This window comes from Clostridium sp. CM027 (assembly GCF_024730565.1).
Lineage (GTDB): Bacteria > Bacillota > Clostridia > Clostridiales > Clostridiaceae > Clostridium_AD > Clostridium_AD estertheticum_B.
Genome location: NZ_CP077725.1, coordinates 2,076,175 through 2,191,517, shown reverse-complemented (window position 1 = coordinate 2,191,517; position 115,343 = coordinate 2,076,175). Strand labels below are relative to the sequence as shown.

General features: G+C 31.5%; 118 protein-coding genes, 1 pseudogene and 7 riboswitches (2 of these 126 only partly in view). Of the genes and pseudogenes, 100 read left to right on the top strand and 19 right to left on the bottom strand.

What is annotated here, in order from left to right; translation table 11 throughout:
- From KTC92_RS10425 to KTC92_RS10395, 7 genes are all read left to right on the top strand, one after another.
- A protein-coding gene (locus tag KTC92_RS10425; protein ID WP_258280584.1) for a hypothetical protein crosses the window boundary here: on the top strand, positions 1–16 show its 3' portion. 347 nt of this gene lie to the left of the window's left edge; only the last 16 of its 363 coding nucleotides appear in the window; its start codon lies off the left edge, out of view; its stop codon occupies positions 14–16.
- Positions 17–90: 74 nt separating this feature from the next.
- Positions 91–786 (top strand): response regulator transcription factor, encoded by a 696-nt coding sequence (locus KTC92_RS10420; RefSeq protein ID WP_216302269.1) that lies wholly within the window; start codon positions 91–93, stop codon positions 784–786.
- Positions 776–1,873, top strand: coding sequence for a cell wall metabolism sensor histidine kinase WalK (locus KTC92_RS10415; RefSeq protein ID WP_258280583.1), 1,098 nt, complete (start codon positions 776–778; stop codon positions 1,871–1,873). Before KTC92_RS10420 ends, KTC92_RS10415 begins: the two co-directional genes overlap by 11 nt.
- A 450-nt stretch (positions 1,874–2,323) precedes the next feature.
- On the top strand, positions 2,324–3,217 hold the full coding sequence (locus KTC92_RS10410; protein WP_220287702.1) for a metallophosphoesterase: 894 nt from the start codon (positions 2,324–2,326) through the stop codon (positions 3,215–3,217).
- A gap of 181 nt (positions 3,218–3,398) precedes the next feature.
- Positions 3,399–4,859 (top strand): IS1182 family transposase, encoded by a 1,461-nt coding sequence (locus tag KTC92_RS10405; RefSeq protein WP_220287894.1) that lies wholly within the window; start codon positions 3,399–3,401, stop codon positions 4,857–4,859.
- A gap of 721 nt (positions 4,860–5,580) precedes the next feature.
- Positions 5,581–6,471 (top strand): alpha-amylase family glycosyl hydrolase, encoded by an 891-nt coding sequence (locus KTC92_RS10400; RefSeq protein WP_258280582.1) that lies wholly within the window; start codon positions 5,581–5,583, stop codon positions 6,469–6,471.
- A gap of 274 nt (positions 6,472–6,745) precedes the next feature.
- Entirely contained in the window at positions 6,746–7,087 is a 342-nt protein-coding gene (locus KTC92_RS10395) for a zinc ribbon domain-containing protein YjdM (RefSeq protein ID WP_165413571.1), read from the top strand.
- Between the two features lie 125 nt (positions 7,088–7,212).
- On the opposite strand, the gene KTC92_RS10390 is transcribed toward KTC92_RS10395, so the two are convergent.
- The 4 genes from KTC92_RS10390 to KTC92_RS10375 form a co-directional block, all read right to left on the bottom strand.
- Entirely contained in the window at positions 7,213–8,502 is a 1,290-nt protein-coding gene (locus KTC92_RS10390) for a homoserine dehydrogenase (RefSeq protein WP_216302263.1), read from the bottom strand.
- A gap of 115 nt (positions 8,503–8,617) precedes the next feature.
- The gene (locus tag KTC92_RS10385) at positions 8,618–9,904 is read right to left on the bottom strand and encodes an O-acetylhomoserine aminocarboxypropyltransferase/cysteine synthase family protein (RefSeq protein ID WP_220286973.1); all 1,287 of its coding nucleotides are present in this window, start codon (positions 9,902–9,904) and stop codon (positions 8,618–8,620) included.
- A gap of 111 nt (positions 9,905–10,015) precedes the next feature.
- A riboswitch (SAM riboswitch) is annotated at positions 10,016–10,127 on the bottom strand.
- A gap of 133 nt (positions 10,128–10,260) precedes the next feature.
- Positions 10,261–10,371, bottom strand: a riboswitch (SAM riboswitch).
- Between the two features lie 74 nt (positions 10,372–10,445).
- On the bottom strand, positions 10,446–11,414 hold the full coding sequence (locus KTC92_RS10380) for a permease prefix domain 1-containing protein (RefSeq protein ID WP_220286974.1): 969 nt from the start codon (positions 11,412–11,414) through the stop codon (positions 10,446–10,448).
- Position 11,415: 1 nt separating this feature from the next.
- A complete protein-coding gene (locus tag KTC92_RS10375) occupies positions 11,416–11,745 on the bottom strand; it encodes a PadR family transcriptional regulator (RefSeq protein WP_165413575.1) in 330 nt (109 codons plus the stop codon).
- A gap of 203 nt (positions 11,746–11,948) precedes the next feature.
- Here KTC92_RS10375 and KTC92_RS10370 point away from each other — a divergent pair, with 203 nt between their 5' ends.
- Positions 11,949–12,797 (top strand): undecaprenyl-diphosphate phosphatase, encoded by an 849-nt coding sequence (locus KTC92_RS10370; RefSeq protein ID WP_220286975.1) that lies wholly within the window; start codon positions 11,949–11,951, stop codon positions 12,795–12,797.
- Between the two features lie 183 nt (positions 12,798–12,980).
- Here KTC92_RS10370 and KTC92_RS10365 read toward each other — a convergent pair whose 3' ends face one another.
- The gene (locus tag KTC92_RS10365) at positions 12,981–13,478 is read right to left on the bottom strand and encodes a cupin domain-containing protein (protein ID WP_216302257.1); all 498 of its coding nucleotides are present in this window, start codon (positions 13,476–13,478) and stop codon (positions 12,981–12,983) included.
- A 155-nt stretch (positions 13,479–13,633) separates the two neighbouring features.
- Positions 13,634–13,879, bottom strand: a pseudogene (locus KTC92_RS10360) (nucleoside deaminase); the annotation flags it as partial.
- Between the two features lie 237 nt (positions 13,880–14,116).
- Between KTC92_RS10360 and KTC92_RS10355 the strand changes: the two are divergent.
- From KTC92_RS10355 to KTC92_RS10330, 6 genes are all read left to right on the top strand, one after another.
- Positions 14,117–15,136 carry a hypothetical protein gene (locus KTC92_RS10355; protein WP_220286977.1) on the top strand — a complete coding sequence of 340 codons (1,020 nt, stop codon included), beginning with the start codon at positions 14,117–14,119 and terminating at the stop codon, positions 15,134–15,136.
- Positions 15,137–15,159: 23 nt separating this feature from the next.
- Entirely contained in the window at positions 15,160–16,047 is an 888-nt protein-coding gene (locus KTC92_RS10350; RefSeq protein ID WP_220286978.1) for an ABC transporter ATP-binding protein, read from the top strand.
- Between the two features lie 3 nt (positions 16,048–16,050).
- Positions 16,051–16,818, top strand: a complete 768-nt coding sequence (locus KTC92_RS10345; protein WP_220286979.1) for a hypothetical protein — start codon at positions 16,051–16,053, stop codon at positions 16,816–16,818.
- Between the two features lie 135 nt (positions 16,819–16,953).
- Positions 16,954–17,673 (top strand): response regulator transcription factor, encoded by a 720-nt coding sequence (locus KTC92_RS10340; RefSeq protein ID WP_220286980.1) that lies wholly within the window; start codon positions 16,954–16,956, stop codon positions 17,671–17,673.
- Positions 17,674–17,675: 2 nt separating this feature from the next.
- The gene (locus tag KTC92_RS10335) at positions 17,676–19,091 is read left to right on the top strand and encodes a sensor histidine kinase KdpD (protein WP_220286981.1); all 1,416 of its coding nucleotides are present in this window, start codon (positions 17,676–17,678) and stop codon (positions 19,089–19,091) included.
- 53 nt (positions 19,092–19,144) lie between these two features.
- Complete coding sequence (locus tag KTC92_RS10330; RefSeq protein WP_216302250.1) at positions 19,145–19,507, top strand: YccF domain-containing protein; 363 nt, start codon at positions 19,145–19,147, stop codon at positions 19,505–19,507.
- A gap of 139 nt (positions 19,508–19,646) precedes the next feature.
- Here the strand turns inward: KTC92_RS10330 and KTC92_RS10325 are convergent, their stop codons facing one another.
- Together KTC92_RS10325 and KTC92_RS10320 are read right to left on the bottom strand one after the other, a co-directional pair.
- Positions 19,647–20,657: a HAMP domain-containing sensor histidine kinase gene (locus tag KTC92_RS10325; RefSeq protein ID WP_220286982.1), complete on the bottom strand. Its 1,011-nt coding sequence runs from the start codon at positions 20,655–20,657 to the stop codon at positions 19,647–19,649.
- Positions 20,654–21,316 (bottom strand): response regulator transcription factor, encoded by a 663-nt coding sequence (locus KTC92_RS10320; protein ID WP_220286983.1) that lies wholly within the window; start codon positions 21,314–21,316, stop codon positions 20,654–20,656. Before KTC92_RS10320 ends, KTC92_RS10325 begins: the two co-directional genes overlap by 4 nt.
- A gap of 328 nt (positions 21,317–21,644) precedes the next feature.
- Here KTC92_RS10320 and KTC92_RS10315 point away from each other — a divergent pair, with 328 nt between their 5' ends.
- From KTC92_RS10315 to KTC92_RS10280, 8 genes are all read left to right on the top strand, one after another.
- Complete coding sequence (locus KTC92_RS10315; protein ID WP_216302247.1) at positions 21,645–22,418, top strand: ABC transporter ATP-binding protein; 774 nt, start codon at positions 21,645–21,647, stop codon at positions 22,416–22,418.
- Positions 22,408–24,408, top strand: coding sequence for an FtsX-like permease family protein (locus KTC92_RS10310; RefSeq protein ID WP_216302246.1), 2,001 nt, complete (start codon positions 22,408–22,410; stop codon positions 24,406–24,408). Before KTC92_RS10315 ends, KTC92_RS10310 begins: the two co-directional genes overlap by 11 nt.
- A 25-nt stretch (positions 24,409–24,433) precedes the next feature.
- Positions 24,434–24,577, top strand: a complete 144-nt coding sequence (locus tag KTC92_RS10305; protein WP_216302245.1) for a hypothetical protein — start codon at positions 24,434–24,436, stop codon at positions 24,575–24,577.
- 329 nt (positions 24,578–24,906) lie between these two features.
- Entirely contained in the window at positions 24,907–25,614 is a 708-nt protein-coding gene (locus KTC92_RS10300; RefSeq protein ID WP_216302244.1) for a lantibiotic protection ABC transporter ATP-binding protein, read from the top strand.
- Positions 25,614–26,339, top strand: coding sequence for a lantibiotic immunity ABC transporter MutE/EpiE family permease subunit (locus tag KTC92_RS10295; protein ID WP_220286984.1), 726 nt, complete (start codon positions 25,614–25,616; stop codon positions 26,337–26,339). Before KTC92_RS10300 ends, KTC92_RS10295 begins: the two co-directional genes overlap by 1 nt.
- Position 26,340: 1 nt before the next feature.
- The gene (locus tag KTC92_RS10290) at positions 26,341–27,084 is read left to right on the top strand and encodes a lantibiotic immunity ABC transporter MutG family permease subunit (protein ID WP_220286985.1); all 744 of its coding nucleotides are present in this window, start codon (positions 26,341–26,343) and stop codon (positions 27,082–27,084) included.
- 12 nt (positions 27,085–27,096) lie between these two features.
- Positions 27,097–27,639 carry a NisI/SpaI family lantibiotic immunity lipoprotein gene (locus KTC92_RS10285; protein ID WP_220286986.1) on the top strand — a complete coding sequence of 181 codons (543 nt, stop codon included), beginning with the start codon at positions 27,097–27,099 and terminating at the stop codon, positions 27,637–27,639.
- Positions 27,640–27,909: 270 nt separating this feature from the next.
- A complete protein-coding gene (locus tag KTC92_RS10280) occupies positions 27,910–28,578 on the top strand; it encodes a YitT family protein (RefSeq protein ID WP_220286987.1) in 669 nt (222 codons plus the stop codon).
- A 99-nt stretch (positions 28,579–28,677) separates the two neighbouring features.
- Here KTC92_RS10280 and KTC92_RS10275 read toward each other — a convergent pair whose 3' ends face one another.
- Positions 28,678–29,493, bottom strand: coding sequence for a polysaccharide deacetylase family protein (locus KTC92_RS10275; RefSeq protein ID WP_220286988.1), 816 nt, complete (start codon positions 29,491–29,493; stop codon positions 28,678–28,680).
- A 185-nt stretch (positions 29,494–29,678) separates the two neighbouring features.
- On the opposite strand from KTC92_RS10275, the gene KTC92_RS10270 reads away from it, so the two are divergent.
- From KTC92_RS10270 to KTC92_RS10175, 20 genes are all read left to right on the top strand, one after another.
- On the top strand, positions 29,679–30,062 hold the full coding sequence (locus KTC92_RS10270; RefSeq protein WP_216302238.1) for a YmaF family protein: 384 nt from the start codon (positions 29,679–29,681) through the stop codon (positions 30,060–30,062).
- A gap of 248 nt (positions 30,063–30,310) precedes the next feature.
- Positions 30,311–30,967 (top strand): response regulator transcription factor, encoded by a 657-nt coding sequence (locus tag KTC92_RS10265; RefSeq protein WP_220286989.1) that lies wholly within the window; start codon positions 30,311–30,313, stop codon positions 30,965–30,967.
- On the top strand, positions 30,948–32,318 hold the full coding sequence (locus tag KTC92_RS10260; protein ID WP_220286990.1) for a HAMP domain-containing sensor histidine kinase: 1,371 nt from the start codon (positions 30,948–30,950) through the stop codon (positions 32,316–32,318). The genes KTC92_RS10265 and KTC92_RS10260 overlap by 20 nt, the downstream gene beginning before the upstream one ends.
- A 62-nt stretch (positions 32,319–32,380) precedes the next feature.
- Positions 32,381–34,705: a glycoside hydrolase gene (locus KTC92_RS10255; RefSeq protein ID WP_253198115.1), complete on the top strand. Its 2,325-nt coding sequence runs from the start codon at positions 32,381–32,383 to the stop codon at positions 34,703–34,705.
- Positions 34,706–34,848: 143 nt separating this feature from the next.
- Complete coding sequence (locus tag KTC92_RS10250) at positions 34,849–35,676, top strand: metallophosphoesterase (protein ID WP_216302235.1); 828 nt, start codon at positions 34,849–34,851, stop codon at positions 35,674–35,676.
- A gap of 185 nt (positions 35,677–35,861) precedes the next feature.
- On the top strand, positions 35,862–38,147 hold the full coding sequence (gene hypF / locus KTC92_RS10245) for a carbamoyltransferase HypF (protein ID WP_216302234.1): 2,286 nt from the start codon (positions 35,862–35,864) through the stop codon (positions 38,145–38,147).
- 86 nt (positions 38,148–38,233) lie between these two features.
- Positions 38,234–38,575, top strand: coding sequence for a hydrogenase maturation nickel metallochaperone HypA (hypA, locus tag KTC92_RS10240; RefSeq protein WP_216302233.1), 342 nt, complete (start codon positions 38,234–38,236; stop codon positions 38,573–38,575).
- Positions 38,576–38,577: 2 nt separating this feature from the next.
- A complete protein-coding gene (gene hypB / locus KTC92_RS10235; protein WP_216302232.1) occupies positions 38,578–39,246 on the top strand; it encodes a hydrogenase nickel incorporation protein HypB in 669 nt (222 codons plus the stop codon).
- A 41-nt stretch (positions 39,247–39,287) separates the two neighbouring features.
- Positions 39,288–39,512, top strand: a complete 225-nt coding sequence (locus KTC92_RS10230) for a HypC/HybG/HupF family hydrogenase formation chaperone (protein ID WP_216302231.1) — start codon at positions 39,288–39,290, stop codon at positions 39,510–39,512.
- Complete coding sequence (gene hypD / locus KTC92_RS10225) at positions 39,499–40,590, top strand: hydrogenase formation protein HypD (protein WP_216302230.1); 1,092 nt, start codon at positions 39,499–39,501, stop codon at positions 40,588–40,590. The genes KTC92_RS10230 and hypD overlap by 14 nt, the downstream gene beginning before the upstream one ends.
- 15 nt (positions 40,591–40,605) lie before the next feature.
- Complete coding sequence (gene hypE, locus KTC92_RS10220) at positions 40,606–41,613, top strand: hydrogenase expression/formation protein HypE (protein WP_216302229.1); 1,008 nt, start codon at positions 40,606–40,608, stop codon at positions 41,611–41,613.
- Between the two features lie 135 nt (positions 41,614–41,748).
- Entirely contained in the window at positions 41,749–42,582 is an 834-nt protein-coding gene (locus KTC92_RS10215) for a hydrogenase small subunit (RefSeq protein WP_253198113.1), read from the top strand.
- Positions 42,583–42,650: 68 nt separating this feature from the next.
- The gene (locus KTC92_RS10210) at positions 42,651–44,051 is read left to right on the top strand and encodes a nickel-dependent hydrogenase large subunit (RefSeq protein ID WP_216302227.1); all 1,401 of its coding nucleotides are present in this window, start codon (positions 42,651–42,653) and stop codon (positions 44,049–44,051) included.
- Between the two features lie 88 nt (positions 44,052–44,139).
- Entirely contained in the window at positions 44,140–44,808 is a 669-nt protein-coding gene (gene hypB, locus KTC92_RS10205; RefSeq protein WP_220286991.1) for a hydrogenase nickel incorporation protein HypB, read from the top strand.
- A 53-nt stretch (positions 44,809–44,861) separates the two neighbouring features.
- Positions 44,862–45,296, top strand: a complete 435-nt coding sequence (locus KTC92_RS10200; protein WP_258280581.1) for a hydrogenase maturation protease — start codon at positions 44,862–44,864, stop codon at positions 45,294–45,296.
- Positions 45,297–45,600: 304 nt separating this feature from the next.
- A complete protein-coding gene (locus tag KTC92_RS10195; RefSeq protein ID WP_216302225.1) occupies positions 45,601–45,924 on the top strand; it encodes a rhodanese-like domain-containing protein in 324 nt (107 codons plus the stop codon).
- A 96-nt stretch (positions 45,925–46,020) separates the two neighbouring features.
- The gene (locus tag KTC92_RS10190; protein WP_216302224.1) at positions 46,021–48,501 is read left to right on the top strand and encodes a CoA-disulfide reductase; all 2,481 of its coding nucleotides are present in this window, start codon (positions 46,021–46,023) and stop codon (positions 48,499–48,501) included.
- A 254-nt stretch (positions 48,502–48,755) separates the two neighbouring features.
- On the top strand, positions 48,756–49,208 hold the full coding sequence (locus KTC92_RS10185; RefSeq protein WP_220286992.1) for a DUF134 domain-containing protein: 453 nt from the start codon (positions 48,756–48,758) through the stop codon (positions 49,206–49,208).
- Positions 49,209–49,320: 112 nt separating this feature from the next.
- The gene (locus KTC92_RS10180; protein ID WP_216302223.1) at positions 49,321–50,148 is read left to right on the top strand and encodes an Mrp/NBP35 family ATP-binding protein; all 828 of its coding nucleotides are present in this window, start codon (positions 49,321–49,323) and stop codon (positions 50,146–50,148) included.
- A gap of 17 nt (positions 50,149–50,165) precedes the next feature.
- Positions 50,166–50,522 (top strand): NifB/NifX family molybdenum-iron cluster-binding protein, encoded by a 357-nt coding sequence (locus KTC92_RS10175; RefSeq protein ID WP_165414307.1) that lies wholly within the window; start codon positions 50,166–50,168, stop codon positions 50,520–50,522.
- Between the two features lie 151 nt (positions 50,523–50,673).
- Here the strand turns inward: KTC92_RS10175 and KTC92_RS10170 are convergent, their stop codons facing one another.
- The gene (locus tag KTC92_RS10170) at positions 50,674–51,117 is read right to left on the bottom strand and encodes a DUF2383 domain-containing protein (RefSeq protein ID WP_216302222.1); all 444 of its coding nucleotides are present in this window, start codon (positions 51,115–51,117) and stop codon (positions 50,674–50,676) included.
- Between the two features lie 270 nt (positions 51,118–51,387).
- Between KTC92_RS10170 and KTC92_RS10165 the strand changes: the two genes are divergently transcribed.
- From KTC92_RS10165 to pssA, 21 genes are all read left to right on the top strand, one after another.
- Positions 51,388–52,395: a winged helix-turn-helix domain-containing protein gene (locus tag KTC92_RS10165; RefSeq protein ID WP_309137253.1), complete on the top strand. Its 1,008-nt coding sequence runs from the start codon at positions 51,388–51,390 to the stop codon at positions 52,393–52,395.
- Positions 52,396–52,429: 34 nt separating this feature from the next.
- Positions 52,430–52,843, top strand: coding sequence for a methylaspartate mutase subunit S (gene glmS, locus KTC92_RS10160; protein ID WP_216302221.1), 414 nt, complete (start codon positions 52,430–52,432; stop codon positions 52,841–52,843).
- Positions 52,844–52,863: 20 nt separating this feature from the next.
- Complete coding sequence (gene glmL, locus KTC92_RS10155; protein ID WP_216302220.1) at positions 52,864–54,258, top strand: methylaspartate mutase accessory protein GlmL; 1,395 nt, start codon at positions 52,864–52,866, stop codon at positions 54,256–54,258.
- A gap of 20 nt (positions 54,259–54,278) precedes the next feature.
- Positions 54,279–55,736 (top strand): methylaspartate mutase subunit E, encoded by a 1,458-nt coding sequence (locus KTC92_RS10150; RefSeq protein ID WP_216302219.1) that lies wholly within the window; start codon positions 54,279–54,281, stop codon positions 55,734–55,736.
- A 56-nt stretch (positions 55,737–55,792) separates the two neighbouring features.
- Positions 55,793–57,034, top strand: a complete 1,242-nt coding sequence (locus KTC92_RS10145; protein ID WP_216302218.1) for a methylaspartate ammonia-lyase — start codon at positions 55,793–55,795, stop codon at positions 57,032–57,034.
- A gap of 91 nt (positions 57,035–57,125) precedes the next feature.
- Entirely contained in the window at positions 57,126–57,968 is an 843-nt protein-coding gene (locus KTC92_RS10140; RefSeq protein ID WP_216302217.1) for a fumarate hydratase, read from the top strand.
- 24 nt (positions 57,969–57,992) lie between these two features.
- On the top strand, positions 57,993–58,550 hold the full coding sequence (locus KTC92_RS10135) for a Fe-S-containing hydro-lyase (protein ID WP_216302216.1): 558 nt from the start codon (positions 57,993–57,995) through the stop codon (positions 58,548–58,550).
- 32 nt (positions 58,551–58,582) lie between these two features.
- On the top strand, positions 58,583–58,846 hold the full coding sequence (citD, locus tag KTC92_RS10130) for a citrate lyase acyl carrier protein (RefSeq protein WP_220286993.1): 264 nt from the start codon (positions 58,583–58,585) through the stop codon (positions 58,844–58,846).
- A gap of 12 nt (positions 58,847–58,858) precedes the next feature.
- Positions 58,859–59,731, top strand: coding sequence for a CoA ester lyase (locus tag KTC92_RS10125; protein WP_216302214.1), 873 nt, complete (start codon positions 58,859–58,861; stop codon positions 59,729–59,731).
- Between the two features lie 49 nt (positions 59,732–59,780).
- Entirely contained in the window at positions 59,781–61,319 is a 1,539-nt protein-coding gene (citF, locus tag KTC92_RS10120) for a citrate lyase subunit alpha (RefSeq protein ID WP_216302213.1), read from the top strand.
- Positions 61,320–61,487: 168 nt separating this feature from the next.
- Entirely contained in the window at positions 61,488–62,531 is a 1,044-nt protein-coding gene (gene citC / locus KTC92_RS10115; protein ID WP_216302212.1) for a [citrate (pro-3S)-lyase] ligase, read from the top strand.
- Between the two features lie 7 nt (positions 62,532–62,538).
- Complete coding sequence (gene citX / locus KTC92_RS10110; RefSeq protein ID WP_216302211.1) at positions 62,539–63,048, top strand: citrate lyase holo-[acyl-carrier protein] synthase; 510 nt, start codon at positions 62,539–62,541, stop codon at positions 63,046–63,048.
- A complete protein-coding gene (citG, locus tag KTC92_RS10105; RefSeq protein ID WP_220286994.1) occupies positions 63,041–63,916 on the top strand; it encodes a triphosphoribosyl-dephospho-CoA synthase CitG in 876 nt (291 codons plus the stop codon). Before citX ends, citG begins: the two co-directional genes overlap by 8 nt.
- 33 nt (positions 63,917–63,949) lie before the next feature.
- On the top strand, positions 63,950–65,188 hold the full coding sequence (locus KTC92_RS10100) for an ATP-binding protein (RefSeq protein ID WP_216302209.1): 1,239 nt from the start codon (positions 63,950–63,952) through the stop codon (positions 65,186–65,188).
- A gap of 2 nt (positions 65,189–65,190) precedes the next feature.
- The gene (locus tag KTC92_RS10095) at positions 65,191–66,060 is read left to right on the top strand and encodes a response regulator (protein ID WP_216302208.1); all 870 of its coding nucleotides are present in this window, start codon (positions 65,191–65,193) and stop codon (positions 66,058–66,060) included.
- A gap of 154 nt (positions 66,061–66,214) precedes the next feature.
- Positions 66,215–67,423, top strand: coding sequence for a sodium/glutamate symporter (gltS, locus tag KTC92_RS10090; protein WP_216302207.1), 1,209 nt, complete (start codon positions 66,215–66,217; stop codon positions 67,421–67,423).
- A 453-nt stretch (positions 67,424–67,876) separates the two neighbouring features.
- The gene (gene gltS / locus KTC92_RS10085; protein ID WP_216302206.1) at positions 67,877–69,085 is read left to right on the top strand and encodes a sodium/glutamate symporter; all 1,209 of its coding nucleotides are present in this window, start codon (positions 67,877–67,879) and stop codon (positions 69,083–69,085) included.
- A 223-nt stretch (positions 69,086–69,308) separates the two neighbouring features.
- The gene (locus tag KTC92_RS10080; protein WP_220286995.1) at positions 69,309–71,021 is read left to right on the top strand and encodes a sigma-54-dependent Fis family transcriptional regulator; all 1,713 of its coding nucleotides are present in this window, start codon (positions 69,309–69,311) and stop codon (positions 71,019–71,021) included.
- A gap of 176 nt (positions 71,022–71,197) precedes the next feature.
- Complete coding sequence (locus KTC92_RS10075) at positions 71,198–71,350, top strand: hypothetical protein (protein ID WP_220286996.1); 153 nt, start codon at positions 71,198–71,200, stop codon at positions 71,348–71,350.
- 59 nt (positions 71,351–71,409) lie between these two features.
- Positions 71,410–72,588, top strand: coding sequence for an acetyl-CoA C-acetyltransferase (locus KTC92_RS10070; protein ID WP_216302203.1), 1,179 nt, complete (start codon positions 71,410–71,412; stop codon positions 72,586–72,588).
- Between the two features lie 226 nt (positions 72,589–72,814).
- Positions 72,815–73,333, top strand: coding sequence for a CDP-diacylglycerol--serine O-phosphatidyltransferase (gene pssA, locus KTC92_RS10065; RefSeq protein ID WP_165413341.1), 519 nt, complete (start codon positions 72,815–72,817; stop codon positions 73,331–73,333).
- A gap of 182 nt (positions 73,334–73,515) precedes the next feature.
- On the opposite strand, the gene KTC92_RS10060 is transcribed toward pssA, so the two are convergent.
- Entirely contained in the window at positions 73,516–74,976 is a 1,461-nt protein-coding gene (locus KTC92_RS10060; RefSeq protein WP_220287894.1) for an IS1182 family transposase, read from the bottom strand.
- A 309-nt stretch (positions 74,977–75,285) separates the two neighbouring features.
- Complete coding sequence (locus tag KTC92_RS10055; RefSeq protein ID WP_216303876.1) at positions 75,286–76,056, bottom strand: polysaccharide deacetylase family protein; 771 nt, start codon at positions 76,054–76,056, stop codon at positions 75,286–75,288.
- Between the two features lie 319 nt (positions 76,057–76,375).
- On the opposite strand from KTC92_RS10055, the gene hydF reads away from it, so the two are divergent.
- Both hydF and KTC92_RS10045 read left to right on the top strand, forming a co-directional pair.
- Positions 76,376–77,578 (top strand): [FeFe] hydrogenase H-cluster maturation GTPase HydF, encoded by a 1,203-nt coding sequence (gene hydF, locus KTC92_RS10050; protein WP_216303875.1) that lies wholly within the window; start codon positions 76,376–76,378, stop codon positions 77,576–77,578.
- A 542-nt stretch (positions 77,579–78,120) separates the two neighbouring features.
- Entirely contained in the window at positions 78,121–78,333 is a 213-nt protein-coding gene (locus KTC92_RS10045; RefSeq protein WP_165413344.1) for a heavy-metal-associated domain-containing protein, read from the top strand.
- A gap of 130 nt (positions 78,334–78,463) precedes the next feature.
- Here KTC92_RS10045 and KTC92_RS10040 read toward each other — a convergent pair whose 3' ends face one another.
- Positions 78,464–78,955 (bottom strand): metallophosphoesterase, encoded by a 492-nt coding sequence (locus tag KTC92_RS10040; protein ID WP_165413345.1) that lies wholly within the window; start codon positions 78,953–78,955, stop codon positions 78,464–78,466.
- Positions 78,956–79,119: 164 nt separating this feature from the next.
- On the opposite strand from KTC92_RS10040, the gene KTC92_RS10035 reads away from it, so the two are divergent.
- The 6 genes from KTC92_RS10035 (at position 79,120) to KTC92_RS10010 (ending at position 83,705) form a co-directional block, all read left to right on the top strand.
- Positions 79,120–79,830 carry a hypothetical protein gene (locus tag KTC92_RS10035; protein ID WP_220287574.1) on the top strand — a complete coding sequence of 237 codons (711 nt, stop codon included), beginning with the start codon at positions 79,120–79,122 and terminating at the stop codon, positions 79,828–79,830.
- A gap of 3 nt (positions 79,831–79,833) precedes the next feature.
- Positions 79,834–80,133 carry a hypothetical protein gene (locus KTC92_RS10030; RefSeq protein ID WP_216303873.1) on the top strand — a complete coding sequence of 100 codons (300 nt, stop codon included), beginning with the start codon at positions 79,834–79,836 and terminating at the stop codon, positions 80,131–80,133.
- 12 nt (positions 80,134–80,145) lie between these two features.
- On the top strand, positions 80,146–81,123 hold the full coding sequence (locus KTC92_RS10025) for a D-glycerate dehydrogenase (RefSeq protein ID WP_216303872.1): 978 nt from the start codon (positions 80,146–80,148) through the stop codon (positions 81,121–81,123).
- Positions 81,124–81,317: 194 nt separating this feature from the next.
- Complete coding sequence (gene yedF, locus KTC92_RS10020) at positions 81,318–81,914, top strand: sulfurtransferase-like selenium metabolism protein YedF (RefSeq protein WP_216303871.1); 597 nt, start codon at positions 81,318–81,320, stop codon at positions 81,912–81,914.
- Positions 81,915–82,129: 215 nt separating this feature from the next.
- Positions 82,130–83,368, top strand: coding sequence for a YgeY family selenium metabolism-linked hydrolase (locus KTC92_RS10015; RefSeq protein ID WP_216303870.1), 1,239 nt, complete (start codon positions 82,130–82,132; stop codon positions 83,366–83,368).
- 64 nt (positions 83,369–83,432) lie between these two features.
- Positions 83,433–83,705: a hypothetical protein gene (locus KTC92_RS10010; protein ID WP_220287576.1), complete on the top strand. Its 273-nt coding sequence runs from the start codon at positions 83,433–83,435 to the stop codon at positions 83,703–83,705.
- Positions 83,706–83,838: 133 nt separating this feature from the next.
- Here KTC92_RS10010 and KTC92_RS10005 read toward each other — a convergent pair whose 3' ends face one another.
- The 3 genes from KTC92_RS10005 to KTC92_RS09995 all read right to left on the bottom strand — a co-directional run bounded on the left by KTC92_RS10005 (position 83,839) and on the right by KTC92_RS09995 (position 86,437).
- The gene (locus KTC92_RS10005) at positions 83,839–85,389 is read right to left on the bottom strand and encodes a putative ABC exporter domain-containing protein (RefSeq protein WP_216303868.1); all 1,551 of its coding nucleotides are present in this window, start codon (positions 85,387–85,389) and stop codon (positions 83,839–83,841) included.
- Complete coding sequence (locus tag KTC92_RS10000) at positions 85,386–86,087, bottom strand: ABC transporter ATP-binding protein (RefSeq protein ID WP_216303867.1); 702 nt, start codon at positions 86,085–86,087, stop codon at positions 85,386–85,388. Before KTC92_RS10000 ends, KTC92_RS10005 begins: the two co-directional genes overlap by 4 nt.
- A gap of 227 nt (positions 86,088–86,314) precedes the next feature.
- Positions 86,315–86,437 carry a hypothetical protein gene (locus KTC92_RS09995; RefSeq protein WP_258280580.1) on the bottom strand — a complete coding sequence of 41 codons (123 nt, stop codon included), beginning with the start codon at positions 86,435–86,437 and terminating at the stop codon, positions 86,315–86,317.
- 214 nt (positions 86,438–86,651) lie between these two features.
- Here KTC92_RS09995 and KTC92_RS09990 point away from each other — a divergent pair, with 214 nt between their 5' ends.
- Positions 86,652–86,921 (top strand): hypothetical protein, encoded by a 270-nt coding sequence (locus tag KTC92_RS09990; protein ID WP_220287578.1) that lies wholly within the window; start codon positions 86,652–86,654, stop codon positions 86,919–86,921.
- A gap of 46 nt (positions 86,922–86,967) precedes the next feature.
- On the opposite strand, the gene KTC92_RS09985 is transcribed toward KTC92_RS09990, so the two are convergent.
- Positions 86,968–87,126: a hypothetical protein gene (locus KTC92_RS09985; RefSeq protein WP_220287580.1), complete on the bottom strand. Its 159-nt coding sequence runs from the start codon at positions 87,124–87,126 to the stop codon at positions 86,968–86,970.
- Between the two features lie 169 nt (positions 87,127–87,295).
- A complete protein-coding gene (locus KTC92_RS09980) occupies positions 87,296–88,183 on the bottom strand; it encodes a LysR substrate-binding domain-containing protein (protein WP_216303864.1) in 888 nt (295 codons plus the stop codon).
- A 122-nt stretch (positions 88,184–88,305) separates the two neighbouring features.
- Here KTC92_RS09980 and KTC92_RS09975 point away from each other — a divergent pair, with 122 nt between their 5' ends.
- From KTC92_RS09975 to KTC92_RS09875, 21 genes are all read left to right on the top strand, one after another.
- The gene (locus tag KTC92_RS09975) at positions 88,306–89,871 is read left to right on the top strand and encodes a nitrite/sulfite reductase (RefSeq protein WP_220287582.1); all 1,566 of its coding nucleotides are present in this window, start codon (positions 88,306–88,308) and stop codon (positions 89,869–89,871) included.
- Positions 89,872–90,329: 458 nt separating this feature from the next.
- Positions 90,330–90,683, top strand: coding sequence for a CidA/LrgA family protein (locus tag KTC92_RS09970; protein WP_216303861.1), 354 nt, complete (start codon positions 90,330–90,332; stop codon positions 90,681–90,683).
- The gene (locus KTC92_RS09965; RefSeq protein WP_220287584.1) at positions 90,676–91,374 is read left to right on the top strand and encodes an LrgB family protein; all 699 of its coding nucleotides are present in this window, start codon (positions 90,676–90,678) and stop codon (positions 91,372–91,374) included. Before KTC92_RS09970 ends, KTC92_RS09965 begins: the two co-directional genes overlap by 8 nt.
- A gap of 89 nt (positions 91,375–91,463) precedes the next feature.
- Complete coding sequence (locus tag KTC92_RS09960) at positions 91,464–92,027, top strand: hypothetical protein (RefSeq protein WP_220287586.1); 564 nt, start codon at positions 91,464–91,466, stop codon at positions 92,025–92,027.
- A 176-nt stretch (positions 92,028–92,203) separates the two neighbouring features.
- Positions 92,204–92,977, top strand: coding sequence for an RNA polymerase sporulation sigma factor SigG (gene sigG / locus KTC92_RS09955; RefSeq protein ID WP_165413361.1), 774 nt, complete (start codon positions 92,204–92,206; stop codon positions 92,975–92,977).
- A 169-nt stretch (positions 92,978–93,146) separates the two neighbouring features.
- Positions 93,147–93,321: riboswitch (cobalamin riboswitch) on the top strand.
- Positions 93,322–93,697: 376 nt separating this feature from the next.
- Complete coding sequence (gene cbiQ / locus KTC92_RS09950; protein WP_375294770.1) at positions 93,698–94,546, top strand: cobalt ECF transporter T component CbiQ; 849 nt, start codon at positions 93,698–93,700, stop codon at positions 94,544–94,546.
- Positions 94,547–94,558: 12 nt separating this feature from the next.
- Complete coding sequence (locus tag KTC92_RS09945; RefSeq protein WP_220287591.1) at positions 94,559–95,386, top strand: energy-coupling factor ABC transporter ATP-binding protein; 828 nt, start codon at positions 94,559–94,561, stop codon at positions 95,384–95,386.
- Between the two features lie 63 nt (positions 95,387–95,449).
- The gene (locus tag KTC92_RS09940; RefSeq protein ID WP_220287593.1) at positions 95,450–96,202 is read left to right on the top strand and encodes an energy-coupling factor ABC transporter permease; all 753 of its coding nucleotides are present in this window, start codon (positions 95,450–95,452) and stop codon (positions 96,200–96,202) included.
- On the top strand, positions 96,202–96,525 hold the full coding sequence (locus KTC92_RS09935; RefSeq protein ID WP_220287595.1) for an energy-coupling factor ABC transporter substrate-binding protein: 324 nt from the start codon (positions 96,202–96,204) through the stop codon (positions 96,523–96,525). The genes KTC92_RS09940 and KTC92_RS09935 overlap by 1 nt, the downstream gene beginning before the upstream one ends.
- Positions 96,526–96,565: 40 nt before the next feature.
- A riboswitch (cobalamin riboswitch) is annotated at positions 96,566–96,755 on the top strand.
- A 33-nt stretch (positions 96,756–96,788) separates the two neighbouring features.
- Positions 96,789–96,971 (top strand): helix-turn-helix domain-containing protein, encoded by a 183-nt coding sequence (locus tag KTC92_RS09930; protein WP_216303854.1) that lies wholly within the window; start codon positions 96,789–96,791, stop codon positions 96,969–96,971.
- 191 nt (positions 96,972–97,162) lie between these two features.
- Positions 97,163–98,290 carry a tyrosine-type recombinase/integrase gene (locus tag KTC92_RS09925; protein ID WP_220287858.1) on the top strand — a complete coding sequence of 376 codons (1,128 nt, stop codon included), beginning with the start codon at positions 97,163–97,165 and terminating at the stop codon, positions 98,288–98,290.
- A 1-nt stretch (position 98,291) separates the two neighbouring features.
- Positions 98,292–100,262 carry a tyrosine-type recombinase/integrase gene (locus KTC92_RS09920; RefSeq protein WP_220287860.1) on the top strand — a complete coding sequence of 657 codons (1,971 nt, stop codon included), beginning with the start codon at positions 98,292–98,294 and terminating at the stop codon, positions 100,260–100,262.
- Positions 100,262–100,636: a DUF6262 family protein gene (locus KTC92_RS09915; protein ID WP_220287862.1), complete on the top strand. Its 375-nt coding sequence runs from the start codon at positions 100,262–100,264 to the stop codon at positions 100,634–100,636. The genes KTC92_RS09920 and KTC92_RS09915 overlap by 1 nt, the downstream gene beginning before the upstream one ends.
- A gap of 94 nt (positions 100,637–100,730) precedes the next feature.
- A complete protein-coding gene (locus KTC92_RS09910) occupies positions 100,731–101,270 on the top strand; it encodes a cob(I)yrinic acid a,c-diamide adenosyltransferase (protein ID WP_220287668.1) in 540 nt (179 codons plus the stop codon).
- 81 nt (positions 101,271–101,351) lie between these two features.
- Positions 101,352–101,540, top strand: a riboswitch (cobalamin riboswitch).
- A gap of 32 nt (positions 101,541–101,572) precedes the next feature.
- Positions 101,573–101,704: a hypothetical protein gene (locus tag KTC92_RS09905; RefSeq protein ID WP_258280579.1), complete on the top strand. Its 132-nt coding sequence runs from the start codon at positions 101,573–101,575 to the stop codon at positions 101,702–101,704.
- Positions 101,705–101,737: 33 nt separating this feature from the next.
- Positions 101,738–101,905, top strand: a complete 168-nt coding sequence (locus KTC92_RS09900; RefSeq protein ID WP_220287670.1) for a hypothetical protein — start codon at positions 101,738–101,740, stop codon at positions 101,903–101,905.
- A riboswitch (cobalamin riboswitch) is annotated at positions 101,906–102,094 on the top strand.
- A 214-nt stretch (positions 102,095–102,308) separates the two neighbouring features.
- A complete protein-coding gene (locus KTC92_RS09895) occupies positions 102,309–103,580 on the top strand; it encodes an acetyl-CoA hydrolase/transferase family protein (protein WP_220287672.1) in 1,272 nt (423 codons plus the stop codon).
- Positions 103,581–103,613: 33 nt separating this feature from the next.
- Positions 103,614–104,003: a GntR family transcriptional regulator gene (locus tag KTC92_RS09890; RefSeq protein ID WP_258280578.1), complete on the top strand. Its 390-nt coding sequence runs from the start codon at positions 103,614–103,616 to the stop codon at positions 104,001–104,003.
- 143 nt (positions 104,004–104,146) lie between these two features.
- Positions 104,147–105,160, top strand: a complete 1,014-nt coding sequence (locus KTC92_RS09885) for an ABC transporter substrate-binding protein (RefSeq protein ID WP_220287674.1) — start codon at positions 104,147–104,149, stop codon at positions 105,158–105,160.
- Positions 105,161–105,162: 2 nt separating this feature from the next.
- Positions 105,163–106,251 carry an iron ABC transporter permease gene (locus KTC92_RS09880; RefSeq protein WP_220287676.1) on the top strand — a complete coding sequence of 363 codons (1,089 nt, stop codon included), beginning with the start codon at positions 105,163–105,165 and terminating at the stop codon, positions 106,249–106,251.
- Positions 106,251–107,024, top strand: coding sequence for an ABC transporter ATP-binding protein (locus KTC92_RS09875; RefSeq protein WP_220287678.1), 774 nt, complete (start codon positions 106,251–106,253; stop codon positions 107,022–107,024). Before KTC92_RS09880 ends, KTC92_RS09875 begins: the two co-directional genes overlap by 1 nt.
- On the opposite strand, the gene KTC92_RS09870 is transcribed toward KTC92_RS09875, so the two are convergent.
- Entirely contained in the window at positions 107,012–107,425 is a 414-nt protein-coding gene (locus KTC92_RS09870; protein ID WP_220287700.1) for a DUF3842 family protein, read from the bottom strand. The genes KTC92_RS09875 and KTC92_RS09870 overlap by 13 nt on opposite strands.
- Positions 107,426–107,697: 272 nt before the next feature.
- Positions 107,698–107,886: riboswitch (cobalamin riboswitch) on the top strand.
- Between the two features lie 198 nt (positions 107,887–108,084).
- Between KTC92_RS09870 and KTC92_RS09865 the strand changes: the two genes are divergently transcribed.
- The 7 genes from KTC92_RS09865 to citF (KTC92_RS09835) all read left to right on the top strand — a co-directional run.
- On the top strand, positions 108,085–108,936 hold the full coding sequence (locus KTC92_RS09865) for a YitT family protein (RefSeq protein WP_220287680.1): 852 nt from the start codon (positions 108,085–108,087) through the stop codon (positions 108,934–108,936).
- Between the two features lie 157 nt (positions 108,937–109,093).
- On the top strand, positions 109,094–110,113 hold the full coding sequence (locus tag KTC92_RS09860; protein ID WP_220287682.1) for a sigma-54-dependent Fis family transcriptional regulator: 1,020 nt from the start codon (positions 109,094–109,096) through the stop codon (positions 110,111–110,113).
- Between the two features lie 396 nt (positions 110,114–110,509).
- Entirely contained in the window at positions 110,510–112,438 is a 1,929-nt protein-coding gene (locus KTC92_RS09855) for an aconitate hydratase (protein ID WP_220287684.1), read from the top strand.
- Between the two features lie 48 nt (positions 112,439–112,486).
- Positions 112,487–113,710, top strand: coding sequence for an NADP-dependent isocitrate dehydrogenase (locus tag KTC92_RS09850; RefSeq protein ID WP_220287686.1), 1,224 nt, complete (start codon positions 112,487–112,489; stop codon positions 113,708–113,710).
- A gap of 83 nt (positions 113,711–113,793) precedes the next feature.
- Positions 113,794–114,105, top strand: coding sequence for a citrate lyase acyl carrier protein (gene citD / locus KTC92_RS09845; protein ID WP_220287689.1), 312 nt, complete (start codon positions 113,794–113,796; stop codon positions 114,103–114,105).
- Positions 114,093–114,992: a citrate (pro-3S)-lyase subunit beta gene (citE, locus tag KTC92_RS09840; RefSeq protein ID WP_220287692.1), complete on the top strand. Its 900-nt coding sequence runs from the start codon at positions 114,093–114,095 to the stop codon at positions 114,990–114,992. The genes citD (KTC92_RS09845) and citE overlap by 13 nt, the downstream gene beginning before the upstream one ends.
- Positions 114,982–115,343: the 5' portion of a citrate lyase subunit alpha gene (gene citF, locus KTC92_RS09835; RefSeq protein ID WP_220287694.1), read on the top strand. It continues 1,174 nt past the right edge of the window; the window shows 362 of its 1,536 coding nt (coding positions 1–362); its start codon is at positions 114,982–114,984; the stop codon falls past the right edge of the window. Before citE ends, citF (KTC92_RS09835) begins: the two co-directional genes overlap by 11 nt.

Genomic DNA, 115,343 nt, shown 5'->3' with positions numbered 1-115,343 from the left:
AGGATTTAAAATATAACCTGAAACATCAATTATTTTGAAATATGGTACAATTTTATTAAAAACAGGTATTTGATGGGAGAAATAAGCGCTATGTTTAATGTACTGATTGTAGATGATGAAGTAGAAATAATTGAACTTATGGAAGTATACCTACTAAATGATGGGTATAAGGTGTTTAAAGCTACAAATGGGGTAGATGCACTTGATATAATTAATGAAGAAAAGATTCATCTTGTGATTTTGGACATAATGATGCCAGGAATAGATGGGTTGCAGGTTTGTATGAAGATTAGAAAAGAGTATAATATTCCAATTATAATGGTTAGTGCAAAGGGTCAAGACATTGACAAAATACAAGGATTATCTACAGGGGCAGATGATTATATGGTAAAGCCATTTAACCCAATGGAACTTATTGCTAGAGTGAAAGCTCAAATAAGAAGATATGTATATCTTAATGAAAATCACAAACCGTTTGACGATGAAGATATTATTGAAATAAAAGGGATTACTATAAACAAAAGAAATCATAAAGTTAATTTATTTGGTACAGAGTTAAAATTAACTCCAAAAGAATATGAGATATTGTTGCTATTGGCAAGTAACGGTGGGAAAGTATTTAATGCTGAGGATATCTTTAAAGAAATTTGGAAAGAAAAATATTTTGAAGGAAATAATACTGTTATGGTTCATATATGGAGATTAAGAGAAAAGATAGAGGATAATCCCAAGGAACCTAAAATAGTAGAAACGGTGTGGGGAGTGGGATATAAAATTGAAGAATAACAGTATTAAATATAATATACTCCTAAATTTTTTTACAGCTACGATAATGTCTATAATATCAACATTAGTAGGAGTTTTTTTAGTAATTATGTGGCTACATATTTTTTGCCAAAGTCTCTATATGAAATTTATTAATGATTATAATACAAATAGTTCAGTTATGCTGGGGATTAGTATAGGAGTGTTTGTGATTTTTATAGTGCTGATGTGCTTAATATTTATCAAAAAAATGAATAAAATCACTGATTATATAGAAGAAATATCACAAAATTTAAAGATAGTAGCTAATGGAAATATAGATATAAATATACCTATCAGAACAAAGGATGAGCTGGGAACATTAGCTTCAGATGTTAATAAAATGGCATATAGCATAAAAGAACTAATGAAAAAAGAAAGACAGTGGGAAAAGCAGAAGAATAACCTGATTACAAATTTATCTCATGATTTAAGGACTCCGCTTACTTCTGTTATTGGATTTTTACAGTTGATTGAAAAGAAAAATTATAAAAATGATAATGAGTTGCATCATTATTGCGAAGTTTCATTAAGTAAATCAAAGGAATTAAAGAGTTCAGTGGAACAACTTTTTGAGTTTACAAAGATATGTAATGGAGATGTAAATTTAAATAAATCTAATATATATTTACACCAATTAATAGAACAAGTTACCATTGGTTTTATACCGGCTTTTGAAAATAGTGGTATGGAATATAGAATATCTTCAAAAGATGCAGGTTTAATAATAGATGGAGATGCTATTTTATTAGTTAGAGCCTTTGAAAATATAATATCTAATGCAATTAAGTATGGTAGTAAGGGGAAATATTTAGATATAAATATAGGGAAAGAAAATAATATGGCTGTAGTTAGCTTTGTAAATTATGGAGATATAATAGAAGAAGAGAATTTGAAGAATTTATTCCAAAGGTTATATAGGGTACAAAGATCTTGTAATAAAAAAGATGGAACTGGACTTGGGCTTGCAATTGTAAAGACAATAGTAGAATTACATAATGGTAATATAGAGGTTGCAAGCTCTAAGGAAAAAACAGAATTTAAAACAAAATTACCACTTGATCAATAGGAACAGAAAATAGTAACTAATACCTTTTTTAACCTAGTTCTTGTTTTACTATATATTATTTTTTTATAAGAAGTTATGCCTTAAATTTAAAGGATTAAACAATAGAATTAAATGCATAATTTTAATATGGTTAGTCTCTATGTTAGGTTTATCTCCATTAACTTTATTAATAATAAAGTATTGTAATTTAATGATAAATGGATACTACGCAGCAGTTAATCACCTTAGGGGAGCCTTGGACTTTTTCCAAGGCTCTTATTTTTTTAAAAATATTATATGAGGTAACGAACCTAATATAATAACTTCTTCAAGATAGGTTAATATTAATTCCTTGACAGTTGTTTCTAAAGCATCGATATCCTTTTTTACGGGCCTCTAAGTGTTCTTTATGAGTAAATTTTGTAATATATTTAATTATAAAAAGAATTTTGTGGCTTAGAGGGGGAAAAGATGAATACATTAAAGCATTTATCTAAAGTTTTTGAGTCATCGGAGGAAATTATTTTTGACGATTCCTCCAAGATTGTTTTAATGAGTGATTGCCATAGAGGTGATGGAAACTGGTCAGATAATTTTTCGAAGAATCAAAATATTTATTTTGCGGCCTTAACTCATTACTATGACGAACACTATACTTATATAGAGATTGGTGATGGAGATGAACTTTGGGAGAATAAAAGACTTTCTGACATTAAGAGGGTACATAGCGATGTTTTCTGGTTGCTATCTAAATTTTATAATGAAGATAGGCTTAATTTTATTTTTGGAAACCATGATATAGTAAAAAGAAACGATAAATTTGTAAAAAATAATTTATATAAATATTTTGATGAACTCAAGAAAAGGTATATTCCTTTATTCGATAATATTAGGCTCCATGAGGGGATAGTATTGAGGCATAAAGTTACTAATGACAAAATCTTTCTAATACACGGGCATCAAGTGGACTGTCCAAATGATAAAATGTGGAGATTGACCAGATTTTTAGTAAGGTATTTATGGAGACCTCTTAACTTCTTTGGAGTAAATGATCCAACTAGAACAGCACAGAATTATCATAAGAAACAAGTAGTAGAAAAAAAGCTTATTGAATGGGTAATAAAAGAAAAACAGATGATGGTCGCAGGACATACACATAGGCCTATGTTTCCTGAAGTAGGTGATCCTCCATATTTCAATGATGGAAGCTGTGTTCATCCTCGATGCATAACAGCAATGGAAATTGATTTTGGTAATATCAAACTTGTAAAGTGGTATGTTAACACAAAGAAGGACGGAACTTTATTCGTAGACAGCGAAGTACTTGCAGGACCAAGAAAATTAAAGGATTACTTTGACGCTTAGAGATAATCTAAGTAACTTGCAGGACCCTCACTAATTAGGAGGCCACTGAAAAACTATATGAAAAATCGTCATCTAATTAAAGATGGCGATTTTTTTATATAAAAGACTAAAAAACAAAAAGGAATTTTAAAAGATATGTCGAATTAGTATAGTAGAATAAAATAAAAGGGGCTAAACTATTATGCTAAAAGGACAATTGGAAATAAAAATAAATACATACCATAGCTTATATTCGTTAATTATTCCGAAAGATAACATTTTAAAGCAAATTAATGACCTTGTTGACTTTTCATTTGTTTATGACGAATTGATGATTAACTATAGTTCATCTATGGGTAGAGGTGCTATTAACCCCATAATGCTATTTAAATATTTACTTTTGAAAGTAATATATGAATTGTCTGATGAAGATGTTGTTGAAAGAACTCTTTATGACATGTCCTTTAAATATTTTCTAAATTTAGCCCCAGAAGAAACAAATTTAATAAACTCAAGTACACTAACTAAATTTAGAAAGCTTCGCCTTAAAGACATGAATTTATTGGATTTATTAATAAACAAGACTGTAGAACTTGCTATAAAAGAGGGAGTTTTAAAAAGTAAAGCAATAATAGTTGATGCTACGCATACCAAGTCACGTTATAACCAAAAGTCAGCAAGCGAGGAATTATTGAAACGTGCAAAAAACTTAAGAAAAACATTGTACGGAGTACATCCTGGTATTAAAGAAGAGTTACCTAATAAAGTTACAACTGGAGTACTTGAAGATATTCTTGAGTACTGCAAATTATTAATTGATACCATAAACGAGAAGCCAGAAACTGCAGCAAATCCAGCTGTGAAAACTAAATTAAACTACTTAATGGAAGCTATTAATGATGACTTAGAAAATCTAAAAATATCAAAAGATGAGGATGCAAAAGTGGGGCATAAAACTGAGGATAGTTCTTTTTTTGGATATAAATCACACCTTGCTATGAGTGAAGAACGTTTAATTACAGCAGCTGTTATTACAACTGGCGAAAAAAGTGATGGAAAGGAGCTCATAACCTTAATAGAAAAAAGCCGTGAGGCTGGTATAGATGTAAATGAAGTAATTGGAGATACAGCTTATTCTGAAAAGAAAAACCTAGAATATACAAAAGAAAATAAAATTGCATTAATTTCAAGACTAAATCCTGTAATTTCACAAGGAATGCGAAAAAAAGAAGATGAATTTGAGTTTAATAAAGATGCTGGTTTATTTGTATGTCCGGCAGGTCATATGGCTATTAAAAAAGCAAAACAGGGAAAGAAGAATGTTGGTAAAAATCAAGTGCTAACCTACTATTTTAATGTAGAAAAGTGTAAAAATTGTGTTCATAAAGATGGGTGTTATAAAGAAGGCGCTAAATCTAAAACTTATTCAGTTTCAATAAAGTCAAATACTCACAAAGATCAAATAGAGTTCGAAAAAAGTGAATATTTTAAAAAACGAGCTAGGGAACGTTATATGATAGAGGCTAAAAACAGTGAACTTAAGCACCAACATAGCTATGATGTAGCAATATCGTCAGGCTTAATTAGCATGCAAATGCAAGGTGCATTATCAATCTTCACTGTGAATCTAAAGAGAATAATTAAGTTGAAAAGCATGAAATAGGGCTTTTAAAACTTAATTATAAAATAAAAAGCATGAGATATCCCAAATATGGATATCTCATGCTTTTTCTATTCAAGCTTGAAAACTCTACTAAATAAAGAGTGCTTTTTTCAGCGGCCTCCTAATTAGTGAGGGTCCTCTTATGGTTTAATTTCGGGTATTAAGGTTTTTAGTCTTATCTTCCCCAGGGCTATTGTCAACGTACTCAACTAATTTTTTAATATTTCTCTCAGATAAAGTCTTATATACAAATCTGCCAGTGGCTTTAAATTTAACAAATAAAAGGTACATATTATCAGTTTTTAAAAAGCATTTCCATAAGTCGAAGAAATCTTCTCTCGAAACTTCATTCCACCTAAATTGTATAACAGTAACACTATTTGTATTTCTAAAAAATTGTCTGTATAAACTATCGCTAAAGGGAATTTGTTAATGGCTAGGCTATTCAAGTCTTAAAATATCGTATTCCTTATCAGAAGGGGATATTTTTTGAAAAATTATTCTATGTATATTTAATGTTAATTAAGTACATCATTATCTATAGGAACTACATTATGTTGAATTTATTTCCTGTAAAAATTATCTGATTGTAATAGTAATAATTTAATTAATGTTGCAGCTTGATCGAGATGATAATTACGAAGGTGATGATTTAAGCTGAAAATGGGTTAAATGGTTGGAAGTAAGTAAATGTTTAAATACATTATAAAATAAATGATTAATGAAAGGACATAATATGAGAGAAATAATATTGCACTGTTTTCAATGGAAAATCTCAGATATAACTAGAATTTTAGATAAAGTAAAAGAGTGTGGCTATACATCCATACAGGTTACTCCCGTGCAACCTTGCAAAAAAGGAGATGAATGGTGGACATACTATCAACCGCTATCATTTAAAATAGGTAATAGAAGTGGAACAAAGGAAGATTTAACAGAATTATGTTATAAAGCTAATAAAATAGGAATTAAAATCATCGTTGACGTAGTGTTACGACATTTAGCGGGTGATGAGAGTGGAAAGCTAATACCAAGTCAAACCGTAGATCAAAACCTACGAAATAACCCTAAATTTTGGACTAACGCAAAAAATACAGTAGATTATGGCAATAGAAATGCAATAGTTAACGGTGCTTTTGGATTACCAATGCTCAATTACAATGATGTAGAATTACAAAAAATTTATATAAATTTTTTAAAAGAACTAAAGAATTGTGGAGTGGGTGGGTTCAGAATCGACATGGGTAAGCATTTTGCATTAGAAAGTGAAGGAAGTTACTTTTGGACAAGGGTATTTGGTGAATTTAAAGATATGTTCAACTATGCTGAATGTATTGAATCCAGTAAAGAACTATTAAACAAGTATACACCTTTTATCAATGTGTTAACTGATGGTGATGCAACTGACCAGAGCAAGATGGTTATTTATGTAATGTCCCATGACACCGAGGAAAGCTGGGGATTTACTAAAAGCATGGATGATAATGTGATAACATCAAAATGGGGTTTACTATTAAAAAATCATAAAGAAAGTAATGTATTATTTTATATTAGGGCATATTCAGATTTATGGAAAATGGAAAATATTAAAAATATTAATTTGGCAAGATAAATGACTGCTATGGTTATTTTTGAAATTAGACTTGCTTTTAAAAAACTTGTATGTAAAAAATGATTAATAGAAAAAAGGGACTTTAAGGAGAGGGCGGAGGAAGGTTTGTCAATATGAGGAGACTATGATAGTATATAAGCATATAAGGAACTCCCTATATTTTTTTTTGTGAATTTTAACTTTGTAATTTCTATTCTTATGAAGTTGTAAAAAGAAAATTGACAATAATTCTTATATATTAGAGTTAACAATAACGAATGGAGGAAATGAAATTATGGCTGATTTGCCAAATTGCCCAAAATGTAATTCAGAATACACTTACGAAGATAGAAGTATTTTTGTTTGCCCTGAATGTGCTCATGAATGGACTTTAGAATTAGAAACAGAAAGTAGTGAAGAGAAAAGGATTATCAAAGATGCAAATGGAAATGTATTAAACGATGGTGATTCTGTAACAATAATCAAAGACCTTAAAGTAAAAGGAAGTCCATTAGCCATAAAAAAAGGTACAAAAGTAAAAAATATACGGTTGGTTGATGGAGATCATAATATTGATTGCAAAATTGATGGGTTTGGAGCTATGGAATTAAAATCTGAATTTGTTAAAAAAGTATAAATCATGGTTTAATGTAATAGAACCGAAATAGTGAACTTCACCCCATTGAATGATTATAACTAAAAAAGTTGTAAAATTCATCTGATGGGGTGTTTTTATATATAAATACTAAAAGGAGAATAAGTTTAATAAAATGATTCCATCCTTATTATACTTTCTATTTTGTTGACGTTTTCTAGTTCTTTTATTTTTTCTAATGAAATTCTTATGTTTTTTTCTGAACTTTTATGTGTAATAAATCCTAGTGGTCCATGATCATCGTGCCTTACATCTCCAGTAACGGACATAATGCTGACATTGTTTTTCCCAAATATTTTCGCTGTATCTCCTAAAACTTCTACTGTATCTTTAACATTAAGTCTAATATAGAATTCTGATTCATTTTCTTCTGATTTTTTCACTTCTTTAAAATCAGTCTTGTCACTTAGGTCTAATAAGTCATAAGGATTTACATTATTCCTTAATATGGATATTATATCACCTACAACTGCACTTCCAGTTGGAAAAGCTCCAGCGCCTTTTCCATATAGCATTAACTCTCCAACTGCATTTCCTTTTATCATAATAGCATTAAATGCATCGGCTACATTTGCCATTGGGTGGCTCGAAGGTATTAGGGTTGGATGTACTCTTAGCTCTAATTTGTTATTTACTTCTTTAGCTATTGCTAAAAGTTTTATTGAATAACCAAGTTTTTTAGCATATTCTATATCTATGTCACTAATACTTCTTATTCCTTCTCTATAAATACAATCATGATCTACCTTAGTTCCAAATGCTAGAGAAGACATTATTGCAAGCTTATATACAGCGTCAAAGCCATCAACATCAGAGGTTGGGTCTGCTTCAGCATAACCCTTTTCTTGCGCCTCCTTTAGTGCTTCATCAAAGCTAATCCCATCCATTGTCATTTTGCTTAATATGTAATTAGTTGTTCCATTTATAATTCCAATTATCTGCTCAATCCTATTGGCTGTAAGGCTCTCATTAATCTCGCGTATTATTGGAATTCCACCAGCCACACTTGCTTCATAATAAAACAATACGTTTTCTTTCTCCGCTGTTTTAAATAACTCTTCGCCCCAGTTCGCGATAACTAATTTATTAGCAGTTACAATATGTTTTTTAGATTTCATTGCGCGTATCATATACTCTTTAGATTTATCGCATCCACCAATAAGTTCAACCACAATTTTTATACTTTCATCATTTATAATATCATCAATGTTATCTGTTAATAGGCCATTAGGTGCTTTGATATCTCTTTTTTTATTTATATCTTTTACAAGTATTTTAGCAACTTCTATTTCATAATTTGAACGTTTCATTATTTCTTTTCTATTTTCGTGAAGTATTTTCCATACACCCGTCCCAACATTTCCAAAACCTAAAATCGCTATTTTTACCTTTTTCATAATAGTTTTCCTTTCTAAACTTTAAAGTTATTCCTCCGTCATCTAAGGTGATGGAGGAATATAGTTAGGAACAAGACCTTATTTTGAAACCAGCTGCCAAAGAATTATTGACTTTTTATTGAACTGATTTTTCTAGAGCTTGCGTCAAATCGTATATAATGTCGTCGATACCCTCAACGCCAATTGAAAGTCTTATCAAATCTGAAGTAACTCCAGCAGATTTTTGCTCCTCTGCATTAAGCTCTGCATGAGTTGTACTTGAGGGGTGAATTACTAGAGATTTTGCATCTGCAACATTTGCAAGCAGCGAAAATAATTCTACATTATTAATAAATTTTTTTCCAGCTTCAAGGCCACCTTTTATTCCAAAAGTGAATATTGATCCTGCTCCTTTTGGTAGGTATTTTTTAGCTAAATCTTTGTATCTGCTCCCCTCAAGTTCAGGATAATTTACCCATGAAACATTTGGATGCTTACTCAAAAATTCAACAACTTTCCTAGCGTTTGTTACATGTCTCTCAACTCTTAACGATAATGATTCCAAACCTTGAAGAAATAAAAATGCACTTTGAGGGCTAAGCGTCGCACCGGTGTTTCTTAAAAGTTGAACTCTAGCTTTTAAAGCAAATGCTGGAGCACCTAAATTAGCATATACTATTCCATTATAGCTTTTATCCGGAGTTGTAAAATCAGGGAATTTACCGCTAGCGGCCCAATCAAATTTACCAGCATCAACTATAATTCCACCAATAGTAGTTCCATGTCCTCCAATGAACTTTGTTGCTGAATGAATAATTACATCTGCACCATACTCAATTGGACGGCAAAGGAAGGGAGTTGCAAAGGTATTGTCAATAATAAGGGGTATTTTATTTTCATGAGCAATATCCGCTACTGCCTCTATATCTAGAACATTTATTTTTGGGTTTCCCATTGTTTCAGCATAAAGTGCTTTTGTTTTATTCGAGATAGCTTTTCTAAAATTTTCAGGATCATCTGGATCAACAAATGTTACGTTAATTCCAAGTTTTCTAAGAGTAACATTAAATAGTTCATAAGTACCACCATATAGAGTGCTTGCAGCTACTATTTCATCGCCTGAATTTGCTACATTAAGTATTGCATAGAATGTTGCAGCTATTCCTGAAGCTGTAGCAAGTCCTGCTACTCCGCCTTCGAGAGCGGCTACTCTTTTTTCAAAAACGTCTGTAGTTGGGTTCATTATTCTTGAATATATATTTCCTTCTTCTTTTAATTGAAATAAATTTGCTGCATGATCTGCATTTTTAAAAACAAAAGATGATGTTTGATAAATTGGGACTGCTCTCGAGCCTGTAGTAGGGTCTGGAACCTGCCCTGCATGTACCTGTAATGTTTCAAAACTTAATTTTCGCTCACTCATATTAATTTCTCCTTTTATAATTATTTTTCAAAAAAAAGCTGCTCTCCTATAAGGAAAGCAGCATGATTAATTTTATTAAACAATAAAATTGTATCATAAAATTTGCTATCGTCCTTATCTTTCAGATTTTACAATCTGATGGAATTGACACCATTGCACTTCTTTTAAAAATGCTGGTTGTCGGGCATCATCGGGCCAGTCCCTCTGCCGCTCTGGATAAGTTATATTTAGTTGTTAGTATTTAGTACATTATTTATTTAGATTTTTGGGGAAGAAAAAAAGCTACTTTCCTATAAGGAAAGTAGCAATAGTTAACTTTAATAAACAATAAAATTGTATCATAAAATTTGCTAACATCCTTATCTTTCAGATTTTACAATCTGCAGGAATTGACACCACTACATTCGAATAAGAATGCTGGTTGTCGGGCTTCATCGGACCAGTTCCTCTGCCACTCTGGATAAGTTGTATTCAGTTATTAGTATTTAGTATATTACTCATAAAAACAATTGTCAATACTTTTTTAAAAGATAAAATTATTTTAATTATGCCCTTTTATAATACTATATGCTGCACTGAACATACCAAATAAAATGCCAACGATAGGGAATATAATCCAATTAATGTGCCATAGATTAAAAACTAATCCACTGACAAGGAAGATACAGATTGCTAATGGCCATACGATAGCAGCAACTGCACCAATAAGTTTATTATCTTCAGTTTTTTCTTTTGAAAAGTCACCAATCTGTAAAAGAATACTAAAACTCTGCTTAATATTTCCAAAATATATAAAGAGGAAAACGGCAATAGCAATCATCACAAGTAAAACAACTACTCCGTAGCTAGATGCATTGTCGCCAAAAGCAGATGATACAAAAAGTGCAACTGGTGATATGACACATATGCACACACCTGTTATTACAGATATCATATGGGTTGATGCAAAAGCATTATTTTTTTGATTTACAATTACTTTTACATGAGGAGGCAAATCAAAACCGCTTTGTAGATACTTGTATTTTTCTAGCTTTATACCGGAATAAATGAATAAAGCTATAGCAGGTACAAGTAGAATAAATAGTGGAATAATACCAAACATATCGCTGAAATTTTTTGAAATACCTTTACCGAGAATGCCATTATCTACGAGAGTGGTAATTAATATTAATATAGCCGTTGCTACAATACATAAAGAAACACCAATACCCAACAATAAGCCAGATCTCTTTTTTTCAGCCATAAAATTATCTGCATCTTCCTGTGTAATGGTTTTAAGTTTAACATCATCTTTCATATGTTCGATGCCGAGTTCATCAATTAATTCGTCAATATTGCCAAATTCTGAAATTACAATACCAATGGCCTCATTTTCTGATTTTCCATCATTCTTATTCTCGTTATATTTTTCTTCCATATTCCATAATAAATCGTTTTTTAATTTGACCGTCTGATTTGTTCTTGGTAGGACTTTAAACATATTATCTAAATAATTTTTTATAGTTTCCATTTTAATCCCTCTCCTTAATAAATTTATTAATAACTTCTTTTGTTAAGCTCCATTCTTCACATTTTTCTTTATAGTAGGTTAAACCTACGGGGGTGATTTTATAATATGTGCGTCTTTTACCAAAGGTTTCGTCTTTATAGAAAGATTCGATATATCCATTCTTCTCAAGACGGTTGAATGCTGAATAGAGTGTGGTCTCTTTCATAACATACTTCTCCTCTGATAATTTTCTGATGTTTTTTGATATTTCATACCCGTAGGATTCGCCATCTTGAAGCATAAAAAGAATAATCGTATCATTATATCCTCGAATTACATCGCTGCTTATCAAATTATATCCTCCTTTAATTTTACTGCATCTGTAGTACCTTGTCTGTCGTAGTAATTTAAGAATAACACAATTACTACGACAGGTAAAGCATTTTTTAAAACTTGCATAGATGTCATATTACAGTAAGTTTTGAAGATGGTACCTTATAGATTATTATGATAAACTATATACAGTAATAATTAGATTGGAAGGAATGGTGAGTTATGGACATAATATTTTTATTAAAAGCAATTATAATAGCAATAGTAGAAGGGGTAACTGAATTTATCCCAGTATCGTCTACAGGACATATGATATTGATTGGATGGGCAATTGGGTTTGAGGGAGAGTTTGTAAAGATGTTTCAAGTTGTAATCCAACTTGGAGCAATAATGGCAGTGGTTGTTTTGTATTGGGAGAAGATTAGCGAAAGTATAATAGAATTTTTTAAGTTTATATTTACTAAAGGAAAAGAGGGAAAGAAAGGATTCAGATTTGGGATAAATGTTATTACGGCATCTATTCCAATGGGAATTGCAGGAGTAGTATTATACGATAAAATAAAACTATTGTTTACACCAGAGGCTGTTATAGTAGGATTCATAGTTGGTGGATTATTGTTACTAATAATCGAGAAGAGAGTTAGAAACAGGGATCATAAAGTAGAAAATATAGATAGCATAACGCCTATACAATCATTTAAGATCGGTTTATTACAACTGCTTGCAATGTGGCCAGGAATGTCAAGAAGTGCTTCTACAATTATGGGCGGATGGATTGCAGGATTATCAACACCAATAGCAGCAGAATTTTCATTTTTCATAGCGATTCCAGCTATGATAGGGGCAACAGGAAAAGATTTATTTGAATTTGATTATTCTGTAATGACGAAAACATTATGGATTTCATTAATAGTAGGATTTGTTGTAGCCTTCATAGTATCTTTGATAGTTATGAAAAAATTTGTGGATTATTTGAAAAAGAAGCCAATGAAACTCTTTGCAATATATAGAATAGTAGTAGGTATTTTACTTGGAATATTAGTATTAACTAAGGTTATTGTTTTAATATAATCATAGAGAGTAAATAGCAAGTGGCATTCTTTCTTTATGAAACGGCAAAGGGAAAAAAATACATATGTATTAAGTGATATGAAGACGGTAGTAAATGTTTAGAATATAAATAAACAGTATTAAAATAGTGAGACCCTACTAGAATCAATGATTCTAGTAGGGTCTCTAATTATAAAGCGATAGTTATTTTGTGAGCTTAATTATTATATCCTTATGTTGAGAGTACTTGTTTAAAAGAACATCTCTTTTTAATATTTCAAAATCTTTAAAGTCAAAGCCGGGGGATACCATACAGCCAACAAGAGAGTAACCTGAACTATTCATAGCAGAACCAAAGATATAATTCTTAGGTACTAGGAATTGTGGGGTTTCTCCATTTTTTATATTAAGACCTAGTTGCTTAGTAGTAAGTTCTCCCTCTGGACTTATCATATATATTGTAAGAGGGGAACCTGCATGATAGTACCACATTTCATCTGATTTCAATCTATGGAAACTTGAAATTTCTCCATCTCTTAATAAAAAATAAATACTAGTCCAAAGTATTCTTTCACCTTCAAAGCTAGTTTTTAAATCATTGGAGCTAATATTTTCACAAGAGTCAAAGCTGCTTTTGTAGAAACCACCTTCAGGATGAGGTTCCATATTTAATGTGTCAATAAAGTATTGTGATGAGTGCATAATTTATCTCCTTTGTAAAAAAATGATTACACTTAATTATAATCAAATAGATCAGTAGTGACAAGGGTAGTTTCATTTAGATTATAACTATAGCAGCGTCAATACAAAAACTGTATTAGAAAATTCCAATACAGTTTTTGTATTTGTTTACTCAATTAATCCCAAAAACCATCATGAACATTTACGACATCTTGCTCAATTTCTTCAAAAGGGCCTTCAACATTAATATTCTTTTGTCCTTTTGCAAAGACATATCTGCAAGATAAATCAAAGGTTGGATTTATATCATTATTACCAGTAAGCTCTAGTAATCTTTTCTCGCTTATATCATATACTACTTCCCCCACATTACCCCAATATATTGCACCAGAACACATTACACATGGCTCGGCAGTTGTATATAAAGTACAATTCTATAAAAAGTCTTTTGTTTATTTGCAAAATATTTTTAGCTAGTTAAATAAAATCCTTTTTCTATCTTATTTTTAAAATATAAAACATTTGTAAGGTTTATTTAAGGTTAATGTTATCAAGAGATAAGATTAACCTTATATAATGTACCTATAGCAAGATTCACTTCATAATTATAATCTTACCGAAAAAAATAATTACTGAAGAGGAATACAAGGAGGCACAATATGATATATTGGGAACTTAAAAAAATATTAAAATTAAAAACTGGAATAATTGTAGCGGCGATATTTATTTTACTTTGCGGAGTAATGGCTTTTATAAAACCAGAGATGGAAACACAGAAATCACATAGAAATCAGCAATATGATTTAATTAAAGATACAAGGAAGGCAGAGGTAATTGCACAAGAAAAATTGGATGCAAAAGTAGGAACAATAAAGGAAGCCGCAAATAACCAGCAGAAGGATGAATTTAGTAAAGGTATTAAAGAAATATCCACCAAAAAGCTAAAAAGTATGGAAGGCGCCATGTATAAAGAAGTTAGTTTTTGGAAGGTATTCGATTATAGAGCGACCAATACGTTTATGGCATTCTGTATGGTGGTAATTCTAATTATAGTTTGCTGTAATACATATACGGATGAAATTGTTTCTACAGTAGAAAATTTGATTCTTACATCAAAAAATAAAAATAGAGCTTTATATTCAAAATTAGGACTTGGAATATTAATACCAACAGTTTTATATGGAGGGTATCTAGCAATTCAATTCATAGTGACAGCAATTCAATATGGCATGCCTACCAATGGGAAACTACAAGCAATAAGAATAATAGATAATCCTATTCTAGCACGGGATGCATATACCATAATTCAATTTATAATATATAAGATAATCATAATGATATTAATACTAGTTACTTTAGGTGTAATTGCATGTTTATGTTCATTTATAACAAAAAGTTCAATAGCATCAACAAGTGCGTTTTTAATTATTGTTATTACTCCAAAACTGTTAACTATAGTAAGAGTAATTCCAAGTAATGTTCAAATGGTATTAAGCAAGGTTAATTTTATAGATTTAATAGTCTATTTTCAAATGTTTGCTGGATCATATTGGGGAAATATAAAATTCTTTGGTATGAATTTTGATTTGATAAATCTTTGTATTGGAATACTTGAAGTGACTATACTGGCAGCAATTACATTAAGCATAATATCATTTAAAAAAGTATTAGTAAGATAATTAAAATTAGAGGAGGAATAATTATGAACAAGCTTGAAATAAAAAAATTAACAAAAACCTTTGGAAAAAAGAATGCAAATAATAATATAACACTTACTTTAGAAAATGGTGTATATGGACTACTCGGACCAAATGGAGCGGGTAAAACTACACTAATGAAACAAATAGTAACATTAACAAAACCTACTAGTGGAGAAATTATTTATAATGGGAAAAGTATTTACGATAAAGAGGATGAGTATAGAAATATTATTGGATATCTGCCACAAGAATTTGGTGCATATAAAAATTTTACAGCAAAGCAATTTTTGAAATACGTGGCTGCATTAAAAGGAATAGACAAAAATAGTGCATCTGAAAAAATTGATGAACTACTAAACCTTGTTGGCTTATATGAGGTTAGAAACAAGGCAGTTGGTAAATTTTCAGGTGGGATGAAACGAAGAGTTGGAATTGCACAAGTATTATTAAATGATCCTAAAGTAGTTGTATTAGATGAACCAACAGCAGGCCTGGATCCACAAGAAAGAGCAAGATTTAGAAATCTTATAGCTGAAATATCAAAGGACAAAATAATAATACTTTCAACTCATATTATTTCAGATATAGAAGCAGTAGCAAGAGAAACCATAATGATTAAAAACGGTAGCGTTATAATAAAAGGAAATCATAAAGATATATTATCGGGCATGACTGGAAAAGTATACAAGATTACAACGAATAAAGAAAATGAAATTATGGATATACAAAGAGATTATAAAGTGGTCAACATGCAAAGGGGGGCAGATTCTACGCAGCTAAGAGTAGTAAGCGATAAAATGCCTTTATATGTATCAGCGCAAAGCATAGAGCCAAGTTTCGAGGATGTGTATATGTTTTACTTTGATTTAGAAAATACTAGGGAGGTGTAACTTATGGGAATTCTTATCAAATCAGAAATAAGAAAAATGTTATTAAAACCTAGCATTATAATAACTTGGATTGTTTTGCTTTTATTTAGTAAAATTTTAATTAGGCCAGGTGAAAGCGTAGAGGTTTGGGCAGATGTATTTAGTAAAATTTCTGGGATTGTGCCATTAATAGGACTAATAACCTTTATGATAATTTCAGCTGTATATACCCTTGAATATAGTTCTAATATGAATGAACTTATAAATACAACCCAAAATGGAAAGAAAAAGGTTGTAATGGCAAAATCCATTGGGGCCGGAATAGCAACATCAATAGGTAATCTATCAATAGTACTTACAGTATGTATAGATGGATTAATAAAATCTAATTTTAAAGGGCTAGATTTACCATTAAAAAAACTTTGGTATTTTGGAAATAGTGGCTCAAACATAACTGTATTGCAAATGATGATTATACTTATAATAACAGTTATAATAGGTTCGTTCTTTTTCTCACAATTAGGATTATATTTATCAGCAATAAGTAAATCAGCTTCTATACCTTTTGTTTTTGGGGGATTGCTTATGGGGGTGCCATATATACTAAGTGGTTTATTATCGCAAGGGGTGTACGCAAAATATTTTGGGGTAACTCCACTTTGGGGAATGATGTCTATGGAATTAATAAGATATCAAGTTCCAATCTCATTAATTATGATTCAAATAGTAATAGTTATTGCAGGCTTTATACTTTTACCAAAGCTTACTTACAAATCATTTATAAAGGAATAAAAAATATGACAAGATAGTTTCTATGTTATTATATAAGTAACACAAAATTTCAGAAGACTAAACAATTATTAATTATTTAGTCTTCTGAAATATTTAATATGGAACATTTAGGTGGTAATTTAAGAGGTGGTAATTATGAACAATTCAATTAATAAAAGTAAAATATTAATAGTTGATGATGAAGAGGATATATTAAGACTTTTATCTACTGTGCTTAGAAAAGAAGGTTTTGAAAATATATACACTGCAGCAGCGGCAAAAGAAGCATTAGATGCAGTAATACGAATAAACCCAGATATTATTCTTTTGGATATAATGATGCCTGATAAAGATGGTTATGAAGTATGCAAAGAAATAAGAGGCACTTCTAGAACACCAATTTTGTTTATGTCGGCTAAAACAGAAGAGCTAGATAGGATTTTAGGATTTGCTTTAGGGGCTGATGACTATATTACAAAGCCATTTAGTCCAAAAGAGGTCGCATATAGGGTGAAGGCTCATCTAAGAAGAAATAATTACATTGGTGAAGAGCCTGCGCAGAAGTGCAAAATCATAGTTTTTGGACCCTTTGAATTAAATGAGGAAAAGATAGAGCTTAAAAAAAATGGGGAATTAATAGAGTTAAAACCAAAAGAATTTAAGATGGTAGCATACTTTGCAAAAAATCCGAACCAAATTCTTAGCAAGGAAAAAATTTGTAGTGGGGTTTGGGGAGAAGATTATATAGGGTTTGACAATACAATTATGGTTCACATAAGGAGACTCAGAGAAAAAATAGAGGATAATCCTTCAATGCCAAAATATATAGTTAATATTAAGGGTCTTGGGTACAAATTTGTTGTAAAGGATGAATAGATATGAAATGGAAATTAATGGCAAGATTCATGGGAACTGTGGTTTCTGTAGTTATTATTGTAATGATTATAAATATTATTGCAATCTTTTCTTTTATAATTTATAACAATGAGACAAAAAGCACTTTAATAAAGGGGAAATTAGAAAGTTTAGGGGTAGAGGATTACACTAGAAATTTTAGTGAATATATTGTAGGGAATAAAGAAACTGTATATATAGATAATGATGGAAAATCTAGCTTGGATAATAACAATATATGGATACAGATATTAGATGAGCAAAGTAGTGAAATATATAGTTATAAAAAGCCAAATAGTATAAAAAAAAGTTATACTCCTTTTGAATTGATTAATCAATACAAATATGCAGATGAAAAAACATTAGCAACTATTTTCATGGGTGAAAAACAAATAGAAGGAGGTAAATACAGTTATATAATAGGATTTCCGCGGGATAAGATTCAAAGACAAGTAATCACTATTAAGAATAATAATTTTGTAGCAATTATAGGTAAATATATTTACAGCATTTTAATATTAGATGCATTAATTGCATTATTTTTTGCATATTTATTCTCAAGAAAACTAACTAGACCTGTTAGTAACATAATAAATGGAGTTCTAATATTAGCGGATGGAAAATATGATTTAAAATTGCCTCAAAAGGGAATATACACTGGGGTCTATAGGAACTTAAACAATCTGTCATCAACTCTTAGAAGTAATGAAATAGAAAGAAAAAAACTTGATCAAATGAGAGAAGAATGGATTTCAAATATGTCACATGATATTAAGACGCCGCTAGTATCTATAAAAGGATATGCCGAAATTTTAAGTAGTGATGATTATGATTTATCAAAAGAAGAGATAAATCAGTATTCAAAAATAATAGAAAGTAAGTCTAATTATATAAAAGAGCTTGTAGATGATTTAAATTTAACAACAAGATTGAAAAATAAAGTATTGAAGTTAAACAAGAAAAAAGTAAATATGGTTAGCTTGGCACGAAATGCTGTAATTGATTTACTAAACGATCCTAAGAATGCTAATGTAGATATTGATTTTATTTGTGATAATGAAGTTATAGAAGCTTTTGTGGATGATATTCTGATAATGAGGACTATAAAAAACTTGGTATATAATGCAATAGTTCATAATAAAGAGGGCGTAAAAATAAAAGTATTGGTTGAGAAGAATGATAACATAAAAATTGTTATAAGTGATAACGGAAAAGGAATAAGGCCGGAAGAACTAAACCTTATATTTGAAAGATATTACAGAGGTGCAAATACCGGAAAAGGACATGAAGGTTCGGGACTTGGAATGGCTATTGCGAGGGACATAGTAAAAGCACATGATGGAGAAATTAGGGTGCTAAGTGAGCTCGGACGTGGTACAGAAATAGAAATCAATTTATAAATAAGTATTCGATTTAAAGATTTTTATGAATATAATAAGAATGGAGATGGATAATGAATTTTATAGGTAATATTATTTGGTTATTATTTGGTGGAATCATTTCAGCTATTGCATGGTTTTTATCAGGTCTAATTTTATGCGTTACAATTATTGGAATACCGTTTGGTATTCAATGTTTTAAGATTTCAATATTTGTATTGTGGCCTTTTGAAAAAGAAATAGAGCTTGGTAATTTTGGTGTTGGAGGATTGATTTTTAATGTTATCTGGATTATTTTTTTAGGATGGGAACTTGCCATAGCGCATCTCGTTACGGGTGTAATATTTTGTATAACAATTGTAGGAATACCATTCGGACTTCAGCATTTTAAATTTGCTCAACTTGGGCTCATACCTTTTGGAGCGAAAATACATTAGATATAAATTAGCTCAATATTATTTATAGAAAATAGGTAGGCACATAGTATTCTATGATGCTCTATCTATTTTTTAGTTGTATTTTATTTCACATCTACAGTGGCCTCAGGATACTTTGAGGAAGAACCCCTAAAGGTTACTACTCGTCAAATATTTTCAGCTTATTAGGAAAGAAAATCATCATTGTAGTTCCAGAAGGTTCAGAAAACTGAACGGTTATATCTAATCCTAATTTTTTGCATAATATTTTACATAGATAAAGTCCCATTCCCGTGGATTTCATATATGATCTACCATGATGTCCTGTAAATCCCCTATCAAAAACGCGAGGTATATCCTCAGGGGGAATGCCTATGCCGTTATCATGAACATTCAGAATGGTGCCTGATACTACTTGCCTCGTATAAAATGAAATTATTAGTTTATCACTTCGATACTTGATTGCATTATCAATGAGTTGTTTCAAAATAAATATAATCCATTTAGGGTCAGTTGTTACATCTAATTCCAAATCTTTCATTTGTATTTTGCCACTCATTCGTATGATACTCATTGAGCAGCTTTTTATTGTGCTATTGACTATGGATGAGAGACGAGTCGTCTCTATCTGATAATCTTCATAAAGCGTATTACTTCTGGCATAGTAAAGTGTTTGCTCAACATAACCTTCAATTCGATCAATTTCAGATTGTATTTGATGCGATATAGGTGATTTGTTATTTGCTATAATCAAATTGATTGCCGTAATAGGTGTTTTGATTTCATGCACCCATAATTCAATATAATCGTGATAGTTTCGCTGTGATATTTTAAAGCTTGCGATATTATCATTCATGACCTTTGTTGAGTCTTTCAAAATCTGATAAAAAACCTGACCACTAAAAAAATGCGGTGCTTCAACAATATCAGTGATATATGTCTTTTCATCAAGATTTTGAAAAATTAAAAGCAGTTCGCTGTAAAAATGCTTCATTCTGTAATAGTCAAAGCATAATCCAGAAATATAACAGAAAAGCAATATACCACAAATGAAAATAATAACAGAACTTTTAACATTAAACAGATATAGTATACCAGTGCTAATAACATAGGATAAAAGAACAAGAATAATTTGAATTGATTTTTCTTTAAGATAATTTATGACACTCATATCTGATACCCTTGACCGCGTTTTGTAATTAAATAATCGGTTAAGCCAAAAGACTTAAGTTTCCGTCTAAGCCTTGCAATGTTGACATTCAAGGTATTTTCATCAACATAATCCCCATTTTGCCATAGCTCATTCATAAGATCATCCCTTGAAATTATATTGCCCTTATTCAGTATGAGCAATCGAATTATACCTAACTCATTTTTTGATAAGTCTACTTCCCCGCCATCATAGATCATTTTGCTTTTTAAAACATCTACGGTTAGGTCTTTATGGCTAAGTAAGATACTCTCAGGATTATCGGTGGTTCTTTTTAACACAGACTGAATATGAGCTAGTAATATTTGAAGATTATAAGGTTTAGTGATGAAATCATCAGCTCCAATGTTTAAGCTTAGCAATTCGTCTATTGGTGTGTTTCTGCTGGTGACAACGATGATAGGAACAGGAGATTGTTTGCGTATTTCACGGCATACGTGGAACCCGTCCTGATAAGGTAAATTTAAATCCAAAAGTATTAAATTAGATTTTGAATGTAATACAATTTCAATAATATTTTCAAAATCATTGCTATCAAAACACTCATAACCATATTTAGAGAGGAAACTCTTTAGCTCCCTAGAAATTGTTGGATCATCCTCTATGATAAATATCTTCATTTTACAGTCTCCTCTTCGATATAAATATAATAAACGATACCATGATGTTATATTGAAGTACCTTGCACATACGACAATTATAATGAATTATATGGTATATTGTACATAATATTCGTTATAATGGCAAGGAATAGAATAGCCCAATCATCACTTACGGTGCTGGTTACAGCAACGCAGTTGATGATTGACAGCAATGCAATTGATGATTAACAGCAATGCAATTGATGATTAACCTTACAAAATGGTAATGCTACGGTAAGGTTAATCGATAGTTTGAAAAATAGAAAGATGATAAAGTAGTGTAAGAGAGAGAAAAGGAGCGATAACGATGAATATTAATACGATTTTAAAAGTTAAAGATATTGAAAAAGTATATGGAAATAAAGGGAAAGTTACACATGCCTTAAATGGCATTTCTTTTGAAGTTAATAAGGGTGAATTTTTGGGAATAATGGGTTCTAGTGGAAGCGGAAAAAGCACATTACTTAACTGTATTTCTACCATTGATACTATTACATCAGGACATGTATATGTAGACGAAGAAGATATCACTCTTTTAGGTGGAAGTAAGCTTTCCAAATTTCGTCGTGAAAAATTGGGATTTATATTTCAAGATTATAATTTATTGGACACATTGACAGCATACGAAAACATCTCATTAGCATTGTCTATTAATCATTGTCCTGTGAATAAAATTAAACAAGAAATAGATAATGTAGCTTTGGCTTTAAATATAGAGAAAGTACTTAATAAGTATCCTTATGAAATGTCTGGAGGACAGCAACAAAGAGTGGCAGCAGCTCGTGCTATGGTGGCTCATCCATCTTTACTTTTAGCAGATGAACCAACAGGAGCGCTTGACAGTAAATCTGCAAAAATGCTATTAAAAAGTTTGGAAGATTTAAATCGTAATCAAGAGGCCACAATCCTTATGGTAACTCATGATGCGTATAATGCAAGCTTTTGTAAAAGAATCATTTTTATTAAGGATGGAAAAATATTCAATGAGTTATATAAAGGCAGTCATGATCGAAAAACCTTCTTTAATAGCATCATGGAAGTTGTTTCTGTTTTAGGAGGTGAGAGTGATAATGTTTTTTAAACTTGTTTTTAAAAATGTACGTAGGAGTATTAAAGACTATGTGGTCTACTTTTTAACATTGGCACTGGCGGTTAGTTTGTTTTATGCGTTTAATTCAATAGCATCTCAGCCAGGATTAAGCAAATTATCTTCTGCAATGAAAATGATGACCGATACTATGAATCAATATATAGGAATTCTATCAAAATTTATTGCTGTGATTCTTGCTTTTGTTGTAGTATACGCAAATCAGTTTATTATGAAAAGAAGAAAAAAAGAAATGGGAATGTATATGACTCTCGGTATGGACAAGTGGAGCATTTCATCTATTTTTGTGGGGGAAATTGTTTTGGTTGGTATTTTTTCCTTAATAGTTGGATTAGGTATAGGTTTGCTTTTATCACAAGGGCTTTCACTAATAGCATTAAATTTATTTGCAACAGATGTATCTTCATTCCAGTTGGTTTTGTCTGTTAATGCTATAAAAGAAACAATTATTAATTTTGCTATCATTTTTGGGGTTGTTATGATAGTTAACACGCGTTCGATTTTTAAATTAAAGTTAATTGATTTATTAACGGCAGACAGAAAGAATCAAGAATTAAGAGTTCATAATAAATGGATTTCATTTTTATTATTTGCTACATCAGTATTTTGTATGATTTTAGGTATATACATACTATTTAGTACTGGACTTAGCAAAACAACTCTACCCAAAGTTATGGTGCTTATTGGGGTTGGTATTCTATTGTTTTATTATACTGCTTCTAGTGTAATGATCTTATTTGTTCAAAAAAATAAACGTATGTACTTTCATGGATTAAATACATTCTTATTCAGACAAATTGGTAGCAAGCTTCAGACAAATTATCTTGTCATCACAGTTATTAGTGGATTGCTTTTGTGCTCGCTTGTAGTCCTTAGCTCAGGGTTTAGTATTAGTGGTCAAATTAACAATCTGATGAAAAAATCTATTCCTTATGATGTTACCGTTCTGTTACCTATAAGCAAGGATAAAGTAACTCCACTAGAAAAATCCCAAAAAGATGGAGTCATTTTGCAAGAAAATTTGAAGGATTATTGTGAGAGTATTCTATATGTTACGGATTATACCTATGGAGATATATTTGAGGGGCAAGTCGTAAAATTATCCATTACGGATAAGGACATGCCAGAATCTAAAATTAACTTCATGTCAGAGACAGAGTTTAATAAACAGATGACTCTTCAAAATGAGAAACGGATTAGCTTATCTAAAAATCAATATCTTATAAATGCAACCTATAAGAACACAATACCTTATGTAGATCATTTTTTAAAGAATCATGGGAAGATTAAGGTTGCCGGTCAAGAATTAACACCACAAAGGGCAGAACCCCTTAACAAGACAATTATAGCATTTGCTCCTATAGGCGCAAATGATCCGGGAACAATTATTGTACCTGATGAAATTGTTTCAAAGTTAATACCAGAGACATATTTTTTAAACGGTCTTTATAAGGCGGACGCGAACAAAGAATTATTGAACGCACAGATGATTAAAGCATGGTCTGATTCAATAGTAGGTGGAAGCATTACCTATACCACAAAAGATGTTCTGCAGGACTTCTATTTTGGAACATTTGGGGTTGTCGCATTCATATGTAGTTATTTTGGTCTTGTGCTTATTATAATTTGTTTGGCAGTACTCGCACTGCAACAATTAACCGAAACGCAAGATAATAAAGAACGATATCACACATTAGCAAATATGGGGGCAGATGGAAAAATGATTCGTAGCACATTATTTCTACAGATTGGATTTTACTTTATTGTGCCACTCATTATGTCAATGGTATTATCTATGTTTATTACTAGATCCGTACTAAATGAAGTGGAGTCATTCTTTCAGATGTCTATTGGGCTAAATATGGGGGTAAGTTTTGCAATTATTATCGTTTTGTATATCATGTACTTCATTGCAACTTACGAAAGTGCAAAACAAATCATTGTTGAACAAAAGATAAAATAAAGAAATATAGTGAGGAGAGAAAAATATGGAGAATTTTTTATTAAATTTAGGAGTGTCTAAAGGAATTATTCAAACTATTCAATGGTGGTCGCCAGCCCTTGAAGGAATCGTAGTCATCATTGCTATAGTTATTGTTGTGGGGATTATTAAACATAAGAAAAACAAATAAATTTATTTATAGCTCTCATCTTAAGTTAAGGTAGGGGCTATTTGACGATTACGAATATGATAAAAGCGCCAAGGCAATTATTCATTTTCTAAAATGGAATAATTATTAAGTGTTACAAAAATGTAAGTTGAAAGAGCAAAATGTAAGCCGAAGCAATGGTGGTATATTTTGCTTTTTTGTATACTAAGAGTGTAAAACATATTCAAAATAATTAATATTAACGAGGGGTATCTATAATGACAGAATTATTGAAAGTAGAAAAAGAATTTTTGAACTCTTTATAAAATTCTTATATTATAAAACTATTAGTAAACGAAAGGAAGATGAATATGGATAATTATATTTTACAAACAAAAAATCTTTGCAAGACTTTTAAAAAACAACGCGCAGTAAACAAAATTTCGCTGTCTATTGAGAAAAATTCTGTCTATGGATTGCTGGGACCAAATGGTGCTGGAAAATCAACTCTATTAAAAATGATTACTGGAATGCTTCATCCAACATCAGGAGAAATTATTTTTGATGATCATCCTTGGAGCAGGAATGATCTTTCAAATATAGGGGTTTTGATTGAATCTCCACCTCTTTATGAAAATTTGACGGCGGTAGAAAACCTGAAAGTTCGAACCATTCTTTTAGGGCTTCCTGATTCTCGTATTAAGGAAGTATTGGAAACAGTTGATTTGACAAACACAAATAAAAAGCAGGCAGGACAATTTTCTATGGGGATGAAGCAAAGGCTTGGAATTGCAATTGCACTACTAAATAAACCCAAATTGTTAATTTTGGATGAGCCTACAAATGGCCTGGATCCTCTTGGAATACAAGATTTACGTGAGTTAATACGTTCTTTCCCAGCTCAAGGAATGACAGTCATCCTCTCCAGTCATATATTGTCTGAGGTTGAATTGATTGCAGACCACATTGGTATCATCAGCAATGGGGTACTCGGGTATAACGGCAAAATTAATCCTGGAGAAGATTTGGAAGTACTTTTCACAGAGGTTGTGAAAAAGAACAGGGAGATGGTTTCATAATGCTCGAATATTTACAGGCTGAAAATTTAAAATGTAAGAGAACATTTATAAAAAAAATAATTTTTCTTGCACCTATGGTTACCTTCCTCATTGCACTTTCATCTGTTATATGGTTTCAAGCCAATAGCTTTAATTCGTGGTACATGATGATACTACCAGGATATATTTCAATAATGGCAGTGATGACTAATGAAAGGGAAGAAAAAAAATTACGGTATAGAGCTGTATTTGGTCTTCCAATTTCACTAAAAAAAGTGTGGATTTCAAAAGTTTTGGTAAATGGGTTTTATATGCTTCTATCCTGCATGGTTCTGTCAGTAGGAATTATTTTAGGCGGCTACTATTTTCCCGTCACTGTACCGTTTTTTCGGGCACTTGTCGCAGCTGTTTTGATTGCAGTTACATCTTTGTGGCAAATTCCACTTTGTATGTTTTTAGCAAAGAAACTGGGAATGATAGGGGCTGTTTTGATTAACGTTTGCGGTAGTATTATGTTAAGTTCTTTGACTGCAATAACATCAACGTGGTGGATTTGTCCTTATAGCTGGACAGCTCGTATTATGTGTCCAGTTCTTGGATATCTTCCAAATGGACTTAAGGTAGAAACAGGATCTCCACTACTAAATCCAATCGCGATTCCAATTGGAATAATTTTGTCTCTTATTCTGTTTGCATTGCTATTGATTGTTACCGCTAATTGGTTTTCAAAACAGGAGGTTAATTAATATGGTTGCTTTACTTAGATGTATAAAATCGGATTTTTACAAATTAAGACATACTTCTATTTTGCGGATTCATTTATTTATTCCACTAGCAGGAGCGTTTATGTTTTTATTATATTACTACGGGACATCAAAGAACTCAATTATGGATATAGAAGGGTATCTAGATGCGCTGGCCATTGCGTTTCCTTTACTGATAGGATTAATCAGTGGGATAGTAATTGAGCAGGAAGAGCAAGCTGGAGGTTTTCAAGTAATGCTATGTACTTCAAAATCAAAATGTACTACGTATTTAAGCAAGTTAATTTTTTTGCTTTTATTAGGAAGTTTTTCTATTGCACTTGCTGTAGGAGTATTTGCACTTGGATTTCACGTATTGCCCTACTTATTTTATTTAAAAGCAGGTGCAGCATTAATTATAGGAAACATATTTCTTTATATATTGCATGTGTTCATTAGTCTTCAATTTGGAAAGGGAGCATCTACAGGGCTCGGAGTTTCCGGAAGTCTGATTTCTGCTCTTATGCTTACAGGTCTTGGTGATTATATATGGCACTTTGTTCCATGGGCATGGAGTGTGAGACTTTGCAATAGTATGGTTAACAAGTTGAACTATCCTGCTTTCAGTGCTGAAATAGCACTTGATATGCAAAAGGGATTATTTGTAATGCTATTTGCAATATGTATTGCCTTCGTTGCTAGTTTATTTTGGTTCAGAAAGTGGGAAGGAAGAAAGTCATATGAGTAAGGAGAAATTATTATGAAGATAAAAAAAATATTGATACCTTTGTTCACAGTTTTGTTTTGTACGCTAATAACAGGATGTTCTCCAAAAGATAAAATAATTAGCAAAGCCAGGAACCATGCAATTAAAGATAAAATTATTTGTAAAGTTAATGCTAAAAATGCTACTCAAATAAGTTACAAGGATACAACCTATCAAATTTCAAATCTTTCATTGGAGCGGTCTAAAATTGGGGGATGGAACGGAATTATTGACAAAGTGGCAGTTATTGATAAAAATAATTGTATACTTGAGCAAAAAAGAATTGATTCGTCTGCCCAATTAACAATAGAGGATGTAAAAAAGAATCTTCCTAAAGATGCAAAGTTTATTGTCTCTTTTCAAAATGTTTGTTCAATAAAAGAGGTGGATACTAAAGACGCCATTGCCGTCCAAGTTGATAACAATTTTTATAGAGCGATTCCGGTAGGAAGCGCGTCTACTGATAAAACAGTCATCAAATTATCTCCTGCGGGGCTACACAGCTTCTCAGAAGACGAATTGACAACTTCAGAATGAGAAGCGTTTTACTTTTTTATAAAAAGAAGCAGAAATGCTCATTTTTTAGCTCGTTTACGTTATACCGTAGACAAACGCCAACTAATTCTTTAACAATTTCAAAATATACTTAATATAACTATATTTTTCAAACAATTACATAAATAATATATACTTGTATATAAATTTGTATCATTGTATAATTAAAATTGACCTTTTTGGTAGTTTATAATAAAAATCTGAAAATATTATAGAGAGCAACTATAAAATATAAGGCAAAGGATGGAAAACATGACAAAAAAATTAAATCTAATTAAAAGACTAATCCTATTTTTTATAGGAATGAGTATAATACAGATCGGGGTAGCTTTGTTTTTAAAAACTAATATTGGTTCTGATCCGTTTACCTTATTCACTCAAGGATTAGCATTTTTATTAAAGAAGACACCTGGAAGTGCCAATATGATTATTTTATTTGTAGTGGTTTGTATAATACTTTTAGTTGAAAGAACGCGTATTAATATAGGAACAATTATATGCGTGGTGGGAGTAGGCCCCATTATGGATCTTGGAGTAAAGGCTGTTTCATTTTTTCCGATTGAATCTTTAAATATTGGTGTAAAAATACTTTTAGTTGTATTCGGCTGTGTTCTAATTGCAATTGGATTTTCTATACTTTCAGCAAGTAATCTAGGCGTTGCACCAAATGACATTATTCCATTTATAATAAAAGATAAAACTAATTTAGAATATCGTTGGGTTCGTATGAGCTTAGATGCTATCTTTTTAATAACAGGATTTACACTCGGTGGAGTATTTGGTATAGGTACAATAATATCTGCATTGTTAACAGGTCCATGCATACAATTTTGCCTTCCATATGGAGAAAAGTTAGTAAATGCGATTGTTAAAAATCAATCTGAACGTAAAGAGGGAAAAAATGTATATGTGGAAGCTTAAATTTAATTATATTAATGGATAGTAAAAGAAAAGTTTTCTATAATGATGGCAGGGTAAAATAATAATAAAAACAACCATCTGGAGCCCAGATGGTTGTTTTTATTGAAATAAAGATTTATAATCAGCATTAGAAATTCCAGTTTTAAAGGCATTCAGGTCCTGAAAAGAACTTACATCTACCCTGTGTAAGGAAAGTAGACCATCATTTTTAGAGGACCAACTAGACGACTTACCATCAATGGTGAAAGCCATTTTGTAACCAGCTTCGTTCACAGCCTCAATGGCACTTTTGTTGTACGCACCACCAGGGTAGGCAAAGAAGTTTATTTCTTTCTTTAATATTTTTTCTAGATCTTTTTTAGATTGAATTAATGTTGCTAGTTGCTTATCCTTAGAAAGTGATTTTAACTTATCATGATTTACGGTATGGCTTTCTATATCTACTCCGTATTTATCCATTTCTAAAAGCTGTTTGGATGTCATAAATTCATGATCTTTATCAATATGAGAAGTAATAACAAAAATTGCTGCTTTAAAATTATATTCTTTTAGAACAGGGAACATAGCAGTATAATTATTTTCATAGCCATCATCAAAAGTAAGGACTACAGATTTTTCAGGTAGAGGCTTCTGATTCATAAAGTACTTATATAAATCCGTAAGCGTTATAGTCTGGTAACCGTTATCTTCTAGGTATTTCATTTGCTCCTTAAACGTTTCAATAGGAAGAGAATTGGAATCACTTTTTCCAGAGGTAATTGAGTGGTACATTAGGACTGGAACACTCTTACCGTAAGGTTTATTAACTGTAGACTCTTTCTTTGTTATGGGTATAGGTTTTGAAATAGATTTTGAACATCCAAGGACAGAGGTTAAAAAAATTAATATAAATATGAAACACAAATTTTTTTTCATATCGACCTCCTAAACCGATTTATATTATAAATTATTATTTGTAATGTATAAAAAATTATACCTAAATTGTTTTAGGAGAGTATAGAGAGTGCTAGAAATAAAATACATAAGAATTTTTTGTATTAAGTTCTCTTTTTTTATAAGGTACATATAATAGTAACTGAATAGAAAAAGGAGTGATGTTAATGTCAAAGATTGAGAATAACTGTGGTTGTGAAAAAAAGCATGAGGATAACTGTTGTAAAAAAGAAAAGCAATTCCACGACCATGAATTCTTAGGAAGTACTAGATTAGCAGAATTAGATAGTGAGGATGCTCATAACCACAGATTTGCTGGAGTGTCAAGTCCTGCAATACCAGTTCAAGGTGGGCATGTGCATAAAGTTAAATCAAGAACAGATTTTTTTGACCACTTTCATGAATTTGAAGCAACTTCAGGTTTAGCAATACCTGTTGGCGGTGGTAGGCATGTTCATTTTGTAAAGGCTAGAACTAATGTCGTTGATGACCATTGCCATGAATTAATATTTGCTACACTTATAGAAGCTCCAATATTTGAAGAAGCTTAATAAAAGAACTGAGTTAAGTTAAGGAATTGCTGTAAAAGGCAGTGAATGCTAACATTGTTCCATATAACAAGGCTGCAATCCTTTAAAATAAGTTTAAAGGATTGCAGCCTTATTAATGCTTTGCTATGTTTTTTGAATATAACACGATATCAATTAGCAGAAGTTATAAATTTATAGAGAAAATACTTATAGTTGGGTATAATCTAAATAAAAACTATAATATTTAGTGGCTAAAAGGAGAGGTTTAATTGAATATACTAATTGCTGATGATGAGAAACAAATGGTAAAAATCCTTTCAGCTTATTTTCAAAAAGAAGGGTTTAATGCAATTACAGCAAAGGATGGAGAGGAAGCCTTAGATTTGTTTCATTTACATAAAATTGATTTAGCAATTTTGGATTGGATGATGCCAAAGGTTAGTGGAGTTGAGGCTTGTAAATATATTAAGGAAAATAGTAATACAAAGGTATTAATTTTAACTGCAAGAACACAAAATGAGGATGAAATTGAAGCATTAGATTGCGGAGCCGATGAATATATAAAAAAGCCTTTTGATCCTAGAATACTTTTAATAAGGGCGAAAAAGCTTATAAATTTTGATGATGAGATAAGTATTAATAATATAAAAATAAACACAGATGAGAAAAGGGTATATAATAATGGAGAAATATTAAAATTAACAAAAATAGAATATGATCTTTTGATTTCTTTTGTTAGAAATAGGGGGATTATTTTATCTAGAGATAAGCTAATAGATTTAGTTTGGGGAATGGATTATGATGGGGATCATAGAACGGTGGATACTCATATAAGAAGACTTCGAGCGAAAATAGGTGAGGATAGTATAAAAACCTATAGAAAAATTGGTTATAGTATGGAGGCGGATGAGAATCAAAATAAGTAAAAAGTTCACATTGTCTATAGCGTCAGTCACAATTTTTGTAACTATAATTTCTATGGTGATAAATGTATTTTTTATTGAAAGATTTTATATGTTTAAAAAGACGAGGACATTAGACCAGATTTCTGAGCAAATAAACAGAAAAAAAACAGATTATATTTTTAAAAATATAGATGAAATGGAAAAGAAAAATGATGTCACTATAGTTTATTCGGAGGCAAGTAGCGATATTAATAATATTAATGAGGATTTAATAACTAAATTTAGTTCGAATAAAATAAAGCTAAATAAATTTTGGCTCACGGAAGATACTCTAAGTAAGTTAAATAGTAAAAGTATAAACAAGATATATGACCAAGGAGTAACAAAATATAAGGTACTAACAAAGTTTATAAAGGTTGATAAATATATATTTGCTATAGCGATGCCACTACCATATATGGGAGAAACTATAGATATTATAAATAAATTTAATATATATTTAAATATATTTTCTTTGATTTTAATTATAATTTTAGTTGGCTTTTTTTCTAAAAAAATAATAAAACCATTAGAACTTATAAAAGAATTATCAAAGGATATTGCTAATTTAAACTTCAGAAAAGAGGAAATTAAAACAAATGATGAAATAGAAGAGCTTGCTATAAGTATAAATAGCATGAGTGAAAGCTTAGAGCAGGCACATAAAGAAATCAATTTTCAAAATGAAAAGTTAAAGACTTTAATTTCAGATATGGCTCATGAGGTTAAAACTCCATTAGCTTTAATAAAGGCGTATGGACAGGGAATTGAGGATGGTTTAGATGATGGGACATATATGGGAATAATTAATGAGCAAATAGACCATATGGATAGTTTAGTAGAAAATCTTTTGTTTTTGTCAAAGCTTGAAAAAAAAGAATTAAAAAAAGCTAACTTTAGTTTGAAGAGAAAGTTTAGTAGTGTTTTAAAAAAATATAAACTACTTATAGATGAGGCTAACATAAATTTTATATCAAATATAAATAAAGACGAGGAATATATTGTTTATGGAGATGAGGAAGGCATTGATATTGTATTAAATAATTTAATTACAAATGCTATAAAGTATACTAATAATAATGAGGTAGAAGTAGAAATAGTCAAAGAAGATAATAAAACAATGTTTTCTATAAAAAATGGATTAGAAGAAAGTAGTAAAGAAGATTTAGAAAATATATGGACACCATTTTATGTGCTTGAAAAATCAAGAAGTAAGGAACTTTCTGGTACGGGATTAGGGTTATCTATAGTGAAAAAAATATTAGAAAAACATAATCTTGACTTTGGATTTAATGTGAAACAGAATAAGATTGAATTTTGCATAATATTTTAAATAAAGTTTTTTGTAACATTGGCGTAACACTTCTATAGTATTTTACTTATGAGGTGATTTAGTTGAAAAAAAGAATATCATTAGTTTTAGTAGCTATAACTGTAACAACATTGTTTTCGGGTTGTAATAATAAAGCTATTTCAAGTAATAATAAAGTTAATCCGATTAATAACAAAATGAATACTAAGGTTGAAAATTTAGATTTTAAGTTTAAAGTAGAACCTGTTACCTTTAAGATAACGGTAGAATCTAATGGAATTACGGAAACAGTATCTGAGCCTTTAGAAAAAACGGAGGTATCAAACTTAAAGGACAATGGAGATAAAATATCTTGGAGTTATAAAAAGAAAAATATTGATGTAGAAATTCAAAAGAAAGATAAGTATTTAGATGTATCTATAAAATCTAGTAATAAGGATGGTGAAAATAAATTTTCATGGCCAAAAGTAACAGGAGAAGGATATATGCTTCCATTAAATGAGGGTAAGTATATTCCAAAGGATGATAAAGTATGGAAAGACTATTTAAATGATAATGAAATGAAAACTTTAGAGTCTTTTTCTATGCAGTTTTTTGCAGCAAGCAAAAAGAATTATTCGCTATTATATATAATTAACAATCCTTATAATAATGAAGTTAAATTTGATACTAAAGAAAATATTAAATTTACTTTTAATCATGAATATCCTTCAATAAATAAAAACAAGGATTATGGATTTAGAATTTATTTAACTAAGAATAATCCAGTAGATGTAGCTAAAACTTATAAGAATTTTATTGTGAAGCAGGGTAACTTTAAATCTCTAGAGGATAAGGCTAAGGATAATAAAAATATTGAAAAGCTTTATGGGGCGCCACATGTTTATTTTTGGGATAGGTCGGCAATATCTGAGGAAAATGTTAAATTGGATAAGATAAAAGGAAGCATTCCAAAAGATCTAAAACTTTGGATGCAGGAGTTGTTAAAAACAAAGGTTGAGGATGGTGGAGAGCTCGCTACTGCTTTTAATGATTTAGATTCTTCAGAGTATCTTGATAAATATACAAAAAATAGAATTATAAAAGGTTTTAATTCTGTAATACAGTTAAAGGAGTTTTATAACCCTAAGGTGTTTACGAATTTAGATAAAAAAAGTAAAGGGTTAATAGATAAGGGAATAAATAAATTAAACCCAGTAGAATTAATAGATTTAAATAAAGGTTTATTAAAATCATCTTTAGGAGATGTAGCAGATCCTATTGAAAAATGGGCAGATGCGAATACTGTTAATGTACTTTACGATATGAAAAAGTCCGGTATTGATAAAATGTGGGTTGGATTAGACGACTTTCAAGAAGGCTTTTTAAAGCCGGAATTAGTTGAAAAAGCAAATGAATTGGGATATTTAATAGGTGCTTATGATTCTTATCATTCAATTCATAAGCCAGGACAAGAAAAGTGGTCAACAGCGAAATTTTCTGATACATCTCTTTATGAAAATGCTACTGTAACCAATAAAGAGGGCAAAAAGATAGAGGGGTTCCAAGGGGCTGGAAGAAAGTTAAATCCAACACTTGCTATGCCAAGTGTAAAGGAGCGAGTTTCATCTATTTTAAAGATTGGTCTAAAGTTTAATTCGTGGTTTTTAGATACAGATGCAACAGGAGAAGTGGTGGATGATTATTCTAAAGAGCATCCTACAACAGAAGCAGGAGATATAAAGGCAAGAATAGAAAGAATGGAATACCTTCAAAAACAGTTTAATATGGTAGTTGGAAGTGAAGGAGGAAATGATTTTGCAAGCAAATCTATAGCATTTGCTCATGGCATAGAAACACCATCTTTTTCATGGATGGATAAGGATATGAGTAAAAATAAGGATAGTAAATATTATGTGGGAGGATATTATTCAAGTAATGGAGGAGCGCCAGAGTTATTTTCAAAGCAGATACCTATAAAGGATAAGTATAAGAAGTTATTTATGGATACCGCATATACAATTCCACTATACAAGTTAGTTTATAATGATTCAGTTATTACTTCTCATTGGTGGGGCTGGGGTACATTAAAAATAAAAGATGAAGTAGAAAATAGAATGCTATATGAGGTTTTATATAATGTACCACCACTTTATCATATTGATAAAAATGAATGGAATAAGAATAAAGCCGTTATTGTAAAACATACAAAGGTATGGTCTGATTTTAGTAAAAAGGCAATTACTAAGGAAATGACAGATTTTAAGATTTTATCAAAGGATAGATTAGTCCAAATGACTAAATATGGAGAGGACTTAAAGGTAATAGCTAACTTTTCTAATAAGGAAGTTAATGTTGAAGGGGAAAAAATTGCCGCAAAATCTCTTATTATATTTGATGGAAACAATAAAATTAAATATACCCCATAAAGGACTAAGCTCTAGCTTATAAATTATATTTATAAGCTAGTTTTTTTGAATAAACAATAAAGATATGTAACCTTAATGTAACATAGAAGGGTTATATTAAGGTTAGAATAGTTTAAAACTAAGGATAAAGGATATGATAAAAAATGAAAGTGAAAAGAAAAATTACTATTTGGATAATATTATTTGTAAGCTTGTTAGGAGTATACACAACTTATATAGAAAGAAATTTATTAATTGTAAAAAGGCATAATGTTACAATTAATAAAAATGGGGATGAAAAGCTAAAGGTAGTGCAAATTACGGATATACATCTTGGAGAATTTTACAACTTAAATAAGCTAGAGAAGGTTGTCCAAAAAATTAATGGATTAGATGCCGATATAGTGGTATTTACAGGTGATCTAATAGATAATGCTTCAACATATAATGAGATTGACAATATAGCAGAGGTTCTTAAACAAATAAAATGTAAAATAGGTAAATATGCTATATATGGTAATCACGACTATGGTGGAGGGGCTGTTAGATACTATGAGGAGATAATGAATAAAGGTGGATTTAAGGTTTTGAAAAATGATGGGACAAGCATTGTGTTTAAGGATAAGCATATAAAAATTTTTGGAGCAGATGATGGGTTAATGGGAAATCATAGTGTAGATAAAACAATGAACGGAATTAACAATAAGTCTGTAAATTTATTATTGTTACATGAACCAGATTTAGTAGACAAATATAGTGATTATCCAGTTGATTTAGTTCTTAGTGGACATAGCCATGGTGGACAAGTATACATTCCTTTTTATGGTCCACTAAAGAAAAATGTATTATCAGAAAAATATACCAAGGGCCTTTATAAATTAGACAACCCTAGAGGAACAAAAATATATGTTAATAGTGGACTGGGAAATACAAAGGTGCCATTTAGATTGTTTAATATGCCACAAATTTCTCTTTTTAACTTGAAAATTTAATTTTAAAAATAGACTTAAATTAAATATCTATATTAATGATTTATAAAGCGTGGGAAGTATTAAACTATGCAGCAATATTTCGTATTTCAGGCTTTCTTTAGAATATTTTTGTTGAGCTTGAATATTATGAGTATTGAGTAGTAATTTTATATTCCGTAAATACAAAATATTAGAGGGTGTGTATTATGGATAAAAAGAGAAGCTTTATTGTGGTTGAGGGAATAGTACAAGGTGTAGGCTTTCGTCCATTTGTATATAATTTAGCAAAGGATTTTGAGTTAAAAGGGTGGGTGAATAATAACTCTGAAGGAGTTTATATAGATGTTGAGGGATGCTTGGAAGATATAAATAAATTAATAAAATGTCTCGAAAATAGTCCCCCACCTCTTGCTCGAATAGAAAAAATAACTATAAAAGATGATAAAGTACTAAATTATTCTAATTTCGAAATTAAAAAAAGTGAAAAGGGTGTAGATAAAATTACTTTTATATCGCCAGATATAGATACTTGTAGTGAGTGCACAGAAGATATACTAGATTCTAATAATAGGAGACGAGGGTATGCTTTTACTAATTGTACAAATTGTGGCCCCAGATTTTCTATAATCAAAGAGTTACCTTACGATAGAAATAAAACTACAATGAAAGAATTTAAAATGTGCAGGGAATGTAATAGTGAATATTTAGATCCTACAAATAGGAGATTTCACGCACAACCAAATGCCTGCAGGTCGTGTGGCCCAGAGCTTTGGATAGAGGATTTTAAAGGTAACAGATTAGATATACAAGATCCTATAAGTTTTGCTCAAAACATGCTTAAGGAAGGGAAAATATTTGCCATAAAAGGGCTAGGGGGTTTTCACCTTGCTTGTGATGGATTGAATAAAATTGCAGTGAATAACTTAAGGGAGAGAAAAAAAAGACCATTTAAGCCTCTTGCGCTTATGATAAAAGATATAGAAATAGTAAAAAAGTATTGCAGAGTAAGTGAGTTAGAAGAGAAAATGCTAACTGGAATAAAAAAACCAATTGTTATTTTGAATCAAAAGGAAAGCTGTGATTTACCTCAAAATATTGCACCTAATCAAAAAACAATGGGAGTAATGCTACCGTATACACCAATTCATATTTTATTGTTTTCAGAAAAACTTAAGGTGCTTATTATGACTAGTGCAAATGTTAATGGTCTACCTATAGAGTATAAAGACAGTTCTGCAAGATATGGTCTATCGGGTATTGTGGATTATTTTCTCATACATAATCGTGAAATACATGTCCCAGTTGATGATTCTGTATTAAAGGTTGTAGAGAAACAGCAGAGAATCATAAGGAGGGCTCGAGGATTTGTACCTGAACCATTTAAATGGACTAATATGAGAAATATATTAGCTTGTGGTCCCAACATGAAGAATACTTTTTGCATCAGTAAAGGCGGTTTTTTGTTTTTAAGCCAATTTAATGGCGACTTAGAAAATTTAGAAACCTATGAACACTATAAAAAAAATGTAGAGCATTTTAAAAAAATATTTTCTTTTTCTCCCCAATTTATAGTACACGATATGCATCCAGGATATATGTCAACTAAGTATGCTTTAGAATATGATTTGCCTAAGATTCCCGTGCAGCATCATCATGCGCACATAGTTAGTTGCATGTTTGAAAATAATTTAGAGAAAAGAGTTATTGGAGTTTGTTTTGATGGAACTGGGTATGGTACTGATGGAAAAATGTGGGGTGGAGAATTTCTGGTTTGTGACCGCCTTCAATTTGCAAGAGCTGCCCATCTTGATTATATAAAAATGCCGGGAGGAGAAAAAGCTATTAAAGAACCCTGGAGAATGGCAGTTTCTTCTCTTTATAAGTTTTTAAGTAGACAAAGAAGTAAAAAAGAGGTTAATGATATGATTTTTGAATTATATGGTATTAAGGCTATTAATCTAATTAATATTTTAAATTCAAACATTAATTGTATCGAGACATCAAGCATGGGTAGACTTTTTGATGTTATGGCAAATATAATTGGAATTACAGATATAGTTACCTATGAAGGACAGGCTGCTATTGAACTTGAAGCTATATCAGAAATGGATATTGAAGAATCATATACGTATAAAGTAATAGAACAGGATATGTATATTATAGAACCCTACGGAATGATTATTGAGGCAATAAAAGACAAAACAAAAGGCGTATCAGCTAAAATTATTGCTTCAAAATTTCAAAATACTATTGTTAATTTAACTGTAAGTATATGTGTACGAATTAGAGAAGACTCCGGCATAAATGAAGTTGTACTGAGTGGAGGGGTTTTTCAAAATTCTTTTTTACTTAAAAAAATATTTTTTAATCTAAAAAAGGATAATTTTCAAGTCTATACTCATAAGGACTTACCTTCTAATGATGGAGGGGTAGCAATTGGGCAGATAATTATAGCCAATGAAATAATTGAAAATAATTTAATGAAAAATTAAAAAAATGAGCATGCAAAAACATTTTAATCAAATATTTCACATATATATTAATGAAGAAGGAATTACAAATTAATTAGGAGATAAATATGCATGAAGTTTCTATAATTCAAAATGTTATTAAAATAGTAACAGATAAAGCAATTGAAAATAAATTAACTAAAGTTAACAAGGTATCGTTAAAAATAGGGGAGTTATCTGGTGTTATGCCAGAATGCTTAAACTTTGCATTCGAAATCTGTATAATGGATACAATGCTTGAAGGCTCAATTTTAGAAATAGAAAAAGTTAATGCAGTAGCCGAATGTAAGGATTGCAAACAGAAATTCCTAATTGACCATTTTAATAAACTTTGTCCATGCTGTAATAAATTTTGCTCTAGTATTATTAGTGGATATGAGCTTTATGTAAATACTATAGAAGGGGATTAAATATGAGTGAAATTAAGATAATTACTAATATACTTCAAAAAAATGATGAGATAACCTCGATAAATAAAAGATTACTAGGCGAAAGAGGGATCTATGTAATAAATCTAATGAGTTCACCTGGTTCAGGTAAGACGTCCTTACTTGAGAAAATAATAGCTAAGCTTAAAAACGATATAAATATTGCTGTAATTGAGGGGGATATTTATACTACTAAGGATGCTAAGAGAATAGAGGCTCAGGGTGTTCCAGTGGTTCAAATTAACACTTGTGGGGCGTGCCACCTTGACGGCGAAATGATAAAAAATGCATTAAATGCATTAAATCTTGATAAGATTGATTTGCTTGTAATAGAAAATGTAGGCAATCTAGTTTGCCCTGCAGAATTTGAAATTGGTGAAGATATAAAAATTTGTGTTTTGAGTACCACAGAAGGAAATGACAAACCTTTGAAATATCCACTAATGTTTGAAAAAAGTGGTGCAATCATTTTGAACAAACTAGATTTAATAGAATTTACTGATTTTGATAAAGAAGAGTTCTACAGAGATATAAAATCTTTAAATGCTAATGTGGATACATTTGAAACATCTTGTGTTAAAAATCAGGGTATAGATGAAATATGTTCATGGTTAATGAGGAAAATACAAAACAAAAAAATAAAGGTTAAATAAATAGAAAATACTTTTCAGTTAAAGAATAAGGAGGAACGAGGATGTGCCTAGCAGTTCCAGGAAAGGTTTTAAAAATAGACGAAAATAAAGGTGTTGTAGAGATTGGAAATATGAAAAGAGAAGTATTTATGCATCTTTTGCCAGATGTATCTGTGGGCGAATATGTACTTGTACATGCAGGTTGTGCAATACAAAAGGTAGACGAAGAAGAAGCAAAAATAACCTTGGATATTTTTAAGGAGCTTCTTGAAAATGAAGTTTGTTGATGAATTTAGAAACAATGAATACTCAAAAAAACTCGTAGAAAGGCTAAATAACATTTCGAGTAAAAAGATAAACATTATGGAGGTTTGTGGTACCCATACTATGGCTATATTCAGATATGGTATTAGGGACGTACTTCCTCCAAATGTAAATCTGATATCAGGCCCAGGTTGTCCTGTGTGCGTTACACCTCAGAGCTATATAGACACCGCACTGACACTTTCAGGTGAAAAGGATGTAATTATTGCAACTTTTGGAGATATGATGAGAGTACCCGGCAAAAAAGGTTCACTAAGTAAGAAAAAGGCAGAAGGTGCAGATGTAAGAATAGTATACTCACCAATGGATTGCCTTAATATGGCTTCACAAAACCCTTCTAAAAAGGTAGTATTTTTGTCAGTGGGATTTGAAACTACTGCGCCGATGACTGCGGTTACCGCTATAGAGGCTAAAAAAAATAACCTGAGCAATTTATTTTTCTTTACCTCCCACAAAATCGTTCCGCCTGTTATGGCGGCTTTAGTTCAAGATAAAGAATTAAAAATAGACGGATTTTTATTGCCAGGGCATGTTTGTGCAATTATCGGTACGAAACCATATGGATTTTTAAGCATGGATTATAATATTCCTGGAGTGGTTACGGGGTTTGAGCCTTTAGATATACTTCAAGGTTTGAATACACTAGTAAGCTTAATTAGCAAAAAGGATTATAGAATTGTGAATGAATATAAAAGAATAGTTAAAACTGAGGGTAATCCAAATGCTAAAGAATATTTAAATAAAGCTTTTAAAATTGTGGATAGTAGGTGGAGAGGAATTGGGGTAATACCCCAAAGTGGTCTGGAGTTTAATAGTAAGTACGAAGCTTTTGACGCACTTAAGCATTTCAAAATCAATTATGAAGAATACGATGGCAGTCCTGGCTGCAAATGTGGAGAAATACTTAAGGGCAAAATTAAACCAATGGATTGTCCGCTTTTCAAAAAACTCTGCAGCCCAGAAAATCCAGTTGGCTCCTGCATGGTTTCATCAGAAGGTACATGTGCAGCATATTATAGATACCACAAAGATATTAAATAACAGGAGGTCTTTCTAATGAGGGGCAATATAACCCTAAGTCACGGAAGTGGTGGGGTGCAATCAAATAAATTGATTAATGAAGTGTTTTTCAAATATTTTAATAATGATATTTTAGATCAGATGAATGATGCAGCTCAAGTAGATATAGATTTTGCAAGACTTGCTTTTACTACGGATTCTTTTGTAGTAAATCCAATATTTTTTAATGGGGGTAATATTGGTAAATTAGCAATTTGCGGTACTGTAAATGACCTAGCCGTAAGTGGAGCAAAGCCACTTTATCTAACAAGCGCTTTTATTATTGAAGAGGGTTTTTCTATTGGAAAATTAGAAGAAATTGTGAAGTCTATGGCAGAAGAAGCTAATAAAGCAGGTGTAAAAATTGTAGCTGGAGACACAAAAGTTGTAGAAAAAGGCAGTGTGGATGGGATTTTTATTAACACTTCTGGTATTGGCAGGATTTATGAAAATGTTAATATTAACTGTGCTAATGCAAGAGCGGGAGACTACGTCATAATAAATGGCACATTAGGAGACCATGGAATGACAATAATGTGTGAAAGAAATAAACTTGGTTTAGAAGGAAATTTAAAAAGTGATTGTGCCTGCCTTAATTCCTTAGTAGACACAATGCTTGAAGCATATGACGGAATCCATGTTATTCGTGATGCTACAAGAGGTGGAGTCGCAGCAGTGCTTAATGAAATTAGTGAATTTAGCAATGTAACCATAGCTCTTGAAGAAAATAAATTGCCACTTAAAGACGAAGTAAAAGGTGCCACTGAGATGCTTGGATTGGATCCGTTATATATTGCTAATGAAGGAAAACTTTGTGCTTTTGTACCAGAATATTATGCTGAAAAGGTACTTAATGCGATGAGAAAGCATCCATTAGGTTCTGAAGCCGCAATTATCGGAAAAGTTACGCAGGAATTAGGGCAAAAAGTTTATTTAAATACAGTAGTAGGGGGAAAAAGAATAGTTGATATGCCATCTGGAATTCAGCTTCCAAGAATATGTTAAAGTTTACACAAGAAAGGTCAGGGATTATGTATCTCTGTCTTATTTATTTTGAGTATAATTATTTAGTGATTAATACCGCATAATGAAAAGATTATTTCAATATATATTAATGAAGGATAAATGGGAGGGAGTATTTTGCATGAAAGAAAACTTATAAAGAGTGCCATAGGTGAAATTCATAAAGGTGAAGCGAAAAAAATTAATTTTGTATGGATGGAGGCTAATGGTTGTATGGGGAATATAATTTCTTTTCTAAATGCAGACCAGCCAGATGTTCTTTATTTCCTACAAGAAATGGTTGATTTGAAATTTAGCCCTAGCCTTATGCAAGAAGAAGGCGAAGTTGCCTATGAAAAGTTCTTAGAGGTTTTAAATACAGATTTCATATTAGGGGTAGAAGGGGCACTAACTAATATGGATGAGGGATTCTATAATATATTTGCAACCTATAAGGGTAGGCGGATACCTACAGCAGAAGCTATTAATTTAGCAGCGCGGAAAGCAAAAGCAATAATAGCTATTGGAACTTGTGCTTCATTTGGAGGGATATCTGCAGCTAGACCTAATCCAACAGGGTGTAAAAGTCTAGGGGATTTCCTTGGACGTGAGGTAATAAATATTCCAGGCTGTCCATCAAACCCTCTGTGGGTTATGGGAACTATAGCTAGTATTATTCTTTATAAAAAGATTGAAATAGATGAGAAAGGGCGACCAGTAATGTTTTTTAAAGAAAACAACCACACTAATTGCCCAAGACGCTCATATTTTGATAACAAAGTATATGCAGGGAAGCTAGGAGAAAAAGAGTGCATGATAAAGGTTGGATGTAAAGGGCCTATTACAAAAGCTTATTGTCCACTTGGATTATGGAATTCGAGAATCAATTGGCCAGTGGATGCTAATACGCCATGCATAGGTTGCGCTAGTGAATTTTTTCCGGATGGCACAGAACCTTTTATTAAGTATTGAGGGATGCTTAACAATTGAGGTAGATAACAATTGTTAGTTCAAATTTATTCCAGAGTGAGGTGATTGCGGTGACTACCAAAATAACTATAGACCCTATAACTAGAATTATGGGGCCTTTAAGCATAGAAGTAGAAATAAAAAAAAATAAAATAGTAGATGCTAAAAGCGGTGGGATTCAGTTTAGAGGCTTTGAAAAGATGTTAATAGGACGTCCCCCATTAGATGCAGTATATTTTACTGAAAGAATATGTGGTATATGTTCTACATCTCATGGGTTAGTAGCAAGTCTGGCATTAGAAGATGCGCTAAAGGTAACGCCAAATGAGAATGGAGTAAGAATCAGAAACTTTGCACATGGGGCGGAGTATCTTCAAAATATCATGAGGCAAATTTGTATTTTTGTATTCCCGGATTATGTGAATATAACAATGGCTCCAGGAAATTCAGACTATGATTTTAGACTTTCCGGCAAATACACAGAAAAAATCAATAAAGATTATGTGAAGGCGCTAGAGTGTAGCCGCCTTGCTCATGAAATTGTAGCTCTTATAGGGGGGAAAGCACCACATAATCATGGTGTATTTGTGGGTGGAACCACTGCAAACATGGATGCTTCTAAAATTATAAGACTGAAATCCATACTACAAACTATCAGTGAATTTATGTGTGAAAACATGGTTGATGATATAAATATTATAGCTCATTATTATCCGGAGTATTTTAAGATTGGTGGTGGGACAAGAAATCTTTTAAGCTATGGCTTATTTCATGATTTGCATAATAAAGAAATGCAGTATGTACAGCCTTCAAGTTATATTGACGGTGATATGGCTATGTTAGATGTAAAAGCAATAACAGAGAGTTCAGCATTTTCTTGGTATAAAGGTTCGATATCTAGTGAAGTTCCATCCAATTACCCATCTGAAACAGATATTAAAAAGCAGGGAGCCTATACATTTATCAAAGCGCCTAGGTATAAAGGTAAAGTTGTACAGGTTGGACCACTTGCCCGTATGATTTTATCAGGTTCCTATAAAAATAGTATATCCACAATGGATAGGCTTATGGCTAGAGTATTAGAGGGGAAGAAACTTTGTGAAAAAATGTTTATAATACTTGAGGAAGTAGAGCCTATACCAGCAGTACAGGAAAAATATATTATTCCAGAGAGTGCACAGGGAATAGGACTTTGTGATGCTGTTAGGGGAGCTCTCGGGCATTGGACTACTATAGAAAAAGGAATTATAAAAAATTGCGATATAGTTACTCCTACTGCTTGGAATCTTTCACCAATGGACGAGATTAGGCAGCATGGAGCTCTTGAGAGCGCTCTCATTGGCAGCGAAATTCAAAATCCTAAAAATCCTGTGGAGATAGGTCGTATAGTGCGCTCCTTTGATCCTTGCATATCTTGTGCCACCCATGTTAATACAGAATATGGTGAGCCTTATTATATAAATGTTACTTAAATACAATTGGAATACTGACTAGTTATTTTAAAAAAATATGTAAAAAGATATGAATTATATTTGTATACGATAGAAGGAGAATAGTGAAATGAGTGAAATAAATATTAGTATTAATATGGTTAATACTAATGAAGAAATCCATATGGAAAATAAAAACCTTTTCGATGAAGAGGGCATATTTGTTATAAATCTAATGAGCACTCCAGGGTCTGGTAAAACATCTATACTTGAGAAGTTAATTCCAAAGCTTAAAGAAAACTTAAATATGGCGGTCATTGAAGGAGACTTATATACAACTAAAGATGCAGAGCGAATTGAAGCCCAGGGCGTTCCAGTAGTACAGATTAATACTGCGGGGCCCTGTTATTTAGATGGAGGAATGGTAAGAGAAGCATCATTGAACTTTGATTTAAGAGAGATAGATCTTATTATTATAGAGAATGTGGGGAGCATAGCATCTCCAGCTGAATTTGAAATTGGTGAGGATATAAAACTTTGCGTACTCAGCGTTACGGAAGGTAATGACAAGCCTTTAAAATATCCACTGATGTTTGAAAAAAGCACCGCGATAATTTTAAATAAAGTTGATTTAATTGGATTTACGGATTTTAAGGAAGGAGAGTTTTATAAAGATATTAAACTAATAAATGCTAAGGCAAAGATTTTTCAAACATCCTGCACCAAAAACCAGGGAATGGATGAACTAAGCGAATGGATTTTGAAACAAGCAAAGAAAAAAATAAGTAGGTACAAATAAAAAATTTAGGTTCTGGTTATATTAGGATTTTTTTTATGAGAGGTTGAGTTAATGTGGGTAAAAAGGTCATGGCTATAGGTAATAGGTTGATGATGGATGATGCAGTAGCAGTGCTTATTTTAGAAAAAATTAAAAACAACCTAGAGGATAAAGGTATTGAAACTATTATAGGAGAAACAGATGTAGAATTTTGTTTTTCAAAATTAAACCAGCGAGATATATTTTATATTATAGATTCAACATATTATGGAAGTTCACCAGGCACAGTAACTTTTAAAAGTTTGAATGATATAAAAAAAATTAGAGGGCAGAGTAGGTCTATTCACTCTTTAGGGTTATTGGACCTAGTAAATATGTACAAGATGGATATTAAGGGTTATTTTATAGGAATAGAAATTGACAATATAGATATAAATATTGGGTTAAGCCATATTTTACAGGCGCAAGTAGAATATATATCTAAGGAGATATTGAGCTTTATTATATAATCCCAATAAAGTAATTTCAGCTAATTTAAACATAATAATTCTTGAAATGATTGTTGAAGATATATTACAGTTTCACCGGTGATTCCAATTTTTACAATAATTAAAGAAAGAAATTAAAATAGTGAAATAGTTTGGTACACGAATAACTTTCGTGTATCTTTTTTTATTAAGTGGTTAAAAATAAATACTTAGTGAAATTTGAAATTTCTATTGCTTTTTATTTTATATATGTTATTGTATTATTATAACGTAATATTAAGATATAATAATATATAAATATAAATTTTCTAGGGAGGCTTAAACTATGTTTAATTCAAAGGTTAAAAATGTCAGTGCAGAAGAGGCATATAAGCTTATAAGTGGTGATAAAGAACTTATTATTTTAGATGTTAGAACTAAAGAGGAATATGATAATGGTCACATTCAAGGAGCAAAACTTGTTCCAGTTCAGATTCTTCCTATGAAACTTGCTGAATTTGATAAGTATAAAGATAAGCCGGTACTAGTTTATTGTGCATCTGGTGGAAGAAGCCCAAGAGCAGTGGATATTTTGGAAAGCAATGATTTTGAAAATATTTACCATCTAGGTCGTGGAATATCTTCTTGGAGATACGGTCTAACTAGATGATGCTCGGATAATATCCACATGATGTTAAGTATAAAATTAAAGATGAAATAATAATAAAGTTAGTAAACCAATTAAAAGAATAAGAGGGGGATATTTGTGATAAAAAAAATATTAATTGTAGGTGGCGTAGCTGGTGGAGCTTCAGCCGCCGCAAGGTTACGACGACTAGATGAAAATGCAGAAATAATTATGTTTGAGAGAGATGAATACATTTCTTTTGCAAATTGTGGGCTACCTTATTATATTGGTGAGGTAATAAAAGAAAGAGATAAGCTTTTAGTACAAACACCTGAGAGTATGAAAGCTAGATTTAACATAGATGTAAGAAATAACAGTGAGGTAACTTCCATTAACACGGGCAAAAAGGTTGTAACAGTTAATAGTAAGGCTAAAGGCACTTATGAAGAAAGTTATGATTATTTAGTGTTATCACCAGGAGCAAAAGCAATTAAACCTAATATAGAAGGTATAAACAATAAAAGAATATTTACTTTAAGAAATATACCAGATACTGATAACATTAAAACATATGTGGATAAAAAAGGTATTAATAGTGCGGTAGTTATTGGTGGAGGATATGTTGGTGTGGAAATGGCTGAAAACTTAAAAGAAAGAGGTCTTAAGGTTACTCTAGTAGAAGCAGCACCTCATATAATGGCTCCTTTTGACACGGATATTGTTGTAACCGTCGAAAAAGAAATTTCAGATAACGGTGTAGAAATAATTTTGAATGATGAAGTTAAAGCCTTTAAAGATACTGAAGATGGTGTTGAAATAGCTTTAAATAGTGGTGCAAAATTAAGCGCTGATATGATTATATTGGCAATAGGCGTATTCCCTGATACTGGATTTGCGAAAGAAGCTGGTATTAAAGTAGGCCCTAAGGGTCATATATTAGTAAATAATAAAATGGAAACTAGTGCAGAGGGAGTATTTGCAGTAGGTGATGCTATTGAAGTTGTAGATTTTATAAACAAAACAAATACTGCAATACCACTAGCTGGTCCTGCAAATAAGCAAGGTAGAATAGCAGCCGATAATATAGCTGGTTTAAAAACTACATATAAGGGAACTCAGGGTACTTCAATTATAAAGGTATTTGGTTTAACAGCCGCAAGTACAGGCAATAATGAAAGAACTTTAACAAGACTTAATATCCCTTATAAAGTTATATTTGTACACCCTGCAAGTCATGCTTCCTATTATCCAGCAGCCCTTTCAATGACATTAAAACTTATTTTTAATGATGAAGGTAAAATACTCGGAGCTCAAGGTGTAGGTTACGATGGAGTGGACAAGAGAATAGATGTACTTGCTACAGTTATTAGACTTGGTGGAACAGTAACTGATTTAACTGAATTAGAACTTTCATATGCACCACCTTTCTCATCTGCTAAGGATCCAGTAAATATGGCCGGTTTTGTCGCTGAAAATGTGTTAGCAGGAAGAGTGGATGTATTAACCACAGATCAGTTTATAGACTACGATAAAGAAAATGTTACGGTATTAGATGTTCGTACCGAAATGGAATTTAATAATGGACATATTGAAGGCGCTATAAATATTCCTGTAGATAGTTTAAGAGAAAGAATTGGTGAACTTGACACAAACAAAGAAATTATTGAGTATTGTCAGGTAGGATTAAGAGGATACGTAGCTGCAAGAATTTTAGCTCAAAAACAATTTAAGGTTAAAAACTTAACTGGGGGATATAAATCAGCTTCAAGTTTAAATTTTAAACCAAATAAAGCTAAAATTAGGGATATACCCAAAAATCAGAGTTTAGATCCAGATACTCAAGTTATAAAGGATGAAGTGGCTATAAGCGTTGATAATTATGATAAAACTCTCGATGCTTGTGGACTATGTTGTCCTGGACCGCTAATTCAAGTTAAAGCTAGCATTGACGATTTAAATGAAGATCAAATATTAAAAGTAACAGCAACTGACCCTGGATTTTATGAGGACATTAAATCTTGGTGTAATAAAACAAATAATGAATTAATAGATTTAAGAAAAGAAAAAGGTATGGTTTACGCATTTATAAAAAAAAACAATAATAATCTTACAAAAATAAATAAATCATGTTCCTCAGATATAGTGGAAAAAAATAATAAAACAATGGTAGTTTTTAGTGGTGATTTAGACAAAGCTATTGCGGCATTTATTATCGCAAATGGAGCAGTTGCAATGGGGAGTAAAGTTACTATTTTATTTACCTTCTGGGGTCTTAACATCATACGGAAACCTGAAAAAGTATCTGTAAAAAAAGGTTTAATAGATTCAATGTTTGGAGTTATGATGCCAAGAGGAAGTAAGAAACTTAAACTTTCACAAATGAACATGATGGGAATTGGAGCTAAAATGATTCGATCAGTAATGAAGAATAAAAATATAAGTTCTCTTGAGGACTTAATAAAATCAGCGATTGATAGTGGAGTGGAAGTGGTAGCCTGCTCAATGTCCATGGATGTTATGGGAATTACAAAGGAAGAACTTATTGATGGAGTGAAAATTGGTGGAGTTGGTTATTACCTAGGCCAAACTGAAGATTCAAATGTAAATCTATTTATTTAATAATATATAAAAAGTGTCTATCATATAAGATACATTTTATTTTTATGATCATACTTTTTTTAATTATACTAATTGTAATTTCAACCTATAAATATTCGTATTTTAATTGTATCTTCAACATGTTAAGAAAAGAAATATATATTAAATATTGCTGTTTGACATTAATGGCAAAAGGATGTAAAATTTATTAGCATATGCCACCAATTAAGAACATTTAAGAACTTAAAAAAGTATATGAAATAAGGAGAATATTAATGGCAAGACCAGTTAAGGATAGAAGGGTGGAAAATTTACCGAAATATACATACTTTGTACCTGCAGGTAGAAGGAAATGTGAAATTGAAGAAATAATTATAAAGGTTGAAGAGTTTGAAGCCATGAGGCTTAAAGATGTTGAAGAACTAAATCAGGAAGAATGTGCAAAGAGAATGCTAGTTTCAAGACAAACTTTTCAAAATATAATTGATAGCGCACGAAAAAAGATTGCTATAGCTTTAATAGAGGGAAAAGCAATAAATATAAGTGGTGGAAACTATACGAGGAATATATGTCAATTCAAATGTGCATCCTGCGGTTATACCTATGAAATAAAGTATGAGGAAGATAGAAAAATTTGTCCATCATGTGCTTCGCAGCAAGTTACTTGTAATAAAAGAAGCAGTTTTTGTCATGGACAATGTAATAAACAGACAACAGATGATAAATAGTTTTATAAGTTTTTACTTAAAACAAATCTATGTTTATTGGCATTTGACAACAATAAATAATAGTATTATAATATAAATGGCATATGACAAATAAAAAGCGAGGTGATAATGCATGGCTGATTGTAAAAGTTGCCCATCAAATGGTGAGTGTGATAATAAAGATACATGTAGCATAGAAAACAATCCATTAAACAAAGTTAAAAACATTATCGGCGTCATGAGTGGTAAAGGCGGCGTGGGTAAATCAACAATATCTGCGCTTATTGCGCATGAACTTAATAAAAAAGGTTATAAGGTCGGTCTTATGGATTCGGATATTACAGGCCCAAGTATACCAAGGTTGTTAGGTATTAAAGATGTTAAACCTGTAATGAGTGAAGCGGGTATTATACCAGTTAGAACAGTTGAGGGTATTGATGTTATTTCAATGAACTTTCTTGTGGAGAATGAAGAGGATCCAGTTATTTGGAGGGGGCCCGCAATTTCTGGGGTTGTTAAGCAGTTTTGGACTGACGTTATATGGGGAGAGCTTGATTATTTAATTATAGATATGCCTCCTGGCACAGGAGATGTTGCTTTGACGGTAATGCAATCAATACCAATTACAGGTATAGTAATGATTTCAACGCCACAGGATTTAGTGTCTATGATTGTTGGGAAAGCAATCAATATGGCCCGTAAACTTAATATAAATATATTAGGATTAATAGAAAATATGAGTTATATTATTTGTCCAGGATGCAGTGAGAAAATAAAAATCTTTGAATCAGATAACATAGATGAATTCTTAAATAAAAATGACCTAGATTTGCTTGGTGAAATTCCGATGTGTAGAGAAATTGTTAATATTTCTAACAAGGGAGAATACAACCTAAATCCTGAATTATCAGAAATAGCTGAAAATATTATTAATAAAATTATTAATAATATAAAAAAATAGAAATGGAGGTGAACGATATGAAAATAGCAATACCTAGTAATGGCAGTATGGTAAATCAACATTTTGGAATGAGCAAAAGTTTCGTAATTGCGACAGTAGAGGACAAAAAGATAGTAAACATTGAAGAAATATCTGCAGTAGAGCTTGCACATCAGCATCAAGGCTTGGCAGACCTACTTACAAAGCACGGAGCTACAGTAGTTATTACTGGAGGAATTGGTGGGGGAGCAATTAGCGGTCTACAGCAGAATGGCCTTGAAGTGATAAAAGGAGCATCTGGAGAATATAAAAAGGTTATTGAGGAATATATTAATGGAACGTTAGAAGATAAAAATGTAGTATGTAATCATCACGGTGAACATCATCACCAATAAAGAAAAAGGAGCACAATTGTGCTCCTATTGTTATTTACTAAAAAATGCAGAAGTCATTTTAAAAAGTCTAATTAAATTCTGCTATTATATTATTAATATGAAATATTGGACTAAGTGTATATTAGGCCAATTTTATTTTTTTGGAATATTACTATACATCGTTTGAAGTATTAATAAGATTATTTATTGAATTAATATTATTTTGATATTCGGTTATGATAGTGTTTAATAGTTCAAAGTTGTTAGGAGCATCACTACCAGCAAGTAATTCATTAACAAATTTTATTCCCATGTATTCTCCTTGGACTGCTTCTTTAAGATAACTAGCAGTATCAGTAGTGCCAATATGTTTTATATTTGATATAGTTTCTGCTACGACACCTTGGATTCCTATACCATTTGATGGATTACCACCAAGATCGTGTATTTTAGTAGAAATTTGGGTGGTATGTTGCTTATGAATTTGTTGTATTTTTTGTAGTTCACTTTTGGTATTAGCATCATTAGCATGCTCAATTAGGTCATCAAAACTGTTAACAGCCATGTATTCGCCTTCCAGAATAGAATTCAAATTTTTAATGTTTTCACTATTCATATTATCAACTCCTTAACATTTATTTTGCCCAAATAGATCATGCTTATTAAAAAAAATAGAAATAAGAATATATTATATAAAAAGTTAGATATAGTATTTTATTACGTTTACAGACGAATAGTGTTACGTTTACATGGAAATAGTATTAAATCTAAGAACAAGTTAGATAATTGTGTCTAATTGCTCTAAAATACGGAAAACGCAACTAAATGCTCGTAAAACAGCGATTGAAGTGGATTGGTCCATATAGTATAATAAATCTTGTAATGGATTAGTCCATTAATCCAATATGCTTTAGGAGGAATTTTTATTAATATCGAAATAAACAAAAAAAATGGAATACCACTTTATATTCAAGTTAAAAAACAAATTATGGATGAAATAAAAAAAGGAACTCTTAAGGTTGGAAGAAAAATGCCTACAGAAAGAGAATTGTCTGCGAGATTAAAAGTAAGTAGAAACACTGTAAGCACTGCATATAACGACTTGGAACAAGATGGGGCGTTAAAATCCTATCAAGGAAAGGGAACTTTCGTAGTTGAAGAATCTATATCTTGGGAAAATCTCGATATTGAAAATAAAATAATGAAATTCATTGATTTAGGATTAGAGGAAGCTTTAGAAATTGGAATGAAACCAGAAGAATTTCTAGATTTAGTAAATCAAAGGGTAAATGAAAAAAAACAAATAATGGATAAAGTAATAGCAATATATATAGAGTGCAACATAGAACAAGCTAAGATGTTTAGTAAGCAACTTAGTAAAAATAGTAATATGGATGTAATGTTCTTAATGGTAAATGATTTACGAAAGATGGACAAGCTAACTAAAGATAAGATTGAAAGTGCTGAGTTTATAATAACCACATTTAATCACATTAATGAAGTTACAAATTTAACTGAGGGGCTTAATAAGGAGATTTTAGGTGTTGCAATTACTCCAAATTTAGAACCAATAGTTAAAATAGCTAGATATGGTGAGAATACAAAATTTGGATTTGTATGTATCTCTGAAGAATTTATTTTTAAAATAAAAGGAGCTTTAGAAAAGGCAGGATTAGCTGATGCCAATATAAAATTCTCAAATACTACTGATGATAATGAACTTAAAGATATAATTCGAGAATCAGATGTGATGATAGTATCACCAGGCAGATATAAAGATGTTAAAAGTAAAAATCCCAGCAATAAGGAAATAATTGAATTTCTATATAGTCTAGATGAGGGTTCAGTAAAAGCGCTTAAGTCAAAGATTATTGAAATAAAGTTCAAAAAATAATGTGTTAAAAAATTATTTAGGAGGCTTTTAAAAAATGGAAAAAAAGACTTTAATTTTAGGAGTAATAGGTTCAGATTGTCACGCGGTTGGTAATAAGATTTTAGATTATGCTTTAACGGAAGCAGGGTTTAATGTTATAAACATAGGAGTGCTTTCACCACAAGAAGATTTTATAAATGCAGCTGTTGAAACTAATGCAGATGCCATAATAGTATCTTCTCTTTATGGACAAGGAGAAATCGATTGCAGAGGCATGAGGGAACAATGTGATGAAGCAGGATTAAAGGGTATATTACTTACTGTAGGCGGAAATATAGTTGTAGGAAAACAAAATTGGGAAGATGTGCACAGTAGATTTAGTGCAATGGGATTTGATAGAATATATCCACCAGGAACAACACTCGAAACAACAATACATGATTTAAAAGAAGATTTGAAAATATTATAAAATCAATAGGAGTGATATAAGTGGATGCATATTTGCTTGTAGATTTTGGAAGTACATATACGAAATTAACTGTTGTAGATATAGCAAAAGAAGAAATAATTGCTACGGCTAAGGACATAACGACAATTGAAGACAATATAATGATCGGTTATGAAAAAGCCTATGCAAAAATAGAACCAATATTAAAAGACAAAAATGTTAATCTTATTAATAAATTAGCATGCTCCTCAGCCGCGGGAGGCCTTAAGATGATAGCCATTGGACTAGTGCCAGATCTAACTGCAGAAGCTGCTAAAAGAGCAGCACTTGGAGCTGGAGCTAGAGTATTAAAAGTATATAGCTATGAATTAACATTGACTGAAATTGAAGAAATTAAAAATTCAGACTTAGATATAATACTTCTTGCAGGTGGAACTAATGGTGGCAATAAGGAATGCATTATACACAATGCAAAAATGTTAGCTGACAATGGAGTTAAATTACCAATAGTAGTAGCTGGGAATAAAGTAGCAAGTGATGAAATAAGACAAATACTCACTGACGCTAAAATGTATTTTAGCATTACTAAAAATGTAATGCCAACTTTGAGTAAACTAAATGTAGAGCCGGCTAGAGAAGAAATTAGAAAAGTCTTTATGGAAAAAATTATTGACGCTAAAGGGCTAAGTAATGCAGAAGATTTAGTGAAGGGCATTTTAATGCCAACACCAGCGGCCGTTTTAAAGGCAGCTACGATACTTAGTGAAGGCAGTGATGAAGAAAAAGGTCTAGGAGATTTAATAATTATCGACATTGGTGGAGCAACAACGGATGTACATTCTATAGCAGAGGGAGAACCTACAAAGTCTGGCGTTTCAATAAGAGGCCTAGAAGAACCTTTTGCAAAAAGAACTGTTGAAGGTGACCTTGGTATGAGATACTCTGCAGTTTCTTTGAGGGAAGCGGCCGGTAGCAGAAAAATCAGAAAGTACTTAGGGGACACAGAAAGAAAAATTGATATTGAAGCAAATTGTAAATATAGAATAGAGCATATAAAAATGGTTCCTACAACTAAGGAAGAAATAGAATTTGATGAGGCTATGGCGAAAGTAGCCACAGATATATCTATGGAAAGACATGTAGGTACTGTGGAACACACAAACACTCCTATGGGAGCTATGTACACTCAAACAGGAAAAGATCTTATGGAAGTAAAGTATATGATAGGTACAGGTGGAGCATTAATACATAGTGATAATCCACAAGAAATTTTAAAAGCGGGAGCCTTTAGTGCAGAGAATCCAACGTATTTAAAGCCGCGGGATGCAATGTATTTGATTGATAAAACTTATATATTATCTGCAATGGGATTATTGTCTCAAGATTACCCAGACAAAGCTGTTAGAATCATGAAAAAGTATTTAGTAAAAGTATAATTAATTAGGAGGTAATTTCAGTGGAATTAAGAAATAAAAAATGGACGGATGAAGAGTTCTTTGAGGTTAGAAAAGAAGTAGTAAGTCAATGGCCAACAGGTAAAGAGGTAGATTTAAAAGAAGCTGTAGAATATAACAAGAGAATCCCAGAGCATAAAGACTTTGCAAAAAAATTAATAAAAGCTAAAGAAGAAGGAGTAACACTCGCGCAACCAAGAGCAGGTGTTGCGTTAATTGATAAGCATATCGAATTATTAAAACACTTAGAGGAACAAGGCGGAGCAGATTTACTACCAACTACAATAGATAGTTATACAAGACTGAATAGATATGATGAATGTGAAATTGGAATACAAGAAAGTTTAAAGGCGGGAAGATCTTTACTAAACGGATTCCCAGGAGTTAATCATGGAGTTAAAGGTGGTAGAAAAGTTTTTGAAGCTGTAAATTCTCCATTGCAAGCAAGACACGGAACTCCAGATGGAAGATTATTAGCTGAAATCACTCATGCTTCAGGTTGGACTTCAAATGAAGGAGGCGGTATTTCTTACAATATTCCATATGCTAAAAATGTAACTTTAGCAAAATCAGTTTTAGATTGGCAATATTGTGATAGACTTGTTGGGTTTTATGAAGAACAAGGAGTCTCATTTAATAGAGAGCCTTTTGGACCATTAACAGGAACTTTAGTGCCACCTAGTACGTCAAATGCAATTGCAATAATTGAAGCTTTACTTGCTGCAGAGCAAGGAGTTAAAAACATTACAGTTGGATATGGTCAGTGCGGAAATTTAATACAGGATGTTGCAGCTATAAGAGCATTAGAAGAGCAATGCGACGAATACTTAAAAGCTAATGGATATAAAGATATATATTTAACCACGGTATTACATCAATGGATGGGAGGCTTCCCTGAAGATGAAGCGAAAGCTTTTGGAGTTATAGCTACGGGAGCTGCAACGGCAGCACTTGCAGGAGCAACAAAAGTAATAGTTAAAACTCCTCATGAGGCTATAGGAATTCCTACTAAAGAAGCTAATGCTATGGGAATAAGATGTACAAAGATGGCTTTAAACTTATTAAAAGGCCAAAGGATGCCTATGTCTAAAGAGTTGCAAACAGAGATAGAAGTAATAAAGGCTGAAACAAAGTGTATGTTAGATAAGATGTATGAAATCGGAAAAGGCGATTTAGCTATAGCGACAGTTAAAGGATTTGAAATGGGAATTATTGATGTACCATTTGCACCAAGTAAATATAATGCTGGTAAAATGATGCCTGCAAGAGATAATAATGGAGCGATAAGATACCTGAAATTTGGGAATCTACCATTTACACAAGAATTGAAAAATTTCAATATGAAAAAACTTGAAGATAGAGCAAAATTTGAAAACAGGGATATAAGCTTTCAAATGACTATAGATGATATATTTGCAGTAGGAAAAGGTGTACTTATAGGAAGACCACAGAATAAATAAATGTATAGATGAATCAAAGTTACAAAAAAAAATTTATAGAAGGACAGGTGTATATTATGAAAATTATTGATGTAGTGTGTTCAACAGGAAGAACAGGATTTTATTTTGACGACCAAAGAGCTATAAAAAAAGGTGCAGACCATGATGGATTTACATATGTAGGTGCGCCAGTGACAGAAGGATTTACATCAATTAGACAAGCTGGAGAGTCAATATCAGTAATGATTATACTTGAAGATGGTCAAGTAGCTTACGGAGACTGTGCAGCAGTACAATATTCAGGAGCCGGTGGAAGAGATCCATTATTCCTTGCAAAAGATTTTATACCAATTATAGAAAAAGAAATAGCACCAAAATTAATAGGTAGAGAATTAGAAAGCTTTAAATCACTCGCAGAAGAGTTTGATCACATGTTAGTTAATGGTAAAAGGCTTCATACAGCAATGAGATACGGAATAACTCAAGCTATTCTAGATGCTGTCGCAAAAGCTAAAAAAGTAACTATGGCAGAGATTGTACGCGACGAATACAAAACTGGAGTAGATATCAAGAGAATTGATATTTTCACACAATCAGGTGATGATAGATATGCAAGTGCAGATAAAATGATAATAAAAGGTGCAGACGTAATGCCTCACGCACTTATAAATAACGTAGAAGAGAAATTAGGGCTTAAGGGTGAAAAATTACTCGCTTATGTTGAATGGTTAAAAAATAGAGTATTAAAAATAAGAACTAGCGAGAGTTATAATCCAATATTCCACATAGATGTATATGGAACAATAGGACTAGCTTTTAATAATGATATAAAAGCTATGGCAGATTATATAGCAACACTCGAAGAAGCTGCAAAACCATTCAAGTTAAGGATAGAAGGACCTATGGATGTTGAGCATAGAGAAAGACAAGTTGAATCGTTAGCTGGATTAACAGCAGAACTTGATAATAGAAAAATTAATGTGGAACTAGTTGCAGACGAATGGTGTAACACATATGAAGACGTAGTGTTATTTGCTGATAAGAAAGCGGGCCACATGCTTCAAATAAAAACTCCAGACTTAGGTGGAGTTAACAACATAATTGAATCAATACTATACTGCAAAAAGCAGGGCCGTGGAGCATACTGTGGTGGAACATGTAACGAAACTAACAGATCTGCAGAAGTTTGCACAAACATAGCTATTGCTTGTGGAGCAGATCAATGCTTAGCAAAACCAGGTATGGGTGTAGATGAAGGTTACATGATAGTTAACAATGAAATGAATAGAGTTGTAGCTTTAGTTAATAGAAAAAAATAAGAAGAATAATGAATGAGGGGTAATTGGAAAAGGCGGTTTATTTAAACTGCCTTTTCCAATATTAGATGTTGAATTAAAAAGGAGAATAACAATGAAAGAAATAAATGTAGCTGAAATAACAAAAACCGTAAGAAATTTATGTATAGATGCTAATTACTATCTTTCTGATGATATGAGAAACAAATTAACAAAGGCTAGAGAAGAGGAAACTTGGGATATAGCTAAAGGTGTTTTAGATAAGATTTTAATAAATGTAGATATAGCTAAAAATGAAAAAATGCCAATGTGTCAAGATACAGGGATGACTTGTGTGTTCATAGAAATTGGTCAAGATGTTCATATAGTAGGAGGCAGCCTTTACGAATCTATTAATAAAGGCGTAGCCGCAGGATATGAAGATGGATTTTTAAGAAAGTCAGTAGTTAAAGACCCAATAGACAGAGTAAATACAAAAGATAACACTCCAGCAGTTATATATTATGATATAGTTCCAGGAGATAAGTTTAAAATAACTGTAGCTCCAAAGGGCTTTGGCTCAGAAAATATGAGCCAGATTAAAATGCTAAAACCTTCAGATGGTCTTAAAGGGGTTAAGGAATTTATTCTAAAAGTAGTAAAAGAAGCTGGTCCTAACCCATGTCCACCAATAGTTGTAGGTATAGGATTAGGTGGCACTTTTGATAAGGCAGCTAATCTTGCTAAAAGAGCAGCGATTAGACCTACTGAAGAGGCAAACTCAAATCCTTTCTATGCAGAACTTGAAAAAGAGCTTACGCAGGAAATAAATAAGCTTGGTATAGGACCTCAAGGTTTTGGTGGAAGAACTACCGCATTAGCTGTTAATATTGAAACTTATCCAACTCATATAGCGGGTCTACCAGTTGCGGTAAATATAAACTGCCATGCGGCAAGACATGCGAGTAAAGAGTTATAATAAGGATAAGGGGAGGGAAATGTTATGGAGAAAAGAATAACTACGCCACTTACAGAAGATAAGGTTAAAGCTTTAAAGGCAGGAGATAGTGTGCTATTATCTGGTGTTGTATATACCGCTAGGGATGCAGCTCATGCAAGACTCGTGGATCTTATAGATAAGGGAGAAAAACTTCCGATGGATATTAAAGATGCGGTCATATATTATGTTGGACCAACTCCAGCAAAGCCTGGAAGGGCCCTTGGATCAGCAGGGCCAACTACAAGCTATAGAATGGATGCTTACACACCAAAGCTTTTAGAAAAAGGATTAAAGGGAATGATAGGTAAGGGATTAAGATCACAAGAGGTTGTGGACTCTATGATTAAAAATGGTGCTGTATATTTTGCAGCCATTGGTGGAACAGCGGCTCTAATAGGTAAATGTGTAAAAAAAGCAGAAATAGTAACCTATGAGGATTTAGGTTCTGAAGCTATAAGAAGACTTGAGGTAGAGGATTTACCTATAGTTGTAGTAATAGATAGTGAAGGTAACGATCTATATAAACAAGGACAAAATGCTTATTTGGAAAGTGTAAAATAAATTTGATTTAAGTTATAGTGTGAGGTGATACCATGGAAATTAATAAACCAGCAAAAGCCGGAACAATGGAATCTAACGATATATATGTAATGCTTATGCCAAACCCTAAGGGCGGTATTGAAATAAATCTTCAAAGTATTGTTATGAAACAGTTTGGGGAAGAAATAGAAAGAGTAATACTAGATACACTTAAGGGATTAAAAGTAGAAAATATTATAGTAAATGCTCAAGATAAAGGTGCATTAAACTATACAATAAAAGCTAGAATAGAAACAGCTATAAAAAGAGCTCAATAAGAGGTGATGTATATGAAAAGGTTGAGAAGAACTATGCTATTTATGCCTGGTAATACTCCAGCGATGCTTCAGGACGCAGGAATTTTAGGCGCAGACTCAATTATATTAGATTTAGAGGATGCTGTAAGTATAACAGAAAAAGACAGTGCTAGAATTTTGGTAAGCGAAGCAATAAAAAATGTAGATTATAGTAATGTAGAAGTGGTAGTTAGGGTAAATCCATTTTCTACTGAATTTGCACAAAAGGATATTGATATAATTGCAAGAGTTAAACCAGATACATTGATGATACCGAAAGCTACAGAAGAAGAACTAAAGGCTATAAATGAAATACTTACAAACATAGAAGCGCAGGAATGTTTTGCAAAGGGAAGTATAAAGCTAATTCCAATAGTGGAAACAGCCTATGGAGTTGAAAATGTTTATAACATAATAAAATCTTGTGATAGGATAGTAGCTGTTTTACTTGGAGGAGAGGACTTAACTTCAGATTTAGGTATAAAAAGAACCAAAGAAGGAGAAGAAGTTTTCTATGCAAGGAATCGAGTAGCAATTGCATGTAGGGCAATGAAGGTGGATTCTATTGATACTCCATTTACAGATACTAACGATTTTGAGGGATTATCAAAAGATACGTTTAAAGCTAAAAGCCTAGGATTCACAGGTAAAGCAGCAATAAATCCAAGACAGATTGATACCATTCATTCTGTATACGCTCCAACTTCAGAAGAAGTAAAATACGCCAAAAGAGTCCTAGAGGCTATGGAAGAAGCAGAAAAAGAAGGAAAAGGAGTATTTTCCCTAGATGGGAAAATGGTAGATGCTCCAGTTATAAATAGAGCTAAAAACACAGTAGAATTAGCAAAGCTTTTAGGCCTTATATAAAAGCTTTTTTTAAGCTACTTTAGTGGATTAGTTAATTGAGGTGATAGTAATGAAAAATATACTAGGTAGAGAAATACCGGAATATATAGAAGGTTATGGAAAAGTAACCCCTTTCGAAGGTGCATTTAAACATGTTGGCATTAAAATGAAAAAAGAAGTAAAAGTAAACTCTGTAACTCCTAGTGACGAAAAAGTTTTAAGTAGTATAGAGGAAGTTTTAGAGAAGGTTTCATTAAAAGATGGTATGACAATTTCATTCCATCATCATTTAAGAAATGGAGATCATGTATTAAATTTGGTGGTGGATGCTATTGCAGAAAGAGGAATAAAGAATATTACCTTAGCAGCAAGCTCTCTGTTCCCAAACAATGTGCCTTTAATTGGGCACATAAAAAACGGTGTAATTACTAAAATAGTGACTAATTATATGTCAGGTCCTGTGGCACAAGAAATTTCCAGAGGAATATTAAAAACACCAGTTATAATGCATACCCATGGTGGACGTGCTAGAGCAATAGAAAGTGGAGATTTGCACATAGACGTAGCTTTCATTGCAGCACCTACAGCAGACACATATGGAAACATTAATGGATTGTATGGAAAATCAGCCTGCGGAGCCCTAGGTTATGCAGTATCAGATGCGCAGTGTGCAGATAAGGTAGTGGCAATAACAGATAATTTGGTACCTTACCCTACTTGCCCTATAGAAATAAGTCAAATATATACAGATTATATTCTAAAGGTAGATTCCATTGGTGATCCAGCTGGAATAGTATCAGGTACTACAAAAATCACTAAGGATCCAGTGGGGCTTAAAATAGCTAAAATGGCAAGTGATGTTATGGTTGCGTCAGGGCTTGTTAAAAATGAAATGTCATTTCAAACAGGCGCAGGTGGGATTTCTTTAGCTGTAGCTGCAGAATTAAGAAAGTATATGAAAGAGAATGGTATAGTTGGTAGCTTTGCGTCAGGTGGAATAACTGGATATCTTGTAGATATGTTTAAAGAAGGATTATTTAGATCATTATTTGATGTGCAGTGTTTTGATTTGCAAGCAATACAATCTTATGTAAGTACTCATAAACATCAAAGAATGTCTGCTTCCATGTATGGAAATCCAGATAACAAAGGTGCAGTTGTAAATAACCTAGACATAGTCATATTAGGTGCTACAGAAATAGACACAAATTTTAATGTTAATGTAACCACTGGTTCAGATGGGGCTATCATGGGTGGTTCTGGGGGCCATAGTGATACAGCAGCAGGAGCTAAGCTTACAATAATTGTTACACAATTAACGAAGGCAAGACTTCCAATTATAAAGGATAGTGTAACTACGGTAACAACTCCAGGAGAAAGTATTGATGTTATTGTAACAGAAAGAGGAATAGCCGTTAATCCAAAGAGGACGGACATAATTGAGAAATTAAAGAAAACTAATCTTCCTATAATGACGATTGAAGAGATGAAAGCAATAGCTGAAAAAATGACAGGTAAACCAAAAGCAATTGAACTTTCGCAGGAAATAGTTGCAGTTATAGAATATAGAGATGGTTCGGTAATTGATGTGGTTAGAAGACCACTATAATGCATAAAATAAAGCTGAAAATAATTATTTTCAGCTTTATTTTATTTATATTAAACGTTGCAATGGTAAACCTATATATATTGGATTTTATCGCATAATAAAGATATAATAGAGTGTAGCGATAATATATCTTCGGGGGGACCAGAAGCTTTCATAAGGAGGATTTCTATGTATGGATTTAACGCTGAAAGAATTAATCTAAAGGATGAAGATGAGGTAAAGAAAGTAAAAGATTTTTTGCAAACATTTGGACTACTACTTGATGATAATGTGGATTATACCATTGTTATTAGAAAAAATGAAGAGATTAAAGCCACTTGCTCTAAGTCGAAAAATGTATTTAAATGTTTTGCAGTTTCAGATGATTTAAGAGGAGAAGGGGTATCCGCTATATTGATGGGAACATTATCGGATAAGCTTTTTGAGGAAGGAATTTATCATAGTTTTATATTTACTAAGGTAGAAAACACAGATATATTTACGTCGCTTGGGTACAAACTTGTGCATAAAATAGAAAATGTAGCTCTACTTGAAAGTGGGATATATGATATAAAAAAGTATTTAAATGATATGCAAGAGGAATACGATATAGATGCAGATATTCAGAAGTCAGCGATAGTTATGAATTGTAATCCATTCACATTAGGACATAAGTATTTAATAGAAGAGGCTGCGAGGCAAAGCACAGAAGTCCTGGTATTTATAGTTGAAGAAGATAAATCTTCATTCCCATTTATCTATAGATATGCTATGGTTAAAGAAGGTGTTTCCCATTTACATAATGTACGGGTGATTAAAGGGGGAGAATATATTATTTCGGAAGCTACTTTTCCATCCTATTTTTTAAGAAAAGAAGATGTAATACTAAAGGCATATACAACACTCGATGCATCAATTTTTGGAAAATATTTTTGTGAAACTCTAAATATAACTAAGAGATTTATAGGGAAAGAGCCTTATTGCATCGTTACAAACGCTTATAATGAGGCTTTAAAGGAAATACTACCCACCTATGGGGTAGAAGTTGTAGAGGTAAAAAGAAAAGCGCTTATGGGAGATATTATCAGTGCCTCAAAGGTTAGAAAATTAATTAAGGAAGACAAAATAAGCCATATTGAACATATAGTACCTAGTTCAACGTGGGAATTTTTAAATACTTTGGTAGGAAAGGAGATAATGCGGAAAATAAGGCTCAGCGATTCTCCGCATTAATTACGATATGTATACAGCAGAAGATATATTGCTAGCAAGAGAAAAAAGAATTGAATATCAAGAAGAACTAGTGAAGAGATACAAAATGCCAATATTGGTTGTTAGGGTTAACTATCCAGGCATAAACAAGGATAATCATTATTCACAAGAAATAACTGTGATTATGGATCAAATAATTTGTAAAATGCTTTCTGATTCTATTAATTATAAAAAAATAGTTACAACTGCAGAAGGTCCCATTGTGATTATGTGCATAAATAAGAAAGCAAGGGACATTAAATCGATGACACTTAATTTAGAAGATAATCACATTTTAGGAAGATGTGTAGACTTAGATGTATATGATGAAAAAGGTAGAAGTATTAGTAGAAGGGATTTCGGGTTAGATATGAGAAAATGCTATATCTGTGAAGACGTAGCTCATAATTGTGTAAGAAGCAAAAAACACAACTTCGATGAAGTTGAAGAATTTATTAAAAGTAGATTTGCAGAATATGGGGAGAAATTTTATGAATAATAAATATTTAATATCCCATGAAGCGTTTGTTATAGCAGGGTACGCAATTGAAGCAATGCTATGTGAAGTGGCGGCATATCCGTCACCTGGGTTAGTGTCATCTATATCAAAAGGGGCTCATATAGATATGGATCACTATTCTTTTATTAAAAGCACCTCGGCTCTAAGTAAGTATATGGTATTGTTTGCGCAGGAAGGATATTCAAAGAGAACTCCCAAAGAAATATTTAAGGCTATTCGAAATATAGGAATAGAAGCCGAAAAAGAGATGTTTAAGGCTACCAAGGGTGTAAACACTCATAAAGGTATGATTTTTCTTTTAGGTATAAGTTGTGCAGCCGTGACCAAAGTGATGTATGATAAGAAAAATTTTGAGGAAATTCAAAATATAATAAAGCGAATGACTAGAGGGCTTGTTCAGGATGAATTATTTTATATGAATAAAGATAAAGTCACAAGCTATGGAGAAAAATTATTTTTAAAATATAATGTAGAAGGAATAAGAGGGCAAGTAGAGAGAGGCATTCCTCTAGTTTTTGATTATTCTCTTGGAGTATATAAGGAAAATAAAGCTCAAAAATTAAATAGTAGGTTAATACATACCCTCATATCCATCATGCAACATTGCGAGGATTCGAATGTTCTTCACAGACATTCAATGGATACGTTAAAAGAAGTAAAGGAAAAGGCAATTCATATAATCTCTTTAGGTGGAATGGCTACAGAAAGTGGTAAAGCGGCAGTAGAAGAATTGGACAAAGAATTTATAAAAAACAACATAAGTCCAGGAGGATCAGCAGATTTGCTAGCCGTAACTGTATTCTTTAATTCTGTAGAGGAATATTTGAGTCTTAACAGAATCTCGTAATTGATTACAATATTTACCTGTTTGGAGGGGTATATGCTAAAGACAAAGAAATATATCGTCATATCATTAATTGTATCTCTATTCGCAGAAATATATTTTTACCCATTAGAAAGTCAACTAAAATTTTCAGTAGGGGTAATTATTTTCAACTTAAGTATACTTATAATGGACGATATGTCAGAATTGAGAATGGCGTTTTTATCTGGCTCACTAATATTCGTAATGAGGAATATTTTTGGAATAGTATTATCACAGTATGGAATTATAGATATAATAGCTTCTAATTTTCCTTCGCTAGTATATTATTTAATCTATGGTGCTTTTATTAATATTACTAAAGTTAGAAAATATAAAGACCGTATAGTTAATACAATTTTATTATTAACATTAATAGATTCGATAAGTAACATATTTGAAGCTATTATGCGAAATGGCATTAATTTATATATTATAAGAATCATATTTTTGGTAGGATTTATTAGGGCGGTTTTATCTTACCTTGTTTACCTCACTTATATTAAACAAAAATTATTTATCATAAATAGTGAACATCAGAAGAGATATACAGAGCTCAATTTATTAATTTCGAATATACATGCAGAAATGTTTTATTTAAAGAAGTCTATGAAAGATATTGAAAAGGTGATGTCAAAAAGCTATTGTTTATATGAGACTTACAAGTATAATGATGATTTAAGAGAAAAAACGTTGGACATCGCAAGAGAGGTACATGAAATAAAAAAAGATCATTATAGAATTTTAAAAGGATTTGAATCACTTATAGATAATTTTGAAAATCAAGATGAAATGACACTCTCAAGTATTTTTACTATTATTAATGATAATACAAGCAGATATATAAAAGAAGGCAATAAAGAAATAATAATAGAATTCCAGTTTAAAAATGATTTTACTATTAGGGCTTATTATAATTTATTTATTATTCTTAATAATTTAATAATTAACAGTATAGATGACTGTGAAAATGAAGGGTTCATTAAAATATCTGAAAAAGAAGATGAAGGTAATATATATTTTGAAGTAACTGATACAGGGAATGGAATTGATGAAGAGATTCTTCCTTATATTTTTAATCCAGGGTTTACTACAAAGTATGATAATATAACAGGAAAAGCATCTACGGGTATCGGACTTTCACATGTGAAAAATATTATTGAAGACTTAGGAGGAGATATAGAGGTAAAATCAGATAGAGTGACGGGTACTACATTTATATTGAAAATACCTAAGAACTCATTGAATGGAGGATAACTGTGGGAAAAAGTTTTTTGATTATTGATGACGATGTTAATATTAGAAAAATGCTAGGCCTTTTAATAAAGAAAAATAACCTTGGAAAAGTTATTTGTGAAATAGATAGTGGTGAAGATGCTGCGCAAGACATTATATTCTATAGCCCGGATATAGTGCTTATTGATTTTTTGTTACCTACAATGGATGGAATTGAAATAATTAAGGATGCTAAGAAGAAAGGGTATAATGGTAAGTTTATTATGATATCTCAAGTTGAGGATGAGTTATTGGTATCAAAAGCCTATGAAAATGGAATAATTTTTTTTATAAGTAAACCTATAAACAGTATAGAAGTTACTAATGTTATAAGAGGGATATGTCATAATATTGAGCTTGAAAATTCGTTAGCACTTATAAAAAGTGCAGTATCAAGCTTAAATAATGATAAAAGTATAACAAAGGAATTATTTTTGGATGATCAAATAACTAATATTTTTGCTGATATAGGTATTACAGGTGCTGTAGGGAGTAATGAGCTAATAAAAATTATACATAAAATAATAGATTTTAAAAAAAGGAATCCATCATCTACATATCAGCTACAAAAAATATACAGTGAAATCGCACAGGAGGAATATGGAGATGTAAACATAAATAAAAAGGCATTAGAACAGAGGATTAGGAGAACTATTCAAAAGGCCTTAAAAACTATAGCAGAGATCGGTTGTGATGATTATAGTAGTAGTATTTTTATGGAATATAGCACATTATTATTTGACTTCAAGCAAGTAAGGCAGGAAATGAGACATATAAACAATGATACAAATGAGCCCGGCAAAATAAATACAAAAAAATTTATTGAAAGCATTATTACCAAATTAAGCTCATAAGTATTCAAAACATAGTCCTATAGATAACAAAAAAATACTAATAATATAAAAAGTTAATTTATTTGTGCAAGAGTTCGTAGTTTTGTGTAGTTATTTGTATAATTTGCTTATAATATATAGTATATAACAAAAACATTATCAGGAGGTACAAGAAATGAATTTTAAATTAGATATGATTCAAGCAGTGGCAGTGGCAGTTATCGTTCTATTTACAGGACAAAAAATTAAAAACAAGTTGACTTTTTTAGAAAAGTATTGCATACCAGCACCAGTGATCGGAGGATTGATTTTTGCAATAATCACATTGCTACTAAAAGTAAGTAATATATTGGTTTTTGATATGGATATAACGCTACAAAAATTATTTATGACAGCGTTCTTTACAACTATTGGGTTTACTGCAAGTCTTAAATTACTAAAAAAAGGTGGAAAAGGAGTTTTTATTTTTTTAGGATTATCCGTCGTAATTGTAGTTCTTCAAGATATTACAGGAGTTGCACTTGCTAAGATGTTTGGTCTAAATCCACTTATAGGTCTTTCAACGGCATCAGTACCTATGGTAGGTGGACATGGAACTGCAGGTGCCTTTGGTCCAATATTTGAAAAAGCAGGTGCAGTAGGTGCTACCACGGTAGCAATGGCATCAGCAACCTTTGGCTTAATTATGGGCAGCGTTATTGGAGGGCCTATAGGGAAAAAATTAATTGAAAAAAATAATCTTTCATATCCTATGAAAACGGTTAATTCAAATGTGCATGAAGAGGCAGCAACAACCAAAGAAGACACTGTAAAACATCTAATTCCCGAGAAGTTTATGGGAGCTGTATCTCAGATTTTATTAGCTATGGGGCTAGGTACAATTATATCAACACTTCTAGAAAAAACAGGGATAACTTTTCCACCATACATTGGTGCTATGTTTGCAGCTGCAATTCTTAGAAATATATCTGATTCTACAAATGCATATAGAATCCATATAGATGAAATCGATGTCATAGGGGGTATTTCATTATCTTTATTCTTATCTATGGCGTTAATGGGATTGAAATTATGGCAATTAGCAGATTTGGCTTTACCTCTAATAGTAATGTTATTTGCTCAGACCATTTTAATGGGGTTATTTGTATATTTCATAACGTTTAATGTTATGGGAAGAGATTATGATGCAGCGGTAATGGCCTCTGGTAATTGTGGATTTGGTATGGGCGCTACACCAAATGCAATGGCAAACATGGGGGCTATGACAGCAAAATATGGGATTGCTCCAAGAGCGTTTTTTATAGTTCCGTTAGTTGGAAGTTTATTTATAGATTTTTGTAACGCTGGAGTAATTACAATGTTTATGAATTTTTTTGTGAAATAATAGATATTTAAATTGTACATATTAAATAATTTTGGAAACTAAGCTTATTTGCTTGAGTGTTCCTAATAAAATAACCAAAAAAATAGCGAGAAAAAATCTCGCTATTTTTTATTGCATTATAAGAGCATAACAGAGACTTATGAAACATAAGATTACATATAGTGGAAGTATTTTTATGGGATAATTTATATGTAAAAAAACAATTGGTGTACAAGCATATACACTAGATATTTTAACACTGTCACATACATAAAAAGGATTTTATAGGACATACTACATTATTATAGACATAATTATTTAATGCATATTGCTTGGTTAAGAAAAAACATAAAAGTCTGAAAATTTAATTTTTAAAAAGAAGTATTTTGTAGTATTGTGTTTTTATCTGTATAAGCTTATTATAATTATCATATATACTATAATATAATATGATATAATACAAGGAGGATAAAAATGGTTATAAAATTAGACATGATTCAAGCAGTAGCATTAGCAGTTATCGTTTTATTTATAGGACAAAAAACCAAAAACAAGTTAACATTTTTAGATAAGTATTGTATTCCAGCACCGGTTATTGGTGGATTACTCTTTGTATTTCTTACTTTAATACTAAAAGTAACTAACATATTGACTTTTGATATGGATATAACGCTTCAAGCAGTATTTATGACGGCATTCTTTACAACCATTGGGTTTACAGCAAGTCTTCAATTATTAAAAAAGGGTGGAAAACAAGTTTTAATTTTTTTAGCAATAACTACAGTACTTATAATTCTTCAAGATATTACAGGGGTTACACTTGCTAAGATATTTGGATTAAGTCCAATTATAGGTCTTTGTACTGGTTCTGTCCCTATGGTAGGTGGACATGGAACATCAGCTGCTTTTGGTCCATTATTTGAAGCAAAAGGTATAGCAGGTGCCACAACAGTAGCATTGGCATCAGCGACATTTGGACTAGTTATGGGCAGCATGATTGGAGGACCTATAGGTAAAAAATTACTTGAAAAAAATAATCTTTCATATCCTATGAAAACGGTTAATTCAAAAACTTCTAAAGATGTAACAGTATCCAATGAAGACACTAAAAAACCAATGATACCTGACAATTTTATGAGTGCAGCATCTCAGATTTTGTTAGCTATGGGAATAGGTACAATTATATCTAGTCTTTTTGAAAAAACAGGATTTGCTTTTCCGGGATATATAGGTGGTATGTTGGCGGCCGCAGTTTTAAGAAATATAGCGGATGCTACAAAGGCTTATAAGGTCCATTTAGATGAAATTGATGTTATAGGAGGCATTTCATTATCTTTATTCTTATCTATGGCATTAATGGGATTAAAGCTATGGGAATTAGCAGATTTAGCTTTACCTCTAGTCATAATGTTATTTGCTCAGACAATTCTAATGGCGTTATTTGCATATTTCGTAACTTTTAAGGTTATGGGAAGAGATTATGATGCAGCGGTAATGGCTTGTGGACAGTGTGGATTTGGTATGGGAGCTACACCAAATGCAATGGCGAACATGAGCGCTATGACATTAAAATTTGGTCATGCTGAACGTGCATTCTTTGTTGTACCATTAGTGGGAGGTTTATTTGTAGATTTTGTTAACGTTGGAATCATTACGACGTTTATGAATTTCTTTATTAAATAATAAACACTTTTAATCTTACAAATTCTATACTTTAGCGACATTTCAGAAGGAAAGTATGTATTACTTAAAATACATACTTTTTTTAGTGAAAGAATAATATAATAGTTAAAAAATAAGCTAATAATCATAAATAGCGAGAAAAAATCTCGCTATTTTAATTATATCTTGATAAAAAAAACTATGGACTTTATAATTGTGTTATAAGCTTAAGGGAAGGTGACGAATGGGTACAATTAATGATTATTATAACCAGGTTATATGCACTATTAATGAAGGCGTTATTGTTATAGATAAGAAAGGCATCATAAAAATCATTAATAATGCTGCTGAAAAAATGTTGAAGGTTAATGCAGAAAGTAGCATAGGGAAACATATTTTAAAAATATTTCCTTATGGTGAATTATTAAGTATAATTGAAAATAGAGAAGAACAATTAAATATAAAAGAGGGTAAATTTATTATAACCCGTAAAGTAATAACCCAAAATGGCGAAGTCATAGGTGCACTCCAAATATTTAGTAAAAAAACGGAAAATAAGATATTAATGAATTCACAAAGAAATGGAAGAATAGACGAAAATATTTTGAATACAATTTTTAATGCTGTAAAAGAATGTGTGGTTGTAGTAGATCAAAATGGAATAATAACTATGATGAGCGATGAATATAAAGAATTTATTAATTGCAAAAATCCAGAGGGAAAACATGTAACTGATGTTATAGAAAATACAAAATTACATATAATAGCGAAGAGTGGTAAACAAGAGTTTGGAGAAATTCAAGAAACTAATGGACATAAGATAATTTCGATAAGAGTTCCTATAAAGAAAGATGGTAAAATTGTAGGGGCCATTGGGAAAATAATGTTTAAAGATTTAGACAATTTTAAAATATTAAGTAATAAGATAAACAATTCACAAAAAGATGCTGAATATTGTAAAAATGAAATAAGCACAGATCAAAAAGCAATATATACTTTTGAAAACATTATAGGCAATAGTGTTAAAAGCCGCGAGGTAATGAAACTCGCCAGAAGAGTAGCTAAGATAGATTCAAACGTTTTAATTACTGGTGAAAGTGGAACGGGTAAAGAACTCTTCGCGCACTCCATTCATAATGCTAGTAGAAGATGCCAAAAGCCTTTTATAAAAATTAATTGTGGAGCTATTCCAGCACAGCTTTTTGAGTCGGAAATGTTTGGTTATGAAGAAGGCGCTTTTACTGGTGCTAAAAGATCAGGTAAGAAAGGTAAGTTTGAACATGCAAATGGCGGGACAGTCTTATTAGATGAAATTGGTGATATGCCTATGAATATGCAAGTTAAACTCCTAAGAGTTATTCAAGAAAAAGAATTAGTGAGGGTTGGCGGGAATGATGCTATCAAAGTTGACATAAGAATTATTGCGTCAACTAATAAGTCATTAGAACAGTTAATTAAAGATGGAAAGTTTAGAGAAGATTTGTATTATAGGTTGGATGTTATGCATTTAAAATTACCCTCATTAAGAGAAAGAGTAGAAGACATTGATGAATTGTCTAATGCATTAAGGGTAAAAATATGTAAAAAATATAATATCTACTCGGAGGGCATTTCAAGGGAGGCTATTGATTGTTTGAAATCTTATAACTGGCCGGGCAATATAAGACAACTTGAAAATGTAATAGAAAGAGCTATAAACCTGCTTGATACAGATATTTCTATAATGCCAATACATTTTCCAGAAAAGATAATTAATGGTAAATTAAAAAAATATTCATTAGAAAATAATTATTTAAAAGATGTTGTTGAAACTATTGAGCAAGACCTTATCATGGAATGTATAAAAAAAACAGGAGGGAATAAAAAAGAAACTGCAAAAATATTGGGACTTAGTAGGGCCGGATTGTATAAGAAATTAAATAGGTATAATTTAATGAAATTAGCGAATCTACAATAGTACACATGTAAACTATGGTTACATGTGTTGTTTTTATATTAAAAATAGTTGCAGTGGTACAAATGGGGATTGTAAAAAAAATTATATGCTTAGGTGTATCAATACGTTGAAAATACTTTTAGTGATTTTTTTAACAAATAGGTTATAATATTAACAAGCTCAAGATGGGTAAGTGTATGGGGTTATTAGTGTTAACTAAGTTTACAGTCGTAGTTATAATTTGTTTTAAAAAATTGGCAGAGGTTGGTAAAGTAAGAGTTGTAAGATTGTGCACACTTGGCATGGAAATTGCTAGTAATAAATATATAGGAAAAAACAAAAGCATATAATAAATTCCTATTATGTGGTAATAATATACTAGAGAAATAAATAAACGGAGGGTTATAATATGAGAGAAGTAGTAATTGTAGGAGCAGCAAGAACAGCAATAGGATCTTTTGGTGGAGGATTATCAAAAGTATCAGCTGTAGAAATGGGAACTGTTGCAGCTAAAGAGGCTATAAAAAGAGCAGGAATTAAACCAGAACTTGTAGAAGAAGTTGTTATTGGTAATGTAATACAAGCAGGACTTGGACAGAATGTTGCAAGACAAATATCAATACATGCAGGCATTCCAGATGAGGCTTCAGCACTTACAATAAATAAGGTTTGTGGATCAGGACTTAGAGCTGTAAGCATGGCAGCACAATTTATAATGTGTGGAGATGCGGAAGTAGTTTTAGCAGGCGGAACTGAAAGCATGAGCAACGCTCCATATGCACTACCAAACAATAGATGGGGTGCAAGAATGGGAGACGGAAAAGTAGTTGATACTATGATTAAAGACGCTCTATGGGATGCGTTTAATGACTATCATATGGGAGTTACAGCAGAAAATATTGCAGAAAAGTGGAACATAACTAGAGAAGATCAAGATCAATTTGCTTTGAAAAGTCAATTAAAAGCTGAAAAAGCTATAAAAGAAGGTAAATTCAAAGACGAAATCGTTCCAGTGGTAATCCCTCAAAGAAAGGGCGACCCAATAACATTTGATACAGATGAATTCCCGAAATTTGGTTCAACTATAGAAAAATTAAGAAAATTAAAACCAGCATTTAAAAAAGACGGTACTGTAACAGCAGCTAATGCATCAGGAATAAATGACGGTGCAGTTATGTTTGTAGTAATGTCAAGGGCTAAAGCAGATCAATTAGGACTTAAACCTCTAGTTACAATAAAATCTTATGCATCAGGTGGAGTAGATCCGAAAATAATGGGATATGGTCCAGTTCCAGCAAGTAAAAAAGCATTACAAAAAGCAGGAATGACCGTAGCTGATTTAGATTTAATAGAAGCTAACGAAGCTTTTGCATCTCAATCATTAGCTGTAGCTAAAGATTTAGGCTTAAATCCAGAAATAGTAAATGTTAATGGTGGGGCTATAGCACTTGGACATCCAGTAGGAGCTTCAGGTGGAAGAATACTTATTACATTAATATATGAAATGATAAAAAGAGATTCTAAAACAGGACTTGCTACATTATGTATAGGTGGCGGTCAAGGAACTGCGATTATCGTTCAAAGATAATAGCAAAAAAGGATCAGCAAAAAAATGCTGGTCCTTTTTTAGTTGATAGAAAATAAAGTAATTATTAATTAATATTCAGAATATTAATTAAGTAAGGATTTAATTTAAAATTTTGATATAAATGAAGATTAAGTAAAATTTAAGAAGCTTTTAATAATAATGTTATATAATATTAAAGAATAACTGCTAATAATATGGTATAATTATAAGGATAGGAGTGATATAGATGGTTAAAATAAAAAACGCTGTGCCAAACATGTTCACCTTAAGCAATATGTCTTGTGGAATTTTATCTATACTTATGAGTTTTGACGGAAATTATAAATTAGCAGCGGTATTTATTCTTTTAGCAGGAATATTTGATAGATATGATGGTAAAATAGCTAGGTTTTTAAATGTGGATAACGATTTAGGTAAAGAACTAGATTCATTATGCGATTTAGTATCTTTTGGTTTGGCACCTTCAATATTAATATTTAATATTTATAATTTCGCAGGGCTTGGGTCAATTGGGTATTTAATGGTTTTAATTTTCCCAGTAGCAGGTGCATATAGGTTAGCGAAATATAATATTACGGATTTTGATGGGGTTTTTTCAGGAATTCCTATTACTGTTACAGGCACATTTTTAGCACTGTATGCTTTATTTATGTTTAACAAAGCTTCAAATTTAGGGTCGACTATGATTTTAATGGTTATATTATCTTATTTAATGGTAAGCAAATTAAAATTTAAAAAACAATAGTTAAACAATTATAATGAAAAAAAATTTATAACGCAATTATAGTAAAAACCTCACTTTATAGGAGGCCGCTGAAAAAAGCACTCTTTATTTAGTAGAGTTTTCAAGCTTGAATAGAAAAAGCATGAGATGTCCATATTTTGGATATCTCATGCTTTTTATTTTATAATTAAGTTTTAAAAGCCCTATTTCATGCTTTTCAACTTAATTATTCTCTTTAGATTCACAGTGAAGATTGATAATGCACCTTGCATTTGCATGCTAATTAAGCCTGACGATATTGCTACATCATAGCTATGTTGGTGCTTAAGTTCACTGTTTTTAGCCTCTATCATATAACGTTCCCTAGCTCGTTTTTTAAAATATTCACTTTTTTCGAACTCTATTTGATCTTTGTGAGTATTTGACTTTATTGAAACTGAATAAGTTTTAGATTTAGCGCCTTCTTTATAACACCCATCTTTATGAACACAATTTTTACACTTTTCTACATTAAAATAGTAGGTTAGCACTTGATTTTTACCAACATTCTTCTTTCCCTGTTTTGCTTTTTTAATAGCCATATGACCTGCCGGACATACAAATAAACCAGCATCTTTATTAAACTCAAATTCATCTTCTTTTTTTCGCATTCCTTGTGAAATTACAGGATTTAGTCTTGAAATTAATGCAATTTTATTTTCTTTTGTATATTCTAGGTTTTTCTTTTCAGAATAAGCTGTATCTCCAATTACTTCATTTACATCTATACCAGCCTCACGGCTTTTTTCTATTAAGGTTATGAGCTCCTTTCCATCACTTTTTTCGCCAGTTGTAATAACAGCTGCTGTAATTAAACGTTCTTCACTCATAGCAAGGTGTGATTTATATCCAAAAAAAGAACTATCCTCAGTTTTATGCCCCACTTTTGCATCCTCATCTTTTGATATTTTTAGATTTTCTAAGTCATCATTAATAGCTTCCATTAAGTAGTTTAATTTAGTTTTCACAGCTGGATTTGCTGCAGTTTCTGGCTTCTCGTTTATGGTATCAATTAATAATTTGCAGTACTCAAGAATATCTTCAAGTACTCCAGTTGTAACTTTATTAGGTAACTCTTCTTTAATACCAGGATGTACTCCGTACAATGTTTTTCTTAAGTTTTTTGCACGTTTCAATAATTCCTCGCTTGCTGACTTTTGGTTATAACGTGACTTGGTATGCGTAGCATCAACTATTATTGCTTTACTTTTTAAAACTCCCTCTTTTATAGCAAGTTCTACAGTCTTGTTTATTAATAAATCCAATAAATTCATGTCTTTAAGGCGAAGCTTTCTAAATTTAGTTAGTGTACTTGAGTTTATTAAATTTGTTTCTTCTGGGGCTAAATTTAGAAAATATTTAAAGGACATGTCATAAAGAGTTCTTTCAACAACATCTTCATCAGACAATTCATATATTACTTTCAAAAGTAAATATTTAAATAGCATTATGGGGTTAATAGCACCTCTACCCATAGATGAACTATAGTTAATCATCAATTCGTCATAAACAAATGAAAAGTCAACAAGGTCATTAATTTGCTTTAAAATGTTATCTTTCGGAATAATTAACGAATATAAGCTATGGTATGTATTTATTTTTATTTCCAATTGTCCTTTTAGCATAATAGTTTAGCCCCTTTTATTTTATTCTACTATACTAATTCGACATATCTTTTAAAATTCCTTTTTGTTTTTTAGTCTTTTATATAAAAAAATCGCCATCTTTAATTAGATGACGATTTTTTTATATAGTTTTTCAGTGGCCTCCTTTATAGTGAGGTTTTTTTAACAACATTTCAGAAGGTGAGTTTCCTACGCATATAATTGGGGGCACATATTATAGCAAAAATAAAATTTCAGTGGGAATATAAATCATCTTCTGGAGTCGTCAATTCATCTTCGTAGAAGATGTGCAGCTCCGCAGGAGATGATTTAATCTCTAAATTTATAATAATATTCAGGGGTATCTTCAGTAATAACCTTAAATTCATAACCTGAATCTAGATAGTATTTTATGATTTCAGGTAGAGCTTTTACAGTGTTTTTATTATTAAAATTGCAGTGCATAAGGAGTATGGCTACATTTTTATTTCCTTTAATTATTTTTGAATTTTTAATAAGTTGTGAGACACTTAAATTAGGGTTTATACCATCAGATAAATTAACATTCCAATCATATACTTTAAAATTGTTTTTATGAAGTTTCTCTAAATTAGAAGCATTTAAGCGTTTAGCGCTACCGCCAGGAAATCTAATAACCTTAGGAGCAAAGCCAGTGACTTCTTCAATTTTGTTGGAATCTTTTTTCATTTCATAAATAAACTCATCTGTACTTCTATATATTTTTTTAAAATTATGACTGTATGTGTGAAGACCTATACCATGACCCTCATTATATATTCTCTTAAGAATTGATTCCTTTCCTTGAATTTCTTTTCCTACTATAAAAAAAGTAGCTTTTACATTTTGTTTTTTTAATACATCTAATAAAGCATCGGTAACAACGTATGTAGGACCATCATCAAAAGTTAAATAAACAAATTTTGAAGTTTCAATATCGCCAGCAGATTTTAATGACGGACTACATGGTATAAATGCCTGGCTGTTTTTCTGTATATTGGATATATGTGGACTGTTAGATAATAAGAAACAAATAATAGTGGTAGCAAAAACAAGGAAAATACTTTTTTTTCTAAAACTCATATTATCACACACCTTTAATTTTGTCGTAATTAGTATACCCAAAGAAAAATGTATTAAAGCAGTATATTTTTATATGTAAAATTTTTATGTAGCGTGTAATAGGGATTTATAGATAGGTAGTATATCATCACCACAGGTGATGATAATTATGTTAAAGTAGGGCAAGAACATATCTGATGAGTTGTTGACATTCAATACTCAAATTTTGTATAATTATGTTGTTTGATAAAGTTGGAATCTTCTAATTTGTATGGAAAAATAAATTGATAAAATTTTTAAATTATAAATTTGAACATAAAAGATAAGAGGAGGATATACTATGCAACAAACGCCGAATGCTAATAGGCTTCATATAGCTATATTTGGAAAAAGAAATGTAGGGAAATCAAGTTTGATTAATGCAATTACGTCGCAGGATATTGCATTAGTATCTGATTTAGCAGGAACCACAACAGACCCAGTTTATAAGGCAATGGAGCTACTTCCAATAGGTCCTGTTGTTATTATAGATACTGCGGGGTTTGATGACGAAGGCGTAATCGGAGAACTTAGAATAAAGAAAACTAAAGAAGTTATGGACAAAACTGATCTAGCACTTTTGGTTATTGACGGTAATGAGGAAGATTTATTATTTGAGAAAACATGGTATGAAGATTTAAAAAAAAGAAAAATACCTGTAGTTGGAGTCATCAATAAAGTAGACAAAAATGAAGTATCACTCAAGGATATTCAAAAGGTAATAGATCTAACTTTTGTTAATGTTAGCGCTAAAGATAAGACCAATATTGATGGGTTAAAAAAAGTAATTATGGCTAATGCGCCAGAGGATTTTGAAAAATGCACGATTGTCGGTGACATAGTAAAGCCGAAGGCAAGAGTAATAATTGTAGCACCACAAGATATCCAAGCCCCAAAAGGTAGACTAATACTACCGCAGGTTCAAGTAATAAGAGATCTTCTTGATAATGATGTTATGGCACTAGTGGTAAAGGATAGTGAACTAGAGGACATTTTAGCCGCGCTAAAGGACAAACCAGATTTGGTGATTACGGATTCGCAGGTATTTAAAAAAGTCAATTCTATAGTACCAAAAGATGTACCACTTACTTCCTTTTCTATACTTATGGCTAGGTATAAAGGAGATTTACGCACCTTAGTTAAAGGGGCAAAAGCTATAGATACATTGAAACCAGGAGATAAGGTACTTATAGCAGAAGCTTGCACCCATCATCCACTTGTTGGAGATATAGGCCGAGAGAAGCTTCCTATATGGCTTGGGGAAAAAGTAGGTGGAAAGCTAGATATAACGATTTGCGCCGGCAGCAGTTTTCCAGATGATTTAAGCGGATATAAGCTAATAGTTCATTGTGGAGCCTGTATGGTTAATAGGCAGCAATTCATGTCAAGGATTAAGAAGGCTAATATAGAGGAACTGCCTATTACCAATTTCGGTATAGCTATAGCACATATAAATGGTATATTGGATAGAGTACTTAGTGCGTTTGAAGAAGATTCTTTTTAAAGAAAGTTTTTTGAAAAGTATTATATAAAATTAATATAGGGGTAATTTAACTTGAATTTAAATCAACAATTTCAGATGTGCAGAGGGACGTAATTGATAGGACATACTCAATGGGTACTTATATACCTATAAAGACAAAAAAGGGAATGAATAAAGGTGTTGCACACAGAGTAAAAGAGGTATATAGTTATGTGGGAATAGCGGCTAGTAAATTTGAAACTATTAAATGAATTGATAATATTACATTAGAATTAATGAAGAGGCTGTCAAAATTAAAGCTAAAATAAGGGATAAAAGAGAATTTATTTTGAATTTTTGGATATAATACTTTAAATATACCGATAATAATTGAAATTTTAACCATTAATGGTGTGCTTTATTTAACTTTTGGTTGCAACAGTATGTATTAATTTTAGTTCAGGATTATTATTAAATACAGGTAGATAAAAAGAATTTAAAAAAATAAGTTGACTTATTGATTATATAATTTAGAATGTAACATATATAATAATATGAATTAACAATAGAAAGGGGTAGTTTAAATGAAGAAAAAAATATATATTGATGGAATGAGTTGCTCACATTGTGTAAGCCATGTAAAGGAGGCATTACTTGATATTGGTGCTAGTAAATTAAAAGTAGATTTAGAAGAAAAATTTGCAGTAGCAGAATTTGAAGACGAAACAACTGATAATGACATTACGGAAGCTATTGAAGAAATAGGATATGAAGTTACTGAGGTAGAAGAAGATTAATATAAAAAAATAAAAAGTTTGCCAATATTGGTAGGCTTTTTTTCTGTCTACTTTTTCATGTCCATTATATGTAGAAACTATAAATATTGAGTAAATAATTATAAGAAATTATTTACTCAATATAAAAATATTAATTATAGAATTTTAATTGAACATTTATTTTCTTATCTTGTATTTCTAAAATAACATAAGAATACCATGGTTCACGTCTTTTACACGTGGGTGAACCTGGATTTATCATGAGTACTTTATTTTTAGTCAAAATAAGTGGCTGATGAGTGTGTCCAAAGATGATTATATCAACTTTATCATCTATAAATTTATCATAGGCTGTATTTAGTGTGCTTTTGCTATTGCCATGGCCGTGATACAAACCAATTTTATATCCTTCCACAGATATAATTACTTTTTCTTTTAGTAAATCTCTGATGTATCCTTTATCATTATTTCCCCATACTCCAACAAAGTTCTTATGCTCTTTTAATTTTGACACGACGCTTGAGGAAATATAATCACCTGCATGAATTATCATGTCAGCTTCTTTAAATATATTATTTATTAATTTAAAAAGTTTATCATTATGTTTTTTCGCATGAGTATCAGATAATATCGCAATTTTCATATTTCATCACCTTATAATATTATAGTGTTTTATATTATTATTTGCTACATAATTAGTATGTGCGATATATGATATTTCTGTTATAATTATTATATAAATAAAAAGGGTATATTTTTACATTTATTGTGAAGTTTTAAATGTTTATTAAAGCGCAAGGAGAAAAAATGGGGGAAATAGAAGACACGGTCTTAATGTTAGAGCAAACAGGGATAAATATAAAAAATGAGAGATCTTTGCACTCATCCATTAAGCAATGGTATGCGGTGCCAGGGGATAGATTAGAAGTAAAAGTAGATAAATATATAATTGATTTAGTAAGGGAAGATTCATTAATTGAAATACAAACGAAAAATTTTGGCGCAATTGGCAATAAGCTTAGAGAATTGGTTAAGTACAATAAGGTTATGCTAGTACACCCTATAGCTGTTGAAAAATATATAGTAACAACAGAAAAACCTAATAAAGTAATTAGTAGAAGAAAATCTCCTAAAAAAGGTAAAGTGGTTGATTTATTTGATGAGCTAATTAGAATACCTGATTTAATGGCGGAAGAAAATTTTATACTAGAAATCTTAATGACTAAAGAAGAAGAGATACGGTGCAAGGATGGTAAAGGAAGCTGGAGAAGAAAAGGTATAAGCATTGTGGATAGAAAGCTTTTAGAAGTAGTAGATAAAATAACATTTAGAGAAGTAAAAGATTTTTTTGAATTTTTACCACAAGAACTACCAGTGAATTTTACCAATAAACAATTAGCGAAAACATTAAAAGTTACGGTATACAAGGCAAGAAAAATTACTTATTGTTTTAGACAAATGAAGATTATAAAAGAAGTAGGAAAGATTAAAAATGAACTTATATTTGAGAGGGTGTGAAGAATGGATAATAAACCTAAAGTTATCACATTTATGCTGATATCCGCTTTTGCATTTATAGGAGCTCTATTAATTATTAAACCTCAATTCAATTTTTTAGTTCTGCCTCCACCTTTAGGGTTTATATCTGCTATGTGTGCAGGAGCAGCCTATACCTTAATCCGATGTTTAAGAGATAGAGAAAAAGCATCGACTATCGTATTTTATTTTTCTTTTGTTTCAGTTGTATCAATGTTGAAAAAAAAGTTAAAGATTAATAAAAAAACTATTACTACAAGTCGGAGGTCAATTTTAGAATTATAGGAGGAGTAATATATGGATAAGAAAAAGGTTTACGTAACAAGAATAATCCCCAATGAGGCTATTAAGCTTTTAAAAAAGCATTTTGATGTAGAAATTAATCCTCAAGATAGAGTTTTATTAAGAGGAGAGCTCTTAGAAAAGGTAAAAGGTAAGGATGCAGTTTTATGTCTCTTGACTGATAATATTGATAAAGAGGTATTTGAGACAGCTGGTGAAAAATGTAAGATATTTGCTAACTACGCAGCAGGGTACAGCAATATTGATACAGCTGCAGCGACTCAAAGTGGAGTAATAATTACAAACACTCCGCAGGTACTGGATGATGCGACTGCTGACTTAGCATGGACACTGCTAATGGTTGTATCTAGAAGAATCATTGCAGCAGATAAATTCACAAGAAATGGTGCTTTTCAATCTTGCGATCCTATGATGTTTCTTGGACGTGAAATCACGGGTAAGACTTTAGGAATTGTAGGAGCAGGGAGAATTGGTTTTAATTTTGCAAAGAAAGCCAAGGCTTTTGATATGAAGATACTTTATACTGATTTGTTGCGAAATTATGAAATGGAAAAAGAATTGGGTGCTATTTATGTGGATAAAGAAGCATTATTAAAGGAAGCGGATTTCGTTTCATTACATGTACCACTTTCACCTTCTACCAGACACTATATTAGTGAAAAGGAATTTTCTGTGATGAAAAACACTTCAGTTATTGTTAATACATGTAGTGGTCCAGTAATCGATGAAAAAGCATTAGTTAAAGCCCTTAAGCAAGGTGAAATATGGGGAGCTGGGCTTGATGTATTTGAACATGAGCCAGACATTGAACCAGAGCTTCTCGATATGTACAATGTTGCAATTGTTCCACATATTGCCTCGGCTACGATGGAAACAAGGACAAAAATGGGATTAACTGCAGCTAATAATATTATTAAAGTATTGAATGGTGAAAAGCCGGATACTTGTGTTAATGTGGAAGTATTAAAATAATGTTCCCAATAAATCACTCCCATTCAGATTAACGAAGGGAAGTGATTTATTTTAATTGTAATAATATTCTGAGAACTTTATTGACTTTTATTTTGCAAAATGGTAATATAATGAAATGAATAAGAGAATCAGATAACATTTACAGGGTGGAATTAAACTTGAAAATCTTGACGTTACCATGGGAGGTAAGTTATATGATAAGAATTGATGCTAAAGGAAAAACTTGTCCCATACCAGTTATAGAAGCCAGGAACGCTCTTAAAGCAGTTGAAGAAGATGAAACCGTATTAGTTATTGTAGATAATGAAATGGCTAAGAAAAATTTAGAAAAAATGGCTAAGGGAATGGGATACGAATGGGAATCCAAAACTATTAATGAATATCATTATGAAGTTAAAATTATAAAAGGGTTAGGTTCAGATGAATCTGTTAAAGAATTAGAAAATGAGAAAAAGGAAAATACATTAGTTGTTATATCTTCTGATAAAATGGGAGAAGGGAATGATGAATTAGGACAAGTTCTAATTAAAGGCTTTATTTATGCTTTGGTAGAAGCAGAACAAATCCCCTCTACTATTGTTTTCTATAATGGGGGAGTAAAACTTCCAACCAAACAATCTTCAGTGTTAGATAGCTTGCAAAAATTAGAGAGGTTGGGAGTGGAAATTTTATCTTGCGGAACATGCCTTAACTATTATAATTTAGAAGATGAGCTGTCTGTTGGACAAATCACAAATATGTATAACATTGTTGAAAAAATGAATGCTGCTAATAAAATTATTAAGCCTTAGATTATAAGGCTTTTTTTTATTTACTCTGTTTGGTAATTTTTTCATATATTCATTAATATGATATTGGTAGTAGTAAAATATCATGAAAATAGAATATGAGCTATGTCCAAGCTATTAGAAAATTAGGTGCAGAGACTATAGTAATAGATTTAAACTATAATTGAAGCACATTCAAATAAATAACAAAATATAGAGGAATAGAAGGAGGATTTTCTATGAATTTAGATTTTAAAAAAGTATTAAAGAAAGCAGAAGAGTACAAAGGGGACATAACAAGGTTTCTTCGTGACATGATTGCTATTCCTAGTGAAAGTTGTGATGAACGTAGAGTCGTTGAGAGAATAAAAGAGGAAATGCAGAAAGTAGGCTTCGATAAGATAGACATAGATAATATGGGAAATATAATAGGAACTATAGGGCATGGTAAACATATTATTGCTATGGATGCACATGTAGATACAGTAGGCATAGGAGATAAGGGGTTATGGCAGTATGACCCATACAAAGGCTATGAAGATATGGAAGTAATCATAGGACGTGGTGGAAGTGACCAAAAGGGTGGTATGGCTTCTATGGTTTATGCCGGGAAAATTATTAAAGACTTAAACTTACAAGGTGACTATACTCTGCTTATTACAGGTACGCTACAAAAACATGAATGTGAAGGGAATTGTTGGCAGTACATGATAAATGAAGACAAGATTCAGCCGGAATTTGTTGTGATTACAGAGCCTACCTCCTGCAATATATATAGGGGGCAAAGAGGAAGAATGGAGGTAAAAGTAATTACTCATGGTAGCACAACAGAGCGAGGAGAAAATGATATTTATAAAATGGCACCTTTTTTTAATGAGTTGAAAGATCTTAATGAAAGATTACATTATGATGATTTTTTGGGGAAAGGAACCTTAACTGTTTCTGAGGTGTTTTTTACTTCTTCATCAAGAAGCGCGATGGGAGATAGTCAAACCATATCAATAGATAGAAGATTAACCAATGGAGAAACGTATGATGAGGCCCTAGAGCAAATAAGAAATCTTTCATCGGTGAAAGATTTGAAAGCTGAGGTTTCCATGTATGATTACGAAAAACCTTCCTATAAGGGAGTTGTTTACCCTACAGCTGCTTATTTTGAATCTTGGATAACAGATGAGGACCATCCAGTTTGCGAAACATTAGTAAGCGGATATAAAGGTTTATTTAATGAGGAGCCTCTAGTTGACAAATGGGCATTTTCTACAAATGGAGTTTCTATTATGGGCAGATACGGTATACCTTGCATTGGCTTTGGACCAGGTCATGAAGAAGAGTCGCATTCTCCAAATGAAAGAACTTGGAAACGTGAATTAGTAAATGCTGCAGCTATGTATGCAGTTATTCCTAGTTTATATGTAAGCAGATTAGTAAAAGATAGTGTTAATTTAGGTGTAGATAATTACTCTTATAAAGAGTAGAATAAAAAATATAAACAATTTATTCTTAAGTAAGACTGTTTATATTAATTTTATTGAGGTGATTATGAAGAATATGAAAAAACTATACGTTGTTGAAAAGGTTGTCACAATATTAACTTTATCATTGCTTTTAATAGGTGCGTGGCTTAGTTATACAAATAACGTTTCTGGCGGTGTAATTATCTTATGTGTAGGGGTGATATCCTCATTACTAAGAAATAAATTTTTTAAAAAAATAGAATATAAAAACAAAAAAGTGGATTTTATTTTTGAAATAATAATTATAATTTATGTGTTACTATTATTAATTATAGGTTTAAAGGGGTGCAGCCGATAAATCTGTGATAGCAGAAATACTGAAGTTTACATAAAAAACAGTGAGTATATGTGCCAATTTTAAATAGAGGTTAATTAGGTACAGGCGACATATATATGTCGCCTGTACCTAATTAATCTAAAAAAATATATCACTATAATTCAATATTTTCAAACACTCCCTTACCCAAAAACACTATTAAACTGCTAAATATAAGATTATAGGTAATAAATAGTGTGTAGGCTATTAGCATTCCCGTAGAACTATATAATGCTATCAGAAGGACTATACCAGGTGATAGTATTAAAAGTAAGATTGCAATTCTTATAAGAGATGTAAATACTATGTTATTACCACTGCCTAAAATTCTTCTAGTAAGAATTCCACCATAGATGAAAAGAGAACCTATTGAAACAAAGGCTATTATATTAAGGAGAATAAGAATGATACTACTTTTAAATAATATTCCTGTTATTGCAAACACTATAGTTCCATCAATAAGGTTTTTAAGGTTATCAACTACAGTTGCATAGATAACCTTCTTAAAGGCGTGGGCTGGTAATATGTAAATGTATGGGTTTGATAAATCTCTTTGCCACTTACTAGCAAAGGTAAAAAATAATTGAAGATATATCATGCCACCTAAGACTATTTTTAAATCTTTTATAGGGCTAAATAATCCAGCACTTATTGCTATAACTGCGTAAATAACAGACACTACATTTATCAATGCAAAACCAGTCTTTTTATACTCTAATATTTGTCTCCAAAATATAGCAGAGGCAAATTTTCCTTTTTTAGTGTATTGAACTTTTCTTACTTTAGGTTTTTTACCCGGTTGTACAAATAATCGCTCACCCCGACGCGTGGCGGAGATGGCTGTTTCTTTTAATTCAGTTGAAGCTAAAACATCTTCATAATAGTCAAGTTGCATAGAGTAAATTAAATAACTGAAAATACCTCCAGACGCAACAATCAGAGCTATATAAACAAAAAATATTGAATGTATGCCATTCATTGAAGATAATATAATTGCCCTTACCCACCCGTATACAGGAATATATGAAATGGCAGGACTATTTAGCAATGATATAATAGCCTTAACTGGTGACCTAGTTATATATAATTCTATAAAGTATACTATAATTAGGGATACTCCTAAAAATTTAAAAGTATTTCTTAAAATAACCTTATTTTTTTCACATTTAGAAGCTATTGAATATAATAATATCTTTAGTATTGAGTTGAAAATGAGCATAATGAATAAGCCAAAGATAATTACTATAATTCCATAGGATTTAATATTAGTAAAACGATAAAGGTTAGGTCCTTGAAATGAAACAAAAAAAACTGCTATAAATGAAGTATATATTTGTTTTAAAAATCCATATACTAAAACTTTCTGAGGACTAGTGGGAGATGTAAATACTAAATTTATGTCTGCACCCCTAAAAAAAGTGGCTCCATTATTTATTGAGGAATAGAGGTCCGGTGCGGTGAACAGTAAAATAATAAATCCTACAATAGTAGTGTACAACGCTGGATCTAAAATATTTTGCTTGCTGGTATTACTGCTGCCAAAAATAAAAGTTAGTGACAAAAGTATAAGAAGTATAATATAGGCAATTAGCTTTATTGGCTTTCGCTTTAGTTCTAATAAAAAATTTCTTATAGATTTTTTTATTATATAAAATAATGGCTTCATACGCTATCCTCTGTTACATCAAAGAAGAGTTCTTCTAAGGTCTCATTCCTATTCATAAGCTCTTGCTTTGTACCGGAGAGTACTATATTTCCATTTTTCATTATCAATACCTTGTCCCAAAAATCATCAACACTATCTATTATGTGGGTACTTATTAGAATGGCAGAACCTTTTTCTCTGAGCTCTAAAATTGCTTTCTTTAGTTCTTTTATTGCTTTAGGATCTAGGCCCATTAAAGGCTCATCAAATAATACTACCTTAGGGTTTATTATTAAGGCGCAGCAAATACTTACTTTTTGCATCATACCCTTGGACAGCTCTTTTCCAAGCTTATTTCTTTTATCAATTAAATCAAATCTTTTAAGTAATTCTTCGGCTTTTTCCTTATAGTTATTTATACCATAAGCGGCAGCCATATATTCTATATGCTCATAAACTGTGAGCAAATCAAACATAGCTGGAACCTCTGGAACATAGGAAAATAATTTTTTTGCCTCAACACTCTTGTTTTTGTGATTACAAATTTCAATGTATCCATCATATTTTAATAGCCCAGCGATGCATTTTATTGTGGTGCTTTTTCCGGCACCATTTGGGCCCAAAAGAATAGCAATTTCACCTTCATTTACTTGAAAGCTAATATTGTTTACAACTAATTCTTTAGAATATTTTTTACTTAGGTTTTGTACAGTAAGCATATGTTCATCTCCTTAAATAGGTAAAATCACCATAATTATAACAAAACGGTTATCTTTAGGCAAGGCCTGTATTTAAGTAGAAAGAACCATCCTAAATTTAATATTTAGGATGGTTCTAATTTATTGTGAAATATATCTGATTTATATCCAAAGGTGGTTCAAATATTCTTGGGGTGGTTAATTACAAGAATATTAATTTATAACGGTAGCGTTAGCATACCCTTGAGTTACATAGTTGTTATCACTATTTTAATCCCCACAAGTGCTAGAACTAAGGCGACAACACACAGAGTAATTAAAATAGAAGTATTTTCCGACATTTCAGACACATTTTCGTTTTCAGGTTTCATAATTATTTGTCTCCATTTCAGCAATTATTGGCCATGCTATAAATTTCAATCTAATACTGGTATTATGATAATTCTTATTATCTATATTTAGCATGTCTTGTTTTATACTATCGTTGTAGCAACCTATTCCTATACAAATTAATACTACTAAATAAGTATTGCATTTAAGTGTCAATATTGTTAACAATTTATAACCATAATATTATATCACAAAATGGGTAAACTATATAATGCATCGGATATGTGCGGTGTATTTTGTACATTAGAAGGGAGAATATTTATGAATAAAAATGATTTAGAAGAAATAAAAAAAATGAAAAAACAATCGGAATCAAATAAAGGTGTTAGTGGTGCGTCAAACGGCGATGTGACTAATATGTATAACATGCCTAACATGGCTAGTGGCCCTAGTGATGCTACTCCAGAAGAAAAGCAACAATTAAATGCACGTTCAGAAGCATCTAAAGGCACTACTGAAAAATAATTTTAAGGCAGGATAATCCTGCCTTAAAATTATTTTTCAGTATAGATTATAACATATGTCTATCAACACCATATCCGTACCTAAAGCAATTGACAACACTCGAACTTTTATCTGCAACAATAACATCCCATAAGTCTTCCGTATTTGTGCCTATAGCTCTTCCTGCACTATAACAAGAAGCAGTATTAATAAAATTCCATCCCAAATCAATAGGTTTATTATTATTATTATTATTATTATTATTATTATTATTATTAGTGTGAGTGTATCCATAGACATAACATAGTATTTTTCTTGGACCTTGGCTCGTGGAATTTATTTATAAAATAAAAGCACTTCTATTATTGATATGCTTGATTACTAATAATTAAGCATTACTTATTCATATGGCTACACTTTTCTAATTTCTCAACAAATAATGTTGCAATCCTGGATAGATTTTTTTCATGAACTAAATAAGAAAAAAATCTATTGTATTTTGTTTTGATAGGTATAATTTTAAGTTCATTGTTAATGGCAGCATCAGTTACTACTAAAGATGAGATAAAAGTTACACCTAGATTGTTTTTAACAGCTTCTTTAATGGAGTAGTTACTTCCGAGAATAATGAAGTTTTTTGGAGATATGCCTTCTGCATTTAAAAAGATATTTAGATATTCACCAGTGCCAGAACCCTCTTCTCTATGCATCCAAGTTTGATTTGACAAACAAGTTTTAAGTCCAATATTTTGGTCATAGGTAAAGGAATTTGGAGTTACAACAACCATTGTATCCTCATAAAAATTTTTGAAAGTATAATCATGCACAGGGACGCTGCCTTCAGTTAAAGCAATATCAATATCATAGTTTTTAAATTTTTCATAAATATTATGGGTATTTTCAATAGCAACTTCTAGTTTTATGTTTGGAAACTCTTTAATAAACTCTCCTAGTATTGAGGGCAGTAAAAATTCACCTATAGTCATGCTTGCGCCAATCTTTAAAGTGCCAGAGGTGGAATTATGATAATTGTTAAGTTCTTCTTTTGTATCATCTATTAGGGAGATTATTTGTTTAGCTTTTTTGTACAACATTTCTCCAGTTTGTGTAATTAATATACTTCTCTGTTTATTTGATCTTTCTATTAGTCTTGTATTGAAGTGTTTTTCTAAAATTACAATATGTAAGCTTACGCTAGGCTGAGATATGTTGATGCTCTTTGCAGCCTTTGTGAAACTTTTCTTATCTACCACAGCAATAAAGGTTTTTAATTCCTCAATCAAAATTATCACCCTACCTATCAGAAATATTAATAAGTATTATATAAAACATGTATTATACTTATTGGTTAAAAAACAGTATACTATAGCCATAATAATGTTGCAATAGGAAAGGATTGATAATGATGAAAACTTTAAATAAAATTCTTCTTAGTGAAGTACTTCTTGGGGAAGTTGAGGATTTTAGAGCGCTTGGACATAAATTTTTAAATGGGGAAACAAGTAAAATGGACTTTAAAGGATCCTCGGGTGGTATGGGCGTGTATGCCGAGCGTAGTTGCAAGAAATTTATGATAAGATTTAGAATACCATCAGGGATAGCTTCTATAAAAGATCTTAAATTAATATATGATTTTACACAAAGATATAGATTAGATAGTATACATCTAACTACTCGTCAGGCGATACAACTACATGGAATTACTATTGATGAAGTTTGTGATTCCATGGAAGAAGGTATAAAGAAAGGTTTATACTCAAGGGGATCCGGCGGTAATTTCCCTAGAAATGTGTCAGTCTCACCGCTATCTGGAGTAGGGGAAAAAGATGTGTTTGATGTATCACCTTACGCAACAGCTGTAGGAGACCATTTTTTAAGTAAGGTATATACGTATAAACTCCCAAGAAAATTTAAAGTTGCATTTTCAAGTAATGAAAAGGATGAGGCACATGTAACTGCTACTGATTTAGGGTTTTTAGCGGTTAAAGAAAATGGCATAGAGTATTTTAAAGTGTATTTAGGTGGTGGAATGGGGAATAATTCAAAACTATCTGTGAAGAGAGAACAGTTGATTAAGCCAGAAGATATTTTATATCATGTTGAAGCAATAACAGATCTTTTTATTAATGAAGGCGACTACATTAACAAAGGAAGAGCTCGCATAAGATATATTATGGAAAGAATGGGCGAGGAGAAATTTGTAAACTGCTATAATAGTTATTTGGAAAAAGTTAAGACTAGAGAAAATTTAAAAATCAAGGTACAAACCAAAATCTACGACAAAGTTGGGATTGAAACATCGATGCGAAGTCCAAGACTATTTACTCAAAAACAAAAGGGATTATACAGTGTGTATGTGCATCCAATAGGCGGACAATTAAAAAGTGAGCATTTGAAACTAATAATAGATAAAATAGAAGTTATGAATGAAGTAGAGATAAGACTAGCTATGTCAGAGGGATTATACATTAGAAATTTGAATGGGAAAGAAGCTGAAATAATCCTTGAGCTAACAGGTAAAATGGGTGGAAATACTTCACTGGAATGTTCTATTGCTTGTATAGGAGTTCCTACTTGTCAGATGGGAATTTTAGAAACACAGCGTACTTTAAAGGATATACTAAGTTATTTTAAAGAAAATAATTTAACAAAAGATATACTGCCTCATGTTCATATATCAGGATGCCCTAATTCTTGTTCTGTACACGAAATAGGAACAATTGGGTTTTGCGGTAAAAAGAAAAAGGTCCAAGATGAGCTTATAAATGTATTCGAATTACATTTTGGGGGAGAGATTGGGATAGGTAAAACAAAGCTAGGTAAATATTATGGCGATATTAAGGAAGCAGAAGTACCAAAATTTTTATTCGAACTTGCAAGTGCTGCAATTAATGATAAAAAAGATTTCACTAGTTGGACTGAGCAAAATGTATATGAACTTAATGAAATTATAAACAAATATATAGTATAAGTATACAGTATAAGTAAGTAAATGAGAGTGTTTGATATCAATTAGATTATGATTATCGTTTACCAAGCACTAGTCTTCTACGGATTGCTTTTGACCTCTAGTTAAAAAAATGGTATACCTAAGAAGATTAGTTGTTATAATTGTGAAATAAAGAACTAATTACTAGTAAACTATATTAATATAATTAGGGAGTGATAAATGTTGGTTACTGACAAACTGTTTTATAAAATTCAGCAAAACAATATAAAGTAAAGGTTATTAGAATTACCTTAAATGAAGAACAATTTCAAAAGGCTAATGATAGAATAAAATATCATTCTTCATCAGATATTGTTTGCTAAAGGTGTAAATAATGATTTGCCTTTGACAAGAGATTACATATATAAATAGGTAAGAATTTTATGCTTTAATAAGAAAATTACACAAATGACAACATTTTATAATAAGTAGGTGAAACAATGAAGTACTTAAGACAATTAATGATTATTTTGATTCCGTATATTATTGGAACTATATTGCAACTTATGTTTAAATTACCGATTCCGGGAGCGGTTATTGGACTTATTTTACTGTTTTTGGGGTTGCAAATAGGTATAGTTAAGGTTGAAATGATAGAAGAAGTTTGTGAGTTCCTTTTATCAAATATGTCTTTTTTCTTTATTCCTGCTGGAGTAGGTCTAATGACAGCATTTGGTGTGTTAAAAGGAAAATGGATACCATTTATCGTTATAGTTGTTCTTTCCACATGTTTAGTTTGGATTGTAACAGCACTCGTAGTTAAATTTTTAAGGAAAGGACGTTTATATGAATGATTTAATTACTTCACCAGTTTTTGGTGTAATAATATCCCTTATTGCTTATGAAATTGGGATTTACATAAAGAAGAAAGGCAGACTTTCAATTTTTAATCCACTTTTGATAGCCATTATTATATTAATATTTTTTTTGACAAAGCTACATATTAAATATGAAGACTACAATAACGGAGGTAAAATAATTTCATTTTTTTTATTTCCTGCCACAGTGGCATTAGCTTTGCCTATGTATAAGAAATTCTCTTTATTTAAAAAAAATGCTATACCAATACTTATAGGGATTTTGAGTGGTGCGATTTCTGGTATTGTATGTGTAGTATTCCTTTCGAAATTATTTGGAATTTCCGATGTACTTATTGAATCTTTAATACCTAAGTCTATAACAACACCTATAGGAATAGCATTGTCAAATCAGTTAGGGGGACTTTCCTCAATTACAGTTGTAGCTATAATAATGACAGGTGTTGTAGGCTCAATTGTCGGACCGTTTTTATATAAAATTTTAAAAGTTAATGATAAAGTTGCCTTAGGGATTGCTATGGGAGCATCTTCTCATGCGCTGGGAACAGCGAGGGCTATGGAAATAGGAGAAACTGAGGGAGCCATGAGTGGCATAACTATGGCTATTTCAGGAATTGTAGCTGTCCTTTTATATCCTCTTTTATGGAATATGTTTTTGCGCTTTTAGGATAATTTCTTGGAATACGCTACATTTTGGCTTCGATTAAATTAAGTTTATATATGTAGTTTATGTATTATTAAGGAGGTTTTTTCATTATGAAAAAAAATGAGATTAAAGGTCCGCTAAATAAATTAATTGATTCAATAGACAATTTATTATCTGATGAAAAGGAGCAAAAACTAAGGAGTAAATTGGGAAAAGAGGTAAGGAAATATATTTTTACAGATGAAATAGTTAAAAAACTTAATGAAAGCGATTTTTCAGGATTAGTTGAGCAGGAAGAAGAAATAGAGATGCTTTTTTCTATGATATTTCCTGTTTTCATTGAGAAAGATGATGTTTTCTTTAGGCTGTATAAGCATAAAATTGAAGTTGATTTATCAGATGAAATGAGTGATAGATATATTTACATATTTTCTGATGGGAGACTTATATCAGGTTTATTTGAATGTTTCAAGCTTTATGATGATGAATATATTTATGGAATAAAAAAAATAATAAATATTATTCCAAGGCTTAGAGAAACTGTAAAAGAGGAATTAGTAAACCTAGATAAAAGTGAAAAATTTAATAAACAAAAAATAGGTGATTTTAAGAATAGAGAAATAGTAGCTAAAAAGAATTTTAATGAATTAATAGATAGCTTAAATAAGGTTTAGTAATATGTAGGAATGTTATGGGCGGGATTAAAGAAATTGTGATGCAATTTTGATGAATCTATTATTAAGATTAAAATAAAAACACCCTTTCAGATGTTAAAGGTTGTCTGTAGTATAAAAAGCAAACCATAAGGACATAATTTAGAAGCAATTACTCTGAAGGGAATGATGACCTTATGGTATTCAATAAAGTAGAAATATGTGGTGTAGATACTTCAAAATTACCCGTACTAAAAGAAAAAGAAATGAAAGAGCTACTATTTAGGATACAAAATGGTGAGTATGAGTGTAGAGAAAAATTTATTAAAGGAAATTTAAGATTGGTTTTAAGTGTGATAAAGCACTTTAATAATCGAGGAGAAAACGTAGATGATTTATTTCAAGTAGGCTGTATTGGTTTAATGAAGTCCATTGATAATTTTGATCTAAGTCTAAATGTTAGATTTTCAACATATGCAGTTCCTATGATTATTGGGGAAATAAGAAGATATTTAAGAGATAATAACTCAATAAGAGTTAGTAGATCATTAAGGGATATTGCATATAAAGCATTACAAGTTAGGGACAGATTGGTGAATCAAGACAACAAAGAGCCTACTGTAGCTGAAATAGCAAAAGAATTAGAATTACCAAGGGAAGATGTAGTATTTGCTTTAGATGCTATACAAAATCCTGTATCTTTATTTGAACCAATTTATCACGCTGGTGGAGATGAAATTTATGTAATGGATCAAATAAGTGACACCAAAAATTTAGATGATAATTGGCTTGAAAATATATCGATTAAAGAGGCAATGAAAAAATTAAATGTTAGAGAAAAGTTAATCTTAAATTTAAGGTTCTTCGATGGAAGAACTCAAATGGAAGTAGCAGGTGAAATAGGAATATCCCAAGCACAAGTTTCTAGACTTGAAAAAACTGCATTAAAGCACATGAGAAAGTACGTATAGGGTCCCCTAGTGGGTCCCTTTTTTTACTGTAGCATTTATTTCAGAATATAGTATAATGTATTATTTTGTGAAAGTTTGAAAAATATTATCTTTTTACAATTAAAGTAGTTGATTTTTTGTAATAATAAGTCTACTATGTAATGAGTACATGTGTGAAAGAATTATAAAAATTAAATAATAGAATATAGGTTTAAATTAATTAAAAGGGAATCAGGTTAAAATCCTGAACTATCTCGTAGCTGTAATAGATGAATTTAAGTGCATTATGCCACTCGAAAACGGGGAAGGCGCGCTTAAATAATGATTCTTGAGTCAGAATACCTGCCCATATTTTCGCACTACAAACTCTACGAGTGATAGAGAGGGCTTTATAATGAAAATTTGTTTGTTGATTTTATATGATTAAGCATATTTTTGAATCGTTTCCTTCTAACACTTTAGTTAGAAGGATTTTTGTTTTGTAGACAGGCCTATACTACGAATTGTCAAAACGAGCCTATAACATGATTAGGCAGAATATCATCGTTTTCGCCGGGTGCTTCAATGCGATTATAGTTACATTATCTGGCCTTGCATTTTTAAATCAGATTGTAGGTGTAATTGTTTACTATGCTTCATCTATTTTTATTATTCTAAAATCTCCCAGAATGCTGCCATGGGGTGAAAATTCAAAGGAGATGTGAAATGGGAAAAATTATTATTTTATGTGCCATTTTTCTAATGGTGGGCTTTTTCTTCAAATGGAAAAAAGGGGATGGGACACATAATCATCACCATGGAACCGGACATAAACACGGCGAAGGGTTTTCAATTGATTTTTATGCTTATACTTCTAAAATCAGGCACTGGAATGCTACTTTTAAAGTATCTCTTTCTGTTTTGATATTGATTCTTTGTATTGTATTGGAAAACCCCTATGTATCTGTTGTGGTCATTATTGCAATGGCCTATCTGACCATTGTAAAAGGAGAGCTTCCAGTAAACGAATACTTGTCAATACTGGCGATTCCAATCATCTTTATCCTCCTTGGCACTTTTACAATTGCTATTGATTTTTCAAAGCAGCCGATGGGGCAGTATAACTTGTATCTTGGCTTCTGCTATGTGTTTACTTCTCAGGCAAAGCTTAAGGAAGTGGCATTTTTGATTCTGAAAGTTTTTGCAGCTATAAGTGCCCTACAAATGATGACACTGTCAACTCCATCCTCCGAGATTATATATGTGCTTCGAAAAGCACATGTTCCAAAGCTTATTGTAGAGCTGATGAACCTCATTTACCGTTATATTTTCATTTTAATGGATGTCTATACTAAAATGAAAAATTCCGCAGAATCTCGTCAGGGCTACTGTGATTTTAAGACTTCCTGCTATACATTTGGAAGCATTGCAAGCAATATGCTGGTTATTTCGCTTAAAAAGGCAAACGATTATTATGATGCCATGGAGGCCAGATGCTATGATGGGGATCTTATATTTTTGGAGGAAGATAAAAAGGTAGAGACAATACAGATTGCCTCTGCAGTAGTATTTATAATTTTTTTGATCCTGATATGGGGCGTTACAAGATAGAAAGGAGCTATTATGGGGAAATCAATATTAAAGGTCGAAGATCTATACTACGTCTACGGGAATGGAAAGTCTGCATTGGATGGTGTAAGCGTGGATATCTATGAAGGTGAGAAAATCGCTGTCATTGGTTCCAATGGATCGGGAAAATCTACATTTTTCTTGAATATAAACGGTGTATTTACACCTGAACAGGGAAAAATCATTTACCGGGGTACTGTCGTTAATAGAAAGAATTTAAAAGGACTTCGAAAAAATATCGGAATTGTATTTCAAGATGCGGACAATCAAATAATCGCATCTACAGTTAGGGCAGAAGTTGGATTCGGGCCGATGAATTTAAAGCTTCCAAAAGAGGAAGTACTAAAGCGAGTTGAGGAAGCACTGGCATACATGAACATATCAGATTTCAAGGATCGTCCGCCACACTATTTGAGTGGCGGTGAAAAGAAGCGCGTCACCATTGCGGGCATCATTGCTATGAAATCAGAAATCATTATCTTTGATGAACCGACTGCATCACTGGACCCTTTAAATGCACTGATACTAGAAGAAGTTTTGGCCAAGCTTGGTTCGGAGGGCAAGACAATGCTCATTTCCACCCATGATGTAGATTTCGCATACCGATGGGCGGAGCGAGTCCTTGTATTCTGCCAAGGGAAAATTATCGCAGATGGAACACCCTTAGAGATTTTTCAAAACACAGAAATTTTGAAACAGGCAAATCTAAAACAGCCAACCGTGATGGAGATATATGAATTGCTTGTAGAAAAACATCTGCTGGAAGATACTAGTGCCTATCCGAAAAGTATGCAAGAGTTCAAGGAAATGTTTGGAAAATAGTTGGATTTTCTAGGCGTTTTAGCTTAGATTAATATAAATTAAAAACAATAGAGGAGGAAAAAAATGAATCAGAAAGAAAAGAAAATTGTCTTTATTGCGATTGCTTTCGCATTAATTTTCGGGGTAGCCCCGGCAGCAAACGCAATGCACATCATGGAAGGATACCTTCCACCAAAATTCTGTATTATATGGGGTGTTATATGCGTTCCATTCTTAGTAGCAGGTTACTTATCAATTAAGAAAACATTAGCGAAGAATCGTAGATCCATCACTATTCTTGCTATGTCAGGCGCATTCATTTTTGTGCTTTCATCTTTAAAGATTCCGTCAGTAACAGGAAGTTGCTCACATATGACTGGTACCGGACTTGGTGCAATCCTATTCGGACCAATGGCAGTCAGCATCCTGGGGATTATTGTACTGCTTTTTCAGTCAATTTTGCTTGCTCATGGCGGACTGACCACTCTTGGTGCTAATACGTTTTCTATGGCTATTGCAGGACCGCTTATTACTTATGTAATCTACAAATCATGCCAGAAGCTCAAAGTCAATAAATATGTAGGTATTTTTCTGGCAGCATCAATCGGTGACTTATTAACCTATTGTGTAACAAGTTTTGAACTTGCACTTGCGTATCCGTCTGCAAACGGTGGTATCGCAGCATCTGTAGTCAAGTTCCTTGCAGTATTTGCACCGACGCAGCTTCCACTGGCAATTATCGAGGGTATTCTGACCGTTGTCATCATTATGGGTCTTGAAACATATGCAAAATCCGAATTAACAGAACTTGGATTCCTAAAGGGAGGCGAAAATTAATGGTAAAGACGAAAAAAAAGGTTATCATTTTATTAATTATTGCTGCATTAATTGCCATTATACCATTATTCACATTAAAGGGTGCTGAATTCGGTGGCTCAGATGATGCAGGAAGTAAAGTAGTTTCCGAGATTACAGGTACTGAGTATAAGCCTTGGTTTGAACCGGTTATGGAAACTTGGGTTGGCGGAGAATTACCAGGCGAAATTGAGAGTTTACTCTTTTGTCTACAGACAGGTATAGGAGTTGGTGTTCTATTCTTTTTCCTGGGAAGATTCGTAGAGAGAACTAAAAAAGAAAATCAGGGGAATAAAACTGAATAATGCTTTTTCATATAATTGGGATGAAAGTATCATTTATTGATTTAATATTATAATTATGGGTAATTAAAGTATTAATTGCTTTAGTTTAAAAGGGAAGACAGGTGGAAATCCTGCGCGGTCCCGCCGCTGTAAAAGAGGAGTCCTTATAAAAAATACCACTGGGAAACTGGGAAGGTTTTAAGGGCAATGAGACTTAAGCCAGAATACCTTTCTATAATTATACACAGTTAACTCTACGAGAGATAGGGAGGTGTTTTCAAAATATGGTGGTAAATGTAGAAAAGAGGTTCGAGTTGGTTAGCTATATGGCTGATATTGAAAAGGGAATTATTGAAAAAACACTGAATAAAAACGAAAACAATGTTAGCAAAACATCAAGAGAATTAAGTATTTCAAGACAAGATTTGCAATATAAAATAAAAAAATATAAGATAACCCTGAGATAATAAAGCATATGTATGCATATGCTAATAAAAGGAATATAGTGTAGTTAATTAGACCGTGTTTATAGTATTCTATGATACATTCTTATATAGATATAAAACGATAAGTATTAAATATATAGTTTGAAATATTATAGTAGCTATAGTAAACTATATGTAGAATATAATCGAATTATAGGAGTGTATATAAAAGTATGGAAGTAGTAAAAGTAAAAACAGAAGATGGTAAGGAAAGATATTTTGTTGCAGATGATAATGGATTGCCTATAGAACCAATATTAAAATTTATTAGGTTTAAGGATAACACCAATTTTGCGAGAAATACTTTAAGAATGTATTGTCAGCATTTAAAGTTGTACTTTGAATATCTACAACAAAGAGAATTAGATTTTCAAAAGGTAACTATTGATGACTTAGCTTTATTCGTGAACTGGTTACAGAATCCTTATAAGAGTTTAAAGGTAATTCCAACGCATCAAGTTGATGAAGCAAGAAGTCCAAGAACAGTAAATATTATAGTAAATGCAGTTTTATCGTTTTACGACTATATTTTAAGACACGAGGAATATAGCAATAACATTTCAGATAGACTTAAAAAGTTTGTATCTACTCCAAGTAGAAACTTTAAAGGTTTCTTATATGGAATAGCTCATGAACAAAAGAAAGTTTCAAGTAATATATTAAGATTAAAAGTCCCTAAGTCTAAACCTAAAACCATATCTAAGGACGAAATAGGAACGCTCGTTAGAGCTTGTAATAACCTTAGAGATAAGTTTCTATTAATATTGCTATATGAAACTGGAATGAGAATAGGCGAAGCCTTATCGTTATGGATTGAAGATTTTGATATAAGTGACATGATTATAGACCTACAAGATAGAGGCGAACTTGAAAATAACGCAGAGATTAAAACAGTGTCAAGTCCAAGAAGGATTGATATATCACAGAATTTAGCCGATACGTTTATGGAATATATAGCTGAATATCATACCGAAGAAGTTGAAACTAACCATATATTCATAAAACTAAGTGGTGAAAACAAGTATAAAGCTATGCATTATGTTGATGTTGATAATTTATTTAGAACATTAAAAAAGAAAACTGATATATATGTTACACCCCATATGTTTAGGCATACATCAATAACTACTCTTAGAATGGCGGGTTGGCAACCAGAATTACTTAGAATAAGAGCAGGACATAAAAATATTTATACTACTATGAATACTTATATTCACCCTTCTGACAAAGAAATAACGGAAGAGTTTAATAAAACTCAACCGAATTTGAGATTAGATATTTACAATGAAGGGGATGAATAAGATGAAAAATTTACAACGGATAAAAGGTAATCAACAAAGTAAGTATGATGAAATAATTGAGTATTTGAAGCAAGATAATGGATATTGGCTAGAGAATGATAAATGGGATTTAACAGAAGAATTTTTTGTAAGAAAAAAAGTTTATACTTCAAGATATATTGACTTTCTTTCTTTTAAAAATGAGCTGATAAAGAATGAAATTAAATATTATGTGTTATTTAATTTTAAGGAATATCATCTTAAAAAATCACAGTTGTTAAATATAAGTTATAGGTTAAATCCTATGGCAATCTTTATTGAAAAATCATATAAAGATATAAATAGTTTTAATATGATTGAAGATAAAAACGCATTGTTAATAAAATGGAAAAGCCATTTATTAATATCAAATATAAATACTGATAATAGCTTAAATATTTGCAATTCCATATTAAGCTCTCTATACGATTTTATTAAAGATTTTTATGATGATAGAGAAGAAACCGAAAAAGATATATGGTATTCAAAGAATATTAGAGGTGCTAAAATACCTGCAAGTGGTGCTAATAATGCAATAAATAATCAACTTAATTTTAATAATATTCCTGTTTATTATGGAGATATGGTCAAACGATATTTTAAAACTATTATAACTAAAAAGAGTTGGAATCATTGTGTTCAGATTACAAATAATTTAAATTATTTCTTTAATAAGTTTTATTCCAATGGATATAAAAATGGATTTATGGAAAATTTATCAAGACAAGATATAGAAAACTATTTATATTGGTTGGGCAATGATTATAAAGACAAAAACCCAACATACAGATGTAAATTTATATCTTATATTAGAACATTCTTAGAATATATTCAAATGGCTCAATATGATAAAGCTCCTAAAAAAGAGATATCATTTTTAATATTCCAAGATGATATTCCTAAAAGAGAATTAAATAAAGATGAAGTTAAGAAAGCTAAATTTATCCCAGAGCCTATATTAAAACAATTAGATAATAACATTATGGATTTAGATAGACCGCAGTATATATCTATTTATATTCTCCTTAGAGAAACAGGATGGCGTGGTACTGATATATTAAATCTTAGATATCATAATTGCTTAGAACAAATTTGGAATAACAAAGAGCAAAGCTATAACTACTACTTATGTGGTGAAATAACCAAAACAGATATAGCACTACTTAAAATACCTATAAGAGATAAAGTTGCTGAAATGGTTCAAAAATCTATTGATAAAGCTAAGGAGTTAAGTACAGAAGAAAATAATCCAAAGAAGTATTTATTTAATACTTATGAAGGAAAGTTAAAAGGAAGACCGTTAAACAAGGCATCATTATTAATAACTATTAAAAGGCTAATTGAACAAAAAGAAATTAGAAATATTAATGGTGAGTTATATCACTTTAGACTACATTCACTAAGACATACAAGGGCTAAGGAATATGTAGAACAAGGCATGGGAATAAGTATTATACAACAGATTTTAGGACATCAGAGCATTCAAATGACAGTTCATTATGCTACTGTTAGTGAGAATATGCTTTACGAGAAATGGAAGAATACCGAGGATTTAGAACTCTTTAAAGTAAATACTGAAACTAATGAACTTATAGAGGTAGATACATCAACTGACGCAGGAGAAAATCTTATTAGATATGAATATGTTAAAAAGAATTTAGACGCTGTAAGAGTACCATTTGGAGTATGTTTTAAAGCTTCTAAAATCCCTTGTAAGCAACAAATGAACCATTGTTTAACTTGTGCAAGTTTCTGTACTACTACCGAAAATGTCCCCGAATACGAGGAAGAAATACTAAAAGTTAAAACACAGATTGAAGTTAGTGATAAATTTGGCAGAGAATTATGGTCAGAAAAGAATAAGCAGTATCTAAATATATTAGAGAAAACATTAGGAAAAGTTAAAGAACAAAAGTTGGTTCATAAGAACGGTAAATCAAGGGAGGATTCATAATGGCAGACCATACTAAAGGATTAAAAGAATATGCAAAAAATAAAAGTAAGATTACTTTGGAAAAGGTGGATAAAGCCATTAGGGAACTTTCTTTGACTGAACAGAAAATCAACTTCAATAGTGTTTCTCAATTAGGTGGGATTTCTAAAACTTTTCTTTATAATAATGAAGAGACTAAGAAAAGAATTGAGGAACTTAGGGATAATCAAACGAGTAGGACTATGAATCAAAGAGCTAAATATGATAAAACAGCTAAATCTAAAGACATTATCATAATGGCTAAGGATAAAAAGATTAAAGAACTTGAAGAAGAGAATAGGAAGTTAAAAGAGCAATTAGAGATTCTTAGAGGTAAGTTATATGAAAAATTATAAACTACATTGTTTATATGTAGTTTATGTGCAAACATAGCTATGACAAGAGGCTTACTATCTTGTACACGAGATATAACAAGGAGAAATGAATATAATGGGGAAATTAAAAAACGGATATGTTCAAATTTATACGGGGAATGGCAAGGGGAAAACGACTGCAGCTGTAGGACTAGCTGTACGTGCAGCAGGAAATGGATATACTGTATTTATGGTGCAATTTTTGAAGGGAAGTAAAACTGGTGAAATTGAAAGTGCAAAAAAACTGGCTCCCTTTTTTAATATATTTAGGTTTGAGAAAAAAAGAGGTTTTTTTTGGACATTAAATGCAGAGGAAAAAAATGAATTAAAAGAAGAGGTACAAAAGGGATATGAATTTTGTAGCGAAGCATTAAAAGAAGAAAAATGCGACATACTTATCATGGATGAGGTAATGGGAGCATTGAACAATCAACTAATAAGTGAAGAACAACTACTAGAATTAATGGAGAATAAACCTGGTAATATAGAATTGATTTTAACAGGGAGAGACGTACCTAAAGCTATAATAGATAAATCAAACCTTGTAACTGAGATGAAGGATATTAAACATTATTTTAACGAAGGAATACCATCTAGAGAGGGTATAGAGTTTTAATTATAAAAAAATTGGTATATAAAGTCAAACAATAAAGCGAGCATAACTTATGTTTGCTTTATCTTCATGGTTATATTGAAAATTAAATAAATGATTTATGGTTTTAAAGTTGTAGCTTAAAATTAAAAGGGAAACAAGTGAAAATCTTGTGCGAGCCCGTCACTGTAATGAGGAGCAAATTCGCTTGTATATCCACTATTTATAAAATAGGAAGGATGCGAATTGCAATGATACTAAGTCAGGAGACCTGCCATAAGGAACAATACTGATTACTCACGTGGATGTTGGGAGGTGTTATAAATATGGGCAAAATAAATAAGTTAAAGAAATTTTCATTGAATGATTTATTTAATACTGCATATTTAAATTTAAAAAGAGCAGGTGCATATGGATGTTTCCCAGAACCACCTCAAATTCTAAAATTAAGTCAATAATATTGATATTTAGAGTTTGAAGGGGGAATTATTATGGATATGTACAAAAACTTAGGCAAAGAATTTATTGTCAATATAACAGGAAATAGAGAAGCCGATAGGATTATTATGAAAGAATTTAATAAAAACTCTGTTACAAATAAAGCTCAATTAAAAAAGATTTTATGGAAGAGATTAAAAGAAACTTTTAAAAGAAAGTAATTTAATATAGCATATAAAGGTATGAGATGTTTTGCATCTTATTTAAAAGGGAATCGGGTGGAAATCCTGAATGGTCCCGCCGCTGTAATGGTGAGAAGCTTTAAATTATACCACTGACAATTTTGTTGGGAAGGATTAAAGCGACTATGATCCAAAGTCAGAAGACCTGCCTTTATTAATGCACCAAGAACGCTACGAGTGATAGGGGGTGTGACGCATATTTGTATTAAAATGCATTTTATATTTTGTGTTTTTACAAATATGGTTAATATTGTTATCAAGTCCTTTAGCATAAATGCTAAAGGGCTTAATTTTTTGTGAGGGAGTAGGAATTATAATTATTCTACAAAGTACAGGTGATACAATTTGTTGAATAATTTACAATTACAAGGAGCGAAATATTATGGAGTGGCAAGTGAGATATAAAGAAAAGGTAGTTACTGCTAAAGAAGCTTCAGAAAAAATAAAAGCTGGGGATCGGGTAATTGTTGGTCATGCAGTTGGAGAACCTAAATTAGTTATAGGTGCTATGACTGAAAATAAGGAAAGGTACGGAGAAGTAGTTCACATGGTAGGTATGGGAAAAGGAACGTATGCAAGGGAAGTTATAAATAGTGATATAGGGGATTTAACAACCTGCTTTTTTTCAGAAATGCCAAGATTATTCAGAGAAGAGTATTTAAAGGTTAATGTGGCTATAATCCAAGTTTCGGAGCCTGACGAACATAGTTTTTGTAGCTTTGGAGTTTCAAGTGGCTACGCTAAAGTAACTGCGGAGTGTGCAGATATTGTTATAGCAGAAGTTAATAAGAAGATGCCAAGAGTTTTAGGAGATAACTTTATACATGTTAAAGATATAGACTATATGGTAGAGGCTGACTATAAAGTTATGGAACTAAAAAAAGGTGAAATAGGAGATGCAGAAAATGAAATAGGAAGAAACTGCTCCTTAATTATAGAGGATGGATCAACATTACAACTTGGAATAGGCGCTATACCAGATGCCATACTTTTAAATTTAAAGGGTAAAAATGATTTAGGCATACATTCAGAGATGATATCAGATGGAGTAGTAGACCTTGTAGAAGCTGGAGTTATAAATAACAAGAGAAAGACTATTCATAAAAATAAGATAGTAGCTGCGGTTTTAATGGGAACAAAGAAACTATATAATTTTGCTAATAATAACCCAATGATAGATATGTTATCTGTTGATTATGTAAATGATCCATATGTTATAAGTCAAAATGATAGTATGGTATCAATAAGTTCATGTACACAAATAGATTTGATGGGACGAATAGTATTAGAGTCTATAGAATTAAAACAATTTAGTGGAGCCTACGAACAAGTAGATTTTATTAGAGGTGCAAATAAATCAAAAGGTGGTAAAGCGATAATAGCAGTTCTATCAACAGATTTTAATGGTAAGGTTTCTAGAATAGTTCCATTAATAGATAATGAAGCTACAGCATCGACATCAAGGACGGATGTTCATTATGTAGTTACCGAGTATGGTATAGCGGAACTAAGGGGAAAGACATTAAAAGAAAGAGGGAGAGCTTTAATAAATATAGCTCACCCTAAATTTAGGAAAGAATTAATCAAAGAGTGGAAAAGAAGATTTAGCAGCACCGCAGGCGATGATTTAATGATTAAGAGGTCGTGTCAATGATTGGAGTGAATTAGTCGATTAATTCAATATGCTTTGGGAGGGATTTTTATTGACGTTATAATAAATAGAAGAAGTGGAGTGCCACTTTATATTCAAATTAAACAACAGATTATAGATAAAATAGAAAAAGGAACTCTCAAAGTTGGAACAAAATTACCTACAGAAAGAGAATTATCTAAAATTTTAAAAGTAAGCAGAAATACTGTAAGCACTGCATATAATGACTTGGAACAAGAGGGGGCTTTGAAAGCTCATCAAGGGAAGGGAACGTTTGTAACTGAAGATTTTATATCTTGGGAAATTAAAAATAAAATAATAAAATTCATTGACTTAGGACTAGAGGGAGCTCTGAAAAGTGGAATGAAGCTAGAAGAGTTTTTAGACATAGTAGATCGAAGGGTAGATGCAAAAAACATATATTAGATAAATTTAGTAATAAGAATGGAGTATGTTTAAAGCGTATCATATAGAAGTAGAAGGCACCCATTAAATCATATTCTGCGAAGCTGCAATATCAACGAATATATCATAGTATGCAAGCTATAAACAAAGGAGAGAAAATTTAAATGAAAAAGATAATAATTATGATTTTATCAGTATTTATGGCATTTGGAGCAACTGGATGTAGCAATAAAGAGGAATCAACCGTACCTAAAAGAGAAACTAAAGTAGAAAATAGTAATAAACAGTCCTCACATTACCCTGTTACAATCACAACATATAATTATTCTAAGCAACCTGTTAAACTTACTTTTGAAAAATCACCAGAAAAGGTTGTTGCAGTATATCAGAATTCAATAGAAACATTATTAGCATTAGGATTGCAGGATAAGATAATTGCAGCATCTGGGTTAGATCATGATGTTAAAGATGAATATAAAAGTTCTTTCAGCAAGTTGAAGTATTATGGAAAAGCACCCGCAAAAGAGGAGGTTATTGCATTACAACCTGATTTCATATTGAGCTGGTATTCTGTATTTGGTGAAAAAAATCTTGGGGATGTAGGTTTTTGGCATGAAAGAGGGATAAATACATATATGTCACAAAACAGTGGTGTTATTAAACCAAATACGCTGCAAAATGAATATGATGATATTTTAAATATGGGTAAAATTTTCAATGTAGAGGATAGAGCTAATGAAATAGTTAATACAATGAGAAAGGAAATTGAAAAGGCTAAGGGCTTTGTTAGAGGAAAAGAAGCTGTTAAAACAGTAATCCTAGAAGTGGAAAAAAACGGAACATATCGAATTTATGGGGAAGACAGTGTTGGTGGCGATATTGCAAAGAGAGTTGGAGCAAATTTAGTAGCAAAGTCAAATGGTAAAATGGGAAATGAAGATTTGATAAAGCTTAATCCTGATGTAATTTTCACTGTTTATTACGGCAAAGAAATTGATAAAGAGGCTGCATTAAAAAGCATTATAAGCAATCCGGCGCTCTCAAGCATTTCGGCAATAAAGTCAAAAAGGGTTCATCCGATAATGTTAAGTGAAGTTTATGCTAGCGGTATCAGAACTTTAGATGGTATAAAAACAATTTCAAAAGGATTATATCCTGAATTATATGGAAATAAATAAGAATGAAGAGAATTTATAAGAATAATACACAAAATGGTTTGATCAATGGAACACCTACTTATATATGTGTTTCCATTATACTTGTTATTATCTTGATTTTTTCAATTCTAACAACCGTAACTATGGGCTCTGTTGAGATTTCTATAAAAAATGTATATGAAATCATAATATATAAGTTATTTAACATTGGTGATGCAAAGTTTTTATCAAGTGGTGCGATACATGATATTGTATGGTTTATAAGGCTTCCAAGAATTATTTTGGCAGTTGCTGTTGGAATAGGTCTTTCAGTATGCGGGGTCATAATGCAAGCGATTGTAAAAAATCCATTAGCAGATCCTTATATATTAGGTATTTCTTCAGGAGCGTCGTTAGGTGCTACCTTAGCTATCATGCTTGGGGTAGGTGTTTTTTTTGGCAGTAATTATGTAGGGATATGTGCTTTTCTAGGAGCGTTTGCAATATCAATACTTGTATTAACCCTTGCAAATGTAAATGGGAGAGCTAATTCAACAAAGCTTTTGCTGGCGGGTATGGCATTAAGTAGTGTGTGTTCAGCATTTTCAAGTTTTATTGTATACTTCGCTAATGATAGAGAGGGTATGCAGAGTATAACATACTGGCTTATGGGAAGCCTTGCAGGCGCAGAATGGCAAAATATAAGGATAATTATTCCGGTTGTAATAGTAGCTACACTATTTTTTATTACTCAATATAGAACGCTTAATTTAATGCTACTTGGTGATGAAGTTTCTATAACTTTAGGTACAGACCTTCAGAAGTATCGACAATTTTATCTTATAATTACATCAGTTGTAATTGGATTCATTGTATACTCATCAGGGATTATTGGATTTGTGGGACTTATTATCCCTCATCTTATAAGAATGATATTTGGAACAGATCATAAAAGAATTATTCTACTATCTGCATTAACAGGAGCTATATTTTTGGTTTGGGCAGATGTTTTATCCAGAATTATAATACCTGGAAGTGAACTTCCTATAGGAATATTAATTTCTATGATTGGTGCCCCAATCTGTATATATCTTATGGTAAGTAAATCATATGGATTTGGAGGTGATAATTGATGGAAATAAAGACTTTAGATGTAGAAACTTATTTAGGTGGAAGTCATATTTTGAAGGGGTTAAGCATACATGCAAAGAAAAAAGAATTCGTAGGCATTATAGGACCTAATGGAAGTGGTAAAAGTACACTTTTAAAATGTATATATCGAACCCTACAGCCTTCTACAGGAACTGTATTTTTGGATGATAAAAATATTAAAGAGTTTTCTATGAGAGAAAGTGCAAAAAAAATGGCTGTGGTGTCTCAACATAATAATTATAATTTTGATTTTACTGTTTCTGATATGGTTCTAATGGGACGAGCACCGCATAAAAAGTTTATAGAAAAAGATAATGCACAGGATTATATAATTATGGAAGAGTCTTTAGAAAAAGTGGGTATGACAGAGTATGCTAAACGAAGCTTTTCAACCTTATCAGGGGGAGAAAAGCAAAGAATAATTCTTGCAAGAGCCTTGGCACAAAAAACAGAATGTCTTATTCTAGATGAACCTACAAATCATCTAGATATAAAGTATCAGCTTCAGTTTATGGCTACTGTAAAGGGACTTGGGGTCACAGTTATATCTGCTATTCATGATTTAAATATTGGTGCTTTATATTGTGATAAAATTTATGCCATGAAAGCAGGTAAAATTGTTAGTTATGGAACACCAACAGAAGTCTTAACCAAAGAATTAATAAAGTCTTTGTATGAGGTTGATGCTAAAGTTACAGAGGATAAAGAAACTGGTATTTTAAATATTATGTATAAACCTTCTTATATAAAATGATATTTTATATAACTTTTTATATCAAGTACAATTTCTTCAATTATATCTTTGATTTGCATATTCCTTGTGCCTGGGATATAAATACCATGTTTTTGTAGTGGAAGTATATATTTAGTACAATCCATATTAAATATTGACGTGGCAATCATGGGAGTAATTTCACCGTTAATGCCACAACTACATATTATTCCAATTGGAACGATTATACTATCGATTTTATTTTTCTTGCAAAATGAGCAAATTGATTCCTCACCAGTTATACCAATATTTGCACCGGTTCTTACCATATTTGAACAAGCGAATGTATTTGTACCAAGTGCAATAATATAGATATCTAGGTCAATTTCTTTACGGAGTTTTTTTATGATTGTTTGACCGAGACCTGTCCCTTGTGCGTCTATTACAGCTTACTGGAAAAAAAGAAAGTTTAAATTCTAAAGGCCAAGTTTGTGTGAATGATTAAATACTAGATAAATATAGTTAAGTTAATCGATAACATTGTAGGTTATAAAATTAAATAAATTACTTATCTTATGTAGGTGTTATAAAATCAAACATAATTACTCATTTTTCAAAAAAATTCAAATAGAACACTGAATTTTTACTAAAGAAATTTTGACAATTAAGTATTTTAAATGTATACTTGAATCATGGAATAATATAGTTTATTTAACTTAATATTGAACTTAAAGGTATGAGATGTTTTGCATTTCATTTAAAAGGGAACCAGGTGAAAAGCCTGAACGGTCCCGCCGCTGTAATGGTGAGAAGCTTTAAATTATACCACTGACAATTTTGTTGGGAAGGATTAAAGCGACTGTGATCCAAAGTCAGAAGACCTGCCTTTATTAATACACCAATAACGCTACGAGTGATAGGGGGTGTGACGCATATTTGTATGAAAATGCATTTTAAATTTTGCATTTTTTACAAATATGGTTGGTATTATTATCAAGCCCTTAGCATAAATGCTAAAGGGCTTAATTTTTCGTTGAGAAAGAAATTATGATTATTTTACAGAGGATAGGTAATACAATTGATAATTATAAGGAGGCATATTATGAAAACAAAGATAAAGGAATTTGTGCTTATAAACATAGGAATGTTTATGGTATCAGCAGGTTTATATTTCTTTTTAATGCCAAATAATTTAGCGACAGGTGGGGCGAATGGATTAGCAATAGTTATAAATAAATTTACAGGGCGATTATCCGTAGGTTGGATAATGATTATAATAAACCTTATTTTGTTTGCAATGGCATTTATTGCTATAGGAAAGAGTTTTGGTGGGAAAAGTGTGTATGCAAGCTTTGGTGTAGGAGGTATTATAATTGTATTTCAAAAGTTTATACCTATTAATAATTCAATTACAGGAGATATTTTACTGGAACTTATATTTGGAATACTAATATCAGGAATAGGTACAGCTATAGTATTTAATCAAAATGCTTCAACAGGGGGGACAGATATATTAGCTAAGATATTAAATGAATTTTTCTATATAAATTTAGGAAAAGGAGTTTTAATGTGTGATTTAATTATAATTTTAATGGCAGTTTTTGCTTTTGGAGTTAAGCTATCATTATATGCAATGCTTGGAGTTATAATTAATGGTTTTCTTATAGATCACATCATAGATGGAATAAATGTGTGCAAAGAAGTTACAATTATAAGTAAGAACAGCGATAAGATAAGAAAATATATAAGAGAAGAGCTAGATAAAACATCTACTGTATATAACGGAGTAGGGGATTTTTCAGATGAGAATAAAGAAGTTGTTGTGGTTATAGTAGGAAGAAGTGAGTTTATAATACTTAAAAGATTCATAAGATTTGTTGATAAGGATGCTTTTGTAACAGTGAATAATATTTATGAAGTTTTTGGATACGGATTTAAATCGTTAACACATTAAATATGAATTTCATGTATATTTAATTCAAAGTAAATTAGCTGTTTAATTTTTATGAAAATCTCAGAAATATCGGTGCTTTATTTGATTAAATAAAGATTGCATGAATGAAATTGTATAACTAATAGAGAGAATTTGTTTAAAGGGGATAATATATATTGTGAGTGGAAGTTTAGATAATATAGAAGAAAAGACTGCGGAAAGAATAAAAAATGATATTTTTAATATAAGTAAAATGATAATAGAAGATAATAATATGATAGAAGTAATAAAGATGGCAAACAAGGTTTCTAGGGTGAATACCACAGTTCTTGTTCAAGGGGAAACAGGAGTTGGAAAAGAAGGAATTGCTAAGTATATACATTATAATAGCTTAAGAAAAAAGGAATCGTTCGTTGTTATAAATTGTGGTGCGATACCTAAAAACTTAATAGAATCTGTGCTTTTTGGATATGAAGCAGGAGCTTTTACAGGCGCAAATAAGCAGGGGAAGATAGGACTATTTGAGCTTGCTGATAAGGGAACTATATTTTTAGATGAGGTTGGAGAGTTATCACAAGAGGCTCAGGTTGAACTTTTAAGGGTTGTACAAGAACATGAGATAGAAAGGATAGGCGGATTAAAGACAGTAAAGGTGGATGTTAGGATAATAGCGGCAACAAACAAAAATTTAAAGGAAATGATAAAGAAAAACTTATTTAGAGAGGATTTATACTATAGACTTAGTGTTTTTCCTATAAACATACCTCCTCTTAGAGAAAGAAATGGAGATATTGTACCACTCATAAAGTTTTTCATGGAAGAAATAAATGAAATGTATGGATTGAAAAGTTATTTTAGTGATGAGGCTTTAGATTGTTTAAAGGCTTACTCTTGGCCAGGCAATATAAGAGAACTTAAAAATATAGTTGAAAGATCTTTAGTTATGAGTGATAACAAAATTATAATTACAAAATATCTTCCTAAATATATAAGAAAAAGCTATAAAAGAAATGAAATAGAATTTAGTATAAGTAATTTAAGTATAAAAGGACATAATTTGAAGGATATAATTCGAATTATAGAAGAGGAGATAATCGACGATGCAATGAGACGTTATGGAAATATAAGAATGGCAGCAAAGGCTTTGGGGGTTAATCCATCTACATTAGTTAGAAAAAGGCAGAAATATAATAAGTAAAATTAAAAGAAAACTCTTTAAACTTATACTAAAGTTTAAAGAGTTTTCTTTTTTTTATGAATAAAAGTATGCAAAATTCATTTGTATGCATTTTTGCATATGCCCTAGTTTGAAGGGGTTGATTCAATAAGTTGAAAAAGGTCGCAATTTAACAATATGATTATAAGGAAAACAATCTTATGAAAAATTTGTTAATAAGGCTTAAGTATAGAACTTTAAAGGGTTTAGCTATTAAAGAAATAATAAATTATATAGTTGGCGCGGTTATTGCTTAATATATAAATATAAATGGGGGGATATATTAGGCTATTAATGCAAGTAAACAATATATTGGTAGTTTATGGGAGTTAAAATAAAAGGCTTATTATTTAAAATTAAAAACAAGGGGGAAATAAGATGTTAGGAACAATTACCGAAAAGATATTGAAGGAACATATTGTAGAAGGTATACCTAAGGCAGGTGAGGAAGTAGCTCTTAAAATTGATCACACATTGACACAGGATGCCACTGGGACAATGGCTTACTTACAATTTGAAGCTATTGGTATAAAACGTATCAGAACTGAGCTGAGTGTGAGTTTTGTGGATCACAATACGTTGCAGACGGACTTTAAAAATGCTGATGATCACCGATTTTTACAATCGGTTTCAGAAAAATATGGAATTCATTTTTCAAGGCCTGGAAACGGTATTTGCCATCAGATTTTTTTGGAGAGATTTGCGCGTCCTGGAAAAACATTAATTGGCTCTGATAGTCATACACCAACTGCAGGTGGAATTGGTTCATTTGCACTTGGTGCAGGAGGTCTTGATGTGGCTGTTTCAATGGCGGGTGGAACTTTCAGGTTAAAATATCCTAAGGTTGTTGGTGTTAAGCTGACTGGAAAGCTTCCTGAATGGGTTTCTGCGAAGGATATCATTCTTGAGATATTACGTCGCATAAACGTTAATGGAGGAGTAGGAAAGGTACTGGAATATTTCGGTCCTGGTATTAAAAATTTAAGTGTTCCTGATCGTGCTACTATTACAAATATGGGAACAGAAACTGGATGTACTACAAGTATTTTCCCAAGTGATGAAATCACAAAGGAATTTTTAAAAGCGCAGGGAAGAGAAGATCAATGGGTGGAAATTGTACCTGATGAGAATGCTCGGTATGATGAAATTATGGAAATTAACCTGGATGAAGTGGAACCCATGGTAGCGCTTCCTCACAGCCCAGGCAATGTTAAGACAGTAGCTGAAATGGCTGGAATAAAAGTTGATCAGGTAGCTATAGGTTCATGTACAAATTCATCTTTAAGAGACCTTTTGGTTGTAGCAAAAGCTATAGAGGGAAAAACAGTTTCAGAGAAGTTGCATATGACTATAAGTGCTGGTTCAAGGCAGGTTGTTGAGCATCTGATTGACAGTGGAAATATGAAGAACCTTGTTAAAGCAGGTGCCAGAATGCTTGAAAACACTTGTGGACCATGCATTGGAATGGGGAGTGCTCCTTGCTCTAAGGGTGTTTCTGTAAGAACCTTTAATAGAAACTTTGAAGGAAGAAGTGGTACAAAAGATGCCACAACTTATTTGGTAAGTCCTGAAACAGCGGTTGCAACTGCAATTACAGGCGTTTTAACTGATCCAAGAACCCTTGGAAAATGTCCGCAATTTGAAATGCCAGATAAATTTTTAATTAATGATAATATGATTATCCAGCCGTTGTCTTTTGAAAAGGCCAAGGAAGTTAATGTTCAGTTTGGTCCCAATATTGCACCTTTACCGGATTTTCCAGCACTTCCAGATGTACTTACTGGAGAAGTCCTTATTAAACTTGAAGATAATATTACTACTGATCATATAATGCCTGCAGGCGCCAAAATACTGCCGCTACGAAGTAATATACCTGAAATATCAAAATATGTGTTTGAAGCACTTGATAGTAATTTCTATAAAAAAGCACATGAAAAGCAGGGAGGATTTATTATTGCTGGCAAAAATTATGGACAAGGCTCAAGTCGTGAACATGCGGCACTTGCACCAAAATATCTAGGGGTTAAAGCAGTTATTGTAAAATCATTTGCACGTATTCACCTTGCTAACCTTATTAATTTTGGAATCGTACCACTTATATTTAAAAGTCCAGAGGATTATGACAAGATTGAAGTGGGTGATGAACTTTCAGTTACTATTGGCGATTTGAAGGGTGAGGCTACATTAAAGAATTCAACAAAGAATATAGACATTGCAGTTATTAATACACTTTCAGGATTAGATGCAGAAATCTTGAAGATGGGTGGGAAATTATCTTGGATTAAGAGCAAAATTGTCTTGGATTAAGGGTGAAATTGTTTATTATAATTAATAGCTTAAGGAGGAAATATAATTATGAATAAAAAGATTGAAATGACAGTTCCACTAGTAGAGATGGATGGAGATGAAATGACCCGTATCCTTTGGAAAATGATTAAGGATATACTTCTTTTGCCATATGTAAACCTTAAAACTGAGTACTATGACCTTGGGATGAAATCAAGAGATAACACAGATGACAAGGTTACATTTGATTCTGCTGAAGCAATTAAAAAGTATGGTGTTGGTGTAAAATGTGCAACAATTACGCCTAATGCGGCCAGGGTAGTGGAATATGAGCTAAAGAAGATGTGGAAAAGCCCTAATGGGACAATAAGAGCTATGCTTGATGGTACAGTTTTCCGTGCACCAATTATAGTAAACACAATTCAGCCATATGTGAAGACATGGAAAAAGCCAATCACAATCGCAAGACATGCATATGGAGATATTTATAAGAATCTTGAATATAAAGCGGAGGAACATGGAAAGGCAGAGCTTGTATTTACTAACAATGCAGGTAAGGAAATTTTCAGAGATACTATTCATGAGTTTGAAGGCACAGGCGTAGTAATGACAATGCATAACATTGATAAATCTATTGAAAGCTTTGCTAAGTCATGTTTTGCCTATGCATTGGACAAGAAAATTGATCTTTGGTTCTCTTCAAAAGATACAATTTCTAAAATTTACGATGCTGATTTTAGAGAGATATTCCAAAAGATATTTGAGGAATCATATGCTGACAGATTCAAGGAAGCTGGGATAATATATTTCTACACATTAATTGATGATGTAGTTGCTCGTATTGTAAAGAATGAAGGCGGAATGCTTTGGGCATGTAAAAACTATGATGGTGATGTTATGTCTGATCTAGTTGCTTCTGCTTTTGGAAGTCTTGCTATGATGACATCAGTACTTGTTTCTCCAAATGGATATTTTGAATATGAAGCTTCACATGGTACAGTACAGAAGCATTACTACAAGTACCTAAAGGGAGAAAAAACTTCAACAAATCCAATGGCTACAATCTTTGCATGGACTGGAGCACTTAGAAAACGTGGAGAGATTGACGGGAATTTAGAGCTTGTAAGTTTTTCAAACAAACTTGAAACTGCATGTACCGATATAATTGATCAAGGAATTATCACAAAGGATTTAGAACAGCTATCAGAAGCGACTAATAAGAATATTGTTAATTCAGAGGAGTGGTTAAATTTAGCTGCAAAACAACTTGAAGTTTTACTTACGCAGAATTAATGGAATGGCTACAAATTCAGGTGAATTATGTAATTACTTATCTGGAAGCGTTAAAAAGGCTTAGATTATTGGAGGTGAAGGTAATGAAAATTATTAAGAATGCAAAATCTGGAACGTTGGAATCATCCGACATTCAAATAATGCTTGTATCAAATGAAAATGCGGGTATAGAAATTGAACTTAAAAGCAATGTACAAAAGCAATTTGGAAATCAGATTAAAAAGGTTATCAAAGAAACTTTGGAAGAAATGGGAATAGACGATATCAGAGTAGTTGCTACAGATAAAGGAGCATTAGATTGCACAATCAAGGCAAGAGTAGAGTGTGCAGTTTATAGGGCTTGTGGGATTAAAAAGGAGTATGATTGGGAGGTAATAGATCAATGGAACGTTTAAGAAGAACTATGTTGTTTGTTCCTGGAAATAACCCTGGGATGCTAAAAGATGCAGGTCTTTATGGAGCGGACTCCTTAATGTTTGACCTTGAGGATGCAGTTGCAATTTCTGAAAAAGACTCAGCCAGGTTTTTAGTTTACAATGCTATAAAGACACTGGATTATGGTGATACAGAAATAGTTGTTAGAATTAATGCACTTGATAATCCATTTGGAAAAGAGGATATTGAAGCAGTTGTCAGAGCAGGTGTAGATGTAATTAGATTACCAAAAACAGAGATAAAAGAAGATATAATGGCTGTGGAAGCGATTATTGAAGAGGTAGAAAGAAAAATTGGAAGAGAAATAGGGAGCACTAAAATGATGGCAGCTGTTGAAAGTGCTATTGGAGTAATAAATGCGTATTCTATTGCAATATCAAGCAAAAGGCTTATTGGAATTGCACTGGGTGCAGAAGATTACGTAACAAACCTTAAAACAAAAAGGTATGCTGATAGTATGGAACTAATGGGGGCGAGAAGTCAGATCGTTATTGCAGCAAGAGCAGCTGGAATTTATGCACTGGACACTGTTTATTCAAATATTGATGATGAAGAAGGTTTTAAAAGAGAAGTCGAATTCATAAAACAGCTTGGTTTTGACGGCAAGTCTGTTATTAATCCAAAACAAATTAAGCCAGTTCATGAAATTTATTCACCAACAGAACAGGAAATAAGAAAATCAAGTGACATTTTTAGAGCTGCAAAGGCTGCAGAAAAACAAGGGCTTGGGGTTATATCCTTAAATGGAAAGATGATAGATAAACCTATTATAGAGAGAGCAGAGAGGTTATTACAACTAGCCAATGCTGTAGGTTTGTATAAGGAGGACATAGAAGATGAAGAATAGCATTGGCAGAGATATTCCAGAAAATATTATTAAAGATAGGATGCTATATCAAGGTGAATTTTCCATGGACTCAAGTATAGTAAAGACTGGACCTAAGGTTAAGCCAGTTAAACCTTGTGAAAGCAAGCTTTTAAACAATATCGAAGAGGCTATTTTAAAATGTGGATTAAAGGATGGAATGACTATTTCTTTTCATCATCACTTTAGAGAAGGGGACTATGTTTTAAATATGGTAGTAGATACTATTGCTAAACTTGGAATAAAAAATTTAACATTAGCTTCTAGTTCTCTTAGTAGTGTACACAGGTCTTTAGTTAAACATATTAAAAATGGAGTAATATCAAGGATTTC

Excerpts from the sequence above, each read along its gene's own strand:
- glmS (WP_216302221.1), top strand. The coding sequence starts at position 52,430 with ATGGAAAAAAAGACTTTAATTTTAGGAGTAATAGGTTCAGATTGTCAC.
- KTC92_RS09865 (WP_220287680.1), top strand. The coding sequence starts at position 108,085 with ATGAAAACAAAGATAAAGGAATTTGTGCTTATAAACATAGGAATGTTT.
- KTC92_RS10410 (WP_220287702.1), top strand. The coding sequence starts at position 2,324 with ATGAATACATTAAAGCATTTATCTAAAGTTTTTGAGTCATCGGAGGAA.
- KTC92_RS10325 (WP_220286982.1), bottom strand. The coding sequence starts at position 20,657 with ATGAGTGTCATAAATTATCTTAAAGAAAAATCAATTCAAATTATTCTT.
- KTC92_RS10355 (WP_220286977.1), top strand. The coding sequence starts at position 14,117 with ATGATATATTGGGAACTTAAAAAAATATTAAAATTAAAAACTGGAATA.
- hypE (WP_216302229.1), top strand. The coding sequence starts at position 40,606 with ATGAGGGGCAATATAACCCTAAGTCACGGAAGTGGTGGGGTGCAATCA.
- KTC92_RS09935 (WP_220287595.1), top strand. The coding sequence starts at position 96,202 with ATGGTAAAGACGAAAAAAAAGGTTATCATTTTATTAATTATTGCTGCA.
- KTC92_RS09875 (WP_220287678.1), top strand. The coding sequence starts at position 106,251 with ATGGAAATAAAGACTTTAGATGTAGAAACTTATTTAGGTGGAAGTCAT.
- KTC92_RS10400 (WP_258280582.1), top strand. The coding sequence starts at position 5,581 with ATGAAAGGACATAATATGAGAGAAATAATATTGCACTGTTTTCAATGG.
- hydF (WP_216303875.1), top strand. The coding sequence starts at position 76,376 with ATGCAACAAACGCCGAATGCTAATAGGCTTCATATAGCTATATTTGGA.
- citD (WP_220287689.1), top strand. The coding sequence starts at position 113,794 with ATGAAAATTATTAAGAATGCAAAATCTGGAACGTTGGAATCATCCGAC.
- yedF (WP_216303871.1), top strand. The coding sequence starts at position 81,318 with ATGATAAGAATTGATGCTAAAGGAAAAACTTGTCCCATACCAGTTATA.
- KTC92_RS09995 (WP_258280580.1), bottom strand. The coding sequence starts at position 86,437 with ATGAAACCTGAAAACGAAAATGTGTCTGAAATGTCGGAAAATACTTCT.
- citE (WP_220287692.1), top strand. The coding sequence starts at position 114,093 with ATGGAACGTTTAAGAAGAACTATGTTGTTTGTTCCTGGAAATAACCCT.
- KTC92_RS10175 (WP_165414307.1), top strand. The coding sequence starts at position 50,166 with ATGAAAATAGCAATACCTAGTAATGGCAGTATGGTAAATCAACATTTT.
- KTC92_RS10025 (WP_216303872.1), top strand. The coding sequence starts at position 80,146 with ATGGATAAGAAAAAGGTTTACGTAACAAGAATAATCCCCAATGAGGCT.
- KTC92_RS10305 (WP_216302245.1), top strand. The coding sequence starts at position 24,434 with ATGGAGAATTTTTTATTAAATTTAGGAGTGTCTAAAGGAATTATTCAA.
- KTC92_RS09905 (WP_258280579.1), top strand. The coding sequence starts at position 101,573 with ATGGGCAAAATAAATAAGTTAAAGAAATTTTCATTGAATGATTTATTT.
- citG (WP_220286994.1), top strand. The coding sequence starts at position 63,041 with ATGAATAATAAATATTTAATATCCCATGAAGCGTTTGTTATAGCAGGG.
- KTC92_RS09895 (WP_220287672.1), top strand. The coding sequence starts at position 102,309 with ATGGAGTGGCAAGTGAGATATAAAGAAAAGGTAGTTACTGCTAAAGAA.
- KTC92_RS10080 (WP_220286995.1), top strand. The coding sequence starts at position 69,309 with ATGGGTACAATTAATGATTATTATAACCAGGTTATATGCACTATTAAT.
- KTC92_RS10345 (WP_220286979.1), top strand. The coding sequence starts at position 16,051 with ATGGGAATTCTTATCAAATCAGAAATAAGAAAAATGTTATTAAAACCT.
- KTC92_RS10195 (WP_216302225.1), top strand. The coding sequence starts at position 45,601 with ATGTTTAATTCAAAGGTTAAAAATGTCAGTGCAGAAGAGGCATATAAG.
- KTC92_RS10180 (WP_216302223.1), top strand. The coding sequence starts at position 49,321 with ATGGCTGATTGTAAAAGTTGCCCATCAAATGGTGAGTGTGATAATAAA.
- KTC92_RS09940 (WP_220287593.1), top strand. The coding sequence starts at position 95,450 with ATGAATCAGAAAGAAAAGAAAATTGTCTTTATTGCGATTGCTTTCGCA.
- KTC92_RS10135 (WP_216302216.1), top strand. The coding sequence starts at position 57,993 with ATGGAGAAAAGAATAACTACGCCACTTACAGAAGATAAGGTTAAAGCT.
- KTC92_RS10350 (WP_220286978.1), top strand. The coding sequence starts at position 15,160 with ATGAACAAGCTTGAAATAAAAAAATTAACAAAAACCTTTGGAAAAAAG.
- KTC92_RS10010 (WP_220287576.1), top strand. The coding sequence starts at position 83,433 with ATGAAGAATATGAAAAAACTATACGTTGTTGAAAAGGTTGTCACAATA.
- citF (WP_216302213.1), top strand. The coding sequence starts at position 59,781 with ATGAAAAATATACTAGGTAGAGAAATACCGGAATATATAGAAGGTTAT.
- KTC92_RS10420 (WP_216302269.1), top strand. The coding sequence starts at position 91 with ATGTTTAATGTACTGATTGTAGATGATGAAGTAGAAATAATTGAACTT.
- KTC92_RS10365 (WP_216302257.1), bottom strand. The coding sequence starts at position 13,478 with ATGCACTCATCACAATACTTTATTGACACATTAAATATGGAACCTCAT.
- KTC92_RS10230 (WP_216302231.1), top strand. The coding sequence starts at position 39,288 with ATGTGCCTAGCAGTTCCAGGAAAGGTTTTAAAAATAGACGAAAATAAA.
- KTC92_RS10075 (WP_220286996.1), top strand. The coding sequence starts at position 71,198 with ATGGGGTTATTAGTGTTAACTAAGTTTACAGTCGTAGTTATAATTTGT.
- KTC92_RS09960 (WP_220287586.1), top strand. The coding sequence starts at position 91,464 with ATGAAAAAAAATGAGATTAAAGGTCCGCTAAATAAATTAATTGATTCA.
- KTC92_RS09850 (WP_220287686.1), top strand. The coding sequence starts at position 112,487 with ATGAATAAAAAGATTGAAATGACAGTTCCACTAGTAGAGATGGATGGA.
- KTC92_RS09910 (WP_220287668.1), top strand. The coding sequence starts at position 100,731 with ATGGGGAAATTAAAAAACGGATATGTTCAAATTTATACGGGGAATGGC.
- KTC92_RS09925 (WP_220287858.1), top strand. The coding sequence starts at position 97,163 with ATGGAAGTAGTAAAAGTAAAAACAGAAGATGGTAAGGAAAGATATTTT.
- KTC92_RS10280 (WP_220286987.1), top strand. The coding sequence starts at position 27,910 with ATGACAAAAAAATTAAATCTAATTAAAAGACTAATCCTATTTTTTATA.
- KTC92_RS09930 (WP_216303854.1), top strand. The coding sequence starts at position 96,789 with ATGGTGGTAAATGTAGAAAAGAGGTTCGAGTTGGTTAGCTATATGGCT.
- KTC92_RS10270 (WP_216302238.1), top strand. The coding sequence starts at position 29,679 with ATGTCAAAGATTGAGAATAACTGTGGTTGTGAAAAAAAGCATGAGGAT.
- pssA (WP_165413341.1), top strand. The coding sequence starts at position 72,815 with ATGGTTAAAATAAAAAACGCTGTGCCAAACATGTTCACCTTAAGCAAT.
- KTC92_RS10370 (WP_220286975.1), top strand. The coding sequence starts at position 11,949 with ATGGACATAATATTTTTATTAAAAGCAATTATAATAGCAATAGTAGAA.
- sigG (WP_165413361.1), top strand. The coding sequence starts at position 92,204 with ATGGTATTCAATAAAGTAGAAATATGTGGTGTAGATACTTCAAAATTA.
- KTC92_RS10045 (WP_165413344.1), top strand. The coding sequence starts at position 78,121 with ATGAAGAAAAAAATATATATTGATGGAATGAGTTGCTCACATTGTGTA.
- citD (WP_220286993.1), top strand. The coding sequence starts at position 58,583 with ATGGAAATTAATAAACCAGCAAAAGCCGGAACAATGGAATCTAACGAT.
- KTC92_RS10040 (WP_165413345.1), bottom strand. The coding sequence starts at position 78,955 with ATGAAAATTGCGATATTATCTGATACTCATGCGAAAAAACATAATGAT.
- KTC92_RS09855 (WP_220287684.1), top strand. The coding sequence starts at position 110,510 with ATGTTAGGAACAATTACCGAAAAGATATTGAAGGAACATATTGTAGAA.
- KTC92_RS09970 (WP_216303861.1), top strand. The coding sequence starts at position 90,330 with ATGAAGTACTTAAGACAATTAATGATTATTTTGATTCCGTATATTATT.
- KTC92_RS09975 (WP_220287582.1), top strand. The coding sequence starts at position 88,306 with ATGAAAACTTTAAATAAAATTCTTCTTAGTGAAGTACTTCTTGGGGAA.
- KTC92_RS10330 (WP_216302250.1), top strand. The coding sequence starts at position 19,145 with ATGAATTTTATAGGTAATATTATTTGGTTATTATTTGGTGGAATCATT.
- KTC92_RS10070 (WP_216302203.1), top strand. The coding sequence starts at position 71,410 with ATGAGAGAAGTAGTAATTGTAGGAGCAGCAAGAACAGCAATAGGATCT.
- KTC92_RS10290 (WP_220286985.1), top strand. The coding sequence starts at position 26,341 with ATGGTTGCTTTACTTAGATGTATAAAATCGGATTTTTACAAATTAAGA.
- hypB (WP_216302232.1), top strand. The coding sequence starts at position 38,578 with ATGAGTGAAATTAAGATAATTACTAATATACTTCAAAAAAATGATGAG.
- KTC92_RS10145 (WP_216302218.1), top strand. The coding sequence starts at position 55,793 with ATGAAAATTATTGATGTAGTGTGTTCAACAGGAAGAACAGGATTTTAT.
- KTC92_RS09880 (WP_220287676.1), top strand. The coding sequence starts at position 105,163 with ATGAAGAGAATTTATAAGAATAATACACAAAATGGTTTGATCAATGGA.
- KTC92_RS09915 (WP_220287862.1), top strand. The coding sequence starts at position 100,262 with ATGGCAGACCATACTAAAGGATTAAAAGAATATGCAAAAAATAAAAGT.
- gltS (WP_216302207.1), top strand. The coding sequence starts at position 66,215 with ATGAATTTTAAATTAGATATGATTCAAGCAGTGGCAGTGGCAGTTATC.
- KTC92_RS09885 (WP_220287674.1), top strand. The coding sequence starts at position 104,147 with ATGAAAAAGATAATAATTATGATTTTATCAGTATTTATGGCATTTGGA.
- KTC92_RS10170 (WP_216302222.1), bottom strand. The coding sequence starts at position 51,117 with ATGAATAGTGAAAACATTAAAAATTTGAATTCTATTCTGGAAGGCGAA.
- KTC92_RS10300 (WP_216302244.1), top strand. The coding sequence starts at position 24,907 with ATGGATAATTATATTTTACAAACAAAAAATCTTTGCAAGACTTTTAAA.
- KTC92_RS10285 (WP_220286986.1), top strand. The coding sequence starts at position 27,097 with ATGAAGATAAAAAAAATATTGATACCTTTGTTCACAGTTTTGTTTTGT.
- KTC92_RS10015 (WP_216303870.1), top strand. The coding sequence starts at position 82,130 with ATGAATTTAGATTTTAAAAAAGTATTAAAGAAAGCAGAAGAGTACAAA.
- KTC92_RS10380 (WP_220286974.1), bottom strand. The coding sequence starts at position 11,414 with ATGGAAACTATAAAAAATTATTTAGATAATATGTTTAAAGTCCTACCA.
- KTC92_RS10100 (WP_216302209.1), top strand. The coding sequence starts at position 63,950 with ATGCTAAAGACAAAGAAATATATCGTCATATCATTAATTGTATCTCTA.
- hypB (WP_220286991.1), top strand. The coding sequence starts at position 44,140 with ATGAGTGAAATAAATATTAGTATTAATATGGTTAATACTAATGAAGAA.
- KTC92_RS10250 (WP_216302235.1), top strand. The coding sequence starts at position 34,849 with ATGAAAGTGAAAAGAAAAATTACTATTTGGATAATATTATTTGTAAGC.
- KTC92_RS09900 (WP_220287670.1), top strand. The coding sequence starts at position 101,738 with ATGGATATGTACAAAAACTTAGGCAAAGAATTTATTGTCAATATAACA.
- citC (WP_216302212.1), top strand. The coding sequence starts at position 61,488 with ATGTATGGATTTAACGCTGAAAGAATTAATCTAAAGGATGAAGATGAG.
- KTC92_RS10055 (WP_216303876.1), bottom strand. The coding sequence starts at position 76,056 with ATGAGTTTTAGAAAAAAAAGTATTTTCCTTGTTTTTGCTACCACTATT.
- KTC92_RS10185 (WP_220286992.1), top strand. The coding sequence starts at position 48,756 with ATGGCAAGACCAGTTAAGGATAGAAGGGTGGAAAATTTACCGAAATAT.
- gltS (WP_216302206.1), top strand. The coding sequence starts at position 67,877 with ATGGTTATAAAATTAGACATGATTCAAGCAGTAGCATTAGCAGTTATC.
- KTC92_RS10005 (WP_216303868.1), bottom strand. The coding sequence starts at position 85,389 with ATGAAGCCATTATTTTATATAATAAAAAAATCTATAAGAAATTTTTTA.
- citX (WP_216302211.1), top strand. The coding sequence starts at position 62,539 with ATGTATACAGCAGAAGATATATTGCTAGCAAGAGAAAAAAGAATTGAA.
- KTC92_RS10310 (WP_216302246.1), top strand. The coding sequence starts at position 22,408 with ATGTTTTTTAAACTTGTTTTTAAAAATGTACGTAGGAGTATTAAAGAC.
- KTC92_RS09965 (WP_220287584.1), top strand. The coding sequence starts at position 90,676 with ATGAATGATTTAATTACTTCACCAGTTTTTGGTGTAATAATATCCCTT.
- KTC92_RS09945 (WP_220287591.1), top strand. The coding sequence starts at position 94,559 with ATGGGGAAATCAATATTAAAGGTCGAAGATCTATACTACGTCTACGGG.
- KTC92_RS10340 (WP_220286980.1), top strand. The coding sequence starts at position 16,954 with ATGAACAATTCAATTAATAAAAGTAAAATATTAATAGTTGATGATGAA.
- KTC92_RS10390 (WP_216302263.1), bottom strand. The coding sequence starts at position 8,502 with ATGAAAAAGGTAAAAATAGCGATTTTAGGTTTTGGAAATGTTGGGACG.
- KTC92_RS10140 (WP_216302217.1), top strand. The coding sequence starts at position 57,126 with ATGAAAGAAATAAATGTAGCTGAAATAACAAAAACCGTAAGAAATTTA.
- KTC92_RS10295 (WP_220286984.1), top strand. The coding sequence starts at position 25,614 with ATGCTCGAATATTTACAGGCTGAAAATTTAAAATGTAAGAGAACATTT.
- cbiQ (WP_375294770.1), top strand. The coding sequence starts at position 93,698 with ATGGTGGGCTTTTTCTTCAAATGGAAAAAAGGGGATGGGACACATAAT.
- KTC92_RS10030 (WP_216303873.1), top strand. The coding sequence starts at position 79,834 with ATGGATAATAAACCTAAAGTTATCACATTTATGCTGATATCCGCTTTT.
- KTC92_RS10260 (WP_220286990.1), top strand. The coding sequence starts at position 30,948 with ATGAGAATCAAAATAAGTAAAAAGTTCACATTGTCTATAGCGTCAGTC.
- KTC92_RS10335 (WP_220286981.1), top strand. The coding sequence starts at position 17,676 with ATGAAATGGAAATTAATGGCAAGATTCATGGGAACTGTGGTTTCTGTA.
- KTC92_RS10385 (WP_220286973.1), bottom strand. The coding sequence starts at position 9,904 with ATGAGTGAGCGAAAATTAAGTTTTGAAACATTACAGGTACATGCAGGG.
- KTC92_RS10320 (WP_220286983.1), bottom strand. The coding sequence starts at position 21,316 with ATGAAGATATTTATCATAGAGGATGATCCAACAATTTCTAGGGAGCTA.
- KTC92_RS10405 (WP_220287894.1), top strand. The coding sequence starts at position 3,399 with ATGCTAAAAGGACAATTGGAAATAAAAATAAATACATACCATAGCTTA.
- hypD (WP_216302230.1), top strand. The coding sequence starts at position 39,499 with ATGAAGTTTGTTGATGAATTTAGAAACAATGAATACTCAAAAAAACTC.
- KTC92_RS10035 (WP_220287574.1), top strand. The coding sequence starts at position 79,120 with ATGGGGGAAATAGAAGACACGGTCTTAATGTTAGAGCAAACAGGGATA.
- KTC92_RS10275 (WP_220286988.1), bottom strand. The coding sequence starts at position 29,493 with ATGAAAAAAAATTTGTGTTTCATATTTATATTAATTTTTTTAACCTCT.
- KTC92_RS09920 (WP_220287860.1), top strand. The coding sequence starts at position 98,292 with ATGAAAAATTTACAACGGATAAAAGGTAATCAACAAAGTAAGTATGAT.
- KTC92_RS10315 (WP_216302247.1), top strand. The coding sequence starts at position 21,645 with ATGAATATTAATACGATTTTAAAAGTTAAAGATATTGAAAAAGTATAT.
- KTC92_RS09990 (WP_220287578.1), top strand. The coding sequence starts at position 86,652 with ATGGGTAAACTATATAATGCATCGGATATGTGCGGTGTATTTTGTACA.
- KTC92_RS10000 (WP_216303867.1), bottom strand. The coding sequence starts at position 86,087 with ATGCTTACTGTACAAAACCTAAGTAAAAAATATTCTAAAGAATTAGTT.
- hypF (WP_216302234.1), top strand. The coding sequence starts at position 35,862 with ATGGATAAAAAGAGAAGCTTTATTGTGGTTGAGGGAATAGTACAAGGT.
- KTC92_RS10060 (WP_220287894.1), bottom strand. The coding sequence starts at position 74,976 with ATGCTAAAAGGACAATTGGAAATAAAAATAAATACATACCATAGCTTA.
- hypA (WP_216302233.1), top strand. The coding sequence starts at position 38,234 with ATGCATGAAGTTTCTATAATTCAAAATGTTATTAAAATAGTAACAGAT.
- KTC92_RS10125 (WP_216302214.1), top strand. The coding sequence starts at position 58,859 with ATGAAAAGGTTGAGAAGAACTATGCTATTTATGCCTGGTAATACTCCA.
- KTC92_RS10395 (WP_165413571.1), top strand. The coding sequence starts at position 6,746 with ATGGCTGATTTGCCAAATTGCCCAAAATGTAATTCAGAATACACTTAC.